Source organism: Halorubrum sp. ARQ200, from assembly GCF_005435115.1.
GTDB classification, from domain to species: Archaea; Halobacteriota; Halobacteria; order Halobacteriales; family Haloferacaceae; genus Halorubrum; species Halorubrum tropicale.
The window spans coordinates 382715-493358 of the sequence record NZ_SGTZ01000001.1 but is presented as its reverse complement, the minus strand read 5'-3'; the positions used below and the strand labels follow the sequence as shown (position 1 = coordinate 493358).

At 67.5% G+C, this 110644-nt stretch carries 111 protein-coding genes, 2 tRNA genes and 3 pseudogenes (2 of these 116 cut by a window edge); 68 read left to right on the top strand and 48 right to left on the bottom strand.

Features of this window, described 5'->3' with window-relative positions; translation table 11 throughout:
• The 3 genes in view from EXE50_RS02620 to EXE50_RS02610 are tightly spaced (each overlapping or abutting the next) and all read left to right on the top strand, a layout consistent with a single transcriptional unit that may run on beyond the window.
• On the top strand, positions 1-524 hold the 3' portion of the coding sequence (locus EXE50_RS02620) for an ABC transporter ATP-binding protein (protein ID WP_137704289.1). It extends 550 nt beyond the left edge of the window; the window shows 524 of its 1074 coding nt (coding positions 551-1074); the start codon falls outside the window, past its left edge; the stop codon is at positions 522-524.
• Positions 521-2530 carry an ABC transporter permease gene (locus EXE50_RS02615; protein WP_137704288.1) on the top strand — a complete coding sequence of 670 codons (2010 nt, stop codon included), beginning with the start codon at positions 521-523 and terminating at the stop codon, positions 2528-2530. Before EXE50_RS02620 ends, EXE50_RS02615 begins: the two co-directional genes overlap by 4 nt.
• Positions 2523-3569, top strand: coding sequence for an ABC transporter permease (locus EXE50_RS02610; protein WP_137704287.1), 1047 nt, complete (start codon positions 2523-2525; stop codon positions 3567-3569). Before EXE50_RS02615 ends, EXE50_RS02610 begins: the two co-directional genes overlap by 8 nt.
• 47 nt (positions 3570-3616) lie before the next feature.
• Here the strand turns inward: EXE50_RS02610 and EXE50_RS02605 are convergent, their stop codons facing one another.
• Both EXE50_RS02605 and EXE50_RS02600 read right to left on the bottom strand, forming a co-directional pair.
• Entirely contained in the window at positions 3617-4276 is a 660-nt protein-coding gene (locus tag EXE50_RS02605) for a trimeric intracellular cation channel family protein (RefSeq protein WP_137704286.1), read from the bottom strand.
• The gene (locus EXE50_RS02600; protein WP_199236354.1) at positions 4273-5094 is read right to left on the bottom strand and encodes a DUF2797 domain-containing protein; all 822 of its coding nucleotides are present in this window, start codon (positions 5092-5094) and stop codon (positions 4273-4275) included. Before EXE50_RS02600 ends, EXE50_RS02605 begins: the two co-directional genes overlap by 4 nt.
• Positions 5095-5214: 120 nt before the next feature.
• Here EXE50_RS02600 and EXE50_RS02595 point away from each other — a divergent pair, with 120 nt between their 5' ends.
• Both EXE50_RS02595 and EXE50_RS02590 read left to right on the top strand, forming a co-directional pair.
• On the top strand, positions 5215-5580 hold the full coding sequence (locus EXE50_RS02595; protein WP_053771153.1) for a BsuPI-related putative proteinase inhibitor: 366 nt from the start codon (positions 5215-5217) through the stop codon (positions 5578-5580).
• A gap of 53 nt (positions 5581-5633) precedes the next feature.
• The gene (locus EXE50_RS02590) at positions 5634-6083 is read left to right on the top strand and encodes a hypothetical protein (protein WP_137704285.1); all 450 of its coding nucleotides are present in this window, start codon (positions 5634-5636) and stop codon (positions 6081-6083) included.
• Between the two features lie 26 nt (positions 6084-6109).
• Here the strand turns inward: EXE50_RS02590 and menD are convergent, their stop codons facing one another.
• Together menD and EXE50_RS02580 are read right to left on the bottom strand one after the other, a co-directional pair.
• Complete coding sequence (gene menD / locus EXE50_RS02585) at positions 6110-7990, bottom strand: 2-succinyl-5-enolpyruvyl-6-hydroxy-3-cyclohexene-1-carboxylic-acid synthase (protein ID WP_137704284.1); 1881 nt, start codon at positions 7988-7990, stop codon at positions 6110-6112.
• Between the two features lie 79 nt (positions 7991-8069).
• Positions 8070-8450: a DUF5830 family protein gene (locus EXE50_RS02580; protein ID WP_137704283.1), complete on the bottom strand. Its 381-nt coding sequence runs from the start codon at positions 8448-8450 to the stop codon at positions 8070-8072.
• A gap of 144 nt (positions 8451-8594) precedes the next feature.
• Here EXE50_RS02580 and EXE50_RS02575 point away from each other — a divergent pair, with 144 nt between their 5' ends.
• The 11 genes and pseudogenes from EXE50_RS02575 (at position 8595) to EXE50_RS02525 (ending at position 17938) form a co-directional block, all read left to right on the top strand.
• Positions 8595-8960 carry a hypothetical protein gene (locus tag EXE50_RS02575; RefSeq protein WP_121599333.1) on the top strand — a complete coding sequence of 122 codons (366 nt, stop codon included), beginning with the start codon at positions 8595-8597 and terminating at the stop codon, positions 8958-8960.
• 67 nt (positions 8961-9027) lie between these two features.
• Positions 9028-9456, top strand: a pseudogene (locus EXE50_RS02570) (VOC family protein); the annotation flags it as partial.
• Complete coding sequence (locus tag EXE50_RS02565) at positions 9456-10175, top strand: alpha/beta hydrolase (protein ID WP_137704357.1); 720 nt, start codon at positions 9456-9458, stop codon at positions 10173-10175. The pseudogene EXE50_RS02570 and the gene EXE50_RS02565, both read left to right, overlap by 1 nt.
• Before the next feature lie 93 nt (positions 10176-10268).
• The gene (locus tag EXE50_RS02560) at positions 10269-10811 is read left to right on the top strand and encodes a DUF2249 domain-containing protein (RefSeq protein ID WP_137704282.1); all 543 of its coding nucleotides are present in this window, start codon (positions 10269-10271) and stop codon (positions 10809-10811) included.
• Positions 10812-10941: 130 nt separating this feature from the next.
• On the top strand, positions 10942-11505 hold the full coding sequence (locus EXE50_RS02555; RefSeq protein ID WP_121599331.1) for a halocyanin domain-containing protein: 564 nt from the start codon (positions 10942-10944) through the stop codon (positions 11503-11505).
• Positions 11506-11737: 232 nt separating this feature from the next.
• Positions 11738-13657, top strand: coding sequence for a TAT-dependent nitrous-oxide reductase (gene nosZ, locus EXE50_RS02550; RefSeq protein ID WP_121599330.1), 1920 nt, complete (start codon positions 11738-11740; stop codon positions 13655-13657).
• A 4-nt stretch (positions 13658-13661) separates the two neighbouring features.
• Positions 13662-14414 (top strand): hypothetical protein, encoded by a 753-nt coding sequence (locus tag EXE50_RS02545; protein WP_137704281.1) that lies wholly within the window; start codon positions 13662-13664, stop codon positions 14412-14414.
• On the top strand, positions 14404-15870 hold the full coding sequence (nosD, locus tag EXE50_RS02540; protein ID WP_137704280.1) for a nitrous oxide reductase family maturation protein NosD: 1467 nt from the start codon (positions 14404-14406) through the stop codon (positions 15868-15870). Before EXE50_RS02545 ends, nosD begins: the two co-directional genes overlap by 11 nt.
• On the top strand, positions 15867-16682 hold the full coding sequence (locus EXE50_RS02535) for an ABC transporter ATP-binding protein (RefSeq protein WP_121599328.1): 816 nt from the start codon (positions 15867-15869) through the stop codon (positions 16680-16682). Before nosD ends, EXE50_RS02535 begins: the two co-directional genes overlap by 4 nt.
• Positions 16679-17668, top strand: coding sequence for an ABC transporter permease (locus tag EXE50_RS02530; RefSeq protein ID WP_121599327.1), 990 nt, complete (start codon positions 16679-16681; stop codon positions 17666-17668). The genes EXE50_RS02535 and EXE50_RS02530 overlap by 4 nt, the downstream gene beginning before the upstream one ends.
• A gap of 69 nt (positions 17669-17737) precedes the next feature.
• Positions 17738-17938: a hypothetical protein gene (locus EXE50_RS02525; protein WP_121599326.1), complete on the top strand. Its 201-nt coding sequence runs from the start codon at positions 17738-17740 to the stop codon at positions 17936-17938.
• 55 nt (positions 17939-17993) lie between these two features.
• On the opposite strand, the gene EXE50_RS02520 is transcribed toward EXE50_RS02525, so the two are convergent.
• Positions 17994-18734, bottom strand: a complete 741-nt coding sequence (locus EXE50_RS02520; protein ID WP_137704279.1) for a helix-turn-helix domain-containing protein — start codon at positions 18732-18734, stop codon at positions 17994-17996.
• A gap of 43 nt (positions 18735-18777) precedes the next feature.
• Here EXE50_RS02520 and EXE50_RS02515 point away from each other — a divergent pair, with 43 nt between their 5' ends.
• Positions 18778-19128: a DUF2249 domain-containing protein gene (locus EXE50_RS02515; protein ID WP_241982615.1), complete on the top strand. Its 351-nt coding sequence runs from the start codon at positions 18778-18780 to the stop codon at positions 19126-19128.
• 143 nt (positions 19129-19271) lie between these two features.
• Positions 19272-20378 (top strand): radical SAM protein, encoded by a 1107-nt coding sequence (locus EXE50_RS02510; protein ID WP_121599323.1) that lies wholly within the window; start codon positions 19272-19274, stop codon positions 20376-20378.
• Between the two features lie 8 nt (positions 20379-20386).
• On the opposite strand, the gene EXE50_RS02505 is transcribed toward EXE50_RS02510, so the two are convergent.
• The 6 genes from EXE50_RS02505 to EXE50_RS17615 all read right to left on the bottom strand — a co-directional run bounded on the left by EXE50_RS02505 (position 20387) and on the right by EXE50_RS17615 (position 30244).
• Complete coding sequence (locus EXE50_RS02505) at positions 20387-21748, bottom strand: MFS transporter (protein WP_121599322.1); 1362 nt, start codon at positions 21746-21748, stop codon at positions 20387-20389.
• A gap of 116 nt (positions 21749-21864) precedes the next feature.
• Positions 21865-24750 carry an exodeoxyribonuclease V subunit beta gene (locus EXE50_RS02500; RefSeq protein WP_137704277.1) on the bottom strand — a complete coding sequence of 962 codons (2886 nt, stop codon included), beginning with the start codon at positions 24748-24750 and terminating at the stop codon, positions 21865-21867.
• Positions 24747-27329, bottom strand: coding sequence for a PD-(D/E)XK nuclease family protein (locus tag EXE50_RS02495; protein ID WP_137704276.1), 2583 nt, complete (start codon positions 27327-27329; stop codon positions 24747-24749). The genes EXE50_RS02500 and EXE50_RS02495 overlap by 4 nt, the downstream gene beginning before the upstream one ends.
• Before the next feature lie 186 nt (positions 27330-27515).
• On the bottom strand, positions 27516-28319 hold the full coding sequence (locus tag EXE50_RS02490) for a MarR family transcriptional regulator (protein ID WP_137704275.1): 804 nt from the start codon (positions 28317-28319) through the stop codon (positions 27516-27518).
• A gap of 389 nt (positions 28320-28708) precedes the next feature.
• A complete protein-coding gene (locus EXE50_RS02485) occupies positions 28709-29752 on the bottom strand; it encodes a site-specific integrase (protein WP_137704274.1) in 1044 nt (347 codons plus the stop codon).
• A gap of 90 nt (positions 29753-29842) precedes the next feature.
• The gene (locus EXE50_RS17615) at positions 29843-30244 is read right to left on the bottom strand and encodes a hypothetical protein (protein WP_241982614.1); all 402 of its coding nucleotides are present in this window, start codon (positions 30242-30244) and stop codon (positions 29843-29845) included.
• Between the two features lie 240 nt (positions 30245-30484).
• On the opposite strand from EXE50_RS17615, the gene EXE50_RS02475 reads away from it, so the two are divergent.
• Positions 30485-30742 (top strand): winged helix-turn-helix transcriptional regulator, encoded by a 258-nt coding sequence (locus EXE50_RS02475; RefSeq protein WP_053771141.1) that lies wholly within the window; start codon positions 30485-30487, stop codon positions 30740-30742.
• A gap of 14 nt (positions 30743-30756) precedes the next feature.
• Here EXE50_RS02475 and EXE50_RS02470 read toward each other — a convergent pair whose 3' ends face one another.
• Positions 30757-31539, bottom strand: coding sequence for a hypothetical protein (locus EXE50_RS02470; RefSeq protein WP_053771140.1), 783 nt, complete (start codon positions 31537-31539; stop codon positions 30757-30759).
• Positions 31540-31742: 203 nt separating this feature from the next.
• Here EXE50_RS02470 and EXE50_RS02465 point away from each other — a divergent pair, with 203 nt between their 5' ends.
• The gene (locus EXE50_RS02465) at positions 31743-32165 is read left to right on the top strand and encodes a type IV pilin (protein ID WP_137704273.1); all 423 of its coding nucleotides are present in this window, start codon (positions 31743-31745) and stop codon (positions 32163-32165) included.
• A 22-nt stretch (positions 32166-32187) separates the two neighbouring features.
• Here the strand turns inward: EXE50_RS02465 and EXE50_RS02460 are convergent, their stop codons facing one another.
• Together EXE50_RS02460 and EXE50_RS02455 are read right to left on the bottom strand one after the other, a co-directional pair.
• Positions 32188-32445 (bottom strand): hypothetical protein, encoded by a 258-nt coding sequence (locus EXE50_RS02460; protein ID WP_077152260.1) that lies wholly within the window; start codon positions 32443-32445, stop codon positions 32188-32190.
• Between the two features lie 239 nt (positions 32446-32684).
• Positions 32685-32894 carry a hypothetical protein gene (locus EXE50_RS02455; protein ID WP_006113927.1) on the bottom strand — a complete coding sequence of 70 codons (210 nt, stop codon included), beginning with the start codon at positions 32892-32894 and terminating at the stop codon, positions 32685-32687.
• A gap of 113 nt (positions 32895-33007) precedes the next feature.
• Between EXE50_RS02455 and EXE50_RS02450 the strand changes: the two genes are divergently transcribed.
• From EXE50_RS02450 to EXE50_RS02410, 9 genes are all read left to right on the top strand, one after another.
• A complete protein-coding gene (locus EXE50_RS02450; RefSeq protein ID WP_053771138.1) occupies positions 33008-33418 on the top strand; it encodes a hypothetical protein in 411 nt (136 codons plus the stop codon).
• Complete coding sequence (locus EXE50_RS02445; RefSeq protein ID WP_053771137.1) at positions 33415-33675, top strand: DUF378 domain-containing protein; 261 nt, start codon at positions 33415-33417, stop codon at positions 33673-33675. The genes EXE50_RS02450 and EXE50_RS02445 overlap by 4 nt, the downstream gene beginning before the upstream one ends.
• A gap of 44 nt (positions 33676-33719) precedes the next feature.
• Positions 33720-34190, top strand: coding sequence for a hypothetical protein (locus EXE50_RS02440; RefSeq protein ID WP_137704272.1), 471 nt, complete (start codon positions 33720-33722; stop codon positions 34188-34190).
• Position 34191: 1 nt separating this feature from the next.
• The gene (locus tag EXE50_RS02435; protein WP_137704271.1) at positions 34192-35736 is read left to right on the top strand and encodes a hypothetical protein; all 1545 of its coding nucleotides are present in this window, start codon (positions 34192-34194) and stop codon (positions 35734-35736) included.
• 1 nt (position 35737) lies between these two features.
• Positions 35738-35917: a hypothetical protein gene (locus EXE50_RS02430; RefSeq protein WP_137704270.1), complete on the top strand. Its 180-nt coding sequence runs from the start codon at positions 35738-35740 to the stop codon at positions 35915-35917.
• A gap of 2 nt (positions 35918-35919) precedes the next feature.
• Entirely contained in the window at positions 35920-36492 is a 573-nt protein-coding gene (locus EXE50_RS02425) for a hypothetical protein (RefSeq protein ID WP_053771133.1), read from the top strand.
• The gene (locus tag EXE50_RS02420; protein WP_241982613.1) at positions 36489-37256 is read left to right on the top strand and encodes a hypothetical protein; all 768 of its coding nucleotides are present in this window, start codon (positions 36489-36491) and stop codon (positions 37254-37256) included. Before EXE50_RS02425 ends, EXE50_RS02420 begins: the two co-directional genes overlap by 4 nt.
• A 242-nt stretch (positions 37257-37498) precedes the next feature.
• Positions 37499-38590, top strand: coding sequence for a hypothetical protein (locus EXE50_RS02415; protein WP_137704269.1), 1092 nt, complete (start codon positions 37499-37501; stop codon positions 38588-38590).
• 189 nt (positions 38591-38779) lie between these two features.
• A complete protein-coding gene (locus tag EXE50_RS02410; protein ID WP_137704268.1) occupies positions 38780-39178 on the top strand; it encodes a hypothetical protein in 399 nt (132 codons plus the stop codon).
• 19 nt (positions 39179-39197) lie between these two features.
• Here EXE50_RS02410 and EXE50_RS02405 read toward each other — a convergent pair whose 3' ends face one another.
• The 6 genes from EXE50_RS02405 to EXE50_RS02380 all read right to left on the bottom strand — a co-directional run bounded on the left by EXE50_RS02405 (position 39198) and on the right by EXE50_RS02380 (position 43170).
• A complete protein-coding gene (locus EXE50_RS02405; protein WP_137704267.1) occupies positions 39198-40034 on the bottom strand; it encodes a hypothetical protein in 837 nt (278 codons plus the stop codon).
• Positions 40027-40221, bottom strand: a complete 195-nt coding sequence (locus EXE50_RS02400; protein ID WP_137704266.1) for a hypothetical protein — start codon at positions 40219-40221, stop codon at positions 40027-40029. Before EXE50_RS02400 ends, EXE50_RS02405 begins: the two co-directional genes overlap by 8 nt.
• A 310-nt stretch (positions 40222-40531) precedes the next feature.
• On the bottom strand, positions 40532-42148 hold the full coding sequence (locus EXE50_RS02395; RefSeq protein WP_137704265.1) for a hypothetical protein: 1617 nt from the start codon (positions 42146-42148) through the stop codon (positions 40532-40534).
• Between the two features lie 106 nt (positions 42149-42254).
• Positions 42255-42560, bottom strand: a complete 306-nt coding sequence (locus EXE50_RS02390; RefSeq protein ID WP_137704264.1) for a hypothetical protein — start codon at positions 42558-42560, stop codon at positions 42255-42257.
• Between the two features lie 112 nt (positions 42561-42672).
• Positions 42673-42915 carry a hypothetical protein gene (locus tag EXE50_RS02385; protein ID WP_137704355.1) on the bottom strand — a complete coding sequence of 81 codons (243 nt, stop codon included), beginning with the start codon at positions 42913-42915 and terminating at the stop codon, positions 42673-42675.
• 180 nt (positions 42916-43095) lie between these two features.
• Positions 43096-43170: transfer RNA gene (locus EXE50_RS02380), tRNA-Arg, on the bottom strand.
• Between the two features lie 334 nt (positions 43171-43504).
• Here EXE50_RS02380 and EXE50_RS02375 point away from each other — a divergent pair.
• Together EXE50_RS02375 and EXE50_RS02370 are read left to right on the top strand one after the other, a co-directional pair.
• Positions 43505-44104 carry a recombinase RecA gene (locus EXE50_RS02375; RefSeq protein WP_137704263.1) on the top strand — a complete coding sequence of 200 codons (600 nt, stop codon included), beginning with the start codon at positions 43505-43507 and terminating at the stop codon, positions 44102-44104.
• Between the two features lie 84 nt (positions 44105-44188).
• The gene (locus EXE50_RS02370; RefSeq protein ID WP_053772002.1) at positions 44189-44611 is read left to right on the top strand and encodes a CoA-binding protein; all 423 of its coding nucleotides are present in this window, start codon (positions 44189-44191) and stop codon (positions 44609-44611) included.
• A gap of 60 nt (positions 44612-44671) precedes the next feature.
• Here the strand turns inward: EXE50_RS02370 and EXE50_RS02365 are convergent, their stop codons facing one another.
• Positions 44672-45652, bottom strand: a complete 981-nt coding sequence (locus tag EXE50_RS02365) for a PLP-dependent cysteine synthase family protein (protein ID WP_137704262.1) — start codon at positions 45650-45652, stop codon at positions 44672-44674.
• A 192-nt stretch (positions 45653-45844) separates the two neighbouring features.
• Between EXE50_RS02365 and thrS the strand changes: the two genes are divergently transcribed.
• Positions 45845-47794 carry a threonine--tRNA ligase gene (gene thrS / locus EXE50_RS02360; RefSeq protein WP_053772004.1) on the top strand — a complete coding sequence of 650 codons (1950 nt, stop codon included), beginning with the start codon at positions 45845-45847 and terminating at the stop codon, positions 47792-47794.
• 63 nt (positions 47795-47857) lie between these two features.
• Here the strand turns inward: thrS and EXE50_RS02355 are convergent, their stop codons facing one another.
• Complete coding sequence (locus tag EXE50_RS02355; protein WP_053772005.1) at positions 47858-49393, bottom strand: PAS domain-containing sensor histidine kinase; 1536 nt, start codon at positions 49391-49393, stop codon at positions 47858-47860.
• A gap of 174 nt (positions 49394-49567) precedes the next feature.
• On the opposite strand from EXE50_RS02355, the gene EXE50_RS02350 reads away from it, so the two are divergent.
• Positions 49568-50740 (top strand): alanine--glyoxylate aminotransferase family protein, encoded by a 1173-nt coding sequence (locus EXE50_RS02350; protein ID WP_053772006.1) that lies wholly within the window; start codon positions 49568-49570, stop codon positions 50738-50740.
• Positions 50741-50897: 157 nt separating this feature from the next.
• Positions 50898-51617: a class I SAM-dependent methyltransferase gene (locus tag EXE50_RS02345; RefSeq protein WP_137704261.1), complete on the top strand. Its 720-nt coding sequence runs from the start codon at positions 50898-50900 to the stop codon at positions 51615-51617.
• Positions 51618-51653: 36 nt separating this feature from the next.
• Here the strand turns inward: EXE50_RS02345 and EXE50_RS02340 are convergent, their stop codons facing one another.
• From EXE50_RS02340 to EXE50_RS02330, 3 genes and pseudogenes are all read right to left on the bottom strand, one after another.
• On the bottom strand, positions 51654-52952 hold the full coding sequence (locus EXE50_RS02340; RefSeq protein ID WP_137704260.1) for an MFS transporter: 1299 nt from the start codon (positions 52950-52952) through the stop codon (positions 51654-51656).
• Between the two features lie 65 nt (positions 52953-53017).
• Positions 53018-53233 (bottom strand): annotated as a pseudogene (locus EXE50_RS02335) (SDR family NAD(P)-dependent oxidoreductase); the annotation flags it as partial.
• 94 nt (positions 53234-53327) lie between these two features.
• A tRNA-Lys gene (locus tag EXE50_RS02330) sits at positions 53328-53401 on the bottom strand.
• Between the two features lie 253 nt (positions 53402-53654).
• Between EXE50_RS02330 and EXE50_RS02325 the strand changes: the two genes are divergently transcribed.
• Together EXE50_RS02325 and EXE50_RS02320 are read left to right on the top strand one after the other, a co-directional pair.
• Complete coding sequence (locus EXE50_RS02325) at positions 53655-55121, top strand: DHH family phosphoesterase (RefSeq protein ID WP_053772010.1); 1467 nt, start codon at positions 53655-53657, stop codon at positions 55119-55121.
• An 83-nt stretch (positions 55122-55204) separates the two neighbouring features.
• A complete protein-coding gene (locus tag EXE50_RS02320) occupies positions 55205-55414 on the top strand; it encodes a hypothetical protein (RefSeq protein WP_053772011.1) in 210 nt (69 codons plus the stop codon).
• 111 nt (positions 55415-55525) lie between these two features.
• Here the strand turns inward: EXE50_RS02320 and EXE50_RS02315 are convergent, their stop codons facing one another.
• The gene (locus tag EXE50_RS02315) at positions 55526-56500 is read right to left on the bottom strand and encodes a sugar phosphate nucleotidyltransferase (RefSeq protein WP_137704259.1); all 975 of its coding nucleotides are present in this window, start codon (positions 56498-56500) and stop codon (positions 55526-55528) included.
• 152 nt (positions 56501-56652) lie between these two features.
• On the opposite strand from EXE50_RS02315, the gene EXE50_RS02310 reads away from it, so the two are divergent.
• Complete coding sequence (locus EXE50_RS02310; RefSeq protein ID WP_137704258.1) at positions 56653-56952, top strand: transcriptional regulator; 300 nt, start codon at positions 56653-56655, stop codon at positions 56950-56952.
• Between the two features lie 15 nt (positions 56953-56967).
• Here EXE50_RS02310 and EXE50_RS02305 read toward each other — a convergent pair whose 3' ends face one another.
• The 4 genes from EXE50_RS02305 to EXE50_RS02290 form a co-directional block, all read right to left on the bottom strand.
• Positions 56968-57645: a DJ-1/PfpI family protein gene (locus tag EXE50_RS02305; protein WP_137704257.1), complete on the bottom strand. Its 678-nt coding sequence runs from the start codon at positions 57643-57645 to the stop codon at positions 56968-56970.
• Between the two features lie 430 nt (positions 57646-58075).
• Positions 58076-58645, bottom strand: a complete 570-nt coding sequence (gene hpt / locus EXE50_RS02300) for a hypoxanthine/guanine phosphoribosyltransferase (protein WP_121598866.1) — start codon at positions 58643-58645, stop codon at positions 58076-58078.
• A 150-nt stretch (positions 58646-58795) separates the two neighbouring features.
• A complete protein-coding gene (locus EXE50_RS02295) occupies positions 58796-59572 on the bottom strand; it encodes an enoyl-CoA hydratase/isomerase family protein (protein WP_137704256.1) in 777 nt (258 codons plus the stop codon).
• An 87-nt stretch (positions 59573-59659) separates the two neighbouring features.
• A complete protein-coding gene (locus EXE50_RS02290) occupies positions 59660-59881 on the bottom strand; it encodes a hypothetical protein (RefSeq protein ID WP_053772016.1) in 222 nt (73 codons plus the stop codon).
• A 126-nt stretch (positions 59882-60007) separates the two neighbouring features.
• Here EXE50_RS02290 and EXE50_RS02285 point away from each other — a divergent pair, with 126 nt between their 5' ends.
• Positions 60008-61129 carry a S1C family serine protease gene (locus EXE50_RS02285; RefSeq protein WP_137704255.1) on the top strand — a complete coding sequence of 374 codons (1122 nt, stop codon included), beginning with the start codon at positions 60008-60010 and terminating at the stop codon, positions 61127-61129.
• A gap of 159 nt (positions 61130-61288) precedes the next feature.
• Positions 61289-62476 carry a chorismate synthase gene (gene aroC / locus EXE50_RS02280; protein ID WP_137704254.1) on the top strand — a complete coding sequence of 396 codons (1188 nt, stop codon included), beginning with the start codon at positions 61289-61291 and terminating at the stop codon, positions 62474-62476.
• Between the two features lie 143 nt (positions 62477-62619).
• Here the strand turns inward: aroC and EXE50_RS17610 are convergent.
• Together EXE50_RS17610 and EXE50_RS02270 are read right to left on the bottom strand one after the other, a co-directional pair.
• Positions 62620-62809 (bottom strand): annotated as a pseudogene (locus EXE50_RS17610) (ZIP family metal transporter); the annotation flags it as partial.
• A 70-nt stretch (positions 62810-62879) separates the two neighbouring features.
• Positions 62880-63449: a TIGR04206 family protein gene (locus tag EXE50_RS02270; RefSeq protein ID WP_137704253.1), complete on the bottom strand. Its 570-nt coding sequence runs from the start codon at positions 63447-63449 to the stop codon at positions 62880-62882.
• 88 nt (positions 63450-63537) lie between these two features.
• Here EXE50_RS02270 and EXE50_RS02265 point away from each other — a divergent pair, with 88 nt between their 5' ends.
• Both EXE50_RS02265 and EXE50_RS02260 read left to right on the top strand, forming a co-directional pair.
• The gene (locus EXE50_RS02265) at positions 63538-64395 is read left to right on the top strand and encodes a hypothetical protein (RefSeq protein WP_137704252.1); all 858 of its coding nucleotides are present in this window, start codon (positions 63538-63540) and stop codon (positions 64393-64395) included.
• Between the two features lie 24 nt (positions 64396-64419).
• Positions 64420-65187, top strand: coding sequence for a hypothetical protein (locus tag EXE50_RS02260; protein ID WP_137704251.1), 768 nt, complete (start codon positions 64420-64422; stop codon positions 65185-65187).
• A gap of 19 nt (positions 65188-65206) precedes the next feature.
• On the opposite strand, the gene EXE50_RS02255 is transcribed toward EXE50_RS02260, so the two are convergent.
• A complete protein-coding gene (locus EXE50_RS02255; protein WP_137704250.1) occupies positions 65207-66550 on the bottom strand; it encodes an alkaline phosphatase family protein in 1344 nt (447 codons plus the stop codon).
• A gap of 136 nt (positions 66551-66686) precedes the next feature.
• Here EXE50_RS02255 and EXE50_RS02250 point away from each other — a divergent pair, with 136 nt between their 5' ends.
• The 4 genes from EXE50_RS02250 (at position 66687) to EXE50_RS02235 (ending at position 71004) form a co-directional block, all read left to right on the top strand.
• A complete protein-coding gene (locus EXE50_RS02250) occupies positions 66687-67658 on the top strand; it encodes a phosphoadenosine phosphosulfate reductase family protein (protein ID WP_121598874.1) in 972 nt (323 codons plus the stop codon).
• A 450-nt stretch (positions 67659-68108) separates the two neighbouring features.
• A complete protein-coding gene (locus tag EXE50_RS02245; protein WP_053772026.1) occupies positions 68109-69113 on the top strand; it encodes an arsenic resistance protein in 1005 nt (334 codons plus the stop codon).
• 132 nt (positions 69114-69245) lie between these two features.
• Complete coding sequence (locus EXE50_RS02240) at positions 69246-69974, top strand: type 1 glutamine amidotransferase (protein ID WP_137704249.1); 729 nt, start codon at positions 69246-69248, stop codon at positions 69972-69974.
• Positions 69975-70098: 124 nt separating this feature from the next.
• A complete protein-coding gene (locus EXE50_RS02235; RefSeq protein ID WP_137704248.1) occupies positions 70099-71004 on the top strand; it encodes a 4Fe-4S binding protein in 906 nt (301 codons plus the stop codon).
• Between the two features lie 343 nt (positions 71005-71347).
• On the opposite strand, the gene EXE50_RS02225 is transcribed toward EXE50_RS02235, so the two are convergent.
• Entirely contained in the window at positions 71348-72619 is a 1272-nt protein-coding gene (locus tag EXE50_RS02225) for a trans-acting enoyl reductase family protein (protein ID WP_137704247.1), read from the bottom strand.
• 125 nt (positions 72620-72744) lie between these two features.
• Between EXE50_RS02225 and EXE50_RS02220 the strand changes: the two genes are divergently transcribed.
• Together EXE50_RS02220 and EXE50_RS02215 are read left to right on the top strand one after the other, a co-directional pair.
• Entirely contained in the window at positions 72745-73008 is a 264-nt protein-coding gene (locus tag EXE50_RS02220) for a hypothetical protein (RefSeq protein ID WP_053772030.1), read from the top strand.
• Positions 73001-73210, top strand: coding sequence for a hypothetical protein (locus EXE50_RS02215; protein ID WP_053772031.1), 210 nt, complete (start codon positions 73001-73003; stop codon positions 73208-73210). The genes EXE50_RS02220 and EXE50_RS02215 overlap by 8 nt, the downstream gene beginning before the upstream one ends.
• A 27-nt stretch (positions 73211-73237) precedes the next feature.
• On the opposite strand, the gene EXE50_RS02210 is transcribed toward EXE50_RS02215, so the two are convergent.
• Positions 73238-74149 carry an NAD-dependent epimerase/dehydratase family protein gene (locus tag EXE50_RS02210; RefSeq protein ID WP_137704246.1) on the bottom strand — a complete coding sequence of 304 codons (912 nt, stop codon included), beginning with the start codon at positions 74147-74149 and terminating at the stop codon, positions 73238-73240.
• A 132-nt stretch (positions 74150-74281) separates the two neighbouring features.
• Between EXE50_RS02210 and EXE50_RS02205 the strand changes: the two genes are divergently transcribed.
• Entirely contained in the window at positions 74282-74641 is a 360-nt protein-coding gene (locus EXE50_RS02205) for a hypothetical protein (protein ID WP_137704245.1), read from the top strand.
• Positions 74642-74937: 296 nt separating this feature from the next.
• Here EXE50_RS02205 and EXE50_RS02200 read toward each other — a convergent pair whose 3' ends face one another.
• The 3 genes from EXE50_RS02200 to EXE50_RS02190 form a co-directional block, all read right to left on the bottom strand.
• On the bottom strand, positions 74938-75834 hold the full coding sequence (locus tag EXE50_RS02200) for a DUF4097 family beta strand repeat-containing protein (protein ID WP_137704244.1): 897 nt from the start codon (positions 75832-75834) through the stop codon (positions 74938-74940).
• Positions 75827-76510, bottom strand: coding sequence for a sensor domain-containing protein (locus EXE50_RS02195; RefSeq protein ID WP_241982611.1), 684 nt, complete (start codon positions 76508-76510; stop codon positions 75827-75829). The genes EXE50_RS02200 and EXE50_RS02195 overlap by 8 nt, the downstream gene beginning before the upstream one ends.
• 121 nt (positions 76511-76631) lie before the next feature.
• A complete protein-coding gene (locus EXE50_RS02190; RefSeq protein ID WP_137704243.1) occupies positions 76632-77390 on the bottom strand; it encodes a sensor domain-containing protein in 759 nt (252 codons plus the stop codon).
• Between the two features lie 156 nt (positions 77391-77546).
• On the opposite strand from EXE50_RS02190, the gene EXE50_RS02185 reads away from it, so the two are divergent.
• The 4 genes from EXE50_RS02185 (at position 77547) to glmM (ending at position 80001) form a co-directional block, all read left to right on the top strand.
• Positions 77547-77903 (top strand): winged helix-turn-helix domain-containing protein, encoded by a 357-nt coding sequence (locus EXE50_RS02185; RefSeq protein WP_137704242.1) that lies wholly within the window; start codon positions 77547-77549, stop codon positions 77901-77903.
• The gene (locus tag EXE50_RS02180; protein WP_241982610.1) at positions 77900-78283 is read left to right on the top strand and encodes a hypothetical protein; all 384 of its coding nucleotides are present in this window, start codon (positions 77900-77902) and stop codon (positions 78281-78283) included. Before EXE50_RS02185 ends, EXE50_RS02180 begins: the two co-directional genes overlap by 4 nt.
• The gene (locus EXE50_RS02175) at positions 78280-78552 is read left to right on the top strand and encodes a hypothetical protein (RefSeq protein WP_137704241.1); all 273 of its coding nucleotides are present in this window, start codon (positions 78280-78282) and stop codon (positions 78550-78552) included. Before EXE50_RS02180 ends, EXE50_RS02175 begins: the two co-directional genes overlap by 4 nt.
• 108 nt (positions 78553-78660) lie before the next feature.
• The gene (glmM, locus tag EXE50_RS02170) at positions 78661-80001 is read left to right on the top strand and encodes a phosphoglucosamine mutase (RefSeq protein ID WP_137704240.1); all 1341 of its coding nucleotides are present in this window, start codon (positions 78661-78663) and stop codon (positions 79999-80001) included.
• Here the strand turns inward: glmM and EXE50_RS02165 are convergent.
• Complete coding sequence (locus tag EXE50_RS02165; RefSeq protein WP_137704239.1) at positions 79998-80453, bottom strand: hypothetical protein; 456 nt, start codon at positions 80451-80453, stop codon at positions 79998-80000. The two genes, glmM and EXE50_RS02165, sit on opposite strands and share 4 nt — an antisense overlap.
• A 15-nt stretch (positions 80454-80468) precedes the next feature.
• Positions 80469-81026 carry a hypothetical protein gene (locus tag EXE50_RS02160; protein ID WP_137704238.1) on the bottom strand — a complete coding sequence of 186 codons (558 nt, stop codon included), beginning with the start codon at positions 81024-81026 and terminating at the stop codon, positions 80469-80471.
• A gap of 142 nt (positions 81027-81168) precedes the next feature.
• Between EXE50_RS02160 and glmU the strand changes: the two genes are divergently transcribed.
• On the top strand, positions 81169-82377 hold the full coding sequence (glmU, locus tag EXE50_RS02155) for a bifunctional sugar-1-phosphate nucleotidylyltransferase/acetyltransferase (RefSeq protein ID WP_137704237.1): 1209 nt from the start codon (positions 81169-81171) through the stop codon (positions 82375-82377).
• A 24-nt stretch (positions 82378-82401) separates the two neighbouring features.
• Here glmU and EXE50_RS02150 read toward each other — a convergent pair whose 3' ends face one another.
• Positions 82402-84651, bottom strand: a complete 2250-nt coding sequence (locus EXE50_RS02150) for a hypothetical protein (protein WP_241982609.1) — start codon at positions 84649-84651, stop codon at positions 82402-82404.
• Between the two features lie 118 nt (positions 84652-84769).
• Here EXE50_RS02150 and EXE50_RS02145 point away from each other — a divergent pair, with 118 nt between their 5' ends.
• Positions 84770-85933 carry a GAF domain-containing sensor histidine kinase gene (locus EXE50_RS02145; protein ID WP_137704236.1) on the top strand — a complete coding sequence of 388 codons (1164 nt, stop codon included), beginning with the start codon at positions 84770-84772 and terminating at the stop codon, positions 85931-85933.
• On the opposite strand, the gene EXE50_RS02140 is transcribed toward EXE50_RS02145, so the two are convergent.
• The 3 genes from EXE50_RS02140 to EXE50_RS02130 all read right to left on the bottom strand — a co-directional run bounded on the left by EXE50_RS02140 (position 85930) and on the right by EXE50_RS02130 (position 89614).
• Positions 85930-87963 carry a glycosyltransferase family 2 protein gene (locus EXE50_RS02140; RefSeq protein ID WP_137704235.1) on the bottom strand — a complete coding sequence of 678 codons (2034 nt, stop codon included), beginning with the start codon at positions 87961-87963 and terminating at the stop codon, positions 85930-85932. The two genes, EXE50_RS02145 and EXE50_RS02140, sit on opposite strands and share 4 nt — an antisense overlap.
• Positions 87960-89057 carry a HEAT repeat domain-containing protein gene (locus EXE50_RS02135; RefSeq protein WP_137704351.1) on the bottom strand — a complete coding sequence of 366 codons (1098 nt, stop codon included), beginning with the start codon at positions 89055-89057 and terminating at the stop codon, positions 87960-87962. Before EXE50_RS02135 ends, EXE50_RS02140 begins: the two co-directional genes overlap by 4 nt.
• Positions 89058-89233: 176 nt before the next feature.
• Entirely contained in the window at positions 89234-89614 is a 381-nt protein-coding gene (locus EXE50_RS02130; protein ID WP_137704234.1) for a response regulator transcription factor, read from the bottom strand.
• A gap of 92 nt (positions 89615-89706) precedes the next feature.
• On the opposite strand from EXE50_RS02130, the gene EXE50_RS02125 reads away from it, so the two are divergent.
• Complete coding sequence (locus tag EXE50_RS02125) at positions 89707-90882, top strand: sugar phosphate nucleotidyltransferase (protein ID WP_137704233.1); 1176 nt, start codon at positions 89707-89709, stop codon at positions 90880-90882.
• Positions 90883-90884: 2 nt separating this feature from the next.
• Positions 90885-92750: a glutamine--fructose-6-phosphate transaminase (isomerizing) gene (gene glmS / locus EXE50_RS02120; RefSeq protein WP_137704232.1), complete on the top strand. Its 1866-nt coding sequence runs from the start codon at positions 90885-90887 to the stop codon at positions 92748-92750.
• Between the two features lie 871 nt (positions 92751-93621).
• On the opposite strand, the gene aglM is transcribed toward glmS, so the two are convergent.
• A complete protein-coding gene (aglM, locus tag EXE50_RS02115; RefSeq protein WP_137704231.1) occupies positions 93622-94944 on the bottom strand; it encodes a UDP-glucose 6-dehydrogenase AglM in 1323 nt (440 codons plus the stop codon).
• Positions 94945-95292: 348 nt separating this feature from the next.
• Here aglM and EXE50_RS02110 point away from each other — a divergent pair, with 348 nt between their 5' ends.
• From EXE50_RS02110 to EXE50_RS02090, 5 genes are all read left to right on the top strand, one after another.
• Positions 95293-96180 carry a TrmB family transcriptional regulator gene (locus tag EXE50_RS02110; RefSeq protein WP_137704230.1) on the top strand — a complete coding sequence of 296 codons (888 nt, stop codon included), beginning with the start codon at positions 95293-95295 and terminating at the stop codon, positions 96178-96180.
• Positions 96181-96271: 91 nt separating this feature from the next.
• Positions 96272-97420, top strand: coding sequence for an NAD-dependent epimerase/dehydratase family protein (locus tag EXE50_RS02105; RefSeq protein WP_137704229.1), 1149 nt, complete (start codon positions 96272-96274; stop codon positions 97418-97420).
• Positions 97413-98408 (top strand): NAD(P)-dependent oxidoreductase, encoded by a 996-nt coding sequence (locus EXE50_RS02100; protein WP_137704228.1) that lies wholly within the window; start codon positions 97413-97415, stop codon positions 98406-98408. The genes EXE50_RS02105 and EXE50_RS02100 overlap by 8 nt, the downstream gene beginning before the upstream one ends.
• The gene (locus EXE50_RS02095) at positions 98401-99429 is read left to right on the top strand and encodes an NAD(P)-dependent oxidoreductase (RefSeq protein ID WP_137704227.1); all 1029 of its coding nucleotides are present in this window, start codon (positions 98401-98403) and stop codon (positions 99427-99429) included. The genes EXE50_RS02100 and EXE50_RS02095 overlap by 8 nt, the downstream gene beginning before the upstream one ends.
• A gap of 157 nt (positions 99430-99586) precedes the next feature.
• Positions 99587-100543: a sulfatase-like hydrolase/transferase gene (locus EXE50_RS02090; RefSeq protein WP_137704226.1), complete on the top strand. Its 957-nt coding sequence runs from the start codon at positions 99587-99589 to the stop codon at positions 100541-100543.
• Between the two features lie 23 nt (positions 100544-100566).
• On the opposite strand, the gene EXE50_RS17605 is transcribed toward EXE50_RS02090, so the two are convergent.
• From EXE50_RS17605 to EXE50_RS02075, 3 genes are all read right to left on the bottom strand, one after another.
• Positions 100567-101574: a hypothetical protein gene (locus tag EXE50_RS17605; protein ID WP_137704225.1), complete on the bottom strand. Its 1008-nt coding sequence runs from the start codon at positions 101572-101574 to the stop codon at positions 100567-100569.
• 150 nt (positions 101575-101724) lie between these two features.
• On the bottom strand, positions 101725-102717 hold the full coding sequence (locus EXE50_RS02080) for a transposase (RefSeq protein WP_137704224.1): 993 nt from the start codon (positions 102715-102717) through the stop codon (positions 101725-101727).
• A 47-nt stretch (positions 102718-102764) separates the two neighbouring features.
• Positions 102765-104222 (bottom strand): oligosaccharide flippase family protein, encoded by a 1458-nt coding sequence (locus tag EXE50_RS02075; RefSeq protein ID WP_137704223.1) that lies wholly within the window; start codon positions 104220-104222, stop codon positions 102765-102767.
• Between the two features lie 244 nt (positions 104223-104466).
• Here EXE50_RS02075 and EXE50_RS02070 point away from each other — a divergent pair, with 244 nt between their 5' ends.
• The 7 genes in view from EXE50_RS02070 to EXE50_RS02040 are tightly spaced (at most 54 nt apart) and all read left to right on the top strand, a layout consistent with a single transcriptional unit that may run on beyond the window.
• Positions 104467-105528, top strand: coding sequence for a GDP-mannose 4,6-dehydratase (locus EXE50_RS02070; protein ID WP_137704222.1), 1062 nt, complete (start codon positions 104467-104469; stop codon positions 105526-105528).
• Entirely contained in the window at positions 105525-106505 is a 981-nt protein-coding gene (locus tag EXE50_RS02065) for a GDP-L-fucose synthase (RefSeq protein ID WP_137704221.1), read from the top strand. The genes EXE50_RS02070 and EXE50_RS02065 overlap by 4 nt, the downstream gene beginning before the upstream one ends.
• Positions 106498-106986 carry a GDP-mannose mannosyl hydrolase gene (locus EXE50_RS02060; protein ID WP_137704220.1) on the top strand — a complete coding sequence of 163 codons (489 nt, stop codon included), beginning with the start codon at positions 106498-106500 and terminating at the stop codon, positions 106984-106986. Before EXE50_RS02065 ends, EXE50_RS02060 begins: the two co-directional genes overlap by 8 nt.
• A gap of 26 nt (positions 106987-107012) precedes the next feature.
• Positions 107013-107954: a UDP-glucuronic acid decarboxylase family protein gene (locus tag EXE50_RS02055; RefSeq protein WP_137704219.1), complete on the top strand. Its 942-nt coding sequence runs from the start codon at positions 107013-107015 to the stop codon at positions 107952-107954.
• Between the two features lie 5 nt (positions 107955-107959).
• The gene (locus tag EXE50_RS02050) at positions 107960-109096 is read left to right on the top strand and encodes a DUF563 domain-containing protein (protein ID WP_137704218.1); all 1137 of its coding nucleotides are present in this window, start codon (positions 107960-107962) and stop codon (positions 109094-109096) included.
• 49 nt (positions 109097-109145) lie between these two features.
• Positions 109146-110087 carry a glycosyltransferase family 2 protein gene (locus EXE50_RS02045; RefSeq protein ID WP_137704217.1) on the top strand — a complete coding sequence of 314 codons (942 nt, stop codon included), beginning with the start codon at positions 109146-109148 and terminating at the stop codon, positions 110085-110087.
• A gap of 54 nt (positions 110088-110141) precedes the next feature.
• Positions 110142-110644, top strand: the start of a protein-coding gene (locus tag EXE50_RS02040; RefSeq protein ID WP_137704216.1) for a glycosyltransferase family 4 protein. Its footprint extends 736 nt past the window's final position; only the first 503 of its 1239 coding nucleotides appear in the window; it begins with the start codon at positions 110142-110144; the stop codon falls past the right edge of the window.

Genomic DNA, 110644 nt, shown 5'->3' with positions numbered 1-110644 from the left:
TCTCGGCGCACAACCTCTACCACGTCGAGTCGGTCTGCGACCGCGTGGTGGTGATGAACGAGGGGCGGATCGTCGCCCGCGGGAGCGTCGACGGGATCCGCGAGCGACACGGCGAGACGACCTACCGCGTGTTCACCGACGCGGAGCCGGCCGCGACGCCCGCGCTCGACGACCTCGACGCGGCGACCGAGGAGGTCGGGGACCGGTACCGGACGGCGGTCCCGAGCATGGACGCCGTCGCGGCCGTCCGCGAGGCCGTCGCCGACGTCGGCGGCGAGGTCGTCGACATCCGGAGCCGCGAGCCGAGCCTGGAGGACGTGTTCCTCGACATCGTCGGCCGGCCGATGCCCGGGCGGTACACCGTGGGCGGCGGTGCGGACGGACTGAGCGACGGCGACGACGGCAGCTCGGACAGGGGGACCGACAGCGACCGCGACTCCGACGAGACGAGCGACGACGACGCGAACGCGTCGGAGGGCGGTGAGGAGACGACCCCCGCGACGGCGACGGAGGCGACCGAGTGACCGACCGGCTGCGCCGCGTCGGCCGACGGCTCGCGGTCGCCGGCCGCCGCGTCTTCCGCGTGGCCAGGTGGGAGTCCGCCCGCGCCTCGGGCGGCGTGGACCGCCGGACGCTCGCGGCCGGAGTCGCTCTGCTCCTCGTCGCCGGCGGCGTCGTGGGGGTCGGCGTGGCCACCGGCGTCGCCGGCCTCGACGTCGACCAGAACGTGTACCGGGTGGGGGTCGACGCCGAGTCGCCGTACGCGGAGGCGATCGAGGAAGCCCCCTCGTTGCGCCCGGTGCCAGCCGGGACCGCGTCGCTCGGCGACTCCGCCGACGCGGTCGTGGTGACCGTGGTGCGACCCGGAGCGGGCGACGACCGCGCGATCGACGGCGCGGACGTCGAGGAGGTGGTCGTCCGCGCGAGCGACACGCGGAAGGGAGAGGCGGCGGCCGCGTCGGTCCGCGAGGCCGTCGAGTCGCACAACGAACGGCTGATGCGCGCCGAGCCGAACCGCACGGCCGCCTTCCCGGTCGTCGTCACGCTTCGGTACGTCGGCCGGACGACCGGCTTCGACGACGGCGCGACCCTCGGCGGGGGCGACGGGGAGTCTGGCGGCGGCGCAGGCGACGGTGGCGGCGAGTCGGGCGGCGGGTCAGATGACGGTGACGGGCCGGACGGCGGCGCAGGCGACGGCGGCGACGGCTCGGACGACGCGGGCTCCGTCGCGGACGGAAGCGCGTCCGGCGAGGACGGCGGCTTCGCTGTCCCCTCCATCGGCGGCGCGGCGTTCGGCGCGGACACGGTCGGCTCGCCCGGGTCGATCACGCCGCCGTTCCCGTTCACCTCGCTGCTCTTGGCGTTCGTCTTCCTCGTGCCGATGAACTTCCTGATCCAGGCGTACGGTTCCTCTATCCTCGACGAGCGGACGAACCGGCGGGGAGAGCCGCTGCTCGTCACGCCGCTGTCACCGGCCGAGATCGTCGCCGGTAAGACGCTGCCGTACGCGGCGGCCGCCGCGGTCGTCACGACCCTCATCGCCCTCCTCGTCGGCGGCGGGCCGCTCTCCGTGGTCGCGGTGGCGCCTGTCGCGGCGACGTTCCTCGGGGCCACCTTCGTCGGCGCGATGTTCGCGCGCTCGTTCAAGGAGCTCACCTTCGTCACGGTGGGGGTGAGCGTCCTCCTGACCACCTACGCGTTCGTGCCGGCGATCTTCACGAACGTGACGCCCGTCGCGCTCGTCTCGCCGCTGACGCTCGTCGTCTTCGACCTCCAGGGCGAGGCCGTCTCGGCCGGCGAGGTCCTCTTCTCGACCGCGCCGATGGCGGTCGGCGCCGCCCTCCTCTTCGGCCTCGGCCTCGGCGTCTACCGCGAGGAGGACATGTTCTCGCAGAAGCCGGTGACGCGGAAGTTCCTCGACGCGCTCGCGGTCCGGCTCTCACCGGTGCCGGCGGACGCCGGCCTCCTCACGCGAGACCGGTTCCGCGCGCTCGCCCGCGTCGCGTTCCTCACCGCCTGTACGATCCCGTTCGTGTTCGTCGCGGAGCTCCTGGCCGTCGCGGTGCTGTTCGCGCTCCCGGTCACCGTGTCGATTCCGGTGCTGCTCGTGACCATCGCGTTCATCGAGGAGGTCGCGAAGAGCGTCGGCCTCTACGCCGGCTTCGAGCGCGGCGTCTTCGCCCGAACCGCCGAAACCGACGGGGAAGGGACCCTCGGCGTCGCGCTCGCGGTCGGCGCCGCCTCGGGGACCGGCTTCTTCCTCGCGGAGAAGGCCACTGCGGTCGTCCAGGCGGTCGGGCTCACCGACCTCTTCCTCGGCCGCGCCGCCTTCGCGGACGTGGCCGGCCTCTCTGGGCTGCCGCCGCTCGCGCTGGCGGCGCTGTTCCTCGCGCCGCTCGTCCTCCACGTCGCGACCACGGGGGTCGCGAGCCTCGGCGCGAGCCGGGGCCGGACCGCCTACGCGCTGGCGCTGACGCTGGCGACGCTCGGCCACGCCGCGTACAACGTCGGGGTGGTGAGCCTTGGATAGCCGCCTGACGATCGCCGGGCGGGAGATAGCCGGGCTGCGCGCCGAGAAGACGATCCTGCTGGCGATCGGGATCCAGCTGTTCATCGCGATGTTCTCGTCGTTCCTCGTCGTCGGGCTCGTCTCGATGTACGACCCGGGCTCGCTCGACGGGGCGCAGATCGAGGTCGCGGGCGCCGGCGACGCGGTCGACGACTTGGAGCGCGCCGCGAGCGAGGTGCCGGGCGCCACGGTCACGCCGTACGAGGACGCGAGCGCCGCCCGGAGCGCCTTCGAGCGGAACGCGGCCGACGCGGTGGTGGTCGCGACCCGCACGGAGGACGGGCGGGTGTCGGCCGCCGTCACCGCCCCCGACACCACCGTGGAGACGACGGTGATCGTGGTACAGCTGCGCGAGCTGTTGCGGACCTACGAGCTGAACGAGCGCGACGCCCGCGCATCGTACCTTCAGGAGTCGCCGCTGCCGCTGCCCGACCGCAGCGACACCAGCCCGTACTTCACGTTCACCTACACGGTGTTGATCCCCCTCCTCGTCTTCCTCCCGGTGTTCATCTCGGGGTCGCTCGTGGTCGACTCGATCACGGAGGAGCTGGATCGGGGGACGATGGAGCTGCTCCGGGTCGCGCCGGTCACGCTCGCGGAGATCGTCGACGGGAAGGCGATCGCGGCGATCGGGATCGCGCCCGGCCAGGCGCTGATATGGCTCCTGCTGTTGGAGGCGAACGGCACGTCGGTCGCGAACGTCGGCCCGATCTTGGCGCTGATGACCGCGCTGACGACGCTCGTCGTCTCGGTCGCGGTCGGCATCGCGGCGGTCGCGCCCGACCGGCGGGCGGCCCAGCTGCTCTACTCGGTCGCCGTCCTCGTGCTGTTCGGCGGCGCGACGGCGATGGCCGGCGGCCCCGCGAACGCGGTGGCGCGGCTCGCCATCGACAGCGCGGGCGCGGCGACGGGCGTCCTGGTGATCGCGTACGCCGCCATCGCCGCGACCGCGTACCTCGGCGTCCGCCGCGTCGTTGCGCTCGAGGGGTTCGCTCGCTGAGGAGATCGGCCGCTCGTCGATCGGGCAGTGGGGGGGTCGCCCCGCGCCTACCGACCGAACCCGTCACCGAGCCCCTTCGCGGTCGGGAGCCGCCAGCCGCGGGCGACGGCGACGAGCCGGAGCCCGACCGTCACCGCCGCGCAGGCCGCGGCCACGACCCCCGAGGGGCCGCCGAGGACGCCGACCAGCCAGTATGCGATCCCGCCGAGCACGGCGCAGCTCGCGTAAAAGTCCTCGAAGAGGATGAACGGGGACCGGTCGAGGAGGATGTCGGCGAGCGCGCCGCCGCCGACGGCGTTGATCGTGGCGACGGCCACGACGCCGAACGCGGACACGCCGGCGTCCGTCGCGACGATGGCGCCGGTCGTGGCGAAGGCGGCGAGGCCCACGGCGTCGGCGACGAGCGTCACCGGGTGCTCGTCCGGGCTGGCGAGCCACGCGCTCAGCCCGACCGCGAGCGCGACGCCGAGCAGTCCGAGGAGTATCTCGACCGGCGAGCGCAGCGCCAGCGGGACGCGCGCGACGAGGAGGTCGCGGGTGACGCCGCCCGCGAACGCCATCGCCAGCCCCACCACCGCGACGCCGAAGAGGTCGAACTCCTCGCGGACCGCCTTGCTCGCCCCGACGAGGGCGAACGCGACGAGGCCGACCGTGTTCATGACCGCGAACGGGTCGCCGAAGAGGGTCGCGAGGACGCCCCCGGTCATCCGCCGAACGCCCCGAGGCTGGACTGGAGCTCGCGCTCCGGCACCGCGTCGGTCAGCTCGTACCCCACGAGGTCGCGCGCGTCGACCGCGTACGTCGAGCCGCCGCGGTCGAGCACCAGCACGCGCCCCTTCCAGCCGCGGACGGTCCCCGCGGCCATCGTCTCGGCGACGGGGCGCTCGTCGAGGTCGAGCCCGTAGTCGAACGCGAACCGCTCGATCGGGTCGAACCGGTCGAGGAGCGCCTCCCAGGCGGCCTCGTCGACCGCCCGCCCGAACCCGTCGAGCTTCGTCGGGACGCGGACCCGGTCGACGAGGTCGTCGCCGGCGGCCAGCTCGGCCTCCACCTCGCGGGCGATCCGGCCGTTCGGGAAGGTGCGGATATGGGCCGCGCGGTCGGCGCCCTGCTCGCGGAGGCGAGTCCCGAGGCGCCACTCGCGGGTGACGCCGACCTTCAGCACGTCCGGCGCGAACGCGGCGAGGTACATCGCGTGCGACTCGTGGCAGTCCATCTCGTCTTTCAGGCACGTGCCGGTACACCGCGCGCACACCCAGACCCCCGAGTGCTCGTCGCAGTACGGGGCGTCCGCCGCGTCGCAGGACACGTGGTCGCCCTCGTGGACCGTCCCCGCGCAGCGGCGCTCGCCGAGGCCGAAGGCGAGCTCGGTCCCGGGGCTCGCGTCCACGAAGTCGACGGTCCCGCCGCTCGCGACGTAGAGCCCGCCGCCGATCGGTCCGCTCGCCGCGGCGGTCGAATCCGCGTCCCCGTCGGACTCCGGCGGGCCGCTCGCGGCGTCCGTCTCGTAGCCGACGACCTGCACGCCGCGAGGTAGGGAGAGGCGGGGCTTATAGCCGTCGTCGGCCGGTCCGCTCGCCGCCTTCCGAGGGTCCCGGGACGCGGCCGCCGAGGTATTTTACCCGCGGGCGTCGCAGACGCCCCCATGCTCGACGCGACGCTCGCGACGGCGGCGATCGACGACGGGTTGACCCTCTCGCTGCGGATCGAGAACGCGGGGTCGACGCCGGTCACGCTCGACTTCCGGACCGGGCAGCGCGCGGAGTTCACCGCGTACCCGGCGGCCGAGGTCGATTCCGACGCCGACGGGGAGGACGCCGACCCGGTCTGGCGCTACGGCGCGAACCGGATGTTCACGCAGGCGCTCGGGAGCGAGACCGTCGCGCCCGGCGAAGCGGTCGGCTACGAGGCGACGTGGCGGCGGCCGCCCTCGGGCACCTACCGGATCGTCGGCGAGGCGGCGGCGACGGGCCGCGACGTGCGCGCGGCGGCGGTCGTCACCGTGCCGTGACCGCGCCCGCTCCGACCGGACTGTATAAGTGAGGCCCGCGCGCTCCCTCGGACATGCGCACGGCAGCCCTCCCCCCGGTCGTCGCCGCGGTCGTCGCGGTCGCGATCAGCGGGACCAGGCGCCTCTCGCCGATCCTCCTCGAATCGCCGGTCGCGCTCCCGTCGGCCGAGACGCTCTCGACGTACCTCGTGAGCGCCCGGTTCACGGCGTTCCTGCTGGTGTACGGAGTGCTGTTCGGGACCGCCCTCCTCGCCGGACTGCGCGACGGCGACACCTCCGCCACGTCGACCGCGCTGGCGACCGGCGCGAGCGCGACCGTCGCCTTCCTGCTCGGGTCGGTCGCCGTCTTCTGGTACCTCGGTCCGGACCGCGGCCCCGTCGTCACCGCGGTGTTCGCGCTCGGCGCGAGCCTCGGCGTCGGGGTCCAGTTCGCGGTCGTCGCGTACGCCGGGGTCGCGCTCGGGGCGCAGCGCGGCGCGGGGCCGAGCCCGATCGTCCCCTGATCGCGTCCGGCGGGGCGCTCGCGCGGTTACGACGCGTCCGACTCCGGCCCGTGGACCGCGCGGTCGACCGCGGCCGCCAACGCCTCCCGAGCCCGGTGGCTGGCCTCGGCGTCGGTCTCGACCTCGACGAGGTGCGACCCCGGCGCCTCGTGGGCCCGGGCGACGGCGGCCGTCACGTCCTCCGCGACCGCCGCCGCGCGCTCCGCGGGGTGGTCGCCGCGGCCGGCGAGCGCGTCCGGGCGGGCGTCGATCCGCTCGTACGCGAGGCCGTGGAGCGCCGCGAGCGGCTCGAAGTCGAGCCCGTGCGGCGTCTTGAACGACTCGGTGAACGGCGGCTCGAACGACTCGATCGGCAGCTTGTGGAAGATGCCGCCGCCGTCGTTGTTGACCGCGACGACCGTGACGTCGACGTCGCAGCGGTCGGCCGCGAGCAGCCCGTTCGAGTCGTGGTACAGCGCGAGGTCGCCGACGACGAGCGTGAGGTCGTCCGTCGTCCCGCTGCCCGCGCCGAGCGCGCTGGAGACGATGCCGTCGATGCCCGAGACGCCGCGGTTGCCGAGCGCGGTGACGTTCGCGGTCGTCGCCCCGACGAACCGGTCGAGGTCGCGGACGGGCATCGAGTTCGAGACGAACAGCGTCGCCGGGTCTGGGAGCGCGTCCGCGACCGCGCGGACGGCGTCGCCCTCGTGGAACGCCGCGCCGGTCGCGTCGGTCGCGGCCGAATCCCCGCTCGCTTCTTCCTCGCGGGCGTGGATCGCCTGCGCGACGCGGTCCGCCTCCTCCCACTGCGCGCGCCAGCCGCCGTCTCCGCCCCCGCCCGCGACGAGCCGCGAGAGGCGGGCGCAGAGCCGGCTCGGCTCGGCGACGACGAGGTCGGTCGCGGCGAACTCGGCCTCGCGCCAGCCGCCGGCGGGATCGACCTGGTACTGGGCGGCGTCGGTCCCGGCGAGGTACTTCCGGAGCCGCTTCGAGGTCGGCGAGGCGCCGAGCCGGAAGACGAGGTCGGGGTCGCTCCAGCCCTCCGGCCCGTCGCCGGCGAGGTCGGCCGACAGGTAGGCGTCGTAGTTACCGATCACCGGCGCGACGCGCGTGTGGCCGCCGTACCGGAGCCCGGAGAGGGGATCGGACAGCACGGGGAACCCGGTCGCGTGCGCGAGCGCCGTGACCGACTCCGAGTCGATCCCCGGCGGGTCGGCGGGGCCGGCGACGATCAGCCCGCGGTCCGCGTCGCCCAGTTCGGCCGCGAGCGCGCGCAACTCGTCGTCGCCGGGCTCCGGCGCGCCGGGCGTCACGTCGACGTAGGGGCCGTCGCGGCCGTGTTCGGCGGCTTCCGGGAGGTCGTCCGGCACGTCGTCCGGGACCGGCGTCGGCTCCAGCGGCTTCGCGAACGGGACGTTGAGGTGGACCGGTCCCGGTTCGGCGCCCTCGGCGGCCCCGACCGCGCGCGCCACGGTAGTCCGGAGCGACCGGAGCGCTCGGTCGTTCGCGGCCGGCTCGGGGAGGTCCTTGTAGAACCGGACGGCGTCGCCGTACAGCTTCTCCTGGTCCGCGGTCTGGTTCGCGCCGGAGTCGCGCAGCTCCGGCGGCCGGTCGGCGGTGAGCGCGAGGAGCGGGACGCGCGCCTCGCTCGCCTCCATCACGGCCGGGTGGTAGTTGGCGGCGGCGGTGCCAGAGGTACAGATCAGCGGCGTCACGCGGCCGGTCCGGCGGGCGCGGCCGAGCGCGAAGTACGCGGCGGAGCGCTCGTCGAGCTGTGAGAACACGCGGAGCTCCTCGTGGCCCGCGGCGGCGACGGTCAGCGGCGTCGAGCGGCTGCCCGGCGAGGCGACGACGGCGTCGACGCCCGCGGCGACGAGCTCGTCGACGAGCGCGGTCGCCCACAGGACGTTCCGGTTCGGCGCGGTCATTACCGCCGCTTCGGGCGCCGACCTAAATACTCCGGCGGGTTCGACCGAGCGGCGGTGGCGTGCGGGGTCGACGGCGGAGTCACTCCGACTCCCGCCCGGTCACCTTCCGGATACACGAGGAGCCGAACGGCCCGAGTTCGCCGGCGTCGAGCTCGACGAAGTGGCCCGTCGAAATCGAGGCCCCGCACCGCCGGCACTCGAAGTCGCCCTCGCGGGCGACGACCTGGCTGTCGTACTCGACGTAGGTCCCGCCCGTGCGGACGCGGAGCCGGGCGCCCTCGCGGTCGATGACGCCGCGCTTCTCGGCCGCGTCGAGGACGTCGCGGGTGAGCGCCGGCCTGGTCGTGATCGTCTCGATCCGGTCGACCGCGGCGGCGAGGTCGATCTCCTCGCGTTCGAGGTGGGCCAGCAGCTCGACGCCGAGCTCCAGTTTCTCGTCGCGGGTCCGCGGCTCCGTCACGGGCGGCGTGACGGCGCGAGCCGTCTTAAGTTGGCCGGACGGCGGTCGGCGTCTCGCCGTCTCCCCTGCGCGGCGAGGAAGTGCGAGCGGCGAGCGGGACCTCGGAACCGGCAGATTCACGTCCGCCGCCCGACACTTCGAGACGTGGCTCGATCCCGCGACCGCTCCCGCCGCCGCCCCGCCTACCGGCGGCGCCCGAACGAGTTCTACTGGCTGTGGATCGCGGCGACCGCGACGTACGGCGTCGGCGACATCGTCTCCACCGTCGCCTTCCTCCGATACGTGCCGACGATCGAAGAGGCGAACCCCGTGGTGCGGTTCGCGCTGGAGTCGTTCGGGCTCTCCGGGCTCGTCGCGCTGAAGATCGCCGTCTACCTCGTGATGCTCTGGATCAGCGTCGAGGGCGCGCGAGACGGGGACGGCCTGCTGTACTACTTCCCGCCGGTGTTGCTCACGGCGACGGGGACGTACCTCACCGCGAGCAACCTGCGGCTGCTGTGGCTCTCCTGACCTCGCCGCCGGGCCTCGCGGTCGCCCCGACCGACACGGACTTTCCCGCGCGGCGCCGATCCGGCGCATGCTCTCTGACACCCCCGGGCTCCACCACGTCACGGGGATCGTCGGCGACCCCGGTGCCGCAGCCGACTTCTACGGCGAGACGCTCGGCCTCCGCCTGCTCCGCCGGACGGTGAACTGCGAGGACCGCCTCCAGTACCACCTCTACTTATGCGACGCGACCGGCTCGCCGAGCTCCGCCTTCACGGTCTTCCCCGACCCGAACGCCGACCCCGGGCGGATCGGGAAGCCCGGCTACGAGACCGTCGCCTTCGCGGTGCCGCCGGACTCGCTCGGCTACTGGCGCGACCGGCTCGCCGACCGCGGCGTCGAGGCGGCGACGGGGCACGCGACGGAGCTCTATCTCCCCTCGCGGTTCGCGGAGGACCGCGAGGTGATCGAGTCGCAGCTGCCGCGGTTCGACGACCCCGAGTCGGGGACCGCGGAGGAATGAGCCGGCGGATTCGCGGCGTCGACGGGCCGCACGCGGCCGCGACGCTCGTGACCGGCGGCGCGCCCGTCGCGGCCGCCGAGGTCGCGGTCGTGCTGGTCCACGGCCGCGGCGGCACCGCCGAGGGGCTCGTCAGGCTCGCGGACGAGTTCTACCGCTCGGGCGCGACCCTCCTCGCGCCCGGCGCGGTCCGGTCGACGTGGTTCCCGGCGCCGCACGAGGCCGCGCTGTCGGCCAACGAGCCCGCACTAACTTCGGCGGTCGACTGCGTCGCGGCCGCGGCCGACATCTCGCGCGACGCCGGCGTCCCGCCTGAACGCGTCGTCCTCGCCGGGGTCTCGCAGGGCGGCGCGGTCGTCGCCGAGTTCCTGCGCCGCCGACCTGACCGGTACGGGGGTGCGTTCGTCGTCTCGGCCGCCCTGCCGGGCGACGACCTCGACTCGCGGGCGCTCGAAGCGACCGAGGGCGCCGAGGGCGGCGGCACCGGTGACGACGGGGACGACGGCGGCGGACCGCTCGCCGGGACCCCCGTCGCGCTCGACAGCAGCGAGGACGGCCCGTACGTGCCCGCCGAGCGCGTCCGAGCGACCGCGCACGTCTTCGAGCGGGCCGGCGCGGCGGTCGAGTGCCGCATCGGCCCGGGTGACGGCCACGGGCTCTCGGACGCGACGATGGACCGGATCGGCGAGCGGATCGCGGGACTGCTCGACGAGGACTGAGGCGTCGCACCGTCGAACCGCCCGGCGCGACCCGGTCGGTCCCGAACGTGTTCGCGCCGCCCGACATGCGGCTGCGGCGTCGACGGTCGAGCGATGTCCGAACTCGACGTCAGAGAGATTCCGCCGAACGAGCGGCACGACCGGATCCACGAGGCGTTCGGCGACCTGGAGCCGGGCGAGTCGCTCACGATCGTCAACGACCACGACCCGAAGCCGCTCTACTACGAGCTGTCGGCCGAGGTCCCCGCGTTCGACGACGAGGCGTACGCGGTCGAGCGCGAGGGTTCCGAGCGGTTCGTCGCGGAACTGCCGAAGGCCGAAGGCGGAGCCGAGCCGGAGGCGGTCCGGATCGCCGACCTCGACGGCGAACCCCACGCCCGGGCGTTCCCCGGCGCGGAGCCGAAGACGGTTCGGCTCTCGCTGGACGCCGGCGAATCGGCGGCGGAGCACGACCACCCGGACCGGACGGTGCTGTTCAACGCGCTGACTGGCGCCTTCGACGTCGCGCTCGACGGCGAGCCTCACCGCGTTGAGGCCGGCGAACTGCTCCGCTTCGAGGGCGATCGGACGGTGAAGCCGACCGCGCGCGAGGACGCCACCGCGCTGATCGTGCTGGCGCCGCGGGGGGAAGCGTAGGCGACGCGCGGTTTCGATGACCGACCGCCCCGGAGCGGACGACGTTCGCTCCGAACATGTTCGTCGGAATTCCCGCACGGCGAGTCGGCGCGCAGGGCGTTACAACTACCGACCGCGAACGAAGACCCACATGACGGACGACACGACACTCGATCGGCGACGATTCGTACAGGCCACGACCGCCGCGGGCGCGACGCTCCTTCTCGCCGGCTGTTCCGGCGGGAGCGACGGTGGCGACGGCGGCGACGGCGGCTCGGGCGGAAGCGACGGCTCGGGCGGAAGCGACGGCTCCGGCGGCAGTTCCGGTGACGGCGGGGACGGCGGCGACGGCGGCGACACACAGTACCTCAGCAAGGAGCCCGACTACGGCGGCTGGTTAGAGGGTGCGAACAACTACGACCAGACCGTCGACGCCACCGGACAGGACGAGGTTACGGTCTCGGTCGGAGCGGGGGACGGACTCTCTTTCGGCCCGGCCGCCGTGGCGGTGAGCACCGGGACCACCGTCGTCTGGGAGTGGACCGGAAAGGGCGGCGGCCACAACGTCGCTGCCGACTCGGGCGCGTTCGAGAGCGAGACGGTCACCGAGGAGGGCCACACCTTCGAGTACACCTTCGAGGAGACGGGAACGTTCACCTACGAGTGTACCCCCCACTCGTCGGTCGGCATGAAGGGCGCCGTCGTCGTTCGGTGACGCCGCGGTGCGGCTGAACCGCGCCCGGGACGCCGACGCGACGCGGACACCTTTTTTCGAAAACACCTTTCGAGCAGGGAACCGACCGCGTTCTCACGTCCTCGGAACGCGGTCGGCGTCCGCCGAACGTGTTCGCGCGCTTCCAACCGCACAGCAAGCCGCTCGACGACCTATATACCGAACCCCGCAACGTCCGCCTGTCGCGAGGGAATCGCCGCTCGCGGATCTACCCATGTCGAACGACACACAGCGGTCCACGGACGCGGGGGAATCGGGCGACCAGACGACCGACTCGACGGACGGGTTCGACTCCATGCTCCCCGGCGTCCGTCGCCGCGACTTCATGAAGGCAGGCGCCGCTGCGGGGGGCCTCAGCGGGCTGGCGGGCTGTACCAGCATCCTGAGCGAGGACGACGTCCAGGGGACGGCCTCGGCGAGCGGGGTCGACAACTCCGTACCGCCGGGCGAACACGACGAGTACTACGCGCTGCTCTCCGGCGGGCAGGCCGGCGACGTCCGCGTCTACGGGCTCCCGTCCATGCGCGAACTCATCCGCATCCCGGTGTTCAACCGGGACGCCTCGCGCGGCTACGGCTTCGACGACGAGAGCAAGCAGATGCTCGAAGACGCCGGCGGGTACACGTGGGGCGACACCCACCACCCGCGGATCAGTCAGACCGACGGCGACTACGACGGCCGGTTCGCGTACGTCAACGACAAGGCGAACGGGCGGATGGCCCGGATCGACCTGACGTACTTCGAGACGGACGCCATCGTCAACATCCCGAACCAGCAGGGCACCCACGGCGCCTGCGCGCAGCTGCCGGACACCGACCTCATCTTCGGCGTCGGCGAGTTCCGGACGCCGGTCCCCAACGACGGGAGCGGGAACCTCGAAGACCCCGACTCCTACGGCTCCGTCCTCGCCGCGATCAACCCCGAGAGCATGAACGTCGAGTGGGAGGTCCTCATCGACGGCAACATGGACAACGGGGACGGGAGCAAGGAGGGCCGGTACTTTTTCACGAGCGCCTACAACACCGAGGAGGCCGCGACCGAGTCCGGGATGACCCGGGCCGACCGCGACGACGTGAAGGCGTTCGACATCCCGCGGATCGAGGCTGCCGTCGAGGCCGGCAACTACGAGATGCTGAACGGGGTCCCGGTCGTCGACGGGCGGAAGGACAGCCCGCTCAACCAGGGCGACGAGCCCATCGTCCACTACATCCCGACGCCGAAGAGCCCGCACGGCGTGAGCGTCACCCCGGACAACGAGTACGTGATCGTCAGCGGGAAGCTCGACCCGACGGCGTCGGTGATCGACATCGACAAGATCGACGAGGTCGACGACCCGACCGACGCCATCGTCGGCCAGCCGAAGCTCGGCCTCGGCCCGCTCCACACCGCCTACGACGGCCGCGGCCACGCGTACACGACGCTGTTCATCGACTCGCAGGTCGTCAAGTGGGACATCGAGGAGGCGGTCGAGGCCGAGGCGCGTTCCGAGAGCCCGGTGATCGAGAAGATCGACGTCCACTACAACCCCGGGCACCTCATCGCCGCGGAGTCGTACACGGAGGACCCGGCTGGCGACTGGCTGGTCTCGCTGAACAAGCTCTCGAAGGACCGGTTCCTCCCGGTCGGCCCGCAGCACCCGGAGAACGACCAGCTGATCTACATCGGCGACGACGAGAACGGGATGGAGCTGGTGAAGGACTCGCCGGCGCAGGCCGAGCCGCACGACGCGTCGATCTGCCACAAGTCGAAGATCGACCCGAAGGAGGTGTACGACCCCGAGGACCTCGAACTCAGCCACACCGCCGAGGGCGAGTCCACGATGGAGCGCGTCTCCGAGGACCGCGTGGAGATCGAGATGTACTCCACCCGGAACCACTACGGGTTCCAGGAGATGGTCGTCCGGGAGGGCGACGAGGTGGAGATGCAGGTGACGAACATCGAGACCACGAGCGACATGCTACACTCGGTGGCGATCCCCGACCACGACGTCCACATGCGGGTCGCGCCTCAGGAGACGCGTAAGGCGACGTTCACCGCCGACGACCCCGGTGTCTACTGGGTCTACTGCGCGCACTTCTGCAGCGCGTTGCACTTAGAGATGCGCTCGCGGCTCATCGTCAAACCGGAGGAGTGACGCCATGAGTTCGTCGCTCACGCGGCTGACCGAGATCCGACGCGCGCTCCCGCTGGCAGCGGCGGCGCTGCTCGTCGGCGCGCTGCTGGTCCCGGTGTGGAAGATCACGCTGACTGCGCCGCAGTACCCCGGTCAGGAGCTGCTCATCGAGCTGTACGCGTACCCGCGCCTGGGCGGCGACTTCGCCGAGGTACAGGGGCTCAACAAGTACGCCGGCTTCCACTACCCCGACCCGGTGTTCATCGACCCGAACTACGCCGTCAGCGAGGCCGCGATCGACGTGCCCGAGTGGCTGCTCGGGCCGGTCGTGTTCGTCTCCCTCTCGCTCACGGGGGCGTTCGTCGCGTTCGCGCCGACGGCCCGCAAGCTGAAGGCCGGGCTCACGGCCCAGCTCGTCGGGACGGTCACTGTCTTCGTCGGGATGTTCGCGTTCATCCAGTACCGGCTCTACCAGGCCGGCCACTCGCTGGACCCGGACGCGCCGCTCCGGGGCATCGAGTCGTTCACGCCGCCGCTGCTGGGGCCGTACGAGGTGGCGAACATCTCCGGCTTCGCGTGGTTCGGCCCCGGCGGGTACATGACCGTCCTCGCGGTCCTGTTGCTCGCCACCGCGTACCTCGCGCGCGACATCGAGGCGACCGTGGACGAACTGCCGGCGCTCGCCCGCGCGCTCCCCGGAGCGGTCCGCGACCGCGTCGGTGGGGGAGCGGCCGCCGACCGAGACCGCGACGTCGACGGGGGCGACCATGTCGGGTGACCGCCTCGAAGTCGGCTTCCTCGCGGCCGCCTGCGCCGCGGCCGCCGTCGCGGTCGCCCTCGGCGTCGCGCTCCCGGTCGCCGGCGCTGGCGGCGCCGCAGACGCGAGCGCCCCGGTCGCCCCGTCGAACGCCTCCGACGCCCCCGGGCTCGACGTGGCCACGGACTTCGCCGCGACGGGCGTGACCGCGCCCGAGCGCGACGGGACTGCGACGGTCGACGGCGAGTCCTTCGCGTCGGCGCAGGCCGCGGTCGACGCCGCCGACCCCGGTGAGACGGTCGTCCTCGACGGCCGGTTCGACGAGCGCGTCAACGCGAGCGTCGACGGCCTGCGACTCGTCGCGAGCGCGGACGGCGCCGTGATCGACGGCGGCGGCGAGGGGCGCGTGCTCACCCTGAGCGGCGAGAACGTTACCCTCTCCGGCGTGTGGGTCCGCGGCTCCGGGAGCGACCTCGGCACCGAGGACGCCGGCGTCTTCGTCGCGGGCGACCGCGCCCGGATCGAGTCGGTCCGGATCGCCGACACGGCGTACGGGATCTGGGTCGACGGCGCCGACGAGGCCGTCATCGAGGACGTGCGGATCGACGGCCGGGAGGACGTGTACCCGGTCACCGACCGCGGCAACGGGATCCACCTGTTCGAGACGCGCGGGACCGTCGTCCGCGACACCGAGATCACGCGCACCCGCGACGGCATATACTTCTCATGGGCGACGGACGTGCTCGCCGAGAACAACACGATCCGCCACACGCGGTACGGCGTCCACTACATGTACTCGGACGACAACCGCCTCGTGGACAACGTCGCGGCCGACAACGGCGTCGGCTACGCGCTGATGGTGAGCGAGGGGCTGACCGTCCGGAACAACACGGCCCTACGCAACGACGGCGGCAGCGGCCACGGGATACTGGCGAAGGACATCGAGGACTCGGCGATCGCCGGCAACCGCCTCGTCGCGAACCGGAACGGGCTCTACCTCTACAACGCGCAGGGGAACCGGCTCGTCGACAACCTGATCTACCGGAACGGGATCGGGATCCACAGCGCTGCTGTGAGCAACAACGCGGTCGTCGCGGGCAACAGCTTCGTCCGCAACGGTCGGGCGGCCAAGACGGCGCGGAACTCGCTCGTCGCCTGGAACGGCACCGAGCGGGGCAACTACTGGTCGGGCGCGCGGACGGCCGACCGCGACGGCGACGGCGTCAGCGAGATCCGCCACCGACCGATCGGGATCGTCGAGAACCTCGTGGACGAGACGCCGCAGGCGGCCGTGTTCGCGAACAGCCCGGCGTTCGAGGCGGTGCGGCTGGCCGAGAGCTCCTTCCCGGTGATCGAGACGCCGGGCGTCGTCGACCGCCGCCCCCTCGTCGAGCCGAACCACGACTGGCGCGCCTACGAGCCGACCGGCGAGGCCCGCGCCGCGAACCGAACCGCCGACACGGAGGACACACCATGAGAATCGACGCGACCGACGTGCGGAAGGCGTACGGGGACGTGACCGCCCTCGACGGGCTCTCGCTGTCGGTCCCGAGCGGCTCGACGTTCGGGATCATCGGCACCAACGGGGCCGGTAAGTCGACGCTGTTCCGGCTGCTCGTCGGCCACGACAGGCCGGACGCCGGGACCGTCAGCGTCGGCGGCACCGACGTGACCGAGGACGGGCGGCGGATCCGCGAGCGCGTCGGCTACCTCCCCGAGCACGTCGGGTTCCCGGACGGGCTCACCGGCCGCGAGGTCCTCGGCGTCCACCGGGCGACGCGCGGCCTCCCGACGGACGGCCGGACCGCCGAGGCGATAGCGCGGGTCGGGCTGACCGCGGACGAGGCCGACCGCCGGGTCTCGGGCTACTCGAACGGCATGCAGCGCCGGCTCGGCTTGGCGACGGTGCTGTTGCCCGACCCCGACGTGCTGATCCTCGACGAGCCGACGGCGGGGCTCGACCCCCGCGGCGTCGACGAGTTCCACGCCATCGTCGAGGAGATAACGAGGGAGACGGACGCGACGGTCGTGTTCTGCTCGCACGTGCTGGGAGAGGCCGAGCGGCTCTGCGACCGCGTCGCCGTCCTCCACGACGGACGGGTCCGCGCGTCGGGGCCCGTCGATGAGCTCGCCGCGGGGGTGAGCGAGGCGGCGCCGGCCGCGACCGACGCGGGAGCGACTTGCGAGACCGGCCGGGACGCCGGCGGGCTCCGCGCGGCGTTCCGCCGGGCGGTCGGCGACGACGCGGCGCGCCGCGCCGCGACCGATGCCGAGGAGGTGGCGCCATGAGCGACCCGACGAAGCGGGCCGAGGAGGGCGACGCCGAGACCCGTCCGGACGGCGGGCACGCGGACGCGGCGGCCGCCGTTGGGGCGTTCGACGCCGACGCGGACGTCGAGTCCGACGACTCGTCGGCGTCGACGGCGACCGTCGCGGCGACAGAGACGGAGGCGAACGACGGCGTCCGCGGGGCGCTGCGTCACGTCTTCGTCGTCGCGGTCACCGAGTACCGGCTGGCGGTCCGGAGCCGGTGGGCGCTCGCGCTGACCGCGCTGTTCGTCGTGTTCGGCGGGGTGATGCTGACGTTCAGCGGCTCCGCCGTCGGACCGGCGGGCGCCGAGCGCGTCGTCGCGTCGCTGACGAGCCTCGCCGCGTACCTCGTCCCGCTCGCGGCGCTCGCCTTGGGCTACGACGCGATCGTGGGCCGCGAGGACGAGGGGTGGCTCGCGGTCGTGTTCTCGCTGCCGGTCCGGCGGAGCGAAGTCGTCGCCGGGACGTACCTCGGGCGGCTGGCGGTGCTGGCCGGCGCGACGCTCCTCGGCTTCGGCTTCAGCGGCGCCCTGATCGTCCGCGAGTTCGGGGTCGCCGAATTGCCCGCGTTCCTCGGGTTCCTCGGTGGCGCCGTCGGCGCCGGCGCCGCGTTCCTCGCGCTCGCGCTGCTGCTGTCGACCGTCGCCCGCGAGAAGACCCACGCGCTCGGCGCGGCGCTGCTCGCGTGGGTGTGGTTCGTGCTGGGCCACGACCTGCTCGCGCTCGGCGTCGTGGCGGCCGCGGAACTCCCCGACGCCGCGCTGTCGGCGCTGGTCCTGTCGAACCCGGTGAGCGCGTTCCGGGTGCTCGTGTTGTCGGGGCTCGGCACGACCGCGGGCGGCGGCTTCACCGCCGTCCTCGCCGGGAGCGGGCTGTCGGCGGCCGCGCTGGCGGCGTCGCTCGTCGCGTGGTGCGTCGTCCCGGTCGCGGCCGCGGGCGTGCTCGTCCGCCGGCGGCGGCTCTGAGGAGCGTCGGTCGGCCCGTAATTCTCCACTCCGGTGGAACTTTCCGACCCACGGCTGGAATTGACCACGATGCCCTCCGAAGCGGACGAACAACTCGAATCGATCCGCCGTCTCCTATTGAGCGTCGTGTTGCTGCTCGGAGTCGGAGTCGCGGCGCTCGGCGACATCGCCGTGGCGGTCCGCGGCTACGAGACTTTGATACCGACCGTTGCCCGCGCAACCGGAATCGTGAGTGTGATCGTGGTCATCGTACAGATATTCTCGGGGTGATTCCGGACCGAGCCGGAGGACACTGACTGACCGGAAGGAACTCGAAGTCAGCCGGTCACTGAATCCGCTCGATCCCGTCGTCCTCGGGCGACTCGAAGTCGACCGGGCGCCGCGGGAGGTCGTCGACGAACTCCCGGACGATGGTGCGCTCGACGCGCTGGAGCACCTCGCTACACGTGGACTTCGCGATGCCGACGTGATCGGCCACCTCGGTGAGCGTACACTCGCGCGGCACGTCGTAGTAGCCGCGGTCGACCGCCTCGAAGAGGACCTCGCGCTGGCGCTCCGTGAGCGACCCGCCGGGGTTCACGCGCTGTTGGACGTACTCGACCTCGAAGTCGGCGCCCACGTCGCGGAGGGCGTCGCCGAACTTCGCGACGCGCTCGTGGTCGCCCGTCACGTCGACGCGGGCGACGCCGTCGCGGATCTCGACCGGCATCTCGATGGGGACGCCGGCCCGCCGCGCGACCGTCTGGAGCAGCGGGACGAGCGCCTCGACCTGGACGGTCACCATGCCCTCGTCCTCTGCCATCACCGACGAGTGCGTGATCGTGTCGTGGTCGTCGATGGCGTCGAGGATCGGGTCGGTGTCGTCGGCGGTGATCCGGACCAGCGCGAACCCGGCGCCGTCGTCGGGGGTCGCGGTCATCACCTGGAACCGCGCGTCCGGGAACTCCCGCGAGACGTCGCCCACCCACGGGCCGTCCGGGATGTCCACGCGGAGGCGTGCCTGTGCCATGCGCGCCCGTTCGGCGCCGGGGTGGAAGTACCTTCGGCTCCGCGCTCGCCGGAACATGTTCGCCACAAACGACCCGTGGATCAGGTTCGTCGATCGACACATGAGCGCCGAACCCGGCGATTCAGCAGCGGTCGAACGGGCGGTGGCCGAGCGGACGGAGGCGCCGACCGAGGGGGAGACGGTCGTCCTCGACGTGCGAAACCTCGGCCCGCCGAAGCCGCTGCGCGAGACGCTCGAACGCGTCGAAAGGCTCGGCGACGGCGACGTGCTGGTACAGTACAACGACCGGAGCCCGCAGTTCCTCTTCCCGCGCTTAGAGGACCGCGGGTACGCCTACGCCGCGGTCGAGACGGACGCGACGGAGGCGACCGTCACGGCGATATGGCCGACCGACCGCGAGAAGGGTCTTTCGGACGATCGGGCCGGCGAAGACGACGCGACCGCGACCTGAGCGGCCGCTGCCGGTGTCGACTACCGTCTCCGGAGCGCGCGCTGCCCTCGCCGGACGCGACGCCGATTCCGCCCGCCGAGAGCGCGGGGGAACACGTTCGGGAACGGCCCCAAACGGATCGGGACCGTATCCGATCCCGACAGATGTTCGACGACCTCGACACCGACCGGCGGCCGCTGGTCCTCGTCTGGGAGGTCACGCAGGCCTGCGGGCTCGCGTGTCGGCACTGCCGCGCCGACGCGAGACCACAGCGGCACCCCGACGAGCTGACGACCGCGGAGGGGAAGCGACTCCTTGAGGACGCCGCCGCGTTCGGCGACGGGCAGCTGGTCGTTCTCTCCGGCGGCGACCCGCTCGCGCGCGACGACCTCACGGAGCTGGTCTCGTACGGGGACGACCTGGGCCTCCGGATGACGATCACGCCGAGCGGGACGCGGTCACTCACACCGGAGCGCGTCCGCGACCTCGCCGACGCCGGGATCGCGCGGATGGCGCTCAGTCTCGACGGCCCGACCCGCGAGCGCCACGACGCGTTCCGCGGCGAGGAGAGCTTCGCGGACACGGTCGAGGCCGCGCGCGCCGCCCGCGACGCCGGGATCCCGCTCCAGGTCAACACCACGGTCTGCGCGGACACCGTCGACGACCTCCCCGCGATCCGCGACCGCGTCCGCGACCTGGGCGCCGTCCTCTGGAGCGTCTTCTTCCTCGTCCCGGTGGGTCGCGGCCGCGTCCTCGACCCGATCGACCCCGGGCGCGCCGAGGACGTGATGGCGTGGCTCCACGAGGTGTCCGACGAGGAGCGCTTCGGCGTCAAGACGACCGAGGCGCCGTTCTACCGTCGAGTGGGGATTCAGCGGGCGGACGGAGGCGACGCGGACGGCTCCGCGCAGCGGCGCGGCGGGATCACGGCCGGGCGCGGCTTCGCGTTCGTGAGCCACACCGGCGAGGTGTACCCGTCCGGCTTCCTCCCGGAGTCCGCGGGCAACGTCCGCGATCGCTCGGTGGTCGACGCGTACCGGAACGCCGACCTCTTCGAGTCGCTCCGCGACCCGGACGGCTTCTCGGGGAAGTGCGGCGCCTGCGAGTACCGCCACGTCTGCGGCGGGAGTCGCTCGCGGGCGTACGCAGCGACCGGCGACCCGACGGGCAGCGACCCCCTCTGCCCGTACGTCCCCGAGGGCTACGACGGGCCGCTCCCGGAGCGGCAGCGCACTGGCGACGACGGCGAGCGTCCCGAGCCGGCCGACTGAGTTCAGGGTCAGGCGTACGCTTCGAACTCCTGCCCGAACGCGAGGAAGTAGCCGGTACCGGCGACGCCGATGACCGCCGCGACCGTGAACGCGACCTCCGGGCTGACGAAGTCCCACAGGTACCCGCCGACCGCGGCGCTCGGGATGACTATCGCGTTCCGGAGGAGGTAGTACGTCCCGGTGACGCGGCCGCCGGACCCGCTCTCCGCCGGGCCGACGATCAGCGCCTTGTGCGACGGCAGCCCCGCGAACCGGAGCCCGGAGAACGCGAAGACCGCGACCATCACCGCCGACAGGGGCAGCGCCGACCCCGCGAGCGCCGGCGCGTAGATCAGCACGACGGGGAAGACGGCGTAGACGGCGAAGCCGACCGCGACGACCGGCTTGAGCCCGACGCGCTCCGCGAGCTTCGAGGCCGGGACCATGATCAGCAGCGCGACGAGCATCTCGACGCCGAGCAGGTAGCCGAAGAACGCCTGCGGCGAGAGGTCCACGTCGTACGAGAACCCGCCGAGCGCGACGGTGGTGTCGAGGCCGACCTGGAAGAACTGCGTGACGACGAGCACGAAGAACACGTACACCATCCCGTTCGCGAACCGCACGAGCGTGTCGCCGACGAGCAGCGGCCGCAGCGGCGCCGGCATCTCCCGCAGGTCTCGTCGGATCCGGTCGAGCCCGGCGAACGAGTCGCCGATGGAGTCGCCGCTCGCGTCGTAGAGGACGTGTTGGACGGCGGTTCCGAGGACGCCGAACGCCACTCCGACCGCGAGGACGTACCGGAAGCTGACGGTGAACTCCGCGCGCAGGCCGATGAGGACGGCGGCCAGCACCGGGCCGATCAGGAACGCCGTCCGCCGGAACGTCTCCGTGCTGGCGAACCCGGCGGCCAGCCGTGAAGGGGCCGTCGCCTGCTTGACCACCGCGAACGTCGCCCCGAGGCCGAACGACTTCCACGCCTGCGCGAGGACGAGGCCGACGAAGACCCAGATCCACGGCTCGACGACCACCCCGGCCACGTCGACCGGGCCGATCGCCGGAGCGACCAGCCAGACGACGAAGCCCAGGGTCGACAGCAGCCCGAAGACGGTCAGCGCGTACCGCGACCCGATTCGGTCGGAGACCGCGCCCCCGGGGTACGGGTACAGCGCCGAGATGACGTTACCGAAGGTTCCGAAGAGCCCCACGACGAACCCCGAGGCCCCGAGCGCGACCATGTATTCCGGGAGGAACCGGTTCGTCATCTGGAAGCCGAGACTGAACGCGAACATCGCGACCGACAGGACGAGCACGTCCCGCTCTAGCGCGAAGAACCGGCGGAACGCGTCGAGCGCACCGGACCGCTCGGCGTCGGCCGCCGCGTCGTCGGTCACGAGTGGCCCCTCCGCGCCGCGAGGCGGTCGCAGTCGTTGACTCCGGCCCGGGCCCGCGGTGCGACGGGAACGAACATACGCGTTCTCCGGTTCGGGCCGTGAAAAATCCGACCCCGTCACTCGGGGCCCGTCTCGGTCACGCGGACGAGCGCACGAAGCTCGCCGAGCGAGAGCGGCTCGATCCGCTCGCGGGTCCCGTCGCTCGTGTAGAACAGGCTCGTCTCGACCGGCCTGTCGGCGAACCACTCGTCGAGGACGTGGTAGTAGACGCTGAGCTGCTTCCGGTACTCGGCCCGCGCGCGCCGGGTCGCGTCCGTCTTGTAGTCGATCACCTCGACCCGGTCCGGCGTCACGCGGACGAGGTCCGCGATTCCGGAGAGGGTGACGCGCCGGCCGTCGACCGCGACCGGGAGCGTGACCGGCTCCTCGACCCGGAGATCGCCCGACAGGCCGTCGAGGAGCTCGGCGATCCGCCGCTCGTGGTCGTTCGACGGCGTCACGTCGTCGCCGAGGGCGTACGCCTCCGCGAAGTCGTGGACGCGCGACCCGAAGTCCATCCCCCGCGTCTCGGAGTCGGCCTCCGGACCGGGCTCCGGTCGCTCGCCCGCGTCCTCGAACACCGACTCGTCCATCAGCGAGTGGGGCGTGTGACCGATCGGCCCGTCGGGCGCCGTGACCGCGAACGGGAGGTCCGCGTCGGCCGGCTCGCCGGGGTCGAGCGGCTCGACGTCGGGATCGGCCTCCTCGACGGAGACCGGGAGCTCGGCGAGGAACGCGTTCGGGTCCTCGCCGGCCGCGAACACGACGTGGCTCTCCGCGCGCGTCACCGCGACGTAGAGCAGCCGCCGCTCCTCGTCGTACCCCCGCGGCAGACAGCGCCTGACCACGTCGTACCGCCAGTCGTCGTACACGTGCGGGTGGGCGCCGTCCTCCGAGTACACCTTCCGCCGGCGGAGCCCGACCGGGTCCCGGAACTGGATGACGCTCGACCCGCCGGCCCGCGGCGGGAAGCGCCCCTCGTTCATGTTCGCCATGACGACGATCGGATACTCCAGCCCCTTCGCCGTGTGAATCGTCTGGACGGTCACCGCGTCGTCGCCCGCGGACGCGCTGACGTCGACCGTGCCGCCGGTCTCGACGCCGCGCTCGATGTGCCGGATCAGGTCGCCGCGCGTCGCCGTCGTCGAGTCGTGGACCGACTGGACCGTGTCTAAGAGCACGTCGGCGACGTCGCCCGTGAACCCGTACCGGTCGAGGACGCGGCGCGCCACCGCCCCGACCGACTCCAGGTCGCGGAGCTCGTCGCGGAACTCGGCCGGCCCGGCCGGGTACGACCCCGTCTCCAAGATGTGGTCAACCTCGTCGACCGCGTAGCCGATCCGTTCGAGCACCACCGCCCAGCCGCGGTCGGCGTCCGCGTCGAGGATCCGGAGCCACGCGAGCAGCAGCTTCGCCGGGTCGGTCCGGAACAGCTCGATCCCGCCGTCGTACGCCACCGGGAAGTCGTGCTCCGCGGCGACGTCGAGCAGCTCCCGGCCGTAGTCGCGGGTCCGCGTGAACACCGCGACGTCCCCGTACTCCGGCGGGCGCGGCTCCCCGTCCTCGCCCTCGACGGCGTAGTCGTCGTTGCCGACGATATCCTGGACCTTCGAGAGGACGGCCTCGTGTTCGTCCTCGTGGCGGATCCCCTCGATCACGGTGTTGTCGAACGCGGCGTTCGCGGAGAGCTCGACCACGTCGTCGAGGGGGGCGTCGACGGGCTCGCCGCTCGACGCCGGCGTCGCGATCGCCCGCTCGGAGAGGTCGATCACCGACGCCGTCGACCGGTAGTTCTCCCGCAGTTCGACCCGGGTCGGGTCGGGCGAGTCGAACGGGACGCGGTCCGCGTCGGCGTTGAGGTCCGCCGCGAACCGGTCCAGGCGCCCCTCGAACTCCAGGATGTTGTCCACGTCGGCGTACTGGAACGAGTAGATGCTCTGCTTCCAGTCGCCCACGACGCAGAGGTTGTCCGTCGCGGAGAGGAGGAGCGCGAGCTTGAACTGGACCTCGCTCGTGTCCTGGAACTCGTCGACGGTGACGTACTCGAACGCCGCCGTCTCCCGGACGCGCTCGTTCTCGCAGAGAAGGACGAACGCGAACAGCTGGAGGAAGCTGAAGCTGAGGTAGTTGCGACGCAGCGCGAACCGGAGGTACCCGAGGTAGGCGTCGTGGACGAACGCCTTGAGCGCCTCGCGGTCCTCGCGGAACACCGCCTCGGCCACGTCGTCGTCGAGTCGCTTGGTCCCCCGACCGCCCCGCAGCGCCGACTTCGAGGGCGCGTCCGGGAGGTACGTCTTGTCGCGGCCGAACCGGCTCAGGTCCTCGCGCAGGACCGACTGCTTGCGGCCGTCGTTGCGGGGCTCGTTCACCGCGTCGAACCTTTCTTTGAACGCCTCGAAGTCCCCGTCGAGGTGGGACTCGCCGTCGCGGTACCAGCCGTCCGCGGCGGGGAAGACCCCCTTCGACGCGAGCTCCCGGATCAGGTCGAGCAGTTCGCCCGGCGACGAGAGCACGCGGTAGAAGTCGGCGTGCTCCGGGTGGTCGTCGCGGAAGCCGCCGAAGAACTCGCGGAACCGCTCGGCCTCGATCAGCTCGTCGTCGAGGATCCGCGTCGAGCCCGTGATCCGCTCGTCGATGCCGAGGTGCGTCGGCGCGGCGTACCCGTGTTCCTGAAGGAGCTCGTGGCAGTGCGAGTGGAACGTCCGGATCGGGGCGTCGGCCAGCTCCCGCAGCCCGTACGCGCTGTGGTCGACGATCCGCGCTTTCATCTCCGTCGCGGCGCTCCGCGTGAACGTCGCCAGCAGCACGTCGTCCGGGTCCGTCTCGGGCCGGTCGACGATCCGGCCGTAGCGGCGGGTGACGGCGAACGTCTTCCCCGTCCCGGGGCCGGCGTCGACGAGGTAGGTCCCCTCCGTGCCCTCGATGAGCTCCCGCTGCGCGTCGTTCGGCGTCGGCTCGCTCATCGGTCGCCCTCCAGCAGCAGGTCGCGGTTGTCCACGCGCCGGTAGTTCGGCTCGCCCCCGAGCCCGTCGACCGGGAACCGCTCCTCGCCGGCGCGTCGCTCGTTGAGCTCGTCGAGGCGCTCGCCGACGAACGACTCGAACGCGTCGAGGTCCTCGCGGAAGAACGCCCGCCTCCGGGCGCCGTTGAGCTCCCGAATCGCCTGGTCGACGCCCTTCTCGGCGTCGACGCCCGCCGCGGTCGCCGCGTCGACGGCGTCGGTGAACCGCGCGGCGAACGCGGAGTCGCGCAGCTCGCCCCTGTCGGTCGTCTCGGGGAAGGTCAGCGGGGCCAGAATCTCCTCGTACGCCTCGTAGCCGAGGTCCGCGAACGTCTCCCGGCAGTCGGCGTAGCCGTCCAACAGCCGCTCGTAGGCCTCGCGAGAGGCGACGTACTCGTCGAACGCGACCGGGTGGTAGGTGACGGTCGTGAGCGCGTCGTCGAGGTCGGCCTCGCCCGCGATCGCGTCCGCCATCGGTTCGAGGAAGTGGAAGAACGTGAACTCCAGCCGCTCGTCCGGACGGACCGACCGGTAGTACGCGAGGTACAGCGCCGCCTGGAAGTTCGGCGCGTCCGCCGGCGGGTCGGTCGCCGCGCCGCCGACCACCTGCGAGGCCCGCTTCCTGCGCCCGCTCTTGTAATCGAGCAGGCGGGTGGGCGACCGCACGAGGTCGATCTTTCCCTTCAGGCCGAGGGACGCGTCCTCGAACCAGCGCTCGGTGAGCGGCGAGTCGACGGGCTCGTCGAAGTAGTCGGCGAAGAAGTTCGTCCCCCGCCCCGAGGCCGGCGTGAGGAAGTCGTCCGACTCGGGCGCCGCCTCGTCGAGGTACGCCGTTATCAGTTCGAGGCCGACGCGGTACGTGCGGCGGCGCAGCGGCTCGTCGTCGGCCGGGAAGAACGCCGCCGCCTCCGCGAGCATCGCGTCGACGAGCTCGCCGGTGTCGGCCGCGGCGACCGCGTCGGGGTGGTTCACGTAGAACTCCGCGAAGTCGTGGAAGAGGTTCCCCTCGACGAACCGCTCCCGGTCCGGCGCGTCGAGGAGCCGGTCGAAGAGGTAGTCGCGCGGGCTGTTGACGTAGCTGTCGAGCGCCGACTGGCTGACCGTCTCGACCGACTCCGGCTCCACGCCGGTCGGCTGCCGGTCGAAGCCCTCCCCCGTCGGCCGCGGGCGGCGCCGGTGTTCGACCGAATCGAGGTCGCTGAACCGCTCGAACTCGTCGTCGAGGAGGTCGCCGAGGCACAGGCACGGCGTGATCGGCTCCCCGCCGGCCGCGTCCTGGACGAGGTAGTACCGCCGGTCGCCGCTCTGGAGCAGGCGCTGGAAGTCGCCGACGTAGCGGTCGAACTGCGCCTCGGTGTCGACCCAGGGCCGCTGGGGCGCCGAGTGCGTCCACGCCTCGCCCATGCCGAGGTGGAAGACGACGGGTCGGTCCACGTACGCGGACGACTTCGCGTCGGCGAGGAGGACCCCCTCGTTGTCCGCGTCGACGGGGACCTCGTAGGTCTGGAGGTAGTACGCGAGCCGGTCGACGGCGTCCTCGGTCACGGGCTCGTCCGCGAGGCCCAGACGGCGCAGCTCCTCGTCGAGGCGGCTCAGATCGACGCCGGCCTCGGTCGCGTACGCGTCGAGCGCCGCCGCGAACGTCCGGTCCGCGGCCGCGTCGCGGAACGACCGCAGCCACGCCGCGCCCGCCCCGTCGACCGCCTCGATCCGCCGCTCGCGGTCGGCGACCGGAACGTCGATCCCCAACTGCGAGAGGACCGGCGCGGCGTCGCCGACGGTCGTCTCGGAGCCCCGGAAGCAGAGCCGGAGGAGCCGGACGAACGCCCGGTGATGCGGGTCGTCCGCGAAGCCCGGCCCGCCGTAGAAGGGGATGTCCGCCGCCTCGAACGCGGACTCGACGAGCGAGGAGTACCGCCCCCCGCCGTCGAGGACGACGGCGACGTTCTCGGCGTTGCTCGGGGAGACCGTTTCGAGGAGCGCGGCGACGACGTCCGTCGCCGACTCGAAGACGTGGAACGGCGGGTGGTCGAACGCCTCGTCGGTGAACAGGTCGACGCGGTCGAACGACTCGGGGAGGACGCCGCGTTCGAGCGCGGTCAGCTGATCGTGACCGACGACGGCGACGGACCGCCCCTCGTCGATCTCGTACTCGGTGAGCCGCTTCGAGGTGGTCCGGAGCGTTCGCATGCCCGCGACGACCTCGCGGGTCGCGTCGTCGACGTAGGCGTCGTACTCGAGGATCGCGTCGAGCCGGCCCGTGTGCTCCCAACACTGGAGGACGTTGCCGACGGCGTACGCGACCGCCTTCCAGTCGCGGTCCGTCGACGTGACGAGTTCGAGGAACGCCCGCCGGTCCTCCGCCTGCTCGCGGCGGCCGGCGGCGAGGCGGCGCGGGGTGGTCGCGAACGCCCCGAAGTGCGGGCGGTCGAGGCGGCGGTTGATCGCGCTCGCCAGCGGGGCGTCGGGGGTGACGACGAGGTCGGACCCCTCGACCGCCGCGTAGAGTGACTCCGCCCGTTTCGCTCTCCGAATAGGCACGCCTACCGAGGATACGGACGAGTCACAAAAAGATACGGAAGGCGTCCGCGACCCCGCGGGCGCGGTCAGTCCCGGGGGCTGGACGGCGGTCGGGATCAGCCGCCCGAAACGGACGTGCCCGTCGTCGGCACGGGCGACGGCACCGGCGTGAGGGGGCCGAAAGCGAGAGCGAAGGGTCCGAGGCGGCTAAAACGCGTCCGAGTCGAGCACCCGATGCGGCACGTTCCGGTCGCGGAGCTTGGAGGTGTGTCGCGGTATCTCGTCGGTGACGGCGACCAAGAGGACGTCGAGGCCGAGCATCCCCGCCTCGGCGACGCCCTCCGCGGTCCCGAACCGGACGTCCGGGGAGGCGTCGCTCCGGGAGACGAGCGCGTACGCCTCCGTCCCGGCGACCGCGACGAGGCCCTCGTCCGGGACGTGCGTCGAGACCACGTCCGGGTCTAGGCGCTCGTCGTCGGTGACGGTCGGGACGGGCAGCACCGAGACGGTCCCCGTCTCGTAGTCGACGACGCCCTCGAAGTCGGCGACGCCGACGGCCTCGCCCCTCGCCGCGCTCGTGACGGTGACCGCGGTCGCGGTCCCGCCGGCGGGGTTGGCGTGGAGGACGCCGTCGCGCATCACCAGCCCGACCTCCTTCCCCTCCGCCACGTCGTCGAGCGCGATCGCGGCGTCGACCTCGACGCTTTCCAACACGTCGGAGTTCACCCGTTCGAGGTACGTCTCCAGGTCGTCGGTCCGGGAGATGAGCCAGTCGACGCCCTCCTTGGTCACCTCGTAGCGCCCGCGGCCGCCCTTCTCGACGTAGCCCGACTCGACGAGGTCGCGGACGTAGTCGCTGACCGCCTGTGAGGTCACGCCGATCGCGTCCGCGACCTCCCCTTGGCTCACCGCCGGCTGGCGGGCCGCGATCTCCACGAGCACCTGATAGCGCGTCGCGCTCCGCTTGTTCTCGAGGACGTCCGGCGACCCGCCGCCCGCTGTGTCACCCATTACCGGCCCGTTGGCCGCCACAAGCAAAGTCTTGTTGTCTATCTCACGGCGAGCTTGCGCTGCGGCCGGTTCTCAGCTCAGTTGAGAAATCTCAGTGTACACAATTCAAATTTGCTTGTTCCGCGGTGCGAGAGAGTTGTACTCTGGACGGCAGCGACCGGGCCGCGGAGTGACGCGAGATCGAATCCGATCTGCTCGAACCTACGCGCGGCGGCGACGGTGCGGTACGCGGGACGGCGACGGTCGCGCCGCCCAGATCGGTCCCCGTTCGGCTGGGTTCACCACGGGAAAATCGAGATCGGTGTAAAAGCGATCGGTGAGGAAGTGGGCGCTACAGGGCTTGAGTCCCGTAGTTATCTCGCTGTAATCGGCTTGAATTTGTGTGATACTCATTGTTGTATAATCCGCCAGCGGCGGTCTGCCTTCTCGCGCTCCGAAGCGCGGTCGTAGTGCTTATCGAGAACATCCTCGCTCGCGTTGAGCTGGTCCGAGACGACGCCCCGAGGGACGCCGTCGTTCCGGTACTTAGTCACCCGCGCCTTGCGAGCGTCGTGGGGTGACCGAGCGGACGGACACCCGCTCACGTGCCGGAACGTCGCGAACTTACACGACTCCGGATCCTCGTCGTGCGGACACTCCTTGCCGATGAAGCACGGGCGAGTCCATCGGTAGAACGCCGTCCGGATGGTCCCGGCCGCGATCCGGCCCGCGTCGGTAGTGACGAGCGGGTTCCGCCCGTGGTCGTCGACGGTGTCCGTCCGCGGACCGTCGATGTAGTCCTCTAGAATCTGTGCGACTCGGCGGCTGATGCGGTTGATTCGCTCGCTCGCAGTGTCGTTCTTGAGCGGGGTCCCCGTCTCCGGCCGATGAACGAACTCGATCGAGGGCTGGTTTCCCTCCAAGTCGAGATCCTGGAGATCGAGCGATCGGACGGCACCGAGGCGAGCGCCGGTGTGCCAGATCAACGCCCACACCACGTGATCGCGGCTCGCGTACTCGTACCGAGAGAGGTACTCGACGATGTCCGCGGCCCGCTCGGGTCGAAGGTACGAGTCGCTCACCTCGTCGTCACGGGTGAGCTTCACCAGCGGCACCTTCTCGTACAGGTCCGAGTGAACCGCCTCGATCTCCCCGCAGAACTTGAGGAACGACCGCAACGTCGAGAGGTTCGAGTGAAGCGTCTTCTTCGCGAGTTCGTCGACCTTGCTGTTGCTGTACCCGCCTTCGCGTCGCCAGATGCGGTATTCGTACAGGTCCCGGCCGGAGAGCTCGTTCAGGTTGTCGATCGCACCCTCTTCGCGACACCACTCGACGAACGGCCGAAGCTCGCTCCGGTGTGTCGTCTGAGTCCACTCGGCGCGATCCTCTTTCATCCGGTCGAGGTGCATTTCGACGGCTCGCTCGGGTGGAATCGGTTCTAGCTCATCACTCATCGGAGTCCTCCGGCTCTTCGATCTCGTCGTCCTCGTCGTCGTACATCGCGAACTGCTCGGCGATCCGACGAGCGTGTCCGCTCTGGTCGCTCACGCGGATCCCTCCTCACCGTCGAGTTTGCGATCGTACGGTCCCGCGTCAGTCAACAGTCGAATCTGGTCGCGAGCGAGTTCCGCGCCGGTCTTCTGGTCGCGCAGGGTATGGAACACGCCGTCGAATTCGTCCCCTGAAGCACATTGCTTACACCAGAAGTGATGATTCGTCGGTTCCCACGAGCGGTGGCCGCGGGGACACACGTACCGCCACCTGTCCTGCCGGTCTTCGATCCGCACAACTTCTTTCGGAGGCATCGACTCCGACTGAAGAGCGGGTGTTAAAAAGAGGAGATCCAAAGGTGGGCGGTGAAACTGAAAGTGGTCGCGTCCGGCGATTGTGTTGCGGTTCCTCGGTCGATCGGGGATTTCAAACCCTGACGCGTAGTGGTCGAACATGGCTTTCGTGCTACCTCACGGAAGCCCACGCGGGCCCGCTGTCTCCAGCAGCGGGGTCCGCTGTCCTTCGAGCCGGACCCATCGGAGAGCGACGGGTCCACGAGAGTGCTTCCGTTGTACACTCCGAAGAACACCGACGACTTAATTCTAACCCAACAAACAGTGTAGTATCAAACACCAAAAGATGATTGAAGCGAACCGAACCGGTATCTGTTATATGAATCCACATGAGGCGAAGGTATGCGCCCCCGGGTGGACTGGATGAACCAGACCGACGATCGGGTTCTTGAGCTACTCGCCGAGTCGGATCTCATCCTGACGCCCGCCGTAATCGCCAAGAACCTCGAATACACTCGAAACTGGGTCTCACGACGGATCGGAAAGCTCGAAGATTCCGGTCTCGTCGAGCCGGTTGACTCGGGGTACTACCGAATTACAGACATGGGACGCGCGTATCTCGCCGGCGACCTCGACGCCAGCGACCTCGAAGACGAGTGAGGTGAGTTCCGCAGCTACTCGACACCGAGCTCGCGCGCGGCCGCCGCCGAGATCGTGATCCCCGTCCCCGTGTCGCCCGTGGTGACGCGCTCATCGAGTACGTCGTCCAGTAATTCTCGGAGTTCCGTAATGAACGAACTCGGCCGTTCGACCTGAACGCGTGTCGTCGATTTGTCGGCGTAGTTCAGCCCGCGGTGTCGGACGTATATCCGCGCGAACGACCGCCGGACCGATTGAGGTACCTCCCACACAACCGCAGGGAGGTGGTCGAGCGACGTCTTTACGCCGGTCGGTGCGCCCATCGCGACGAGACACCGTCCGAGAACCGTCCCGTCACGAGTGGGAACGATCTCGGTCGCGCGCTCCGGTGTGTCGGCGTTGCGGGTGCGCGTCTCGACGCCGACACGCTCGAAGGCATCGCGGATCTCCTCGGCGGAGATTCGCTCACCCGGTGTCACCGCGGGGACGTAGTTCCTGACCGAGATGCTTCCGCCGGCAAGGACGTGCGCGAGTAACTCAAGGAGTGCGGCAGCCATCTCGCTGTCGGGGGGAGGATCGAGCCAGCCGCGGTCGATCGCGACATTAATTCCCCGGACCGGGTCGGGCACAACATCCTTGAGCCAGCCCCGGACGCGCCCGGCGGGGAGATCGAGGGCTCGCCCAGTGCGGACCCGTCCAGCGTTCGGGTGTTCCGCGGCATACTCCTGGACTCGGCGGTAATCGAGGACCTTCTCCCACGGGTCCGGATACACGCGATCGCTGTAAGTCCGGGAGAGGGCTTTCGCCGTGGGTTCCATAGAGAAAAGCACACGTCAGCGGATTTGAGTCTATTCGTCTGATTTTTTCAGTTGATACTCACGCCAGTAAGTACATAAGTAGCCTCTGTATACCCTACTCTAACCAGCAACCGAGCCGAACGGAAATTTGGCCGACTTGGGCGTCAACGACGGCGCCCGGTTGGGCCAATATCTCGTTCGTCGGTGGCCGCTGGGTTCAAACAATGAAACCAAGCAACCAATCCAACACAGAGGATAGGGCGGTCAGTCCTGTCATCGGTGTTATACTCATGGTCGCAATTACCGTCATCCTGGCGGCCGTCATCGGGACGTTCGTGCTAGGACTCGGCGACCAGTTAGGTGACACGGCGCCGCAAGCGAGTTTCGACGTTGTAGAAGTGGATAACGGAAGTGAGAATATTACAATCGTCAAGACCGGTGGTCAGACGATTGCCGCTGGTGATCTCGTCTTATCGATTGACGGAGAGCGCTACGAGGGTGCGTTCCCAGAAGGGGATTGGGAGACGGGTCAACAAAAGGTAGCGGACTACTCCACAGGGAGTTCCCAATCTGACACACAGACGGTCAGAATAATTCACGACCCAAGTGGGAGTGCCATCTTCGAGGAAGACCTCGACTTCAACTAAATCGAGGAGGCTGACTGGATACTCACCTCCAGTTCGATTCTATTTTTGTCCGATATCGTAGTCCAAGCACCGAGGTATTGAATTTTTGAATTGTTTCTGGATCAAGTTCTTCACGAGCGTCGCGGATATTTCTTTTTGACTGAATCAGATGCGCGAGCGCAGCGTCAATAACGACGCTCATTGGCGGGTCGTCGTCGGGACCACTCGCTACAATCTCGCTCGCCTTTTCGAGCTGGCGCTCGCGTTCGTCGGTGATCTTGAGGCTTGTTCGACGGCTCATTTATACCACATTGTATGTACGGGGGTTGTGATCCCGTCGTCCTGGAGTAACTGAACCGGTCCGTTTTGAAGTGGTACCCACGGGTCGGCTACGATCACCGCGGCCGCCACACGCAACGCGAGCGATTTCTATGTACCTCACGCGCCGGTTGCGCCGAGCGAAGTACATAGATCGCGGATCGTGAATACATCTGCGTCGGACCCCACGGGGTCGCGTCGAGAACCCCTCTCCACGAGGATTCACGCTCGCCCCACGAGTTCGAGCAGCGTCGGCACTTCACCGTCTTCGGGGAAGCGCACCAGGTACGCACGCTCGCCGACGCGCTGCGTGTGAGCGTCGGCCTCCTTGATCGAACCGTCCTCTGCGACTAATCCGTCAAGTTCGAGGTGTTGTTTGTCGATCGTTACGGTTCCGCTACCGTCGCGGTCGACGAGACTTTTGAAGCCCATCGACCCTCGCGGGCACGGTGGTTCACTTAAATGTACCTCAAAGTGACACGGAACGGGAACAGACCGTACTGAATGCGGGAGTATATGGGGAACACCGTGGCCCGGCCGCTCGCATGGCGAAAATGGAATTCGACGCCGTTGACGCCGCCCTCGTAGTGGCGGGGCTCGCCTCGGCGTTCATGCTTGTCGGTATCGCAACGTTCCAACTGTTCGACGTGAACTTTGGTGCGACACAGTTCACCGTCGCGGGGATCGGCCTCTCGACCGCGTGGATCATCGGCTACGGGTCGATCGTCGGCACTATCCTGACGAACGACAACACCGAGTTTCAGTCGCTCTCTGACGACATTCAGGGGCTTCAAGGCTGGTACATGTTCGCGGCTATCGGGACGCTCGTGCTTCCGGTCGCGTTCGTCGCGCTCCCTGACACGGTCGGTACCTTCTTCCAGAGTTCCGACCTGTGGGGACTCCTGTACGTGGTAGCGGTTACTGCCGGCCAGCTCGCGCTGGGGTGGATGCTATGAGTTCGATCTGGGACGGGGAGGACACGATCGCGGGAGTGATCTGGATCCTCACCTCGATCGGCTCCCTCAACTGGGGGCTCGTTGAGTTCTTCGACTACAACGCCGTCGCCGAGTTCTCGACCGCGCTCTCCTCGCCGGTCGTCGCGACCGTCGTCTACGGCGCAGTCGCCGTCGCCGGCGTGATCACGCTCGCCGATCACCTCGGCGTCTACGACGTCACCGACGTCGTCGACTCGATTCGGGGTGACGATTCATGAACCGCAACACAATCGCGGCCGGCGGGCTCCTTCTCGCGGTCGTCGTGCTGCTCGGCGGGTTCGCCGCCGGCGGCGTCGCGGCCGACACGGCCGTCGACAACGGGACCGTAGAGGTCACAAACGACACGGACAGCGCATATGCCGACGTGACGGCGGCTCCGATCTACTCCGGCGATCCGGCGCCGAATGTGACGGTCGTCGTTGAGGGGCTACCGAACGGGACCGATATCGGGAACGGAACCGAGCTGCTGAACGAAACACGAACCCTGTCGAGTGGGTCTGTCGAATCCTACGAGTATGCGCTCACCGACGACGATCGAGGCAACTACACTCGCGTCCATATCTCGGTGACGAGCTCGGGCGACGGGTCTCTCATCGAGTCGGTCGACTGGGGCGTTATCAAGCGCGTCTCCGGCGGTGCCGGCGGTGGTCTCGGCGGTACGGGCGCCTCGACCGGCTTGATCATGGCGGCGATCGCCCTCCTCGGGGCGATCTACCTCAGTCGCGAGGACTAGCATGACCACAACACAATTAGACGACGATCGGACGTTCACGCGGCGGGGGGTAATGAGAAAAGCGGCAGCTGTGGGTGTCGGGTCCGCGGCGACGATCGGCGGGGCTTCACGAATGGGCGGTTCCCCTGTCGGTTCAGCTGCGGCGATTGCGCCGCTTGGTGTGGGCGCGGCGGCAGGAGCAGCGGCGCTAGGATACCTGATAAATGAAGGTGTAGACCTATTTACCGGGCCCGATAGGGACTACTCGAATTATACGGGCAAAAATGCTCTTGAATCGAGCATTAAAGAGGATTTTCTAGAGCTGAAGTCCGTAGACGAGCGGGTAATGACCTCCATCGAGAATAACCTAGTAAATAGTGAAAACGTGGCTATTGCTAAAGGCAAAGCCGCACTAGTAAAAGCGTTAAATCAGGAAAAATCGAAAAGTGAGGCAAAAAACAAGATGGATAAGGCGATAAGAGAATATTATCTAACTATTCAAGAAAATATCGTAGGTCACTATCGGGCACAACATTTCAAAGTCACAGAGATGTACCAAACTTATCTAGCCCATCCAGAAGTGGACCCGGTAGCACAAGAATTTCTTGTCGTATGGATAAGTGGCGAATATAGAGATATTTATGATGAACCTTTCGGCTTAGAAACCGAGGCTGTACACGGAATTGACGGCCAGCAACTACAACGAAATGGGGCTTTTGCGGAATATCCCGACCCGGATTCCGGTAGTGAATTAGAACTTCGTTTTGACCTAGCATCACCAACAAAGGACGGTAGTGTTGTTCCGCGATTCAAAGCGGACGACATAGGATATGGATTTGATAGGATGAAAACCGCGTTCGCGGAAGTGGAAACTAAATATAATGATGTTACTACACAGCTCTCAGGGCTTGCCGATGATCTCTATAACAACTATGAAGCGGGGGATATTCCCAGCGAGAAAGTCCTAGACCCGGTGACTGCCGCGACCGAACTCGGGAACAATACGGGGTTGTCGATTCGAGAGGCGCAGGCTGGGATGATGGGAATCCCAACGTCGGGGAGTTTCTCTCTCCGGCTTGAGTTACAAAACGACTCCGGCGAGAAGTACGAGGTAGACGCCGAGATCTATACCAACGCACAGCCGAACGATAGCGACGGCAATCCGGCGGGGTTCAAAGTTGGAAATACATACGACCCCAACAACTTCGAGGATCCGATATACGTATCATATGAGTACGTAGACACGGAGACGGGGGAGAAAACTTCCGACTTCACTCAACTGGTAAACCCGTTCACGGTACTGGAAGCGACCGACCCAGAGGGTAACTCCGTTGAGGAAGTGACGCCAGAAAGCAAGACGGCACAGTCGGCGGACGTGGAGTCAATAGAAAAAGAGTTAGAGAGCATTCGAGAGGAACAGCGAAGGCTCTTAGAACAATCACAGGAACCAACGGGAGGAGCCGGAGCCGGCTTTTTCACCGGATCGGGGCCAAGCACAGGAGTGGTCGCAGCGGTCGTCGGCGGGATCGGTGTTCTGTATGCGCTCACACAGGGAGGCACGAACTGATATGTTCAATCCTCTCGCGCCGTATCTGTCGATCATCAGTTTCGCCGTCGACCCGCTTCTAAAACTCGGGTTCGCGGCCGTGCTTATCGGTGTCGTGATGGTCGCGCTCGGCTACGACCCGGTCGGCCTCACGGTGAACTGGATTGAAACGACGATTCAGTCGTTCATCCCGGGTATCTAACCATGCGCCGTATCGTGATTTTTTGTGTTGCGGTCAGCCTCGCGGCTTGTGTTGCGGTTGGTAGCGTCGCCGGGCAGAGCAACGGAAGCGGACCCGGTCTTGAGACGAACACCTCCGTCGACGTCGGCGAACCGAAGACCTACGCCCAGGAGATCGACGCCGACACCCGTCTCGTCGAGTGGGAGTATGACCGCGACCGAGGCGGGTTCAGGCTGCTCTTCGAGAGCGACGAGTCGACGCGGATAACGCTCACCGAGGCGGTCCAGTTCGGTGAGGGTTCCGGCTCCGGGCGAATCTACCAGCATCGCCTTCCGGAAGGGCAGACAGAGGTGTTCGTCTCTGTCCCGCTCCGCGCCGGGCAGGCGGCCGTCACCATGACCACGCCGGGCAGCATCGCGAACAACCGGTTCGCGTACGTCTCGACGGGACAGACGACACCGGACCGGCCGCCCATCAGCTACGAACGAGCACAGATCCTCATTCTCCTGTCGGGCGTCGGCGGCGCCGGGCTCACCTTCCGCGTCGTCAAGAATCGGCGCGAGGACGAGGAGAAATCAGTCGAGAGGGTCTTATGAACCTGATCGAAACGGCCCGCGAGCGGCCGATCCTCGCCGGTGGGCTTGTGTTGCTGTTCATCGCCGGCGCCGAGCGCGGTCGGTATCCATACCCGTGGGAGATCGACGGCGCCGGCGTCGTCGCCACCGCCGCGGTCGCGATCGCGATCGGCGGGTACGTCGCCGGCGGCTACGTGGTCGATTTGCTGCCCGAGGAAGAGGGGATCTATCTCGTCGCGTTCGAGGCGGACGACGACACGGGCGGCGCCGTTTACGAGCTCAGCGAGGACCAGTTCGCGGACATGGAGGTCCACGCCGGGAGCCTCTTCGAGTGGCCTGTTGCGAAGCGCGTGTACGAGTGCCGCGAGTACCGACCCGAGGACAACGTCGCCGTCGCGAACTGGCGGGAGTCCGTCGCGGGCTCCGAGCTCGCAGGCAACGTCCAGGTCGTCGACGCGCTCGAAGCGGTCGCCGAGCTCCGCGAGGAGTTCGAGCCCGACGCCCAGGAGGCGCGGCGCCTCAAGCGGCGGCTCCGGTCGATCGCCCGGACGCTCGACAAGCGTCGGCTCAAGGATCAGGAGGCGATCCTCGATCCGACGCTCACGCCATCGTTCGACGACGAGGGCGCGACCGTCTCGGCGATTCTCGACGAGGAACTACCGGACGATCTCAAACCACGGAGCATGAAGGGAGACGACATCGACACCGAGCGGAACGGACACGGAGACACGATCGGCTTCGAGCTGCTCGACGAGACCGAAGCGCTGGAGGTGGAAGATGCGTAATCAGCCGGCGCGATCCGATCCATACGGCCCCGGCGACGACTCCGACGAGATAGTCTATCTCGTTACTGGGGCGCACTTCGGCGTTGCCTTCGGTGCCCTACAGATATGGAATCAGAGCGCAGCCGGAACACCGATCGATAGCGTCTCTGCCCTGATTTTCATAGTAGCGTTTATCAACGGCGCTGGATGGACTTCCGAGGCGATCGCCCGGCTATTGAATTGGGTCCATACTCGGGGGTACCATGTCCGATAAGACCGGCGCGTACGCGGCGGCGGAACTCGCGAGCGCGCTCCGGGGCGAGGATCCCGGCGAGCACGTCCGCGGATACGCCGGGCTCGTCGACGACCGACGGACGCTCGCGGTCCTCAACTACTACGACGGGCTGCTCGACGAGCCGATCGAAGAGACCCGAATCGGCCGGCTCATCATCTCCAACGCCGCGACCGAGACGATCGACGAGGCGGTGCGACACGGTTCGGTCTCGCAAATGAAGAGTGCGACCGGGCTCACCGGACAGGAGCGCGAGGGCGGTGACCTCTACCGCGACGCCGCCGGCGAGCTCGCGCACGAGGGCGCGATCGGACTCGTCTTCGGCGCGCCCGGCTCGGGCAAGACCGCGACGACGCTCGACGTGGCGATGGCGTGGCGGATCCGGACCGGCGGCGCGCTCATCGGGAACACGTCGTGGGACGGCTTCGACCGCGTCGTGCGTTCCGACCGGGAGATGCTCGAAGCGATGGCGGAGATCGAGGGGCCGGTGCTGGCGGTCCTCGACGAGATCGCGCAGGAGCTCTCCGGGTTCGGTTCGGGCAACAAGGCGGCCGAGCAGTTCTCGGACTCGCTGCTCTTCATCCGCAAGAAGGAGTCCAAACACGGGCCGCACCCGAAGCGCGGGAGCGTCCTGCTCGTCGGGCACACGCGCACGAAGACGGCGAAGTCGATCCGCCGGGTCGCGTCGCTCGCGATCGAGAAGCCCTCGCGGTCGGACCCGGGTCGCGCTCGCCTCTTAGAGAGCGAAGGTGGCAAAGACGACTGGGAGGAGGGGAGCGACTACAAGGGCCTGACCGACACGGCCGCGGACTACCCGGAACACGAGCCGAGCGAGTTCGCGATCGAGCTCGTCGACGAGGGCGACGAGAGCGAGGGCGTCGACGCCGACTCGGTTCGGCGCGAGGAAGCGATCAGCAAGGCGATCCGCGCGGTGGAGAACCACGGCATGACGTACGCGGACGCGGGCGACCTCGTCGGCTACTCCGCGGCGTGGGTCTCCGACCGCATGGCTGAATACAGGGACGGCGACCACGGCGAGGTACTGAACGATGCCATCGCGTGAATCGACAGACCCGGCGGGGGTTCGTACGTTCATTCACCCGCCCGCCCCGGCGCATACCTCTGTTTATACGCGTGCGATCTGGGTGGGGGGTCCGAATCCCCGGGGGGCCGCGCGGCCGGGGTTCGGTCGAAATTTGTTCGTCGACGCCGATCGGCGCGACGACCAACCGCAACCCAAACGAGGACGCCTGTGAGCTACGACCCGGCGATCGTCGGTCGGTACGGGAAGCTCGTCGAGCTGTGGGCGACGGACCGCTACCCGCTCACGCTCAACTATCCAGTCGTGGACGGACTCAAGTTCGACGCGACCGCCGTGGACGGCCGCCCGTGGGACGTGAAGGGCTCGATGGTGAACGGGGTTCGACCGACGTTCAAGTTCTGGGAGGACCAGCACGAGACGCTGGCGGACGCTGGCGGTGGCTATGCGCTTGTGTGGTACCGAGCGGAGGGACGAGAAATCACGGTCGTGTCGTCGCGGACGATTCGGGCTCGGGATTTAGAAATCACGAACTGGACGAACCCCGGCGAAACGCACTACCGGAGTCACTCGCGAGAAGCACAAATATCGGCAGACAGTTTACGGCATTAATCCATGGATTGTATGAATCTCAAAAGAACCGCGAGACGCCGTAAATCAGAACCGCGAGGATTGATATTAGATTCCCTAGCAGGATAAGAAGCCTCTCGGATCTTTTGGTTTGGACCCGCTTCCACCTGCTACTTGGACTGTGTTCATGAAACATTTCCTGTGCGATTGAGGACTCTGACCTAGGAGTTTCATCGGGTTTGCTCACCAGGAATTCAGAAACAACTGGGAAAACAATAGTAACAACCAGTATCCCAGAATTGTATAATAATACTTCAAATATATTCTGTTCTGAAAGATTTATGTATACCACGACGCCACCTAAAATAAATCCTAATAAGAGAACAGTTCGGAGTCCACTCGATATGAGTCTATCATATGATTTGTTGACTATTCCACCGTTGTACATAAAAGATTTGTACAAAAATATCGAATATTCTCCTGTATTACCTCTGCCATCTGAGAATCTTAATGAATAGTCTGTATCCACTTCCCTCTGAGGCATTAATGGATATCCTAAAACGATATCTGCCAGACGGACCGAGATAATGATCGCAGTCACAATTGTCAAGAACAAGAACACATATGCCAATAAGTAATTGAGTATTGTTATTGATAAGGCAGCCTCTAAGGAGATACCAAGGCTACCTGCAACATCAGAATATGCTTCTAAATCCCCTATGAAGGGCGGAAATAGTCTGTAAAATGAAGCTACCAATGTTGCCAAAATCGCAGCGATAGCAATAATCGTACCTAAGATACCTCTTGCTAATGTCTGGATATGATAGTACCGTTGGTGCTGAAGATCAATCAGGTACTCCAATCTGTCTTCATCGAGAGGAATACGACTATCAGACATTTTGTTTGATCATAAGGACTGCGTAGAGACCGAGTAGAAGCAAGACAAATGGGAGGGCAAGCGTCCCTGCTATTTCAGATACACGAGCAACACTTCCTCCGGTATACACCTGAAATAGAGCTAATAACATCACAGCAGCCACCGCTAAAGCGAAGATACTTGAGATAATCTCATCGGGGTTAGTCATCTGGCTTAATCCGGATTTGGGAAAACAGGTATATCATTTTACTGGTGAGCGGACAATGTTGAGCAACTCGTTTTTGCGTGATCTGAGCGGTAGTGGGGTGGTACCTTAGCTGTGTGGCCTTAGCCACACCCCTAACCGCCAACCGACCCCCCGGTGTCGGTTCGGCGTCGACGAGCAGCTTGTCGAGTCCGAACCCGCGCTTGTGTTGCGGTCGAGATCGTCACGGACCCGCCGGTCGGAGGGGTCGATCGAAGCGAAAACGGCCGCCAAAAGAGGATCTGTATAGTGTTGCCACTCACGAGGGGCCGCGCTACCGGAGCGTCTGACCCTTCCCCCACGCGCTCCGCACCGGCCGGATCTTCGGGCCCGACGCGTCGCGGTAGTGCGAGACCGCCTCTTTCAGTCGCTCCGGATCGCGACCCGCACCGACCCAGTACCGCTTGAGCCGCGTCACCAGCTCCGACCACGACTCGTCCGCGAGGTTCCCCATCCGAACCCGGAGGTGCGCCTCGCGCTCGTCGATGTGAATCCCGTTCGCTTGGCAGAACGCGATCAGTTCGTCCGTACGCTCGTCGAGGGACGCACGCTCGGCGTTTTGAACCGCGTTCGCCGCGGCCCCCATCGCGTTCCGGACGCCCTCACGCGCCGCGTCGAGCGCCTCAACGACCTGCTCCGCGACGTGGTGCGACCGCAACGCCACCGACCCCTGCTCGCGAACGACCATGTTCTCGATCCGCCGGAGTCCCCGGCGGACGCTGTCCGGGTGCCAGTCGTGTTCGTCTGCGATCTCCGCCGGCGACACGTCACCACCATCCGCGACGAGCGTCTTCAGCGAGTCCCACTCGACCGGCGAGAGTCCGTCGGCGAGCTGCCGCACGACCACGTTTCGCTGGTCGCTCTCGACGCGTTCGAGGTTCAACGGGAGTACACGCGAGCGATCGACGGTCTCCGCCTCGAAGTACGTATCTTCGACGAACGTGCGACCGCCGCCCGGGCCGTCGTCGTCGAGCGGCTGCGTGGGAAGCCCCGACTCGTTGAGCGTCGCGAGGATCGCCTCTTCGAGCTCGTCGGTAATCTCGCCATGGTCGACCGGCCGGAGCGTTTCGTCCCACCGGCTCGACTGATACGACGCCTCGACCTTCGGATGCGCGAGCGGGTGTTTGTCCGGGAGCGACTCGGCGTTTCGCGCGTAGTAGTGCTTGAACTCCTTCGGGATCCGATGATCGGGAAACGCCTCGCGGATCCGCTTCGGCCCGAGCGTCACCGTGTGGTAGTAGCCGGCCCGCTCGGTGTCGTCCTGAACGAGTTTCCGGTACCCCGAGCGGTCGCTTTCGAGCAGGTGGCCCATCCGCGCGAGCGGGCCCTCGCGGGAGTGGACCGCGCCGCACACGTCCCGGTCGATCCGGACGTACCGCGCCGCGTCGATTACGACGCTGTACTCGTCGTTGCGGCTCTCGAAGTACGTCGGGTCGAGCGTCACCGCGCCCGCCGCGCGCTGGATGACCGACTCCACCTCGTCGAACTCGACGTTCGACGCGTTCACCCGGACGTTCACCGCGTCGCCGAGATCCCACATCGGCCGCGCAACCGACTTCCCCTCGGTGGATTCGAGTCCGTACCACCGCGGCTGAATCAGGGCCTTCACCTTCCGCTCGCCGACCTCGTCGTCGGCGACCGCGTTCAACCGGAACTCTCGCAGCGTGTCGAAGTCGACGCGCGTCCCGTCCGGCGTCTCGCCGCCGTCCGGCGGCGCGAGCCCGGATTCCTGATAGGAGAGGGTCACCCGCCACTTCTCGCCGTCGAGCGTGAAGCTCCCGCGCCGGCTCCCGGTCTTGTCGACGAGCCGCGCGGCGCCGAACCACGCCCCGAGCCCCGAGTACACGTAGTTCGCCATGTACTCGTGCGGGGCCGTCTCGACGGCCTTCATCGCGAGCGCCCCGCGCGGTTGAGGTAGCAGCCGGCGCACTCGGTCCGGCCGTCGATCCGGACACGGACCGACGGGCGTTCGCAGCCGCACGTCTCGCAGCGACGCTTCACGCGAACACCACCACCAAGTTCACCGCGGCGACCGCGGCACCGATCGTCGCGATCCCGAAGCCGACCCACTCGGGCGCCTCCAGGGCGTCGGCCGCGACCGGCCACGCACCGCAACACAAGCCGACGACCGCGAGCATCGCGACCGCCGCGGGCAGCTCGCCCATCGCGAGCAGCTCGCGGACGATCGGGTTCGCCTCGGCGCTCGGCCCGACCGCTCGGGCCGCGAGGATCGTCGTCGTCGCGTCAAGAATGCCGTGCGACGTGAAGATCGCAGCGACCTCGCCGTTCCGGTCGCGACTCACGCCGACCGCCCCCGTTCGGCGTCGCGTTCCCACCGGAGCCGGGCGGCGTCACGGACGTGCGGCCGCGGTCCCTGAGCCGGGTCGTACAGTCGGCTCGCGCGGACGAACGGGCTCATCCCGACAGCCCTCCGTTCCACGGCTCGCCGCCGTTGCGGGCGGGGTGGTGTTGCGGGTCCGGGGTGTCGACGTCTTTCCCGGCCGCGCTCCCCTCGCAGATCCGCACCCACGAGTCGCACTCGGGACAGCGGTGCGCGCGATCATCGTCGTCGCCGTGAACCCGACCGAACCGCGGCGGGAGGTGCGACCCGCACTCCAGGCAGACTCCGGACTCGTCGGGCTCGACCCGGAGCACCATCATCCGGAGATCACCCCGACGTTGGTCGGGTCGATCGCACGACGCGACGGGGTCGCGATCGGTGACGTATTCAACCCGATTTCGGCGACGGGTTCGGAAGGAACCGCTTCGGACGATTCCGTAGCGTAGCGAGTCGCTACGGTAGAATTGGCATTAGTCGCGAAACGGTCGGTGAGGAAGTGGGCGCTACAGGATTTGAACCCGTGGCAACTTGGTCCGAAGCCAAGCACTCTGTCCAAACTGAGCTAAGCGCCCTCACTCCGAGTTACTGCCGAGAGCGTGTTAAGTCCCGCGATCCGAACGCGCCGCCGCGCAGTCGGTCGGTCCGCGGGTCTCGTCGACCGAGAAATCGATTCGGCTCCGTGATACGTTCCCGCGATCCGGCCGCGTGCGGATCCGCGCTCGGCCGCGAATTCCGCGATCGAACGGGGTGTACCGCGGCGTCGAAGTCGGGCGGCGCCTCGCAAGGGGCGATCAAAAAGAATATTATTCGGAGCGGGCATGTTTCGGTAGTAGATGTGTCCTGGTCGTACGGCCTCCCGGCCGAACGAGCGGCTCGCGCCGTCGACGTCGCCTCCGAGGTGCGTCCATGTATGAGCTGACGCCGCATTTCGACGCCGAGGTCGAGCCCGGGACCAACATCCTGTTGACCGGCCCGCCGCTCAGCGGGAAGCGGTCGATAATGATGGACATTCTCGCCGCGGGGACCGACCGCGACGAGGGCGCGATCGTCGTCACCACGAAGGACGGCGCCGACCGGGTGCTCCGCGACTACGAGAAGCGGACGCCCTACGAGGGGAAGCCGGTCGCGGTCGTCGACTGCGTCACCCGCCAGCAGGGCGGCGAGACCCGCGAGTCCGACCGGATCAAGTACGCCTCCTCGCCGGTGGACATGACGGGGATCGGGATCAAGCTCTCCGAGTTCCTCCAGGCGTTCGGCGACCGCGGCATCGAGCGGAACCGCGTGATGGTCCACTCGCTGTCGACGCTCCTGATGTACTCCGACCTCCAGACGGTGTTCCGCTTCCTCCACGTGTTCACGGGGCGGGTCCAGAGCGTCGACGGGTTCGGGCTGTTCAGCATCGACTCGACGGCCCACGACGACCAGGCGATGAACACGCTCAAACAGCTGTTCGACGGGATCATCACCGTCCCCGAGGAGGGCGAGCCCGACATCCGGCTGCCTTGAGCGGGGTCGGCGCCGGCCGCCTCCCCCGCCCCGACGCGCCGACCGAGGGATCCGCTTAATCGCGTCGCGACCCAACGACGAGCCATGCCCATCACCGACGACGCGGGACTCGACCGCCTGCTCGACGCCGAGACGATAGCGGTCGTCGGCTGCTCGACGACACCGGGGAAGGCCGCCCACGACGTGCCGGCGTACCTCCAGCGGCAGGGGTACGAAGTGATCCCAGTGAACCCGTTCGCCGACGAGGTGCTCGGCGAGCGCGCGTACGACGCGGTCGGCGAGGTCGAGGAGTCGATCGACCTCGTGGACGTGTTCCGCCCGAGCGAGGAGGTGCCGGACATCGTCGAGGCCGTCCGCGAACGCCACGCGGGCCGCGGCGACGCCGGCGCGCTGTGGCTCCAACTCGGGATCAGCCACGACGAGGCGGCCGCGGCCGCCGAGTCGGACGGGATCGACGTGGTCCAGGACCGCTGTCTCAAGGTCGAACACGGCCGCCTGCGCGGATAGGGGCGCCTGCGCGGATAGCCTCTGCCTCCGGAGCGCGTCGCGCGGGCGGCGCCGCGCCGCTCACCCCTCCCACTCCTCGAACGACCGGTAGACGCCCTTCGAGAGGTAGCGCTCGGAGGAGTCGCAGAATATCGTGGCGACCGCGTCGTGCGGGGCGTCGATCGCGCCGTCGCGGATGTCGCGGGCGACCCGCTTCGCCGCGATCGCGTTCGCGGCGGCCGACGAGGCGACGAGCTGTCCCTCCTCGGTCGCGAGCCGGGCCATCTCCTCGTGGACCTCGCGGTCGGGGACCGCGACGATGTCGTCGACGATCTCCGGATCGAACAGCTCGTTGCGGTCGATGTCGTGGGTGCCGATCCCCTCGGTCTTGTACTCCTCGTGTTCCACGTCTTCGCCGAGGAACTCGCGGTAGGCGGACCCGGCGGGCTCGACGGCGACGACGTAGGTGTCCGGGTCGCGCTCGCGGAAGTACTCGGCGAGGCCCATCAGCGTCCCGCCGGTGCCGCAGCCGGCGACGACGGCGCCGACCTCGCCGTCGAGCGCCGCGTCGATCTCCGGCGCGGTCGTCTCGTAGTGGGCCTCGACGTTGAGCGGGTTCGAGAACTGCTGGGGGACGACGGCGTCGTCGAGCTCATCGGCGATCTGGTGGGCGCGGTCGATCGCCAGGCCCATGCCCTCCTCGCTCGGCGTGTTCACGACCTCGGCGCCGAGCGCGCGCATGAGCTGCTGCTTCTCGACCGAGAAGCGCTCGGGGACGACGAAGACGGCGTTCAGGTCGAGCTGTCCGGCCGCGACGGCGAGCCCGATGCCGGTGTTGCCGGCGGTCGGCTCGACGACGGTGCCGCCCTCACCCACGTCGCCGCGCTCCAGCATGCGTTCGAGCATGTACTTCCCGATGCGGTCCTTGACGCTCGCGCCGGGGTTGAACGACTCCAGCTTGGCGTACACCGGAACCGCGTCCGGCGCGTCGTGGACGTCGACGAGCGGCGTCTCCCCGATCGTCTCCAGCACCGACGACAGGGGCTCCCGATGGTCCGTCATAGCCCGGCAAACGTTGCCGCGGGATTTGTGTGTTGCCATCGGTCCGTCCGGTTCCGGGGCTCCGCGGCGAGGGCAGTCTTTGCCGAGAGCGGCGCGGCGCGACCGAACGGGTTCGCGCGTCGCGGCCCGCGACCGTGCGACGCCCCGCCGCGGATCGAACACACTTATGCCGGTCGTCCGGCTCCGACCTGTATGAGCGAGACCGATGCGGAGGCCGAGGTGACGGTCGTCCTGCCGGACGGATCAGAGCTGACCGTTCCGGCGGGGTCGACAGTCGAGGACGTCGCCTTCGAGATCGGCCCCGGGCTCGGTCGCGACACCGTCGCGGGGAAGATCGACGGCGAACTCGTCGAAAAGTACGCGGAGGTCCACGACGGCGCGCGGATCGAGATCGTCACCGACCAGTCGGACGAGTACCTCACGGTGTTGCGCCACTCCGCGGCCCACGTGTTCGCGCAGGCGCTCCAGCGGCTCCACCCGGAGGCGACGCTGACGATCGGCCCGCCGACCGACGACGGCTTCTACTACGACGTGACCGACGTCGACGTCGACGAGGACGACCTGGCCGCCATCGAAGAGGAGATGGAGGAGATAATCGCGGCGGACTACGACATCGAACGCGAGGTCCGGTCGCGCGAGGCGGCGAAGGAGACCTACGCCGACAACGAGTACAAGCGACAGATCTTAGACGAGGAGGCCGACGGCGAGGAGGTCACCTTCTACGTCCAAGACGACTGGGAGGACCTCTGTCAGGGCCCCCACGTCGAGTCGACCGGCGAGATCGGCGCCGCGACGCTGTTGGAGGTGTCGGCGGCCTACTGGCGCGGCGACGAGGAGAACGACTCGCTGACGCGCGTGTACGGCACCGCCTTCGCGAGCGAGTCCGACCTCGAGGAGTACCTCGAACTCCGCGAGCAGGCCCAGGAGCGCGACCACCGGAAGATCGGCCAGGAAATGAACCTCTTCTCGATCCCGACGGTGACCGGGCCGGGCCTCCCGCTGTACCACCCGCCGGGGAAGACCGTGCTCCGCGAGCTGTCGGACTTCGCGAACGAGCTCAACCGCGACCACGGCTACGAGGAGGTCGAGACCCCGCACGTGTTCCGGACGGAGCTGTGGAAGCAGTCGGGCCACTACGAGAACTACAAGGACGACATGTTCCTCCTCGACGTCAACGACGAGGAGTACGGCCTGAAGCCGATGAACTGCCCGGGCCACGCGACCATCTTCGACCAGCAGAACTGGTCGTACCGCGACCTCCCGCAGCGCTACTTCGAGAACGGGAAGGTGTATCGGAAAGAGCAGCGCGGCGAGCTGTCGGGGCTCTCGCGGGTCTGGTCGTTCACCATCGACGACGGCCACCTGTTCGTCCGGCCGGACCAGATCCGGGGGGAGATCGAGTCGGTGATCGAGATGATCTTCGAGGTCGTCGAGACGCTCGACCTGGAGGTCGAGGTCGCGCTGGCGACCCGCCCCGACAAGTCGGTCGGCGGCGACGATATCTGGGAGTCCGCCGAGGAGCAGCTCCGCGACGTGCTCGAATCGGGCGGGTACGACTACGACGTCGAGCCCGGCGACGGCGCCTTCTACGGCCCGAAGATCGACTTCGGCTTCGAGGACGCCCTTGGCCGCGTCTGGGACGGCCCGACCGTCCAGCTCGACTTCAACATGCCCGACCGCTTCGACCTCACCTACACGGGCGAAGACAACGAGGACCACCAGCCCGTGATGATCCACCGCGCGCTGTACGGCAGCTACGAGCGCTTCTTCATGGTCCTCATCGAGCACTTCGACGGGAACTTCCCGCTGTGGCTGGCGCCCGAGCAGGTCCGGATCCTCCCCGTCTCCGACGAGACGCTCGGCTACGCCCACCGCGTGAAGAACGAGCTGGAGGACGCCGGCTTCCGCGTCGAGGTCGAGGACCGCGACTGGACGGTCGGCCGGAAGATCCGCGCGGGCCACGACGACCGGCTCCCGTACATGGTCATCGTCGGCGACGACGAGCGAGAGGCGGGGACGGTGTCGGTGCGCGACCGCTTCGAGAATCAGCGCGGCGACGTCGACCTCGACGACTTCGTCGACCACCTCGTCGCCGAGCGCGACGAGAAGCGGACGGAACCCGACTTCGTCGACGACGAGTGACGGCGGAGCCGAGCGTCGGTCGGTGACGGGCGACGCCGCGCGCCCCTCGCGGCGCGCCGACCGTCAGATCAGGTCGACGCCGGCGAACTCGAACCGCGCCCCGCCGTCGGCCGACTCGGTCACGCTGACCGTCCAGCCGTGTCCGTCCGCGATCTGCGAGACGATGTCGAGCCCGAACCCGGTGCCGTCGCTCGTCGTCGTGTACCCGGACTCGAACACGCGGTCCCGGTCCCCCGCCGGGATCCCCGGGCCGTCGTCGGCCACGTAGAACCCGTCGCCGTCGGAGAGGGGGCCGACCTCGACCGCGACAGCGCCGGACTCCCGCGCCGCGGCCCCGTGTTCCGCGGCGTTCCGAAACAGGTTCTCGAGGAGTTGCCTGAGCCGCTGCTCGTCGGCGCGGAGGGCGTAGCCGTCGCTCGCGACGCGGAGCGTCCCGCCCCGGGTGTCGGCCGTCTCCCAGGCGTCCGCGGCGAGGGCGGCGAGGTCCACGCGGGTCAACTCGTCGACGCCGCCGCCCTCGCGCGACAGGGTGAGGACGTTCTCGATGAGCGTGTCCATCCGCGAGAGGGCGCGCCGAACGGGCTCGACGTGTTCGCTCTCGCAGTCGTCGGCGAGGAGCTCCATCCGCCCGCGGGCGGTCGTCAGCGGGTTCCGCAAGTCGTGGCTCACGACGCTCGCGAACTCGTCGAGCCGGTCGCGCTCGCTCGCCAGCCGCTCGGCCGCGCGCCGCCGCTCCAGCTCGTAGCTCACCCACCGCGTCAGCAGCTCCACGAACGTCCGCTGGGAGTCGGTGAACGGCTCTTCGCGCGCGTTCGTGTCGGCGAAGCAGAGCGTGCCGAACCGCTCGTTCTCGACCTCGACGCGGCCGCCGACGTACGTCTCCAGCCCGAACGTTTCGTACGCGGGGTCGCCGGCCCATCCCTCCGCCGAGGCGTCGACGATCGTCAGGAGCCGGTCGCGTTCGAGCGTCCGCTTACAGTACGCCTCGTCGAGCGGACACGTCTCGCCGGGCTGTAACAGGGGGTGAGTGGCGTGCGAGACTTCGACGTGCTGGGTGTCGTCCTCGATACGCGTGAGAAAGCCGTTCGGCACGTCGAGGTACTCGCGGCCGATCGTCAGTATCTCCGCGACCTTCTCCTCGAACGTGCGGTCCTGGTCGGAGGACACCGCGTACAGCCGCTGCATCGCGCGGAGGCTCTCCTCCTGGCGCCGCTCCAGTTCGCGTCGCTCGGTGACGTCGTGGAGGTAGACGGAGAGCCCCTCGTCCGACGGGAACGCACGCGCGTTGAACCACGTGTCGAGCGGCTCGTAGTAGGAGTCGAACGAGACCGGCTCCTGTGTCTCCATGGCGCGGCGGTACTGGTCGTAGAACACGGTCTCCCTCGACTCGGGGATCGAGTCCCAGAGGTGCGCGCCCTCGACGGAGCCGTCCGGGCCGACGGCGTCGTCGCTCATCGCGGACCGGAGGACCTCCCTGCCCCGGCCGTTCGCGAACACGATCCGCCAGTCGCCGTCGAGGGTGAAGAACCCGTCCGACATCCGGTCGAGGACCGTCCGGAGGTCCTTGTTCGACGCCGACTCGCCCGCGCCGTCGCTCATGTCACGGCGCACGTGTCGCGGACGGTTAAGTTAGGGTGGATTCCGGACAGGACGCGGCTGGGCGCCGTTCCGACCCGTCGACTCGGCGGCGCGCGGCGGCGCACAGAGCGTGTGACGAGGCACGGGGTCGCCCCTTCCGTCGGCTTTTTGCGTTCGCTCGTCCGGAGGTGACGTATGTCGAACCAGCAAGCCGAGCCCGGCGTCGACGACCGAGCGCCCGAAGTCGGAGAGCTGACGCCGCCGGACCGCACGCTGATGGGGCCCGGACCGAGCGACGTCCACCCGCGCGTCCTGAACGCCATGAGCACGCCGCTGGTCGGCCACCTCGACCCCTCGTTCGTCGAGATAATGGACGAGGTCCAGGAGCTGTTGCGCTACACGTTCCGAACGGACAACCAGTGGACGATCCCCGTCTCGGGGACGGGGTCGGCGTCGATGGAGGCCGCGGTCGGCAACCTCGTCGAGCCGGGCGACACCATGCTCGTCCCGACCAACGGCTACTTCGGCGGCCGGATGAAGTCGATGGCCGAGCGCGCGGGCGGCGAGGTCGTCGAGGTGTCGGCTCCCTGGGGCGAGCCGCTCGACCCCGTCGACGTCGAGCGCGCGTTCGACGAGCACCAGCCGGACGTGTTCGGCTTCGTCCACGCGGAGACCTCGACGGGCGTCCTCCAGCCGAGCGTCCCCGAGCTGACCGACATCGCGCACGCCCACGACGCCCTGGTGATCGCCGACTGCGTCACGTCGCTCGGCGGCGTGGAGATGCGCGTCGACGAGTGGGGCGTCGACGCGGCCTACTCCGGGCCGCAGAAGTGCCTCTCGTGTCCGCCCGGCGCGAGCCCGCTCACGCTCAACGACCGCGCGATGGACAAGGTGCTCGACCGCGACGAGCGCCCTCGCTCGTGGTACCTCGACCTCTCCCTCCTGGAGGGGTACTGGGGCGACGACCGCTCGTACCACCACACCGCGCCGATCACGAACGTGTACGCGCTCCGCGAGGCGCTGCGCCTCGTCGCCGAGGAGGGGATCGAGTCGCGGTGGGCCCGCCACCGCGAGGTCGCCGGCGACCTGAAGGCGGGCCTCCAGGACCTCGGCCTGGAGATGAACGCCCCCGAGGAGTACTGGCTCCCGAGCCTCAACGCGGTGCGGGTGCCGGACGGCGTCGACGACGGTGCGGTCATCGACCACCTCCTCGACGAGTACGACCTGGAGATCGCCTCGGGCCTCGGCGACTTGGAGGGCGACATCTGGCGGATCGGCTGTATGGGCTACTCCGCTCGCCCGAAGAACGTCGAGTACGTCCTCGCCGCGTTAGAGGACGCGCTGGCGGCGCGGGGACACGAGGCCTGAACCGCGGTCCGGGTGCGCGGCCCGGCCGCGCAGCCGACCCCGTCGGGACGAATCTGGGCGAGCGGCCGACCCAGTCGAGACGGACCCGGTCGCCCCCGTGCGAACCGATACCGCCGTTCCCGCTCGCTTTTTTTTCCGGGGAGCCGACCGTGCCGCCGTGACCGACGCCTTCGGACGCGCGATCCGGGACCACCACCGAGGCGAGCGGACTGAGCCGCTCCGGCAGGGAGACGGCGAGGAGACGCGCGAGCACCCGATCGAGGCGTTCTACCTCACCGGGTTCGACCGGGAGAGCGACGCGGGGCCGTGGCTCGCGTCGCGGCTCAGCGGGCCGCTGGTCGACCTCGGCGCCGGGGCGGGCCGCCACGCGCTGCGGTTTCAGGAGCGGTTCGAGACCGTCGCCGTCGAGTCCAGCCCGGCGCTCGTCGAGACGATGCGCGAGCGCGGCGTCGTCGACGCCCGCGAGGCCGACATGTTCGCCCTCCGGGAGGCGTTCGAGCGCGACCGGTTCGCCTCGGCGCTCGCGATAGGGACACAGATCGGACTGGCGGGGTCGATGCGCGGGCCCTCCGCGTTCCTCGGCGACCTCGCGTTCGTGACGACGCCGGACGCGACCGCGGTCGTCGACTGCTACGACCCCGACCATCCGGGCGCCGCCGACCTCCTCGGCTACCGCGAGGACCCGACGCCCGGGCTCGCGGGCCGCGTCATGTGGTTCGCGTACGACGGCGAGCGGGACCCGACGCTCCGCTTCACCCTCTTCTCGCCGGACCGACTCCGCGAGGCGGCGATCGGGACCGGGTGGGCGGTCGAGGCGGTCGACCGCTCGGGATCGGGCGAGGGGCCCCGCTATCGCGCCGCGCTCCGGAAGCGGTAGTCGACCGGCGTCGCGCTCGCCTCGCGAGCGCGGCCGCTACCACGCGGTCAGCGCCGCGCGGCCGTGATCGGCGGCGAGGATCCCGAGGAACGCTACGACGCCGGTGATCGCGAAGGCGCCGCCGACGTAGAAGACCGACCCCATGCTCACCTCGACCATCAGCCAGCCGGCGATGAGCGGCCCGGCCACGGAGCCCGGCCGCCACACCAGTTCGCGGATGCCGAAGCTGGAGGCGACGCCGCCGTCGTCGGTCCCCTCGTCGGCGAACAGCGCCATGCTGGCGGGCTCGCGGAAGGAGTCCGCGACGCCGAGCAGCCCGGAGAAGGCGACCAGCGGGAGGTACGCCGGCGGAAGCTCGCCGAGAATCGGCACCGTCACGCCCGCGCCGAGCGCGCTCCCGACGGCCGCGGAGAAGGGGATCGCGACCGCGACCGCGCCGTAGGCCCCGCCGCCGGCGAAGACGAACAGCGACCGCCCGTAGGCGTCGGAGAGCCGGCCGGTGAACAGCTGGCCGACCATGTTGGTCGCCTTCTCGGCGGTGACGGTCACCGCGACCGCGGTCGCGCCGACCGCGAGCCCCCCGGCAGCCAGTTCGGTCCCGGCGTAGATGGGGACCCACGTCCGTACCATCGTCACGGCGAAGGCGTACTGCGCGCGGAACGTCGAGATGGTCAGGATCCTCCGGTTCACCGCGAGGTCGCTGAACGGGAACCCCCCGACCCGCGTGGGGTCCGGGTCGAGGACCCCCCACGTGACGAGCCACGCGGCGATCATCAGCGCCGCGATGATCGCGAACACCGGCCCGAAGCCGACGGCGTCGTAGACGGCGCCCGCACCGAGCGATCCCAGTATCGAGGCCCCGAACGAGGCGGCGTTCGCCTTGCCGATCTTGTCGGCCCGCGTCCCGGCGCCGGCGATCTGGCCGACGAGCGAGAGCGTCATCAGCCCCGCGCCGGTGACGACGAGCCCCTGAAGCGCGCGGACGAGGATGAACGTGCCCGAGGTGTCGACGAGCGGGAAGAGGGCGTACACGCCCGCGCCGACGCCGAGGACGCCGAGCAGCACGAGCCGCTTGTCGAACCGGTCGCCCGCCCACGCGAGCGGAACCACGGCGACCGTCTGCGCGAGCGTGAACCCGGTGGTGTACATCCCGATGACGAAGCCGGCGGAGAGCGTGACTCCCAACACCGTCGTCGCCTGCGGGTCCAGGGCGTTGATGTACGTCGGCAGCAGCGTCAGGAGCGTGATGAACCCGAACCCCTCGGCGAACCGGGTGAGGTAGAGCGCCCAGAACTGCGATCGCTTCGCCCCGTCGTTCGCGCCCGCGTTGCTCACACCGGATCCGCGCCGACCGGTTCAAAATGGGTTACGATTCGAAACGCCGCGCCGACCCGCCCCGCTCACATCGTGTCGGCGTACTTGTCCCGGCGGTAGAGGTCGATCTCGTGGGCCGACGAGCCCGGGCGCGACGCCGCGAACGCGATGGCCTCCGCGGCCTCCTCGGGTTCGGTGACGCTGCCGGGCTCGAAGCGCTCTCCGAACGGCTCGCCCTCCTCGCTTCCGAACTCGGTCCGCACCGCGGAGGGGTTGACCACCGAGACCGCCGCCGCGCCGTCAAGGTCCGTCATGGGTCTGCGATCGGAGAGCGCGGACATACAACGCCGCGTCGAGGCGAGTCACCGCGTCGCCGTCGCTCTGCGGTTCAGGATACGGGCCGGGCGCGATTTGAACACGCGACCGACGGATTAAGAGTCCGTCGCTCTCCCTAACTGAGCTACCGGCCCTCACCGAATTGTACCGCTGTCGAGTTAAAAGACCTTTTCATTCGACGACGGTCGGACGGCTCGGATCCGGAAGGCGAGAGCGGCGTCGACTCGCGTGCGCTCGGGCCGACCGATCGGAATGCCGAGGGCGGTCGACTCGACGGAGACGACGGCGCGGGGAGCCCGGTCGGTCACACGTTCGGGGCGCACAGACGAACCCCGCGCGGACGGTGAGAGCGCACTCGTTAAGTGTCGTGCCGCGGAAATCCCTCCAATGAGTAGTGGGGCATCCGGATCCGCGCGGACCCGATACGCCATCCTCGGCTGTGGAAGCGTCGGTCACGCAGTCGCTGAGGAACTGACCGAGCGCGGGAAGGACGTCCTCATCCTCGACCGCGACGAGAGCCGCGTCGAGGCGCTCCGCGATCAGGACCTCAACGCGCGCGTCCAAGACATCGTCGAGCCGGACGTCGTCGACGAGCTCGGCGACCGGGACATCGTCCTGGTCCTCGCGAGCGACGTGGAGGCGAACAAGGCCGCGGTCTCCGCGGTCAGGGAGACTGGCGGCGACCACTACGTCGTCGTCCGGGCGTCGGACCCCGTCAGCGAGGACGAGCTGCGCGAGCGCGGCGCGGACGTGGTGATCAACCCCTCGACGGTGATCGCCGACAGCGCGCTCCAGTCGCTGGAGACCGGCGAGCTGGAGTACATGGCGCGTCAGCTCGCGGAGATCATCGAGGACGGGGGCGACCGCATGGCGATCCTCACCCACGACAACCCCGAGCCGGACTCGATCGCGTCCGCCACCGCGCTCCAAGCCGTCGCCGAGGCGTTCGGCGTCGACGCCGACATCATCTACTCCGGCGACGTGGGCCACCAGGAGAACCGCGCGTTCGTCAACCTCCTCGGCATCGACCTGCTCGCCCGCGGCGAGGCGCCGGCGCTCTCGGAGTACGCGACCGTCGCGGCCGTCGACCTCGCGAAGGCCGCGGCCGAGGACCTCGACCTCGACGTGTCCGTCGACATCTACCTCGACCACCTGGAGTCGGAGGTGCCGTTCGACGCGCGGTTCGTCGACGTGCGCACCAACGTCTCCTCGACGTCGACGATCCTCACGAAGTACCTCCAGGAGTTCGACCAGTCGCCCTCGGAGGCGGTCGCGACCGCGCTGCTGTACGGGATCCGCGCCGAGACGCTCGACTTCAAGCGCGACACGACGCCGGCCGACCTGACCGCGGCCGCGTACCTCCACCCGTTCGCGAACCACGACACCCTCGAACAGGTGGAGTCGCCGTCGATGAGCCCGGAGACGCTGGACGTGCTCGCGGAGGCGATCCAGAACCGCGAGGTCCAGGGGAGCCACCTCTTCTCGACGGCCGGGTTCATCCGCGACCGCGAGGCGCTCGCGCAGGCGGCCCAGCACCTCCTCAACTTGGAGGGGATCACGACGACGGCCGTGCTGGGCATCGCCGACGAGAAGATCTACCTCGCGGCCCGCTCGAAGGACATCCGGCTGAACATCGGCAACGTCCTCGACGAGGCGTTCTCGGAGATGGGCGACGCAGCGGGCCACTCGACGCAGGGCTCGTTAGAGATCCCGCTCGGCATCTTCACCGGCATCGAGGCGAGCGGCGAGAACCGCGACACGCTCCTCCACCTCACCGAGGAGGCGGTCCGCCGGAAGCTGTTCGACGCGCTCGGCGTCGAGGGCGGCAGCGGCGACGGCTCGAACGGGTCCTGACCTGCCGACTCGGGGCGGATCGCACCCGCGCCTCGGCGGGGTCGTTTTCCGGCTCGGCCCCGTACCTACGAACGCTACGCCGCATGTACGTTCCCGAGGACCCGCCGCCGGACTGTCCCGCCTGCGGCGACCAGTACGACTCGGTCTCCCGTCACACCGGCGGGTTCGTGGCGAACCTGCTCGACAACGAGCGCTACCAGCGGGTTTGTTTCTACCCCGCGACCGACGGCGACGAGCCCGCGTTCGACTGCTATCACCACACGCACGCGCAGGCCGGGACGGACGGCGATTGACCGCGAGTGAGCAGGGCGGTGGCTAGCTGAGAGGGGAACGAACGGCGGCTGACACCGGCTGACGGCGACTGACCGCGAGGGCGCAGGGCGCCCCCGGCGGTCGCGACGCGCTCAGAAGTCGTCGCCTTCGGTGATCGAGGTGTATGAACCGATCAGCGCGCCCGAGAGGGCGACGCCCTCCAGGGTGGCGCCCGTGTCGATCACGGTGTTGCGGACCTCGGAGTCGGCGATCGTCGCGTCCTCGAAGACGACCGCGCGGTCGAGCGTCGAGTCGGTCACCGTCGCGCCCGACATGACGTGGACCACGCCGCCGAGGTCGCTCCCCTCGACGGTCGCGTCGTCGGCGACGAGCGTTCCGCCGTCGAGCGCGTACTCGACCGCGTCGAGGTAGGAGTCGGCGGTGCCGATGTCGAACCACGCGCCGTCGAAGGTGAACGCGTGGACCGCGCCGCGCCGCTGGAGCCACTGGAGGAACCACCCCGGCTCGTCCGGGTTGTTGTCGTCGTCGAGGTAGGTGGTGAGCTTCGGGAGCGTCTCCGCGGGGAACGCGTAGCAGGCGATGGAGACCAGCGTCGACTGCGGGTCCGCTGGCTTCTCCTGGAAGTCGACCACCTCGTCGCCGTCCAGCTGGACGAGCCCGTACGACTTCGCGCGCTCGCGGTCGCCCACGTCGTAGGCCGCGAGCGTCGGCGTCCCCTTGTCCTCGAAGAAGTCGGCGAAGTCGGCGATGTCGAAGCTGATCATGTTGTCGCCGGCGACGACGATCAGGTCGTCGTCGACGCCCTCGCGGTCGACGAGCTGTTCGAGCGCCCCCACCACGCCGAACTTCTCGTCCTCCTCGACGGTCTCTTCGACCGACAGCGTCGGCTTCTCGAACGGGCTGTCGGCGAGGTACTCGGCGAAGGTGTCGGCGAAGCGCTCGTTGGTCGAGACGAACACCTCGTCGACCCTATCGTCGGCCTCTAAGTCCTCGAATATCTCGTCGATGACGGTGTTCTCGCCCACCGGCAGGAACATCTTCGGCCGGTGTTCGGTGATCGGCCAGAGCCTGGTCGCGTAGCCACCCGCGAGTACGACGGCTTTCATACCCGCTCCGTCTCACCCCGGTGACATACCTCTTGTGCCCGAGTCGTCTCCGATTCGCCCGGGGGTGTCGACGCCGTGCGCCCGCTGACTCGCCTCCGAGCGCTCGCGCTCCGATCCCGGACCGTTTTGCGCGTCGCCCTCGACGTTCGCCCATGGAGACGACCCGCCAGCGGATCGCCGACGCGCTCCGGGAGGAGCCGCGGACGGCGAGCGACCTCGCCGAGACGCTGTCGCTGCCGACGCCGACCGTGTACGAACACCTCGACCACGTCTCGCGGTCGGTCCGAGAGGGGAACGCCGGCGGCGGCGACGCGGACGTGGAGTTCCTCGTCGCGCCGCCGACCTGCCGCGAGTGCGGCTTCGACGGCTTCGACGACCCGGTCAACGAGCCGTCGCGGTGTCCCGAGTGTAGGAGCGAGCGGATCGAGGAGCCGGCGTTCGTGATCCGGTAGGGAGGCTCGCGCGGCTTACAGCTCGTCCAGCAGCGTCGTCGCCGCGTCGGCCGAAGAGCCCGGGCCGCGCGCGGTGATCAGGTCGCCGTCGACCGTCACGCTCGTGTCGGCGTCGAGTTCGGCGTCCCAGTCGGCGCCGGCGAGGACGACCTCGTCTTCGACCCAGTACGGGAGCTTCCGGCCGTCCGGCAGCACGTCGTCCTCGTCGACGATGTCCTTCTCCCACGCGTTCGGGAAGCCGGTCACCGAGCGGCCCTCGACGAGCGGCGTCCCGTCGGCCTCGCGGGTGAACCCGAGGATGCCGACCGCGTGACAGACGACGAGGGCGACGCCGTGGTCGCCCGCGACCGCGTCGAGCAGGAGCTGGCGGGCGTGGCGGTCCTGGTTCACGTCCCAGACGGTGCCGTGCCCGCCGGGGAAGACGACCGCGTCGTAGCCGTCGGCCTCGACCGTCGCGATCGGCTCCGGATCGTTGAGTTCGGGGTGGCTCTCGTCGACCTCGCGAAGCTCCGCGACGCGTTCCTCGCCGCCAGCGGCCTCCGGGTCGAGCGACCGCTCGTCGACGACCGGCGGCGATCCGGACGGCGTCGCGACCGTCACGTCGACGCCCTCGCTTTCGAGCGTCGTCAGCGGCTCGATACACTCCTCGGCCCAGTACCCCTCTTCGCTCACGACGAACAACGCGCTGGTCATGTGTACGCTCCCGTTGACACCCCCGACACAAAAGGCGCCCGCGCCCGGCAGCGATGAAGGACGGCGCCGAATTTATAAACGGCCGCAGCGATGCGGTCGGCGCGCGCCGCCGAGGGCCCGGTAGGGCGCGAGGTGCGCGTGCGAGGGACGCGGCGACCGGAGCGAAGCGACGGGAGCCGCGAGGCTGGGGAGGCGTGAGGGTGCGGTACGGGGCGGGACTCAAAGGGGCAGCCGTGAGGACGAAGCACGGCGCAGTAAGCACCGCAGCGACGGAGCGAGCAACGCGAGCGACCGAGCGAGGCGCGCAACGAGCCGCGCGAGTCTTCACGGCTGGGGCTTTGGAGGAGTTCGTCGCCGCTGCGTAGTCGACTATTTATAAGCGGCTAATCAGAAAATTTGCGGGTTTCACCGCGGTTCCGCTGCGGACGGCTTATTCGTCGCCCTGCGCGTCGACGATCACGACCTCGCCGTCCTCGACGGTCACGTTGATCAGCGTTTTCACGTTGTAGTCGGTGTCGTCGAGTTCGTTCGGGCCGGCCTTCTTGATCACGGCGACCACGTCGACGACGTCGGCGCCGACCTCGTCGGTGAGCGCGTCGAGGATGGCCTTCATCGTGCCGCCCGTCGAGAGCACGTCGTCGAGCACGAGCACGCGGTCGCCCTCCTCGACGTCGTTGATGTACATCTCCGACTCGGAGTAGCCGGTCTCCTGGAACAGCGGGACCTCGCCGTCGAGGCCGTACTGGCGCTTCCGGATGACCACGAGGGGGATGTCGGTCATCAGCGAGAGCGCGGTCGAGATGTGGATCCCCATCGCCGCGGGGGTGACGATCTTGTCGACGTTCTCGAGCTCAGCCTTCCGGATGATCCGGATGACGATCTCCCGAAGCAGCTCCGGTTCGAGCATCGGGACGCCGTCGCTGATCGGGTGGACGAAGTACTGGTACTCGCCTTTCTCGATGATCGGCGCGTCGAGGAGCGACTGCCGCAACTGGTCCATGTCGCGGGTACTCGGGCGGATTAATAAAGCGTGGCGGTTACGGGATCGCGGTGGGAGACGATGGCACGGAGTGCGGCGCCCGAACGTTCGTACGCGAACTGTCGATCGACATGAACGTCGCCGCAACAGACTCGCGTCCGCCGGAACTGTCTACTCGAACTCCGGCTCCCGTTTCTCTAGGAACGCCCGCATCCCCTCGCGCTGGTCGTGGGTGCCGAACAGGCCGGCCCACGCCCGGCGTTCGAGGGCGTGGCCGGTCGCCGCGGCGCCGTCCCCGGCCGCGTTCAGCGCCTCCTTCGCGGCGCGCAGCGCGGTCGCGGGCTTCGCCGCCAGCTCGCCGGTCAGCTCGTCGATCCGGTCGTCGAAGTCCTCGTCGGCGACGACCTCGCCGACGAAGCCGACCTCGGCCGCCTCGGCCGCGTCGATGCGCTCGCCGAGGAAGATCAGCCGCCGCGCGACCTCGTCGCCGACGAGGGCCGGGAGGCGCTGCGTGCCGCCCCAGCCCGGGATGATCCCGAGGTCGATCTCCGTCTGCCCGAGGACCGCGCTCTCGGCCGCGACCCGGAGGTCGCAGGCAAGCGCGAGCTCGCAGCCGCCGCCGAAGGCGTATCCGTCGACCGCGGCGACCGTCGGCGCCGGGAACGACTCGATCGCGTCCGCGACGCGGTGGCCGAGCTCGGCGTACGCCTGCGCCTCCGGCGTCGACATCTCGACCATGGAGGAGATGTCGGCGCCCGCGACGAACGCCTCGTCGCCCGCGCCGGCGATCACGAGGGCGCGCGCGTCGCGGTCGGCCGCCTCGTCCAGCGCGTCCTCGATCGCTTCGAGCGTCTCGACGGTGAGCGCGTTGAGCTGTTCCGGTCGGTCGACGGTGACCGTCGCGACCCCGCGGTCGTCGACGTCGAAGGAGATGGTGTCCCGGCTCATACGGCCCCCGTCGCGGGGCGGCGTGAAAACGGTTCGGCAGCCGGATCCGCGGTTCCGGAACCGGCGTTTGCGAGCGACGACCCCCCGTTAGACCTCTTCGCGGCTGTCGATCCCGGTGTAGATGAACCACGCCGTCGTGTACACGCCGACGAACAGGAGGTAACCGAGGATCAGGCCGCCGAGCTGGCGGCTCGCGAGCCCGCCGGGGAGCGTCCGCGAGAGGACGCCGAGCGCGAGCACGAAGACGACGAGCGAGAACAGCCCGGAGAGGGCGTACACGCCGAGGTCGGAGGTGAGGCGGTCGCGCACGCTCTCACCAACGGGATCCCGTTACATACCCCCATCGGTCCCGGACCGGACCGCGGGGGGACTCGGTCGCGGCGTCGAGGCCTCGGCGGCCGATCGCTTAATCGAGCGCGGCTCCTACCGGATGGTATGAAACGAACCCGACGCGAGGTCCTCGGGGTCGGGGCGGCGATCGCCGGCGCGTCGACCGCCGGCTGTCTCGGCGCGATCGGCGGGGCGACCGACGACGACGCTCCGCGAGGGAAACAGCAGATCGAGCCGCCGGTGACCGCCGACGACCCCGACTACGTCGACGTGTACGAGGCCGTCGTCCCGTCGGTCGCGCGCGTCCAGACGTACGTCGAGAGCCGGGAGACCGTCTTCGGGCCGGGGGAGGGCGGCGCCGCGGGACAGGGCTCCGGGTTTCTCTACGACGAGACGCACCTGGTGACGAACGACCACGTGATCGGCGATCCCGACACGATCCGCGTTCAGGCGACCGACGAGACGTGGGTGAACGCGACCGTCGTCGGTCGCGACCCGTACAGCGACCTCGCGGTCGTCGAACTCGACGCGGGGCTCCCCGGGGACCCGCTCCCGGTCGCGACCGACCTCCCGCCGGTCGGCACCCGGGTCCTCGTCGTCGGCGCGCCGCTCGGCCTGTCGGGGTCGGCGACCCAGGGAATCGTCAGCGGGCGTAACCGGACGATTCCGGCGTCGACGGCGCCCGGCCGCTTCTCGATCGCGGACGCGATCCAGACCGACGCCGCGCTGAACCCCGGCAACAGCGGGGGGCCGATCGTCACTCTCGACGGCACGGTCGTCGGCGTCGCGACCGCGACGCGGGGCGATAACATCGGCTTCGGCGTCTCCGCGCGGCTCGTGAACGAGGTGGTCCCGGCGCTCATCGAGACCGGGAGCTACGACCACTCGTTCATGGGCGTGAGCGTCGTTCGGGTCGATCCGCTGCTCGCGGCCGGCAACGACCTCCCGGACGCCAGCGGCGTCTACGTCGCCGGCGTCGTCGCCGACGGCCCCGCCGACGGCGTCCTCCGCGGCACGGACGGGGAGGCGACTGTCGACGGCGCGACGGTGCCGACCGGCGGCGACGTGATCGTCGCGCTCGACGGGACCGAGATCGCGGACAACCCCGACCTCTCGCGGTACCTCGCCCTGGAGACGGACCCCGGCGACACGGTCGCCGTCACCGTGGTGCGCGACGGTAGCGAGGAGACCCTCGACGTGACGCTCGGCGAGCGGCCCGAGCCGTGACGCTCGGCGAGCGGCCCGAGCCGTGACGCTCGGCGAGCGGCCCGAGCCGTGACGCTCGGCGAGCAACCTCAGCGGAAAGCTGAATTTGGGTGCGTGCGCCCGGTCGTCACCCGTTGCGCGGATTGCAACCCCTATATGCCCCCGGCCACACGTACCGGTATGAACGGGAACCGGTTCGGTCGACTCTTCCAGCTGACGACCTACGGCGAGAGCCACGGCGACGCGATGGGCGTCACCGTCTCCGGCGTGCCGGCGGGCGTCGAACTCGACGAGGAGGCCATCCAGGCGCAGCTCGACCGGCGCAAGCCGGGTCAGTCGATGATCACCACCTCGCGCGGCGAGCCCGACGAGGTCGTCGTCAACTCCGGCGTTCAGGACGGGTACACGACCGGCACGCCAATCGGCATGGTGATCCAGAACAAGGACGCGCGCTCGGGGAAGTACGAGCCGTACGTCACGGCCCCCCGGCCCTCGCACGGCGACTACACCTACTCGGCGAAGTTCGGCACGCGCAACTGGGGCGGCGGCGGGCGTTCCTCGGCCCGGGAGACGGTGAACTGGGTCGCGGCCGGCGCCGTCGCGGAGCAGGTCCTCGACGCCTCGGAGCACGACGTGGAGATCAAGGCCCACGTCAACCGCATCGGCGACGTGGAGGCCGACCCGGTGAGCTTCGAACAGCTGCTCGAACGCAGCGAGGAGAACGACGTGCGCTGTGCCGACCCCGAGGCGGCCGCCGAGATGCAGGAGCTGATCGAGGAGTACCAAGAGCAGGGCGACTCGATCGGCGGGTCGATCTACTTCGAGTGCCGCGGCGTCCCGCGCGGGCTCGGCGCCCCGCGGTTCGACAGCTTCCCCGCGCGGCTCGGGCAGGCGATGTTCTCCATTCCCGCCACGACCGGCGTCGAGTACGGGCTCGGGAAGGACGCGAACCACGTCGCCGGCAGCGAGCGCAACGAGGACTGGACCTTCGACGACGGCGAGTCGTTCGATCACGTCGAGAGCGACGAGGGCGACCCCGTCCCCGAGGGGAACGACCACGGCGGCCTCCAGGGCGGGATCACGACCGGCGAGCCGATCTACGGCGAGGCGACGTGGCACGCGCCCACCTCGATCCCGAAGAAGCAGCGCTCCGCCGACTGGGAGACGGGCGAGGAGAAGGAGATCCAGGTCGTCGGCCGCCACGACCCGGTCCTCCCGCCGCGGGCGGTCCCCGTCGTCGAGGCGATGCTGTACTGTACCGTCCTCGACTTCATGCTGCTCGGCGGTCGGATCAACCCCGACCGCGTCGACGGGAACCCGGGACAGTACGACACCGACTACCACCCGAGCAGTCCGCGCAACGAATAACGAGCGATCGGCCCGCTCCGCGGACCGGCCCGCCTATTCCCCCGGCGACCACTCGCGGTCGTCCCCCGCGACCAGGTCGTCCTCGTCGATGTGCTCGCAGAGGCGCGCGTAGTTACAGAAAACGATCCTCCCCGCTGAGCGTGCCCCACCTCTACCCCGTGAATGACCGGTCCGAAGGCGCTGGCGGCGACCATCGGCCCCGCGGCGAGGCCGAGCGCCGCGTCGTACACCCGATTCGTGACGCGGGACCGGAAGAAGACGGGCAGCGCGCCCAGTCCCGTCGCGAGCCCCGCGGCGGTGCTGACGGCTCACGAGGGGCGGCAGCGTCGTCATAGGCGTCGGTTCCGCGCTCGGAGAAACAGGAATGGGCGGCCGAGCCGACGCGCCCTGTCGGCCCGACCCGCTATCGGACTACGATCCCGCGGAGGTCGCCGCCGTACGCCCAGCCCGCGACGAGAAGCGTCGCCACCGCGCTCGCGGGGAGGACCGAGAACCACCCGGCGGTCGTCCCGACGCCGAAGCGCACGCCCAGCCCCGCCGCGACCCACAGCGTCGCGGCCGCCGCGAGCACGAGGAGGCCCCCCGTGACCCGGCGGTCCTCGCGGCCGAGCGCGACCCCGCTCGTGGCGCTCCCGGCCGCGAGCAGGTGGAACCCGAGCGCGAGCGGCCACGCCCGGATCGACGGGGGGAGCGTCGCGAACGGGCGCGGCTGGTCGAGGAAGTACGCCCACACCGGGTAGCCGCCGATCCCGCCGCCGTCGCCGCCGAGCGTGACGAACCCCCAGAGGCTCACCAGCGTCGGGCCGCCGTCGCCGCCGGGGACGACCGCCATCGGGACCGCGAGCAGCGCGGCGACGAGGAGCCACTCGACCAGACCGCTGGTCTGCGGCGACGACGACTCTGGCTCCGGTCGCGAGGCGGTCCCCGACATCGAGTCCGACGCCGAGCGGGTAGCGCCGTCCGGGCTCTCCATACGACGGGTTCGGCGCCCGGGAGTAAGTATGGTCGGGACCTCGCGGGCGCAGAGAGGCTTTTACCGTCCTCCGCGACAAAGAGCGTCAATGCCAGCCCTCCGCTCGATCCGACCGGCCGTCGGCGGCGTCGCGAGGAATCCCGTCCTCGTCGCCGTCTCGGCGCTGTTCGCGCTCGCGCAGTTCCCCGACCTCATCGTGCGGCCGACCGCGAGCCCCGGGCTCGCGGCCGCGGTCTCCGCGCTGACGTTCGGCGTGCTGATCCTCGTCGTCCCCTTCTTCCAGGGCGGCCTGCTCGCCATGGCGGACGAGGCGCTCGACGGTCGGACGGGCGTCGCGACGCTCGTCGCCGCGGGCCGCGACCACTACCTGCCGCTGCTCGTCGCGTACCTCGCGCTGGTGGGCGTGAGCCTCGCGTTCGGGTTCCTCTTCGTCGTCGGGATCGTCCTCGGCGTCGCAGGGAGCGTCGTGGGCGGGCCCGCCGGGTTCGTTCGGATCCCCGCCGAGGACGTCACGCTCGTCGCGGTGCTCGGAATAATCGTCGTCGGCCTGTTCGGCGCGTACCTGCTCGTCACGTTCTTCCTCCAGTTCTACGCGCACGCAGTCGTCGTCGAGGACGCCGAACTCGTCGCCGCGTTCCGCCGTAGCGTCCGGCTCGTGCGGTCGAACCTCGGGGCCGCGATCCCGTACACGGTCATCCTCGCCGCCGTCGGCGCGCCGTTCGGCCTCCTCGTCGCCGCCGCGTCGCTGACGCTCGCGCCGCCGCCCGCGATAGACACGGCCCCGGCGTGGCTGCCGAGCGTCGAACTCGGCACGCTGGGGACCGTCGGCGTCGGAGTCGGCGTGGTCGCGGTCACCGGCCTCCTCGGCGCGCTGTGGACGACCTACTCCGTGGCGTTCTACCGGGCCCTCGCGGAGCGGACGCCCGCGCCGGGGCGTCAGGCGTAACCCGTCCCCGCCCGTATCGCGCGTGTGAACACGAACGACGGCGGACACCACGACGCGGCGGTCGACGCGCTGGCGGGCCGCGAGTACGAGCGCGCCGGGAACCGGTATACTCGCGGGGGGCGACGCGTCCTGGCCGACCCGCGCCCCGATCGCGACCCGTTCGAACCGGACGAGAAGGGATGGATCGGGCAGGGGCTCCAGCAGCTGCTCGCGGCGACGGTCGCGTACCGCGTCGCGGGCCGCGACGGGCGCGCGACCCAGCGCGCGGTCGAGGGGCTCGCCGCGGCCCGCGACTTCGAGACGGTCCTCGACGAGCCGGGACAGACGGCCTGCCTCGCGGAGTTCGTGGCCGACTTCCGGGTCGCGGGCGGCCTCGACGGCGCCGAAGCGGCCTACGACGACGCGGCCGAGCGGTACGCGGCCGCGGGCGACGCGGTCGACTCCCCGCAGGCGCTCGCGACGACCCCGCTCTTCGAGGCCGCGGCCGCGACGGTCAAACAGGTCGCGCGGGGGCAGGCGGACGGCGAGATAGCGATCAAGTGGGAGGACCTCCACGGGAGCGACCCGAGCCGACCGGGCGAGTTCCTCGCGCACCGCGCCCGGTTCAAGAAGCAGCGGTTTCCCGGACTGGTCGAGCGCGCGGTCGACGACGGCCACCTCGCCGCGCCCCGGGGGACGACCGAGTACAACAACGACACCCACCAGTGCCCGCACTGCGGGTCGACCCACGTGAACTGGGCGGGGACCGGGATCCTCTGTCTGCGCTGTTCGCGGCCGACGGCGGGGAAGTAACGCGCGGCAGCGAGCGCCGTCAGCTCAGCAGGCTCTCGCCGTCGAACTCGGCGTCGGCCTCGACGTCCAGCAGGTCGAGGACGGTCGGCGTCACGTCGAAGAGGTTCGCGTCGGACAGGTCGAGGTCGGGGTCGGTCGAGTACAGCAGCGAGTTCTCGAACTTGTGCATCCCGTTGCGCGGGCCTTCGGTGAAGACGGCCTCCTTGCCGGAGAAGCCGGACTTGAGGTCGAACCCGTCCGCGGGGATGACGACGAGGTCGGGCGCGATACCGTCGTGGTCGCCGTCGAAGACGGTCTCGCCTTTCACGATCCGGCGGCACACCTGTCGGCCGTCGGGGCCGGTGAGCGATTCGAGGTCGTCGATGAGCTCCTCGCGGGTCGCCTCGTACTCGGACTCGGGGACGACGCCGTTGGGCTCGCGGCCCTCCAGGTTGAGGTAGAAGCGCCCGGGGATAAGCGAGTACGCTCGCGTCTCGTCGTCGATGTCGGTGAGCGCGTCGTGGTCGTCGGCGGCGTACGAGAGCCACCCCTCGTCGGCGAGGAACTGGTTACAGTTCACCTCCCACTCCAGTCGGGTGAACCCGTGGTCGGAGGCGACGATCAGGGTGGTGTCGTCGTCGAGCGAGTCGCGGATCTCGCCGATGTAGCCGTCGAGCTCGCGGTAGAACGCCAGGAACTCCTCTTTGTACTCGCCGTCGGTGGCGTAGTCGCCGAACAGGAAGTGGTTCACGCGGTCCGTGCTCATGAACACGCCGAAGAAGAGGTCCCAGTCGTCTCGGTCGAGGTAGTGGGAGAAGGCGTCGTAGCGGGCGTCCAGCGTGGCGTGCGCGTTCTCGATGAACTCGGTCTTGTCGTCGTCGTGGCCGAGCTTGGCGTTCACGTCGATCCGGTAGTCGAACCCGTCGAGCGTCTCGCGCACCTCGTCGTCGCTCGCGGCCGACTCCAGGTCGGGCGAGAGGAACCCGGAGACCATCCGCTGGACCCGCGTCGACGGCGGGAACGTGACCGGGACGTTGAGGACGGTCGCGTCGCGCCCGGCGTCCGTGACGCGGTCCCACAGCCGGGTCGCCTTCACGTGGCGCCCGAGCGGGACGTACGTCTCGTAGGAGTCGACCTCGCGGTCCTGAAAGCCGTAAACCCCCGTCGCGCCGGGGTTCTTCCCGGTCGTGAGGCTCGGCCAGCACGCGCTCGACTCCGGCGGGACGATGCTCTCCAAGCGCCCCCCGGAACCGGTCTCGGCGATGTCGGTCAGGTTCTCGAAGACGTCGGGGTGGTCCTCGACGAGGTCAAGCGGTACGCCGTCGATCCCGAGGAAGACGACGCGCTCGTCGTCGTCGCCGCGGAGCCGGTCGAACAGACCCATGGGCGACGGTTCCGGGGCGGCCGGCATATCCCTTGTGTTCCGCGGGACCGCGGCGGCGGCCGCCGACCGCGGGACCGACTCGCGGGCGACCCCGATTCAGAAAGCATATTGGTCTCGGCGGCGACTGCTACGGCGTATGAGCGACGACTTCCCGGCGAGCGTCGACGTCGACTACACCGACGGCGAGGGCGAGAGCCCGGGCGACTACCCGTCGATCCAGCACAAAATCGAGAAGGCGGTCGAGGTCACTCGCCGCGGGCTCGAACAGTACGACAACCCCGCGGTGATGTGGACGGGCGGGAAGGACTCCACGCTGACGCTGTACTTCATCAACCAGGTCGCCGAGGAGTACGGCTACGAGAAGCCGACCGCGGTGTTCATCGACCACTTCCAGCACTTCGACGACATCACCGACTTCGTCGAACACTGGGCCGACCAGTGGGATATCGACCTCGTGTACGCCCGCAACGAGGACGTGGGCGCCTACGTCGACGAGCACGGGTTGGAGCCGGGCGACGACATCCCCGTCGACGCGCTCTCGGAGCACAACCAGCACCACATCCGGGAGATCCTGGAGTTCGAGGAGGACTCGTTCCCCTTCCTGCTCGACACCTACGTCGGCAACCACCTCCTGAAGACGGTCGCGCTCAACGACGCCTTAGAGGAGCACGACATCGACGGCGTCATCTCCGGCGTCCGCTGGGACGAACAGGAGGCCCGCGCCGACGAGACGTTCTTCTCGCCGCGGCACGATCCTGATCTCTTCCCGCCGCACGACCGCATCCAACCCATCCTCCAGTTCGCCGAGGCCGACGTGTGGGACGCCTTCTGGAACTTCGTCGTGCCGGACACGGTCGAGGCGTTCCCCGACGAGGGGTACATCCCGCAGGCCGACGACGACCTCCCCGAGGGCGTCACCCAGGAGGACATCCCGATCTCGCCGAAGTACTTCGCCGGGTTCCGCTCGCTGGGCAGCGAGGTCTCGACCGAGAAGACGACCGAGGAGCCCGCGTGGCTCCAGAACCTCGAGGACACGACCGAGCGCGCCGGCCGCGCCCAGGACAAGGAGGACCTGATGGAGCGCCTGCGCGACCTCGGTTACATGTAGGGCGAGCGGGCGACGCGCGGGAGACCGACGCACGACTCCTTCCTCGGCCGCGACTTCGGGGTCGATCCCATCCTGAAGCCGGACTGACCGTATACGGTTCCGCCGAGCGGTCACCGACGCGTGATTGTGTACACTAGGCACTGCTCTCGCCGTCCGTAATCTCGGATATCGGCGTCGCGAACACGTCATGAATAAGCCTCAGTGCCCCTCGTCGGCGAAGTGTGCGGCCGGAACCCCGACCGAGGGCCTCACGGTGAGTCACACGATTGTATAGACCATACATTTTTGGTTGCGTCGCACGATATCGCGTATAGCGTCCCGAAGCCGGTCGGCGACGTCGACGGCCGGCCGATCGGACAGTCGAGAGATGACAGATCGAACGCCCGCCCCACGGAAGAGAACGCATCGGCACGGCAAGCGCGCGCATCACAACTCGTCCACGTCCAGCAGATGATACGCCCGTTCCTCACCGGACTCAAGGAGAACCTCATCTACGTCGTCGTCGCCTCGCTGGTCGCCGGGCTGGCCGTCGGCCAGGTCGCGGGCTCGGAGACGACGTCGGTCCTCCGAGCAGCGGTCGTCCCGATCCTGTTCCTGATGATCTACCCGATGATGATCAACATCGATCTCCGGGAGGTGCTCAACGTCCGCGACCACGCCGGTCCCGTGGGATTAAGCCTGCTGATCAACTTCGGCGCGGCGCCGCTGTTCGCGGTCGCCCTCTCGCGGGGCTTCTTCGGCGGCGGCGTCGAGTACGCCGTCGGACTGTACTTCATCGCGCTCATACCGACCTCGGGAATGACCGCCGCGTGGACGGGCCTCGCCGACGGCGACCTCGAGGCGGCCCTGGTCGCGATGGCGGTCAACCTGTTGGCGGCGATCGTGATCCTCCCGGCGTACCTGTCGGTGCTCGTGCCCGCTGACGTCGGGTTCGACCCCTCGGCGCTGTACCGACAGCTCGCGCAGGTGGTGGTCGTCCCGATGGCCGCCGGGACGGCCACTCGGTGGCTGTTGCTTCGGCGGTATTCAAAGGCGGTTTTCAAGCGCCTGAAGCCGTTGTTCGGCGGACTGTCGTCGTTGGGCGTGATGCTGATCGTGTTCGTCGCGATGACGATGCGGTCCGGTCAGATCCTCGCGGATCCGGCCGCGTCAGTAGTGACGGTCGTCCCGCTGGTGGTGTTTTACGCGGCGGTCCTCGGCGTCGCCGCGGCCGTCGGACGGACGCTGCTCGACCCGCGGCGCGGCGTCGCGCTCGTGTACGCGACCAGCATGCGAAACCTGTCGATCGCGCTGGCGATCGTCGTCGCCGCGGACGCGGTGCCATCCGGGGCGGTGCTACCGATCGCGCTGGCGTACGTCATCCAGCCGCCGCTCGGCGCGGTCTACATGCATTACCGACGCGACGTCGTCGGCGAAGGGCTGTCCCTCCGCGAAGCGATCTCGGAGATCGTCTGACCGGGTGGACGCCTCGCTGCCTCGGTTCGGCACCGAACGGGCGCTGCCGGCTCTCGTCAGGCGGATATCGGTAGTGTGTGTATAGCACATTACCTGCAAAGTGATTTGGCCGCAGCGCGCCTCGGTAGACGCATGAGCGCAACCTTCGCAGTGATCGACGCGTCGGTCGGCGACACCCCTGCGGAGTCGAACCTCCGACGAGAGCTCGACGCGGACGTCGCCGTCTACAAGCCGAGCGAAGGGGAGTTCCCGCCCTCGGTGTCGGCGTCCGGCTGGCGGTTCGACGGCGTCGTCATCAGCGGGTCGCAGACCTCGGCGTATGACGATCGCGACTGGATCCACGAGCTGACGGAGTGGATCCGTCGGGTCCACCTGGCGGACGTCCCGACGCTCGGCATCTGTTGGGGCCACCAGTTCCTCGCGCAGGCGCTGGGTGGCCGCGTCGTCGACATGGGGGAGTACGAGCTCGGATACGAGCGGGTCGTGCGGCTCGGCGAGGACCCGCTGTTCGAGGGACTCCCGGAGCGGTTCACCAGCTTCGAGACGCACTCCGACCGCGTCGCCGAGCTTCCCCCGGGCGCGGCGACGCTCGCACGCAACGGCTTCGGCGTTCAGGCCTTCCGCCTCGGGAGCACCTACGGAGTACAGTTCCACCCGGAGTACGACCGCGAGACCGCGGTCTGGGTGACTGAGGGGAAAGACCTCCCGGACGAGCGGAAGCGTTCCGTGCTGGAGGGGATCACCGACGAGTCCGTCGAGGCGGCGCGGACGAGCAAGCAGATATTCGGGAACTTCCGGCGCCTCGCCGAACGCCACCAGCCGGTCCGCCGGCCGGGCTCGATCCCACCTCGGACGAGGTGACCGCCGAGCCTCGCGACGGGCCGGAGTCGCGACGAACGGGCGGTACGGCATATTGATTGTGTAGTATTGTGTGCTTTCCAAATTACTAAGTTCGACGCGCCGGACAGGATCGTCCGCGTCGAAGATGAGCCTGCGAACCCGAGCGAGCGAACTCGTGGATCGAGCGCGGTCGGCGGCGACCGGCGACCGGACGAAGCGACTCGTCGAGGCGTTCCGTCGGGTACGCGACGGGGACCCGTGGTTCGACAAGCGGGGGCTGGACGCGATCCGTCGCCGGCCGGTCGACGACGGCTCGATCGAACGACGGCGACGCGCGCAGCGCTACCTCGGCGTCGCCTTCGTCGGGCTGCTGGCGGCGGCGATCTGGTACCCGCTCGTCGCAGGGGTCGGCGTCGTCGGCTGCGCCGCCGCGGCGGTCGGAGTCGGCGCCGTTCGCGGCCGGTTCTACTGTAATCACTTCTGTCCGCGCGGCGGCCTGCTCGACGGCTACGTCCGCCTGTTCAGCCGTGGAAAGCGGACGCCGGACTGGTTCAAGCATCCGCTGACCCGCGCGGCCGTGGGCCTGACCGCGGCCGGACTCTTGGGGACGGGACTGTACGCCGCGTGGCGGCAGGGCGGGTCGCTCGGCGTGCCCTTCCTCACGATGCTCGGCGTCAGCACGCTCGTCGCGGTGGTTCTCGGCGTCGTGTACCACCAGCGGGCCTGGTGTCAGATCTGCCCGGCCGGGACGCTCTCGCACGCCGTCCACCGCGTCGCGGAGGGGCTCGGTCGCGATCCGGCACCGCGCGTCGAGGTCGACGCGGACGCCTGCGTGAGCTGCGGCCGCTGCGGGACGGTCTGCCGACAGGAGATCCGTCCGGGACAGTACGCCGACGGCGAGGTCACGGACCACGGGAACGTGTTCTCGCCGGGCGGTCTCGAGGGGTCGACCCGCAAGGTCGACGGCGTCGTGGACCACGCCGACTGTCTCCAGTGTGCCGCCTGCGTCGAGGAGTGCCCGACGGACGCGCTGTCGCTCGACGAGGAGTAGCCGACCGCGAGCCCTCGTCTCACGGGCCGTCACGTGTCCGAAATACACAACACACCTGCGTAGTGTTACGCCTACTGCCACCGCGACAACCCCGCCGCGGTCATCTACACCGACCTCGCGGGGACGCTCGGCGTGCCCGTCGAGGGCGAGGACTTCGTCACCGACCTCGACCAGTCGACGCCGGTCGACCGGGTGTACGCCGCGAGCGACGTCACCGGCGGCCGCCGGCGGATCGCGACCTCCGTGGGCGAGGGCGCTCGCGCGGCCACCACTTACTCGAAGAGCTCCGCGGCGCCGACTCCACCGACTACAAGAAGCGGGACTCGCGGTCGGCCTGAGCGGCTCACTCGCCGACGGTCGGTCCGGCCGGGTCGACCGAGACCGTGAACTCGCCCTCGCGCAGCCGGTCCGCGAGCGGGCGACCGATCCCCGACGCCGGGGTCAACACGCCGCCGTCGAAGGGCGAGTCGACGTCGCCGCGCGCCAGACAGGCGGCCGACTCGCCGAGCATCCGCGCTGTGGCGCCGTACCCCGGGTCGCGGTCGGCGCCGAACTCGGCCTCCACAGTGAAGGGACCGTCCGACGCCGTCCCGCGTCCGAGGACGCGGATCCGGAAGTGGCCCGCCTCGGCCTCCTCCCGCGTTGGCCCCTCGCCCGGGTCTGGGAAGACGTGCCGCCGGAGCGCTGAGCGCAGCGGCCCGACCGACATCGCGGCCGTGAACAGGCCGAGCCCGCCGGCGACGGCGCCCGCGGTCGCCGCGCCCCGCACCCCTTCGCCGGTCGGGACCACCTCCGAACACCGGAACTCGCGCCCCCACGGGTACCCGAGGAGCGCGTTGCTCCGGCGCACCACCCGCTCGTTCACCGCGGCCATCGGCGACGGCGCCGTCCACTCGCCGCGAAGCGCGTCCCGCCGCGGCCACCGCTGTGCGCCCGGGTCGACGCCGCTCCGCTCGCCGCGCGGCGCGAGCGAGTAGGGGTTCCGGAGCGTCTCCCGCGCGAGCGGGTCGGTCGCGGCCGCCTCGAACAGCTCGCCCGCGCTCGCGAGCGTGCCGCCGCTGACGCTCCCGCTGCCGCCGTCGAGGTAGATCCGGACCGTCTCGCAGGGCGCGCCGTGCGCCTCTCGCGCGCACGACTGCGCGAGCAGGGTGCCGAGGTCCGCCGGGACCGAGTCGAACCCGCAGCTGTGGACGATCCTGGTGTCGGCGTCGACCGCCGCCTCGTGGAAGCGGTCCACGGTCTCGCGCACCCAGTTCACCTCGCCGGTGAGGTCGCAGTAGTCCGTGCCGGTCTCGACGCAGGCCTCGACCAACGGCGTCCCCAGCCGGGTGTACGGGCCGACCGTCGTACACACCACCTCCGCGTCTCGGGCGACCGCGCGCAGGCTCTCGGGGTCGGTGGCGTCGCCCACGACGACGGCCACGTCGTCCCGCGCGTCGCTGCGACAGGCGAGGTCGTCGGCGACCGCGTCGAGCCTCGCTCGGTCCCGGCCGCCGACGGCCAGCGAGAGCTCGTCGGGACCGTACCGCTCGGCGAGGTACTCGGCCGTGAACCGCCCGGCGACCCCGGTCGCGCCCCACACCACGACGTCGTGCGTCGGCTCGGCGTCAGTCATTCGAGAGGGGCTAGGGGGCCGCGTCGCTAAACTGGTGCGGTACCGCGTGGCGACCGCCGGCGATCGTGGCGTCACGAGGTCCCGACACGCGCTACCTCTTTAACGCCGGGGCCGTACACAGTGATATGGCCGTTGGCACTCGGTTGTCACTACAGCTCGCCGACTTCGGTACCCGCTCGCTCGTCACGCACAGCCTGATGGTGTTGGGGTTCATCGGGGCGGTGTACACGGGGCTGTTCGTCGAGGGACAGGTCGGTACCGTCTCGATGGCGGCGTTCATCAACTTCACGGCGGGGCTGTGGATCTCGCAGTCGATCCACTCGCTCGGCAACGCCGCGACAGACGACGAGTACCAGGGCGTCCTCAAGGAGATCCTAAACCGTGTCTAGCGAACCCGGGATCGACACCGCCCGCTTCGGGCGGATCCTGGCGCTCGTCGGCTTCGTCACGACCGTCTTCCTGTTCCTCACAGCGCAGCGACTGTCCGGTGACGCGTTCCAGATCGGCGCCGTCGCCATCGGGATGGTGGGGCTGATCACCGCCATCATCGGCTTCCTCGTCGCTGCCGGCAGCGCGGTCGACGCGTCCTGACCGCCGCCGTCTTCTCCCCGTTCGAAACTACTGGTACGGTTCGCAGACGAGTTCGACGCCCTCCTCGAAGCTAATTTCGGGCTCCCAGCCGGTCGCTTCGTGGAACTGCGAGTAGTCCGCCATCGTGTCGTGGACGTAGCCGTCGAACGGACACTCGATGTACTCGGGGTCGACGTCGGTGCCGAGCGCGTCGTTGATCATCGCGACCATCTCGTTGAACGAGTACGCCTCCTGGGTGCCGACGTTGTACACGCCGGTGAGCCCGTTGTCGGCCGCCAGCTCGCACGCGCGGGCCACGTCCGAGACGTGCGTGAAGTCGCGGGTCTGCGTGCCGTCGCCGAACAGCTCGGGTGGCTCGCCCGAGGCGATCGCGTCGGCGAACTGCGCGACCGTGTTCGCGTACTCGCCTTTGTGCTCCTCGTTGCCGCCGAAGCCCTGGTACACCGAGAAGAACCGCAACCCGGCCATCGCCATGTCGTGGTGGTTGGCGTAGTACTCGGCGTAGCGCTCGCGCGCGAGCTTCGAGGCCTCGTAGGCGGTGCGCGCCTCCACGTCCATGTCGACCGGCGAGGGCTCGGTGCGGCTCCCGTAGATCGAGGAGGTCGAGGCGTAGACGACGGTGTCACAGCCCTCCTTTCGAGCGCGTTCGACCGTGTTGACGAACCCCTCGACGTTGACGCGGCAGCCGCGCTGGGGGTCGCTCTCGTGCATGTTCCGCGAGGAGAGCGCGGCGAGGTGGAAGACGACGTCGACGTCGACCGGGAACTCGCCGTCGACGACGGAGGCCTCGACGAACTCGACGGCGTCGTCGAGGTTCTCGGGCGTGCCGAGGTAGGTGTCGTCGACCGCGATCACGTCGTTGTCGGCGGCGAGGCGGTTCGCGAGGTTCGAGCCGATGAACCCGGCCCCGCCCGTGACGAGGACTCGTTTGTCCTTCATGAACGAGTGTCCTCAGAGCCGACGGTTCAGCGCTTCGGTTTCGCGAGGATGACCGCGGGGGAGGGCGGGCGGACTTGCGGCTCCGCACGCGGCGAAAGCGACTTGCTCGCGGCGCCGGAAGGGGGATCAGAGATGTCGACCCGCGAGGCGGAACTGGTGATCGAGACGTGGCGCCTCCGCGAGCGGGACCTCCCGCGGGTCCCGCCGGCCGGGTGGGGAACCGTCGACCGCCTCCGCGCGGCGGTCTGCCTCGCGGTCGAGTGCGCTGTCGACGGCGTCGATCGGATCGAACCGTTCGAGGGCCCCGCGAGCGAGCGCGAGCGGTTCGCGGCGACGGTGACGACGGACGCGGTCGACGACGCCCTCGTCAGCGTCCGCCCCGCGCCCGCGGAAGGCGAGACCGACGACGAGACCGAGGCGCGCGGCGACGGGGAGTCGTTCGAGGAGACGACGGAGCAGTTCGACCTCGACGAGGCGCTCGACCGGCTGTAGGCGGGCCTCGTGGGGCCAGCGCACCGGCGCCACCGGCTCGTAGTGGCCCACGATCGATACCGACCGGTCGGGGGCGGCGCACTCGACTGGTCCGTCTCCGAACCTGTGCCGATCGACGCCTCGTTTCGCGCCGGTGGGCGCTCGACGGGAGGACGAGGCGCGGAGGCCCCTGGGGGCGGTGACGGGCGTGGTTTCAGCGGTCCGGGTTGAGCGAGGAGGGCCGAAAAGCGAGGCGGGCCGAAAAGCGAGGCGGGTCCGGGCGGAAACGCGGCGTCAGCGGGGACGGTCCGGGGCGCTTACGCTCGGATCGTGATGTCGCCGTCGTTGGTCCGCGCCGTCAGCGCGCCGTCGCCGCCGTTGACGGACGCTCGCAGTCGGGTCTCGGTGCGCTCGCGGACGCGGAACCCGGGGCCGCCTCCCGAGAGTGCGAAGTCACCGTCGTACGTGCGAGCGGTGAGCGCCGCCTCGAGGTCGTCACCGAGCCGGAGCAGCAGGTCGCCGTCCGACGATTCGACCGTCGCGTCCGCCGCGACCGCGGGGACGTCGGCGACGACGTCGCCGTCGCGGGTCCGGAGCGTCTCGACGCGCTCGGGGTCACGGACGCGGACCGCGCCGTCCGTGGTCGTCGCCGTGACGGCCCCGGCGGCACCGTCGACGCGGACGTCGCCGTCACGGGACTCGAGGCGCACGGCGCCCCGGGCGTCCGTCACCGACACGTCGCCGTCGACCGCGACCAGCGCCGCACCGTCGGGAACGGACGCCGCGTGGACGTCGCCGTCGGCGGACCGGAGCCTATCGACGTCGACGTCCGGCGGCGCGGTGACCTCGACGTCGACGCCCCCGCCGCCGAGCCCGACGATGCGCGGTTCGTCGGTGGTCACCTCAAGTCGGTCACCGGTCACCCGGGCTGTCACCTCGAACTCGTCGAGCGAGACGCCGCCGACGGCGCGCTTGCGGGCGACGACCTCGATGTCGTCGCGGGGCTCGGCGCTGAACGAGACGTCGCCGGCAACGTCGGTCACGGCCAGCGTCGAGACCGCCGCGGGGTCGACGGTCCGTCGCTTCGTCTCCGTCCGTCGATCGACATCGACGACGCCGGCGCAGCCGGCCAGGGCGGTTCCGAGACCGACGCCGACGGCGCCGAGCAGGCCCCGGCGCGTGGCCGACGCGCCGTCGGGCGACCCGTCAGGCATCGGCGCCCTCCGCGGTCCGCGCCGCGCCGCCGAGCAGCGCGTCGGTGAGGAACCCGCCGAACCTGGCGACCCCGTTGAGCACGTGGAGCGACACCAGCGCGAGGAGGACGCCGAGGCCGGCGCCCGCGGCCGCCTCGCGCAGCGTCTCGACCACGTAGGGTCCGAGCGTGTACGTCACCCCGGCGGCGTCGTAGAAGACGGGCATGCTGATCAGCGTGGCCGAGAGCGCGAACGCGGTGACGAGCGCGGTGAACGCGGCGACGCCGTAAACGAACTTGAGGCCGACGAGCACGAGGCCGGTCCAGGTGGTCGGGGCCGTGACGATCCGCTTCGTCGTCCCGAGCGCCTCCTCGACCGACCCGAACGCGAGTTCGACTTCGGCGGGGGCGGCGTCGACGTCGACGTCGAGGAGCCAGTCCGCGAGGCGGCGCTCGAACGACCCGATCCCGAGCGTCACGAGCAGCGTCAGGATGACGACCGGGACGCCCGCGAACGTGACGAGCAGGCCGAGGCCGGTCGAGAGGCCGGTGGTGACGACCGTGAAGTAGGCGATTCCCAGCGGGAACGCCAGCAGGAGGTACGCTAAGTTGCGATACGTCTGACCGTCGAAGGGCACACCGACGAAGCGCGTGAGCGCCTCGCCCAGCGAGCGCGGGGACCGGCTGTGGTCACTCATGGTGCGCTTACCGCTTGCCGCCCCGTTCAGATATAAAGAATCGAGCGCTGCTGAGCCGGCAGTGCTACCCAAAATATAAGTACGAGTTTCTTCTCTGCGGCCCGTGAGGGCGCCTCCGGGCTCAGTCCGTCGCGATCGACGGCGCGCCCTGCCCCAGGGTTAGCTCTGCCCACCGAGCGCAGAGCCAGCCGGCGGCGTTGAGGACGTTGAGCCCGACGAGGAACGCCAGGACGCCGAGGAGCGACATCGCCAGCGCGCCCGGCAGCGTCGACACCTCCCACGACGTGAGCCGCACGATGAACGAGACGCCGACCTCGAACTGCTCCCACGGGACGACGAGCGACAGCTCCCGCCGGATCGGCTCCGGGAGAATGAGCCCGACCGACGCGCCCGGGGCGTCGTAGTACAGCGGCGTCGCCAGCAGCGACCCGCCGACGCTGAGGAGGACCGTGAGAAGCGTGAAGCCGGCGACGCCGACGACCAGCTTCGAGAGGACGAACGCGACGGCGCCCCACACCGCCAGGTCGGTCACGACCGCCACGGCGCCGTCGGTCACGCCCGACGCCTCGCGGACATTCCACGACGGTGGGGTGATGTCGGCGCCGAGGAGGGCCTCCGCGAGCGCGCGCTCCCCGATCGACACCGCCACGACGCCGCCGAGCGTCGCGGCGAGTATCGGCACCCCGACAACGAGGACGGAGAGGCCGAGCCCCAGCGAGATTCCGACCACCGTGCCGACGAAGTAGGCGATACCGAGCGGGAACGCGAGGGCCAGGTACACGGCGGCGGCGTAGGTCCGCGGCCGGAACGGCGCCAAGAGCACCGCTCGGGCGACACCGCTGTTCGCTGCGGGGACCGAGAGCGCGTCGGAGAGGGCCATCTGCTGTCTGGACCGTCTGCCACCGGTCGTATTAAATTTCGGTCCTGTCACCGTCCCGAACTGTCTGTCCGCGGCGCGCGATCGGCCCGTTGGCTTGGAGCGGACGTGACGCCGCCGCCGGGGAAATTAAGTTTCCCGCCGGCGACGTTCAGCCGGATGGCCTCGGAGGCGTCTGTCGACCAACGGGAGGTGTACTCGCTGCTCGACGACGAGTACGCTAGGCAGATCCTCATCGAGACCTACGAGGAGACGCGCTCGGCGCGCGCGCTCAGCGAGGCCTGCGACGCCTCCGAGGCGACCGTCTACCGCCGCCTCGAACGCCTCCGCGAACAGGACCTCGTCGAGACGGTCCAGGAGGTCGACCCGGACCGCGGCCCCCAGCAGGTGTACGCCGCGCGGCTCAACCGCGTCTCGGTGGACCTGACTGCGAGCGGGTTCGAAGTGAGCGTGGACTACGTCGAAGAGACGGCCGCAGACCGACTGACGCGGCTCTACGAGGAACTCTCGGGATGATCGGAACGCGCGCTGCGCCGACGGCGCTCGCGGCCGTCACGGAGCAGAGTGTCTCTGTATTCGGGCGACTGAATCTCCCGATACAGGTCGACGTGGTCGGCGGCGACGCGGGGCTCGCCGCGATCACGATTGCCGCGTTCTTCCTCTCGGTGCTGCTCGCGGTGTTCGTCACCTACCGCTTCGCGCGGGGGTACCTCCGCACGCGGCGGCGCCCGCTGCTGTTCCTCACGCTCGGACTGCTGCTTTTGGCCCCGCTACCGATGTTCCTCCGCTTGGCCTTCGGCAACGTCGCGTGGGTGACCGCCACCGAGCGCACGGTGGTCGTGACCGCGAGCAAGCTCTGCGGGCTGCTGCTGGTCCTCGGGGTGGTCCACCGGTGACGCTCTCCGCCGTCGCGACCGCCGGCGGGGTCGCGACCGCCTGCCTCGGCACGTACGTCGCGTACCTGGCATACGACGGCGGTCGCCGGAACGGGAGCCGGACGATGCTGCTGTTGGCCGTCGGCGTCGCGTGTATCGCGGTCCTCCCGTACGTGATCGCGTACGGCGCGACGCCGGTGTTCGGGCTCTCGGACGCCGCGACCGTGTTCGGCGTCACGGTGGCGCACCTGATCGGGCTCGTGGCGCTCGCGGGGTCGGTGACCGACTGACGCCGGCGTGACCTCTCCCGGCGGAACCGACCGGCGACGCCTCGGGGATGCGCGCGTCGGTCGCGGCCGTCCCGAACCGTCTTTGCGGTGGCCGGCGATGCCCGTGGTATGTTCGGAACCAGCGGCGTTCGCGGTCCCGTCGGCGAGGAGATCACGGCCGCCCTCGCGCTCGACGTGGGGCGCGCGCTCGCGACGGACGGCGCGGCGACGGTCGTGGTCGGGCGCGACGCCCGCGACAGCGGGCGGATGCTCACGCGGGCGCTCACAGCGGGGCTCACCGAGTGTGGGGCCGACGTGATCGACGTCGGCGTCGAGGCGACGCCCACGGTCGCTCGCGCCGTCGCCCGCGAGGGGGCCGACGCCGGCGTCGTCGTCACGGCGTCGCACAACCCGGCGCCCGACAACGGGATCAAGCTGTGGCGAAGCGACAGGCGGGCGTTCGGCGAGGAGCGCAACGACCGGATCGCCGAGATCGTCGAGACGAGGGCGTTCGAGTTCGCCGGTCACGACGCGATCGGCGCGGTCGAGGCGCGCGGCGTGGTCGCGGGCGGCGACGCCCGGCGCCGCCACGAGCGCGCGCTCCGCGAGACCGTCCCGCTCCCGGACGACCTCTCTGTCGTCGTCGACCTCGGCAACGGCGTCGGGCGCGTCACCGCCGACGCGCTCCACGCGGCCGGCTGCGACGTCGAGACGCTCAACGCCCAGCGCGACGGCCGGTTCCCGGGGCGGCCCAGCGAGCCGACCGCGGCGAACTGCGAGACCGCCTGCGAGGTCGTCGCGGCGACCGACGCCGACCTCGGGGTCGTCCACGACGGCGACGCCGACCGCATGATGGCGGTCGACGAGCGCGGGCGCTTCGTCGCGGGCGACGCGCTGCTCGCGCTGTTCGGGCGCCGCGCGGCCGAGGCGGGCGACCGCGTGGCGGTCCCGGTGGACACGAGCCTGCTGGTCGCGGACGCGCTCGCCGAGGTGGGCGCCGAGGTGACCTACACCCCCGTCGGCGACGCGTACGTGGCCGCGGAGGCGGCGAAGCCGGGCGTCGCCTTCGGCGGCGAGCCGAGCGGCGCGTGGATCTGGCCCGAGCGGACCCTCTGTCCCGACGGGCCGCTCGCGGCCTGCGTCCTGACCGCGCTCGTCGGCGCCGAGGGGTCGCTCGCGGCGCTCGTCGACGACCTCCCCGACTACCCGATCCGACGGGACTCGGTGCGGACGGACGCGAAACGAGCGATCGTCGAGCGCGTCGGCGAGATTGCGGGCGCCGAGTACGACGACGTGTCGACGCTGGACGGGATCCGCGTCGAGACCGAGGCCGGCTGGTTCCTCGTGCGCGCGAGCGGCACCGAGCCGCTGGTGCGGATCACGGCCGAGGCGCGCGAGGAGGCCGACGCCGACGCGCTGTTCGAGACGGCGCGCGAGCTCATCGACCGGGCCGGGGAGGACGCGGCCTAAGCACGCTCCGACTCGTCGTGGAGTTGCTCGACGCGCTCCGTGACCCAGTCGAGAACGGAAAACAGGACGTCGAGGTGGTGGTCACCGAGGGGTGACGGCTCGGCGCTGCCCGCGTCCGGCGGCGGGTGGAAGTGACGCCTCGGCGCGTCGGTCTTCGGGTGGCGGTCCCAGCGACACTGAGCCCGAGCGGCGCCGCGCCGCTCGACGTAGTGGAAGTAGTAGTCGCCCGTCACGAACCAGTGGACGTCGAGCCGGGCAGTGTCGACCGCGGGCGGATACGCGGCCGCGTCCAGCGAGAGCACGAGCGACCGGGGAGCGATCCGGTCCGGCTCGAACCGCCAGGAGTCGACCAGCGGGTGCGTCTCCGCCCGGCGTCCGATCGTTTCCATCGTCGTCCGGTCAAGCCGACCGCTGTCCGCCGCGGTCTCGGCGTCGTCGTCATCGTCCGCCATGTGGCTCGGAGTGCGTTAGGCCGACGCGCCGAGGTCAGTGTCGTCGCGCTCCCACGTCTCGGCCCGTGAGACGGCCCGCTGGAGGAGTTTGATGTCGTGCCGCACCGTGCGCCACCGGGACAGCGATTCCAGCCGGTCGTGGACCGCCGCGTGGTCACCGCCTTCGACCGGCGCGACCGAGACGGTGTCCGGGCCCGGAACGCCGAACGACTCCTGGAGGTCGGCGTCCTCGGCGAGGAGGTCGTCCAGCCGCTCGCGGAGTTCAGCGGCGGTGTGGTCGTCCGCCAGCGTCTCGACGCGCTTCCACTCGAAGTACGACTCGTTGCGTCGGTACTCGGCGGGACGACTCCCGCGCCGGTCAACGATCCCCATCTCAGCCAGTTGGGTGAGCGCGTTTCGCGCGCCGTCGGGCGAACAGGCCGCGCGCTCGGCGATATCGCTCGCCGACGCGTGCTCGGTCACGCCGGTCATCACGTCGTACACTCGCTGAAACGTGGTTCGGTCGCGTTTCCATCGACGGCGGGCCTCGCCGCTCTCGTCCGACGACGAGTCGCCGGTGGGGTCGTCCGACATACCGTTCAGTCGCGGTTTACAGGATATATATCTTTGGTAGCAGAAATATCGCACGTGATTAGCGCCTCCGAGTTCGATCCGGGCGGCCACATCGACCGAGCCGACCACAGCGGCTAAACCCCGCCCCGCCGTCGGCCCGTTCATGTACGGAGTCGTGCTCGCGGCCGGCCGTGGGACCCGAATGCGACCGCTGACGGACCGCCGCCCGAAACCGCTCCTCCCGGTCGGGGACCGCTCGCTGCTCGAACGGGTGTTCGACACGGCCCGCGACGTCGTCGACGAGTTCGTCGTCGTGACGGGGTACCGCGGCGACGCGATCCGCGAAGCAGTCGGCGAGTTGTACCGCGACCGGCCGGTCCACTTCGTCGAGCAGACCGAGGCGCTGGGTACCGCCCACGCCGTGGCGCAGGCCGCACCCGTCGTCGACGACGACTTCCTCGTGCTCAACGGGGACGTGGTCGTGGACGCGTCGCTGCCGCGGGCGCTCGCCGAGGCGGGCGCGCCGGCGATCGCGGCCACCGAGGTCCCGGACCCGCGGGCGTACGGCGTGCTCTCGACCGCGGACGACGGGTCGCTCGCGGACATCGTCGAGAAGCCTGCCGACCCGCCGACGAACCTCGCGAACGTCGGCTGCTACGCGTTCGAGCCGGAGGTGTTCGAGTACATCGAGCGCACCCCCGAAAGCGAGCGCGGCGAGTACGAGATCACGACGACGATCGACCTCCTGCTCGGCGACGGCCGCCGGATCGACGTGGCGCGGTACGACGGCACCTGGCTCGACGTGGGGCGGCCGTGGGAGTTACTGGAGGCGAACGAGCTAGCGCTCGCCGAACTGGACGAGGGGACCGATATCTCCGGCACCGTCGAGGAGGACGTCCACCTCCACGGCCCGGTCGTCGTCGAGGAGGGCGCGCGGGTCCGCTCGGGCGCCTACGTCGAGGGGCCGGCGCTGATCCGCGAGGGCGCCGACGTGGGGCCGAACGCCTACGTCCGCGGCGCGACGGTCGTGGGGCCAGAGGTCCACGTCGGCCACTCGGTCGAGGTGAAGAACTCGGTGCTGATGGCCGACGCCTCGGTCGGCCACCTCTCGTACGTCGGCGACTCGGTGCTCGGCCGCGGAGTCAACTTCGGCGCGGGGACGAACGTCGCCAACCTGCGGCACGACGGCGAGAACGTCCGCCAGACGGTGAAGGGCGACCGCGTCGACACCGGGCGCCGCAAGCTGGGCGCGATCGTCGGCGACGAGGCGAAGACGGGGATCAACACCGCGCTGAACGCGGGCGTCGTGCTGGGCGCCGGCGAGACGACCGGCCCCGGCGAGGCGTTAACTCGCGACCGACGCTCGGAGTAGCGCGGGCTCGACACGGGGTCGTGCTTATTCATCGCCCTGCGCGTACCGCTCGAAGACCTCCGCGACCGCGTCGGCCGACTCCTTGAGCCGCTCCGTGGACGCCGGGCGGTCCCAGGTCGGCGGGACAAATTCGAGGGGAGAAAGCTCGCCGTCCGCGGCGCCCGGGACCGCGTGCGTGAGGTTCGTGTCGGCGTCGAGCGGCCGCGCCGTCCCGTCGCGGTCCGCGGGGACGTACGAGGCCGCCGCGACGTCGATCGACTCGATCGGCTCGTAGGTGTCGAGGCCGTCGATCCAGAGGTCACCGAGGCGTCGCCGTCGGCTCGGGTCGGCGACGTTGAGCAGCCCCCAGGGGAGCCGGAGCTCGATCGCGTCGTTCGACGGGGCGACGTGGACGTCCGCGAGCGAGTCGTAGTCGGGCGATTCGGGGTTCCCGTTCCCGTAGCGCAGCCGCCCCGTCTCCACCGATTCGAAGGGGACGTACTCGTCCGTCACCGGGACGGTGTAGCCGCGGTTGATCACCAGCCGGAGCGGGGTGAAGTCGCCGGGCTTGGGGTTCCGGTAGCGGTCGAGGTCGAGGCCGGCCTCGGCGCCGTACTCGTACGCGAAGGCGTCGTACCGGGGATGGACCGTCACCCGAGAGGCGTCGGGGCCGCCGAGCCGGACGACGAAGTCGGCTGACGCCGTCGCGTCCGCGCCGTACGGGAGCGCCCGCGCCCCGGCGTCGGTGCTCCCGATCGCGAGGAGGTAGTTGGTCGCGTCCCAGTCCGGCTCGCCGTCGAGGCCCGCGAGTTCGAGCCGGACGTTGAGGTACGCCGCGTCGCTCGTCACGCGGACCGCCGTCAGTTCGCGCGCCGCGTCGGCGCCGTCGCCGAGTCGGACGGGCTCGCGCACGGGCGTCGCGGCGGTCGCGTCCGTCCACGGTTCAGGCGACCCGTCGAGCGGCACCGCGTCGGCCGGGTCGAAGGCGAGCAGCCCGAACCGCTGTTCCGGCGTCTGGACGTTCGACCAGAACGGCCGCCGGTTCGGGTCCGAGAAGGGGGCGAGGTTCCACGTCCGCTTGAACCACTCGTCGTGCCAGCTGAACACGACCCCGCCGGCGGTCCCGGCCTCCCGGATGTCCGCGTACATGGCGGCGAGGATATCGCCCTGTTCGGTCTCGGTGAGTCGCCCCTGATCTCGGCCGTGAACGTCTCGCTGCGCGATCCCGCGTGAGGCGGGGACGCCGAACTCCGCGACGAGCAGCGGGTGGTCGGTGGCGCCGACGAGGTCCGCCAGGTAGCCCGCGTAGCTGTTCGGCTCGCCGCGGTGGTCGACGTAGTCGACGTACTCCGGCGTCTCGTTCAACAGCGGGGGGTAGTACGGGTAGACGTGGTAGGCGGCGAACGTCCCGGCGTCGTAGGCGTCGGTCGCGGCGACGGCGTCGGGGTCGACGGAGACGGCGTCCTCGTTCGGGAACGGCTCGTAGGGGTGGTCGAGGGGGTCGGTCGTCACCCAGTTGGTGAACGCCGCGGGCCGTTGGGCGCCGTACGCGCGCGCCTCGTAGGCGACCGCGGCGTCGAGGCGGGCCGCGAGCCACGCCTCGAAGGGGGAGCCGTCGGGCGCGGCGAGGAACTCGCCGTCGTAGCCGCCCGGCGCGTTCACCCGATTCGTCTCGGCGACGACCGCCGGCGGCCACTCGATGCCGGCGACGTAGCCGAGGACGGCGTCGCTCACGTCGGCGTCGTAGGTACCGCTCGCGTACCCCGGCTCCGGGTCGATCGTCGTCGCGCCGTGGACGGCGTCGACGACCTGCCGCATCGAGCGGTCGAAGGCGGCCGACAGCGCCGTCGCGTCGCCGGCCTCGCGGAGCGTCTCCTCGCCGATCCAGTTGCCGTGGAGGACGTAGATCGGGTCGGCGTGCGAGCGGTTGTACGCCGCGAGCGCTCGGTAGAACGCCGGCGGGTGGACGGTGTACACGCGGACGACGTTGACGTTCAACTCGCCCATCAGCGCGAGCCAGCGGTCGTACTCGGCGCGGGTGATCGCCGCCTCGCCCGGGAACCGCCCGGGCTTGGCCATCCCGAGGTTCACGCCGCGGACCGCGAGCGGGGCGAAGCCGCCGCCGTCGACCGCGACCTCGAACCCGTCGTCGGCGACGCGAAAGCGGCGGGAGGGACTCTCGTCCGCGCCGGGGCCGTCGCCGTCCGACCCATCAACGTCGCCGCGGCGGCCGCAGCCGGCGGTGCCGACCGCTCCCGCCACCCCGACGCGACCCAGAAAGCGGCGTCTGCGCATAGCCGCACGTACGGGGGGAGATGGTTAAGCCTGCTTCTCGGACGGCGCGACGGGCGAGCGGAACTCGCGTTTTTATCAGAAGTCGCTCCGTAGCGCCGGTAGGGACAGCCTACCCAGCATGTCATCAAACACGATCCGGCGGGACCCGTTCAGGAGCCTGCTACAGCTTACCGCGAGCGACCTCTCGACCGACGAGCGCATTCGGAAAGCGATCGAGGTCGGGAGAGAGCACCTCGGCGTCGACAACGGCGTGCTCTCGTACACCGGCGACGGCCGGTACGAGGTGGTCGAGACGAACATCCAGCGCGGCCCCTACGCGCAGGGGGGCGTCGTCGACCTCGACGGCACGTGGTGTCGCCACGTCGTCGACGACCGCGAGACGGTCGGGTTCGCCGACGCGCGCGACACCGAGTACCGCGACGACGTCGCCCTGGAGACGACCGGCCTTCACTGCTACGTGGGCGCCGCCGTCGACATCGACGGCGAGACGTACGGGACGCTGTGTTTCTCCGACGCGGAACCGCGCGGCGACCCGATCACGGACGCCGAGCGCGACTTCGTCGCGGTGCTCGCGGAGTGGGTGAGTAACGAGCTCGAACGGCAGAAACACTACGCCGAGCTGCGCGAGCAGAACGAGCGACTCGACGAGTTCGCCGGCATCGTCGCCCACGACCTCCGGAACCCGCTGGCGGGGGCGATCGGATTTCTCGAACTCGCCCAAGATCAGGTGAGCGGGCAGGCGGCCGAGTTCCTCGACCGCGTTCGAGGCGCGCTCGGTCGCATGGAGTCGATGATCGCCGAGTGTCTAATGCTGGCGAAGGAGGGGACGGACGTCGGCGAGCGCACGCGGGTCGACCTCGACGGGGTCGTCCGGGACGCGTGGGACACGGTGCGGACGCGGAACGCGACGCTGTCGGTCGAGGTCGCCCCGGGCACGACCGTCCTCGCCGACGAGATGCGCCTCCGCCGGCTCTTCGAGAACCTGTTCCGCAACTGCGTCGAACACGGCGGCCCGGACGTCGCGGTGACGGTCACCGGCGACGCACACGGCTTCGCCGTCAGCGACGACGGCCCGGGGCTCCCCGACGACGTGGAGCACGCGCTCACTGCGGCCGACGCGGACAACATCAAGTCGTTCGGGCTCGGCCTCCTCGTGGTCCAGCGCGTGATTTCGGGCCACGGCTGGGACCTCGCCGTCGACAGCGGCGACGAGGGGACCCGATTCGCCGTGAGCGACGTCAACGCCGCGGAGCCGGTCCACGAGGCGCTACGGACCGACTAATCCGTCCGACCGACCGCGTCGCTCGCATCGGCCGCAGCGGCCGCGTCCTTCACGTCGACCGCATCAGCCGCGTCGACCACCCAGACGAACCCCTCGTCGCCGGCGCCGGCCGCGGCGTCGCGGGTCCACACGAAGCCGCCGTCGCCGGCGCCGAGGGTCGGGTCGGTCGTCCAGACGAAGCCGCCGTCGCCGAGCCCCGCCGAGAAGTCCGTCGTCGCGGCGAGCCGCACGCTCCCGTCGTCGGCCGCCACGAGAACGTAGCCGCCGTCGCCCGCGCCCAGCGCGGGGTCGGTCACCCAGACGAAGCCGCCGTCGCCGACGCCCTCGGCGAACTCTGTGGTCCAGACGAACCCCCCGTCGCCGACGCCGACGGTCAGGTCCGCGACGGCCGCGAACGTTCCCGGCTGGCCGTCGCTCGCGATGCGGTCGAGCCACCGGAGACCGTCGGTCCCGGGCTCGTCGGCGAGCCAGTCCACCCAGACGAAGCCGCCGTCGTCCCCGTCCTCGGGGTCGTCCGCGTCCTCGCGGTCAGCCGCATCCGCGGGGTCGTCGGTGGCCACGGCCGCTGCGGCCGTCGCCCCGACGCCGCCGGCCGCCGCGGTGTCCGTCGCCGCGTCGCCGAACCCCTTCCGCTCCATGACGCCCCACGACTGCTCGCCGCGGAGGAACTCGATCAGGCCGTGCCAGGCGACGACCGTCTTCCACTGGCGGTAGCCGAAGTTCTCCAAGACGCCGTACCAGAGCAGCCTGACCGCGTCCCGCGGGGACTCGTAGCGGTTGTAGCTCCACACCTCGCTGAACACGCCGAACCACGAGAGAAACACCCCGACGCCGACGGTGAGCAGCAGGAACGCCAGGAAGAACTCGACGTTGAGGATGCCGAGGTACCAGCCGAGCGGGAGCAGCACGTAGCCGAACCCCTCGATGAGCGGACCGATCGCCTCCGCGGCGGTGAAGAAGGGGAGCACAACGGTGCCGACGCGGCCGTAGCGCCGGCGGAAAAAGAGCCCGCGGCTGGCGAGCACCGTCTCCAACATGCCGCGGTACCAGCGGCGCCGCTGGCGGCCCAGCGACCGGAGCGACTCCGGCACCTCCGTCCACGCGACGGGCTCGGGGACGAACTCGATCCGGTAGTCGACGTCGAGATCCGAGAGGTGTTCGTGGAGCCGGACGACCACGTCGAAGTCCTCCGTGATCGTGTCGTGGCGGTAGCCGCCGATCTCGCGGACGCGGTCGGTCCGGAACACGCCGAACGCGCCGGAGATGAGGATCAGCCCCTTGAGCCGGGCGAGCCCGAGCCGCCCGGAGTAGAACGCCCGCAGGTACTCCATCACCTGGACCCCCGCGAGCCCGGTCTTCGGGAGGTTGGTCTCTTTCACCTGGCCGTCCTGAATCACGCAGTCGTTGGCCACGCGGATGGTCCCCCCGCTGGCGACCGTCCGGGCGGGCTCTTCGAGGAACGGCGCGACGACGTCCAACAGCGCGTCGCGGTCGATCACGGTGTCGGCGTCGACCGCGCAGAACAGCTCCTGGTCGGTGAGCCAGACGCCGGCGTTGAGCGCGTCGCTTTTGCCGCCGTTCTCCTTGTCGACCACCAGCAGGTTCTCGTGGGTGGCCGAGCGGTACACCTCGCGGATCGGCTCCGAGGGCACGTCGTAGGGGACCGCGGCGTCGACGGGGCGTAACCCGAACGCCTCTTCGAGCCGGTCGAGGGTGGCGTCCGACGAGCCGTCGTTGACGACGACGATCTCCTGGTCGGGGTAGTTGAGCGCTAACATTGAGCGCACGCTCTCGACGATGCTGGCGGCCTCGTTGTACGCCGGCACGACCATCGCGACGCCCGGGTAAAACGGGCTGTCGAACGCGCGGAACGACGGGTTCCACGCCGACTCGCGGACGTTGTCGCGCAGTTGGAACAGCGCGAGCACGTGGATCAGCAGGTAGCCGGCGTTGATCAGCAGGTAGTAGGTGACGATAAACACGCCCGACCCGACGACGAGCGTCGTCCCGAGGCTCTCCAGCGTCGTCATCCGCGCACCTCGTCGTACAGCCGCTCGCGGTCCCGAGAGATGTCGCGCGCCAGCCGGTCGAAGCGGGCGTGTTCGGCCGCCCAGTCCCACGCGACGTCGAACGGCGGCACGGCGGGCGCGGGCGGCTCCGGGTCAGGAACGGAGGGATCGGCGATCCCGTCAGCCGGTCTGTCCGCCCCCGCGCCGACGGAGTGCTGCGGCGGCTCGCTCGCGGCGGGCGCGGCGTCCGAACCGCGCTGGGCGACCAGCGTCTCGGCCGCGGCGACCTGCGCGCGCGGGTCCGGGTCGACGGGGCCGGCGGCGTCGATCGCCGCGAGCGCCGTCGCGTCGCCCCACACGCCGAGCGCGCGATAGGCGTCGGCGCGGACCGCCGGCGCCGGCTCGTCGGGGATCGCGTCGAGGGCGACCGCGTCGCGGAGCCGGCGGTTCCAGCCGTAGGCGCCGAGCGCCCGCCACGCGGCCGCCCGCACGCTCGAATCCGGGCTCGACAGCGCCGCGACGACCCACGAGAGGTCGGCGCCGCCGACCACGGTGGTGAGGTGACGGACGACGAGCAGCGCCTGCCGCTGGAGCGCGGGCGGCCACGTCGCGAAGTCGGCGGCCGCCCGCTCGAAGAACGGGCTGGGGTCGCCCTCGGCGACGCGGTACAGCGTGTCGACGCCGAACACCGAGAACGGCGCGGGGTCGTCGCGGAGCAGGAGGTCGACGCCGGTCGTCGCTCGGTCGTCCGTCCCGGCGGCGTACAGCACCCGGGCGGCCGCGGCGCGCTCGCGCGGCGTCTCGGTACAGTGCGTCCTGAGCAGGTCGCGGTCGGGGGCGTCGCGCAACAGCGCGAGCCAGACGAGAGCGTGGCTGCGGTCCCAGTAGCCGCCGGCCGCGATGTCGCGGCGCGACCGCTCGTCGATCCCGAGCGCGCGGCCCAGCCCGGCCAGTTGCTCGGCGTCGCGGCCGTCGAGCTCGCGGAGGTACACGTCGAGGAGCGACTCCAGCTCGTCGCGCTCGGCCGCCGAGAGGCCGGCGACCCACGCGTCCCACGCGGGCTCGTCGCGCCCGTAGAGCCGGTCGAGCAGCTCGCCGCGGAGCGCGGCGCGCAGCGGGTCGCGGCGCCGGCGTCGACGGGCCGCGACGACCGAATAGCCGATCGTGACGACCGCCGCCGCGACCAACAGCGACCCGAGCACGATGACGCCGAGGGTGAGTACCCGCGACTGCGAGCCGGCGAGCGGCCCGTAGACGGACGCCGCCGTGGCCTGGGCCGCGAGCGACACGGTCATCTCCCGACCAATCGGTCGATGCGGGCCAGCAGCTCGTTCGGACTGAACGGCTTCGTGAGGTACTCGTCGGCGCCGGAGTCGAGCCCCTCCAACACGTCCGCCTCCTGGCCGCGCGAGGTGAGCATCACCACGGGGACGTCGGGGTCGACCGCGAGCTCGCCGCGTCGGATCGTCCGTAACACCTGGGTTCCTTTCATCCGCGGCATCATCACGTCGAGGACGACGACGTCGGGCGTGACGCCGCTCTCGTTCAGCGCCTGCCGACACTCCTCGCCGTCGTGACACACCGTCAGCTCGTAGCCCGCGTTCGACAGCTTGTACTGGAGGATCGACCGGATCGTCTCGTCGTCGTCCGCGATGACGGCCGATTTCGGCACATAAACTATAGACACGTTACTCTACTTGACTCTTCTCCAACGGCTCGGCGGCGCGCGAACGATTTAACACCCGGACGGGCGAGGTGTACGGTATGGCTACCGACTCCGTGACCGCGGTGATCCTCGCCGCGGGCGAGGGCCGACGGTTGGCGCCGCTGACGAACCGGCGGCCGAAGCCGATGGTCCCCGTGGCGAATCGCCCCCTGCTCGAACACGTCGTCGAAGCGGTGACGGCGACCGACATCGACCGGATCGTCCTCGTCGTCGGCTACGAACAGGAGCGCATCCGGAACCACTTCGGCGACGGCGACGACTGGGGCGTCACGATCGAGTACGTCGAACAGCCCACCCAGCTCGGCACCGGCCACGCCGTCCTCCAGGCCGAGCCGGTCGTCGACGGCCCCTTCGTCGTGTTGAACGGCGACCGGATCGTTGACGCGTCGATCGTTTCGCAGCTGCGCGACCGGGCGCGCGACGGCGACCTCCCCGCGATGGCGGTCACGACCGCGGCCAACCCCCGCCAGTACGGCGTCGTCAGCCTCGACGGCGACCGCGTGACCGGCATCGAGGAGAAACCGGAAGGGCCCGTCGAGACGAACCAGATCAACGCCGGCGTGTACGCCTTCTCGCCGGCGGTGTTCGACGCGATCCGCGAGACGCACGCGACCGGCGAGCTAGCGATCACGGCGACGCTCAACGATCTCGCCGGACGCGAACGGCTGTCGGCGGTCCGGTACGACGGGCGCTGGCTCGACGTGTCGAACCTCTGGGACCTGCTGGCCGTCAACGCGGGGCTGGTCGACGAGGCCGCGGCGCCCGAGACCGCGGGGGCGAGCCTCGGGGAGTCAGTAACCGTCGCCGACGACGTGGCGCTCGCGGGCAACGTGCGCGTCGGGCCGAACGTCACGCTCGGCGGCAGCACCGCGATCGGCAGTAACGCCACGATCGAGGCGGGCGCCGTCGTCGAGAACGCCGTCGTCTTCCCCGACGCCGTGATCGGTGCGGGCGCCGTGGTCCGGGACGCGATCGTCGCCGGGAACGCGCGAATCGGGCCGAACGCGACGATCGCGGGCGAACCGGCGACGGTGGTCGTCGGCGACGCGGTCCACCACGGCGTCGAGCTCGCCGGCGTGGTCGGCGACAACGCCACCGTCGGCGCCGGCGCGACGCTCACCGACGGCGCGGTCGTCGGCGACGACGTCACCGCGGACGCGGGGGTCGTGATCGACGACCGCGTCGAGTCGGGCGCGGTCGTGCGGAGGGGGTAATCATGTGTGGCATCACCGGTTATATCGGCGACGGGATCGCGCTGGACGACGACGCGGCCGACGGCACCGCGGCCGACGGCGGGGTCGCCGGCGTCGGCGACATCGTCCACGAGGGGCTCCGCAACTTGGAGTACCGCGGCTACGACTCGGCGGGCGTCGCGCTCGTCGGCGAGACGAGCGGGCTCACCGTCGCGAAGCGGTCGGGCGAGGTCGACAACCTCACCGTGCCCGACGTCCCCGACGCGGCGCTCGGGGTCGGTCACACGCGCTGGAGCACGCACGGGCCGCCGACCGACGCGAACGCCCACCCGCACACGGACTGCGTCGGCGACGTCGCGGTCGTGCACAACGGGATCGTCGAGAACCACGAGACGCTCAAAGCCGAGCTAGCCGATCACGAGTTCACGAGCGACACCGACACCGAGGTCATCCCGCACCTGATCGAAGAGGCGCTCGCGGCCGACCCCGAGCTGGACCTCCTCGATGCGGTTCGGGCCGTCGAGGACCGCTTGGAGGGGAGCTACGCGATCTGCGCGGTCCGCGAGGGCGACGACCGGATCGTCGTCGCGCGCCGCGGGAGCCCGCTCGTGTTGGGCCGCGGCGACGACGCGACGTTCGTCGCCAGCGACGTGACGGCGTTTCTCGAACACACCCGCGACGTGACGTACCTGGAGGACGGCGACGTGGCGGCGCTCTCCGAGTCGGGCGTCGAAATCTACGCCGACGGCGACCTCGTCGACCGCGGCGTGGAGACGGTGACGTGGGAGGCCGACGCCGCCGAGAAAGGCGGCTACGACCACTATATGCGCAAAGAGATCCACGAGCAGCCCGAGGCCCTGCGTCAGACCATCGCGGGGCGGCTCGACGTGGACGGGGGCGACGTCGGCCTCGATGTGTCGTTCCCGCCGGGCTTTCTCGCCGACCTCGAAGAGATCCAGATCGTCGCCTGCGGCACCTCGAACTACGCGGGCCGGTACGCCGCGCAGTTGTTCGAGGAGCTGTCGGGGGTGCGCGCGACCGTCGAGATCGCCAGCGAGTACGAGTTCGGCGCCGGGCGCAGCCCGGACCGGACCCTGGTGGTCGCCGTCACCCAGAGCGGCGAGACCGCCGACACGCTGGGCGCGGTGCGGCGCGCGAACGCCGCCGGCGCGCGGACCTTCGCCGTGACGAACACCCTCGGCAGTACGGTCACGCGCGAGGTGGACGACACCGCGTTCATCCGCGCCGGCCCCGAGATCGGCGTGGCGGCGACGAAGACGTTCGCCTCGCAGGTGGCGACACTCGCGATGCTCGCGGTGGCGATCGGCCGGGAGCGCGGCGCGCTGGGGGCCGCCGACGCGCGGCCCGTGCTGGAGGGGCTCCGTGACCTGCCGGGCGCCGTTCAGCAGGTGCTCGACAACGAGGACGCGGTGCGCGAGGCCGCGACCGAGTACGGCGACAGCGAGGCGTTCTTCTTCGTGGGGCGGCAGCTCGGCGTGCCGGTCGCCCTGGAGGGTGCGCTGAAGCTCAAGGAGATCTCCTACGACCACGCCGAGGGGTTCGCCGCCGGCGAACTCAAACACGGCCCGCTCGCGTTGGTGACGCCCGAGACGCCCGTGTTGGCGGTGCTGACGGACGGCTCGCGCGCCGACGAGACGATGAACAACGTCACCGAGGCACAGACGCGTGGCGCGCCCGCCATCGGCTGTGTGTCCGCCGGCAGAGAGTACGGCACGCTCGACGTGTCGTTGCCCGTTCCGGACGTGGGAGTCGTCGAACCGCTCGTCGCGAACGTCTACCTCCAGCTGTTCGCGTACCACGTGGCCAACGACAAGGGGCGGTCGATCGATAAGCCGCGGAACCTCGCGAAAAGCGTCACCGTGGAGTGAGGCGGTGGCGCCTGCGGTCGCTCCGAGAACGGACCGCATCGTCGATTAACCAACATTAGAGGCGTTTCTGACGGGTGTGTTGGTTAACACGCCATGTTGGAGACTGCGGGCCACGTGGGCAAGCGTCGCCACACGAGTCTGTGATGACAGCGACGTCTCACCGGGCGTGTAGCCGCTACGGCGGAATACTGGGGTTCAGAGCGACTTTCAGACTGAGCTACACTGGTTTGTCCCGCCGCAGTAAGACGAGTGGCAACGGGTGAAACACCGGCCAAGGAGCGACGATTGCACCCGGAGTTGCAGAACTAACGAGCTACCGAACATCGGTGCGGCCGCGGACCGCGTCGCAGTCCCTGAGTTAGTCGCGGCGCCGGCGCAGCCTGTCGCACGCGGTCGAGTCTCACGTCCTCTCAGAATCCAAATATGCGAGCGGCGTATCCGGAAAACACCCCGGGACAACCGGGGGTGTTCCGGCCGATCGCTGAGATCGGACTCCTGAGACGTCGGCCACGCTCTAGACGATACCCCCAAGGCGTGTCCCAGTTGCGCGTGCGTGGTTACTCGCTGCTGTCGGGCGATTCTGTCTACGTGGTCCTGTAGTCGCGTGCGAACAGCATTGGTCATCATCGGCGTGTCAGTGCGGTCGGTCCCAAGCGCGCGTGTTACACCCGTTTTCACGGGGAGTACTGCGGCGGGGATCATGGGGTGTAACTCCGGTGATTTCTCGGGAGTGCGGCAATCTCGCGGGAGAAATCCATGTTCCGCGAGTGAATTATCGAGGACTGGCGGGACCGACTCGTGTGCCCTACGGTGGGCCGTCGACTAGACAGCTGGTGACCCGGAACAGTTCGACGGCTCCGAGCCTAGGAGTTCACCAGGTCAACCCGTCGTAGATGATCCCGTCGCGCCGCTCGATGATGCGGCGCCCGTCAACGACGATCGGGGTCGCCATCGCGTCGAACTCCGCACCGAGCGCGGCGAACTCGTCCCAGTCGGTGACGACGACCGCCGCGTCGGCGCCGTCGAGCGCCGCGGCGGCCGAGTCGGCGTAGGTCACGTTGTCGACGTAGTTCGGCGCGTTGTCGGCCGCGACCGGGTCGTAGGCGACGATGGTGGCGCCGCGCGCCTGGAGATCTTGGATGACGGGAATCGCCCGCGAGTTCCGCATGTCGTCGGTGCCTGGCTTGAACGCGAGGCCGAGCACGGCGACGGTGGCGCCGTCGACCCCGCGGTCACGGTGGGCGGCGAGGTGGTCGGCCAGCATCGCGACCAGCCGCGCCGGCTGGCGGTCGTTGACCTCGACCGCCGCATTCAAAATCGCCGGGTCGTAGCCGGCCGCCTCCGCGGCAGAGATAATTGCGCGCACGTCTTTCGGAAAGCAACTCCCGCCCCAGCCGACGCCGCTCTGGAGGAACTGCGCGCCGATACGGTCGTCTAAGCCGATCGCGTCCGCGACCTCGTAGGCGTCGACGCCGAGCGCCTTACAGATGTTGCCGAGGTCGTTGATCAGGCTGATCTTCGCCGCGAGAAAGGCGTTGTTGGCGTACTTGATCATCTCGGCGGTGCGCGTGTCCGTCTCCACGACGGGCGCGTCGGCGGCCGCGCTCAGCGGCTCGAACACTGCGCGTATGTCTGCGAGCGCCCGGTCGCCGTCCGCGCCGAGAACGACCTTGTCGGGGTGCAGAAAGTCGTGGACGGCCGTGCCCTCACGGAGGAATTCCGGGTTCATGCCGACGCCGAAGTCCTCGCCGGCGGTCTTCCCGCTCTCTCGTTCCAGAATCGGGGTGATCGTGTCAGCGGTCGAGCCGGGGACGACCGTGCTCTTGACGACGACCGTGTGCCAGTCGGGTTTGTCAGCGAGCGTCGCGCCGAGTTGGCTCGCGCCCGCCTCCATGATTGAGAGGTCGATGCTGCCGTCGTCGTTCTGTGGGGTGGGGAGACAGAGGAAGGTGACCTCGGTGTCGAGGACGGCGTCGTAGTTGGTAGTCGCGCGGAGCCGTCCCGTGCCCTCCGGGCCAGCGTGAGCGGCGATGAGGTCGGCGAGCCCCTCCTCGTGGATCGGTGCTTCGCCGGCGTTGATCGTCTCGACGACGGACTCGTCGATGTCGATGTTGACGACGTCGTGGCCCAGATCCGCAAAACACGCCGCAACGGTGGTGCCGACGTACCCGCTGCCGACGATAGAGAGGTTCATTGTAAGCTACCCATCACACGGTGCCGACAAGAAGCGTTTGGTCGGAGATAGAAAGGGTCGATGAGATGTCGGCCGCTGCCGATGGACCGCGGATCACATACTCCCCGAGTCAGTCACATCGTCCGAGACCACACAGTTAAACCTACTCTTCGTTCAGTTCGTCGTCGCGGCCCTCAGAGAGGCGCTCCCAGATTTCCGTACAGCCTGCGCCGTCGGGAACGTCGGCGAGGTGGGCGTCGTCAGCAGCATCCGAGTTACTCATGTTCTGAGTAACTGTATTAGCGCCCACATAATAACTGTTCCGACACCACCAGTACGTACTTACGGACCGAACGACGACCAACGCCTATGCCCGAGTCCGCCGAGGATCTCTTCTCGCTGCTTGATCTCACCGAGTATGAAGCCGACGCGTTAGAGGAACTGCTGCTGTTGGGGCGAACCACGGCGCCGGATCTCGCCGAGGCGACCGGAATCCCGAAAGCGCGGATCTACGGCGTGCTCGACGCGCTCTCAGAGGCGGGGTACGTGAAGATGATTCCCGGCCGGCCGAAGCGGTACGAGCCCCACGAGCCGGCGGCAATCGCCGAGCGGGCGGTCGAGAATCGGCGACACGCCTACGAGCAGTTCCGCGAGGACGTCGAAGCCGTCGAAGACGCGTTCGTCGACGAGTACGCGCCGGTCCGTGACCGGGGCGTCGACGAGCTCAGCCCAACCGAGGACCTGTTTCACGTCGTCGACGTGGGCGAACCGAGCGAGCGGGAGACACGGCGGCTGTTCCGCGAGGCCGACGAGGGCGTGTACGTGCTTTCGAAGAGCTTCGGATATATTGACGCCGTACAGCCGGCGATCCGCGACGCCGTCGACCGCGGCGTCGCTGTTGATGTCTTGCTCCTCCACCCCGACGCGTTGTCGCCGGAGAACCGCCGGCGCCAGGCTGAGATCCGCGAACTGCTCGCCGAGGAGTTTCCCTCGGTCACCGTGCGCGTCAGCGACCGCGTGCTGCCGTGGCGTGGCACGTTCATCGATCCCAGCCTCTCGTACGAGTCGGGCCAGGGACTGCTGATGGTCGAACAGGAGGAGGTGCCCAACCACCATCGTCAGGCCGCGGTGACCGAGAATCCTGCTTTCGTCGCCGGCATGTGGCAGTACTTTGATCTGCTGTGGCGCCACGAGAGCGTTCCCGCGGATCCCCACCCCGAGGGTGGGGGCGTCTCGGGACATGATGCCGGAGAGTAAGGCGAGCGTACCGGATTCGAGCCCCCCAGTATCAGCGCTGCGAGCCTAACCGCAAAGCATTTACTCGTAGTTACTCGACTGCCGAGTAACGATGACTGTCCTACTCACCGGTGCCGACGGCTACCTCGGCTGGCCGACCGCGCTGCGACTGGCTGACCGTCTCGACGAGCGAATTGTCTGTGTCGACGACTTCTCGCGGCGCGACTGGGTCGCCGAGTCCGGCAGCGTCTCCGCGACGCGGATCGACGATCCCGAGGAACGCTTCGCCCGTGTCGAGAACCTCAGTCTTGTCGAGGGTGACCTCGCGGACCGGGACTTCGTGCTCCAGCTGTTGGCGACCCACGAGCCCGACACCGTGCTCCACGCGGCCGCCCAGCCCAGCGCCCCCTACTCGTCGATCAATGGCGAGCGCGCGCTGTACACCCAGCGCAACAACGTCTCGATGACGCTGAACCTGCTTCACGGCCTCCACGAGACGGGGCTGTCGGACACCCACTTCATCGAGACGACGACGACCGGCATCTATGGGGCACCCCACTTCCCGATCCCGGAAGGCGGCCTGGAGGTCGAACGGAAGGACGGCGCTGACGAGGTGCCGTTCCCGGCGATGGGCGGCAGCTGGTACCACCAGACGAAGTCCTTTGATGCGGCGAATATGCGGCTCGCGGAGTCGCAGTTCGACTTCCCGATGAGCGAGGTGCGGACGGCGATTGTGTACGGTACTGAGACGGAGGAGACCCGCGCCCACGAGAGTCCGACGCGGTTCGACTTCGACTACTACTTCGGCACGGTCGTCAACCGGTTCTGCGCGCAGGCCGTCGCCGGCTACCCGATTACGGTGTACGGCAAGGGCGAACAGCGCAAACCGATGGTGAGTCTTGAAGACGCCGTCGAGAGTCTCGTGCGGCTAGTTGAGCAGGGTCACTCCGGCGACGACGGCATCGACGTGTACAATCAGGTCACCCGGCCGATCGCCATCGTCGAACTCGCCGAGACGATTGCCGAAGTGGGTTCGGAGTTCGACCTCAACGCCGAGGTGAAACACTACGAGAACCCCCGCGAGGAGGACGAAGAACACAAAATGGAGATAGAAAACGAGCGGTTCCTCGACTTAGTCGGGGGGCAGCGCCAGGAGCTCGAGTCCGGGATCCGCGACGTGCTCGGTACACTCGTTGAAGAGCGCGAGCGGATCGCGGCCCACGAGGACCGGTTCCTGCCCGGCGTGCTGACCGATGAGTGACGCAGGCAGCGACGGAACGCACAGCGACCACACTGAGGGCCAGCGCGTCCTTGTCACCGGCGGCTGCGGCTACATCGGCAGCGCGCTCGTCCCGCGACTGCTTGATGACGCGCGTGTGAACGAGGTGGTCGTGCTCGACTCGCTGGCGGCGGGCTCGCCGGCCCACCTCGCTGGCTGTGTCGGTGACCAGCTCGACTTCCGCCGGGGCGACGTGCGCGACTACGGCGCCGTCGAGAGCGCGACCCGCGGCGTCGACGCTGTGATCCATCTCGCGGCGATCACCGGCGCCGCCTCGACCCACGACCGCCGCGAGGAGACGTTCGCGGTGAACCGCGACGGGACCGAGAATGTGCTCACGGCCGCGGGGAAGTTCGACGTCGAGAGCGTCGTCGTCGCCTCCTCGTGTAACAACTACGGCCGCGCGGCGAGCCGCGACATCGACGAGACGACTCCGCAGAATCCGCTGAATCCGTACGCCGAATCGAAGGTGGCCTGCGAGCAGTTGCTCGATGAGGCGCTCGAGGCGTACGACTTCGAGGGGACGGCACTCCGGATGAGCACGAACTACGGCTGGTCGCCGGGTGTTCGGTTTAATCTCGTGGTGAACCATTTCGTGTTTCGGGGGTTGACCGACCGCCCGCTGACGGTGTACGGCGACGGGTCGAACTGGCGGCCGTTCATCCACGTGCGCGACGCGGCGCGGGCGTATCTCGACGCCTCGTTGGATCCGGACGCGTGGCCCCAGCACGTGTACAACGTCGGCTCGAACGAGGGGAACTTCCGGATCGCGGAGATCGCGGAGATCGTCCGTGAGGAGCTTGATCGGGATCTGGACGTGACGTATCTAGAGGACGAACAGCCCGGCCCCTCCTATCACGTGAACTTCGACCGCTTGGCCGAGACGGGCTTCGAGACGGAGTGGACGCTGCGGGAAGGAATTCGAGATATTGCGAGTGAACTAACCGGCACGGAGGCGATCCATGACTGAGACGACAGAGACCGAGATAGACGAGGGGAGCGACGGCAGGGATATCGAGACGCCGACGATCGCGGTGACGGGCGCGGCCGGGTACATCGGTAGCCGCGTGGTCGTCGAGTTACAAGAGGCGTACCCCGACTGGGAGCTCATCGCGGTCGACAACCAGTACCGCGGGCAGGTGGACTCGATCGGCGACGTCGACATTGATCACGTCGACATCCGGAATCGTGACCGGTTAGAGGGCGCGCTCGCGGGCGCGGACGTGGTGTGTCACCTCGCGGCGATCAGCGGCGTCGACGACTGCGAGGAGAATCAGGATCTCGCGTACGAGGTGAACGTCACCGGGACGAACAACGTGGCGTGGTTCTGTCGGAAGACGGGCGCCGCGCTCGCGTTCCCGTTCAGCATGGCCGTATTGGGTGATCCCGAGGAGTTCCCGATCACGGCCGACCAGCCGCGGGACCCGTTGAACTGGTACGGCCGGACAAAGTTGCTCGGTGAGCGGTCGATCGAGACCTTTGCGGACGGCGCGTTTCCGGCGCATCTCTTCTTGAAATCGAACCTCTACGGCGAGCACGTCGTCAACGGGACCGAGGTGGGGAAGCCGACTGTGATCAACTTCTTTGTGAACCGGGCGCTCGCGGGCGAGACGCTGACAGTGTACGAGCCGGGAACACAGGCACGGAACTTCATCCATGTGAAGGACGTGGCGCGAGCGTATGTACAAAGCACAGAGCGGTTGGTTGAGCAATTAAAACGCGGTGAAACTGGAAGTGAGACGTACGAAATTGCGAGTGATCAGGATATGAGCGTGATGGAAGTAGCAGAGATAGTCCAGAGTGCGGCTGACGATGTATTAAAAGCCGATGTGGATATCACTCTTGTTAAGAACCCAAGAGGTAACGAAACAGTGGTCAACAGGTTTGATGTCGACACTTCAACTACAAAACAAGTGATAAACTGGGAAACACAAGAAAAAGTCTCAGAGTCAGTTTACCAACTGTTGAAGGGAAATGCGTCAGGCAAATAATTTTTTACGCTTCTTTTTGAGTATCATCTTTCAGTTGTGGGTAGGTGTAGCACGGAATACAGTAAGCACAAAGTGCTAAAATAGATTTGTTTTCATCTGTGTCCCTCGCAGGGCGCCGCTCGTAACTTTCATTTGCGGTTCGGGGGATACTACAGTTATGTCTGACCCTGTTGTCGTCTGGTGGACTATAGACAGTCTCCGACAGGATATCTGTTCTGTATACGGAGGAGAGGCAAAAACGCCGGTTCTTTCGAAACTCGCTGAACAGGGCAAGTCGTATGATGCTCGCTCAATGGCCACCTGGACGCTGCCATCTGTGACTTCCATTCTCACGGGGCAACCACCAGAAGAGCATGAGGTCAAAACGCAGGACGATCGTTTACAGCCGGGTACCCCCACACTCCCGCAGTACTTCCGCAATCAGGGGTGGACGACGCTCGGAATTGTCGCAAACCCGTGGTTCTCACGCCGGAAGGGACTCGATATCGGATTTGACCGGTTCTACAACATCACAGAGGATGGTTCGCTGATGAAGGAAGTCTCAAAAACCTCCCTGCTGAAGCATCTCCTTCATTTCCGTACCCGGAGTGGTGGGTTCACTCTTGATGTGGACAAGCATCCTTCGGAGCCACTGATGGTTGATTTAGCAAGAGAGTGGCTAAGGGAGGCCAGCCGACCGACGTTTATGATGGTTCACACGCAGGGAGCTCACTCTCCGTACAGTTCACCGAACAGTTGGAATCGACATCAGGACGAAACTGAGCCGCTCCGTGCAGATTATCTAAATCTTGTTGAATTCATCGATGCTCAGTTAGGACGGTTCATTGACATACTCCCATCAAACGCCACGATAATCGTGACTAGTGACCACGGTGAGGCACTTGGAGAATCAGGTGAGTGGGGACACAAAAATGAGGAACTAGACTTCCTCCGCGACGTTCCAGCTGTTATTGCCGGTTCCACGCCGGAACTTCCGAACGACATAGACCATATTGATATTCACGACTGGCTCCGAGAAGATATTATTCCAACTCGTGGAAACCAGGTGCGGTCTAACGATTTGGAAGAGCAACTAGAAGCGCTAGGATATGTCGATGGCAAACATAGCGTCTAGCCCGTCCTGTGTCTGATTACGTGTTATGTCTTGTAACCCAGAGCTTCGAGAATTTCCTCTGTAGAATCATCAGCTTCATTTTTTTCTTCGATTACTGGATTATACGTATTTGAGTCCGTAGCAGTCGTTTCTACCCACGGAACATGACGGACCTGTGGATGAAGACTCCCAATTGTATGCCCGTAAATGCCGTATTCGCCGAAGGCCTCTCCGTGGTCTGCGGTTATGATGACCTTCTCAGCATCAATGTTGTTCAGGGCAATCTCTACCTCATCCAACGCGAACCGAATCTCGTTGAGATACGCCTCCCAAACTGTATCCATATCACCCGTATTTCGGAGGTATCTGAGGGGTCTGCCCTCGTGTTTCTCAAGGTCACGATCCTCGGCAATGGCATCGGCAGCATAGGGTCCGTGTGGCTGCATATAGTGTAGTATGAGACGATCTACGTCTTCCCCTCTTGCGGCTCGAATTCCTCTATCTGTAATATATCGTGGAGGTGTTTTTCCCTTGGGATGCCTCGCAATCTCATCACTCGGGAGATTGTATTCGAACGCATAATCTACATATCCTAGGTCAGAGATATTGACTGTGTCATGATAAGACAGTAGACTGTACGCAAGGTGTCCATCAAATAGACCAGAGTTCGATGGGCGATTTTCTTCGAGAATCGATCTTAGCTGTGCTGTGCCCGAAACGTACCCAGTTTGTTGAATCTTATCAAGATAGTCGGGATCAAACGTTTTCGCGGTCCATTCAGGAGTTGATCCTCCGACCGTTTTGAGTGAGTCAACACCCTCTATGAACTCGTATTCCGGTGCGACCTCACGGAGGGCGTCAATGCGACAGCAGTCTAAGATAATTAACAAATCCCAGTCTTTCGTATAGATATTTGTTCCTATATCGCGCTGAGTATTGTATATGGTCGAAGGAATCCGGTACCCGTGTTGGAGGACGAGTTCATCGAAAATCTGATACGGATTTGAGATTCCTCTCTTAAGATTCTCAATGGTAATATCGAACTTGAACATGGCTATTAGATGAGACACCACGTATAATCCTCTTGCGGTCCTAGTAGTGTCGGTCGAACTGAACCCCGGAGTCACTAATGTGAGGGTCTAACGGCCAACAGAGAACACTCCAATAGTTATTACCAACGTGAGCGTGTCATAGAATCCATCTCATAGCTTCTCACAGCCCGGTAGGTTTCCTCGCTCGTAGTTGGTGATGGCAATAACGAGCCGTAGGCACAGCGCAACGAACACTTCTGTTCGTGCGTGGACGCGGCCTCGGGCGCTGACGTGCCCGAGGCCGCAGTCCTTGACTGCGTCGTTGGTTCGTTCAACTCCTGTTCGGTTGGTGTACGTCTCGTCTAACGTTGATTGCTTCAACTGGACATCCTCGCTGTATTCTTCGATGTGATCTTCGACCCTGTATTCGATGTCTAGTGGGTCGTCAGCGTTTCGAGGATTGTACGGAGCGACTGGCACGACCCCTGCGGCCAGCAGGTGGTCGTGCCAGTCGAGGATGTCGTACGCGCTGTCTCCAAGCATCCACGTTGGTGTATCGACGGCGAGCGCGTCACGTGTGACGCGCATCGCCGTCTCCTGACCCGCTTGTTTAGTTTGTGTGAATTCCGCTGCTATCGGGATCTTTGAGCCGGTTGAGACGATTGTACAGCCGAAGCCGTAGTAGTGCTCTTCGGCTGTAGGGTTGTAGTTCCACGAGGCAGCGTCGTTGTATTGGATCGCTTCGACGTGAGTCGAATCAATAGAGTACGTAGAGTCGAGCAGGCCGCGAGCGGCGGCCTGCTCGACGAGCCTGTCGAAGACATCGTCAACAACGTGTTCGAGGTCGGTGAGAAAGCGATCAATCGTATCTCTTGATGGCGGTTTGTCGAGTCCGCAGTAGTACCAGACAAGGCTGTGGCGGAGTTCTCGTGTAACTGGACGTGTGCCGTAGACGTTCTCGTAGTAGCAGTGGAGAAAGCCGCGAAAGAGATCTGGTGGCTGATGGACTCGTGTTCGCCCCCGCTTCGAGGGGGCGAACACGTCGTACTCTCTGAGAAACTGGAACTCAAGGTATTCAAACAGCGGTACTGTTTCGGTAGCCGCCGCATTCAAGAAGTCGTCTACCGAAGCCACATTTTGCAGGGTTGCGCTGGTGTTGGACACACTTCCCGCACCCTGCCGCTTCGTACGTGACGCTTTCTATGACACGCTCAACGTGGTTGGTTAATCGGTAAGTTATCAAAGATTGTCTGACGAGTTTCGTCTGAGATGATTATCAGCGTTCCCATGTAGATTGTAGCTCCTATGAGAACTAATCCGAACACGACCGATGCGTTGTGATCTATGACCCTGTGTGTGGTCTCAACTGCTTCCAAGAAGAATACGGTAATCGCCATGATTATCGAGGCACCGATCTGTACCCCAATCTCTTTCACGGGAATATTCACTGTGAGTATCTTACTTACAGCATAATACGCGTATGCTAGGCTAATACCCGAGGAGAGAACCGTCGCAATCGCTGCTCCACGCCATCCAATTTGCTGAATTAGGATAAAGTTCAGAATTATATTTGATATAATAAATGTTCCATTGACTCTGAAGTCAATATCAGGTCTGTTGATTCCCTGAAGAACACCAGTTAACTGCTTTTGGTAGTCGTATATGAGCACCGCAACGATTAGAAGTACAAGTACCTCAAACCCAACGACAAAGTCAGAACCATATAATCTCAAAATGCGATCGCCAAGCAAAATACCACCAAAGAGGCCAGGAATAACAAAAAGCCCTGTATACTGTAGGCTCCTCTCCAATAAGTTGGCAATCTCTGTGTAGTCGTCTTTGTTTTCAAGTTGACTGAATTCTGGAAATAGTGTCGCCTCAATCGCGGAACCCAAGATAGTTAGAAACGAAGCAATATTCCAAGCGATTGCGTAAACCCCGATCAAATTACTAGGCACAAATAGTCCTAGAATCAGTATATCCGCATAGTTGTTGGTCTTCGATTTTAACGATCCCAGCCATGAGTATTTCGCAAACGAGTAGATACTCACCAGTCTCTCTCGCGTGTTCACCTGAGATGGTGACGGGAGAACCTCAAATTTGATCACGAGATAGACAAATCCAACGGCAGCTACAGCCAGGGAAGACAACACCCACCCGAACACAAGCCCTGACAATCCAAGACCGATACTAACCGCAGCAACTTGAAGAATGATACGGGCAACCGACTGGATTGATGTTAATATACCCGAAATATGGACGTTTCGAGTACCGGAGAGTCCCGACCTAACAGTAGTCATCGCCGTCCCGGAAATAACGAGAATGACCAGAAAGTAGGTTGAGTAAGGGTGTGTAATATAATCAGTCACCTGTTTAGAAAACAGAAGAAGAAGGCAAGTGATGACCCCTGTACCAACAGTAATGACTCCAAGGCCCACCTGGAAGTACTCTGCGGGGGCCTCGCCCTCGCTCATCCGTTTCGTAATTGCCGGGCTGAGACCTGCCTCCACCAACACGCTGAGCCAACCAACCGACGAAAGTAGCAGAAAGTATATTCCTAGTGTGTCCGAGCCAACTACTCTCGCAAAATAAAGAGTGGAAAGGAATCCACCGGCTGATGTTACAATTTTCGAGAGGAACTGGATTGCCGATGTTTGGCCTATCCTCATCGGTGACTCGAATCGAACCAACTCATTCCTCTATTTTGAATATTCAACATCTATCGGTCGTTTTGACGGTTCCACTCTTCGGGGGACCGGTTTAAATACTTGGCTTTGGAAAACATTAGATCACCTCTCGAATATAAGGATAAGTCAAACGGGTGCGTTTGGGGTTGAACAGTATATCCCATCGGCTAAACCAATCTGAGAGGAGAAGGTACATAAATATCGGCTCGAATCAATTGATTAGACTATGAACGTCGATACGCGGCTCGCGGACCGGCCTGTGTTCGTGACAGGCGCCGACGGCTTTGTGGGTTCACATCTTACTGATCGACTTATTGAGGCCGGCGCTGATGTCCACATTTTTGTTCGAGCAACGTCCAGTGGGGAGCTCAAGAACATCCGACATCGAACAGAAGAGGTCACGGTTCACCGAGGTGACCTACGTGACCCCCATTCGGTAAAACGAGCACTCTCCGCTCTCGAGGGGTACAGCGATACGTTGATTTTCCATCTCGCCGCACAGGCACACGTCGGCGAATCGTGGGAACGACCTTACGAAACGATTGACACCAACATCAAGGGAACGCTCAATCTTTTACAGTCGATCGTCGATTTGGATTTAGACATTGCCAAATTCGATACAGCCGGGACCAGTGAGGAGTACGGCAACGTCAAAGACGAAATGGCGGAAAAACACGACTTCGAGGAAGACGGCCGCGTTCTCTTGTCCGAACGATCGCCTGTCAATCCGACGAGTGTCTACGCGACTTCAAAACTCGCAGCGGATTTCCTGACCATGAATTACCACGACGCGTATGGGCTTCCGGCCGTTACGACCCGGATGTTCAACAACTACGGTCCTCGACAGAACCCACGCTACATCACCGGGACGATCATCACACAGGCCTTGGAACGAGATATTGTCGAGCTCGGGAACCTCCAACCAAAACGGGACCTCTGTTACGTCGAAGACGGTGTGCGCGGCCACTTACACGTTGCCTTAGAAGGAACCCCCGGCGAACAGTACGTGTACGGATACGGTGAGAACATCTCGATGCGCGACTGGACGAATCTTATCCTTGACGTTGGCGATGAGGAGGGCTACTGGGATCGTCCAGAGATAGTCCAAGCGGAAGACCGATACCGACCCGGAGACAGCGACGTCGAGGAGCTCTTAGTCGGATACGAGAAGCTTAACGAGGAAACCGGCTGGGAACCCGAAGTGGAATGGCGTGAGGGGGTCCGACGGACGATCGACTGGTACGCGAATAACAAGGAGGACTGGTACGGACGGGTCGACTGGCGATGACCGACTGGCACCGTTCAACTGCGGATTACTGGGACGGAAAGTCGGTGATGGTTACAGGCGGTGCCGGGTTCCTCGGTAGCCACCTAACTACGGAACTCGAACAACGAGCGGATGACGTAGACGTATTTGTTCCGCGAAGCGACGAGTACGATCTACGGAACTCATCGGACATTCAGCACGCGCTTCGCGACTCCGATCCCGATATCGTTTTACACCTTGCAGCTACGGTGGGTGGGATCGGCGCCAATCGATCGAACCCAGGAAAGTACTTCTACGAAAATGCGGTGATGGGTATCGAACTTATCGAGCAAGCCTGCCTCCACGGCGTCGAAAAGTTCACCATCCTCGGGACGATTTGTTCCTACCCAAAGCATACTCCTGTCCCATTCAGCGAAGATGACCTCTTCGACGGATACCCAGAGGAAACAAACGCTCCGTACGGGATCGCCAAGAAGGCGTTACTCACCCAATCTCGAGCGTACCGCAAGCAGTATGGATTCAATAGCATCTATCTGATGCCGGTGAACCTGTACGGTCCCAAGGACGACTTCGATCTCGAGAGTTCACACGTGATTCCGGCCATAATCAGAAAATGCGTCGAGGCTCGGGAACGTGGAGATGCTTCGATTACTGCGTGGGGAAGTGGCGACCCGACAAGAGAGTTTCTCTACGTAAAAGACGCAGCAGACGGAATACTGACAGCGACGGAGCGGTATGACGATTCTGCTCCGGTAAACCTGGGAAGCGGCATGGAAATTTCAATTCATGACCTTGTGGAGACCATTGCCGATGTAACGGGGTTCCAAGGTGAGATCAAGTGGGACACGTCCAAGCCAGATGGCCAGCCGCGTCGCAAGTTGGATACGACGCGTGCGCGTGAAGAATTCGGTTGGGAGGCCACCAGCGAATTTCGGGAAGGTCTCAAACAGACTGTAGCGTGGTACGAATCACATCGTCAGGAGGTTCTCAATGACTAACTTTGTCGAACGGATCCCTGATGACGTGTGGGCAGAGGTCGTCAAACACATGCCGATACCCTCCGTCGACCTCGTGGTTAGGTGCGCCGATGGGATCCTCCTCGCGAAGCGTCAGAACGAACCCGCAAAAGGCGAGTGGTTTGTTCCCGGCGGGAGAGTCCGTAAGGGAGAGCCTCTTTCAGAAGCCGTTGAGCGTGTCGCGCAGGAGGAACTCGGCGTCGGGGTCTCAATTGAGGAGCGGTTAGGCGCTTATGACCACCTCTACGACACCTCTGACGTGGACGAATCGGGTGGAAAACACTACGTCGCAAACGGATTCCTCGTCACTCCTGAGACGGAAGCGTTTGCGCTCGATGGGCAGCATAGCGACTTTTCAATTTTCGCAGTCGACTCATTACCTGACTTACACCCGTACGTCGAAGCGTATCTTCGCGCTGCCTCAATCGATCCCGACTCAGTCAACCGAAGTCCATACGAATAAGCCCTTCCGGCGAGTACCCACCGCCAATGTCCGAGTGCTCCTCTCTCGTCGCCGGCGGAGCTGGATTCCTTGGGAGTCACCTCTGTGAATCTCTCCTCGACGACGGCCATCGGGTGTACTGTCTTGATAATGAGAGCAGTGGTCAGTCTAAGAACCTCGAAAGCTTCCGAGATCGGGATCAGTTTTCGTACATCAAAGGCGACGTCTGTGACCTCCCTGATCTCCCATCGGTTGACGAGGTCTACCACCTTGCGTCACGAGCATCTCCGAAGGACTTCAAAGAGCACCCAATAAAGATTGCTCGTAGCAACACCGAAGGAACCCGGAATCTGTTGGAATACTGTGTAGACTGCGGTGCACGGATGCTTTATGCGAGCACCAGCGAGGTTTACGGAGATCCAGAAGAGCACCCCCAAACAGAGAGTTACAATGGGAATGTAAACATTCGTGGTCCCCGAAGTTGTTATGACGAGTCAAAACGGTTCGGTGAAACCCTCGTGGTGGCGTACGAGCGGAAATATGACATTGATGTACGTACTGCGAGGATCTTTAACACATACGGACCACGGATGAGAAAAGATGACGGACGTGTAGTTCCGACGTTCATCAGACAAGCGCTCAACGGCGAAGATCTAACGGTGTACGGTGATGGAACACAAACTCGAAGCTTCTGCTTCGTTGAAGATGAAATTCGTGGCCTTCGTCGCTTGATGGAGACGGATGGACTGAATGGAGAAGTCGTGAACATTGGAAGCGATGACGAAGTTACGATACTGGAGCTCGCGAAGATGATATTATCTGCGATAGAATCTTCATCCGAGATTATGTACGAACCACTCCCAAAAGATGATCCTGAGCGTCGACAGCCCGACATTACAAGGGCAAATACACTACTTGACTGGTGGCCCAAGACCAAACTTGAGGACGGGATTGACCAGACTATTCAGTACTTCAACACGTCGACGTAACTCGAATGGAGTTGAACACCAGTTACTGGAAACGACTACTAGCAAACTCAATTTCAACCATCGCTGAAACGACGGCGGTGCGGGAACTTCTGGACAGACATACGCTGACCGATAACGAATTAACACAAAATACAGTTAAAAGTCTCTCTTACGGTAGCGAACGACGACTACATCTATCCACTCCCAGGCACATTGGAGCGCTCCCAGAACCAATCACAGACCTACGTGGTGAGCACCACATCACCGAGTGGGATGTTTATGAGATACAAAATGCCAAACTTATTGGACCGAACGCTTTGGCTATCACGAGTGGTGACAAGCTTGTACTAGCAAACTCTCTAAATAGCTGGTCACTACTTCTGAGAGAGATATTGAGATGTTTTCGTTCCGGAATCGTCCCGAGATATCGCAGATCGGTAGATGAGGAAATTGATTTAGCCGTCTCTTTGGTAGGTCCTTGGGCGACCGGGTACTTTCATTGGTTCGCAGAATACCTACCAAGATTAGAAGGTTTACATCAGTTTGAGGCCCTTACAGGTGAGAAACCTACGCTCATAATTCCGAACGATCCACCAGCTTGGATGACTGATTCTCTTTCATTACTTGGGTACGGACCAGATCGAATTATAAAGTGGTCTGGTGGAACCAAACTGATCCACCGACTTATAGTTCCACAAGTACGGCACACCCCAGTTCAAAACGGTTACATACACGATCCATTTGGCCTAGAGTGGGTTGGTGAACAACTCCGTGAGGGGGCTCCGATAACGACCCAGGATTGGGATTCTCGGATATACATCTCAAGGGCTGACGCTGACGAGCGACGCGTCGTCAACGAAAGGCAGGTAATGCAACTACTGAGTAAATATGGATTCTCGCGTAAGGTATTATCTAACCATTCTCTAGCGGAACAGATTTCAATGTTTCAGCAGGCGGACACTGTTATCAGTCCGCACGGAGCAGGTCTTATAAACATAATGAATAGCGAGACTGTGGACGTTATCGAGCTTTTTGGGAGCTATCAAAATGGATGTTACTACACGATGTCTGGTTTAGAAGGGGTATCATATGCTTGTATCACTGGAACCGCGGCTGATCAGGATATTTATGTTCCGCCAGAAAAAATTCAGGCACTAATATAATCAACGTAGATTCGCTACTTTTGTCACGGAGGACTCCTCTCTGCTAATAATGGCCGAAGAAATAACTGAGTGGTCACTTGACACTCCTGTTGCGTTTTTCGTATTTAATCGACCAGAGCTAACTTCAAAAGTTTTTCAAAAAATACGGGAGGTTGAGCCGCCAACACTCTTTCTTATTGCTGATGGGCCTCGATCAGGTGTACCCTCAGATAACAAAAATGTAAGCCAAGTACGATCTATCATTACAGATGTAGATTGGGAATGCTATGTTCGCACGCTTTTTAGTGATAGTAATCTTGGGGTGAAAAAACGGATCCAAACAGGTATTGATTCCGTCTTTAACGATGTTGAGAGATGTATTTTTCTTGAGGATGACTGTTTCCCAAACACCGACTTTTTCAGATATTGTCAAACGCTCTTAGAATGGTATGACGGAGATGATCGAGTTATGGATATTTCCGGTAGCAATCATCTGAAGACGTGGCACCCGGATCGACAGGACTACCACTTTACACGGTTTGGCGGCATTTGGGGATGGGCAACATGGCGAGACGCTTGGGACCACTACGATCCTGAGATGACGAAGTGGGCCGATCCGGTGTTCCAGAACCGTGTCAGAGACTTCTATGGAGGCGGAAGTATGTGGGAGTATGTTGAGTTAGTGCTCGACAGGACACATAAAAATGAAATAGAAACGTGGGATTATCAATGGATGTTTGCGAAAGCGATTAATTGGGGTCTGACCGCAAGTCCCTCAAAGAACTTGATTAGTAACATTGGATTTGACGCTAATGCGACTCACACTCAAAATGAATCATCGCCGATGTCGCGAGTACCGCGACATAGTCTGGCATTCCCTCTTGATCAAGCTGAGTATGTATGTACTGATGCTGAGTACGATAAGCGGTATTATAAATTGACCAATTCTATATGGGAACGTAACCGGTATCTTCGCCAGCTACGGCATTTTTACGTGAGAAATCACAGTTAAGATTAGAGGTAGACTTTCCCCTTGTATTTTTACTGTGTAACCTAACCCCCTAGTATGGAAGACACTGAATTATCTGTTACACTTCTCAACGCCTACGATTCTGGTGGCGCTGGAACAGCCACAAAGAGAATATATCAGGGACTCCGCAAAATTGGGGTTGATGCTAACATGCTTGTTGATCACAAGCAAGGTGATGACCCACTAATCCATGGACCAGAAAGTACCCTTCGAAAGGCATATTCCATGGCTCGCCCGTTTATCGATCGCTTTCCGCTGAGGCTATACGGGGGATCTGACGGTGTATTTTCGCCGAATTGGCTCCCCGAAGACGTGAATAACCGAATTGATAGGCTTGATCCAGACGTTATTCACCTCAATTGGGTGGGTGGGGGATTTCTGACACCAAGTACTATATCTTCATTCGATCGGCCGGTAGTCTGGAGATTTCCGGATATGTGGCCCATGACCGGGGGGTGCCACTATGCGAGAAGCTGTGAAGGATATAAGAAATCCTGTGGAACCTGTCCGGAGTTAGGGAGCACAAGCGCCTGGGATTT

What these genes read in the sequence shown, in the direction of transcription:
- EXE50_RS02605 (WP_137704286.1), bottom strand. Translation starts at nt 4,276, where the DNA reads ATGACCGGGGGCGTCCTCGCGACCCTCTTCGGCGACCCGTTCGCGGTC.
- EXE50_RS02595 (WP_053771153.1), top strand. Translation starts at nt 5,215, where the DNA reads ATGCTCGACGCGACGCTCGCGACGGCGGCGATCGACGACGGGTTGACC.
- EXE50_RS02590 (WP_137704285.1), top strand. Translation starts at nt 5,634, where the DNA reads ATGCGCACGGCAGCCCTCCCCCCGGTCGTCGCCGCGGTCGTCGCGGTC.
- menD (WP_137704284.1), bottom strand. Translation starts at nt 7,990, where the DNA reads ATGACCGCGCCGAACCGGAACGTCCTGTGGGCGACCGCGCTCGTCGAC.
- EXE50_RS02565 (WP_137704357.1), top strand. Translation starts at nt 9,456, where the DNA reads ATGAGCCGGCGGATTCGCGGCGTCGACGGGCCGCACGCGGCCGCGACG.
- EXE50_RS02560 (WP_137704282.1), top strand. Translation starts at nt 10,269, where the DNA reads ATGTCCGAACTCGACGTCAGAGAGATTCCGCCGAACGAGCGGCACGAC.
- EXE50_RS02555 (WP_121599331.1), top strand. Translation starts at nt 10,942, where the DNA reads ATGACGGACGACACGACACTCGATCGGCGACGATTCGTACAGGCCACG.
- nosZ (WP_121599330.1), top strand. Translation starts at nt 11,738, where the DNA reads ATGTCGAACGACACACAGCGGTCCACGGACGCGGGGGAATCGGGCGAC.
- EXE50_RS02545 (WP_137704281.1), top strand. Translation starts at nt 13,662, where the DNA reads ATGAGTTCGTCGCTCACGCGGCTGACCGAGATCCGACGCGCGCTCCCG.
- nosD (WP_137704280.1), top strand. Translation starts at nt 14,404, where the DNA reads ATGTCGGGTGACCGCCTCGAAGTCGGCTTCCTCGCGGCCGCCTGCGCC.
- EXE50_RS02535 (WP_121599328.1), top strand. Translation starts at nt 15,867, where the DNA reads ATGAGAATCGACGCGACCGACGTGCGGAAGGCGTACGGGGACGTGACC.
- EXE50_RS02530 (WP_121599327.1), top strand. Translation starts at nt 16,679, where the DNA reads ATGAGCGACCCGACGAAGCGGGCCGAGGAGGGCGACGCCGAGACCCGT.
- EXE50_RS02525 (WP_121599326.1), top strand. Translation starts at nt 17,738, where the DNA reads ATGCCCTCCGAAGCGGACGAACAACTCGAATCGATCCGCCGTCTCCTA.
- EXE50_RS02520 (WP_137704279.1), bottom strand. Translation starts at nt 18,734, where the DNA reads ATGTTCCGGCGAGCGCGGAGCCGAAGGTACTTCCACCCCGGCGCCGAA.
- EXE50_RS02515 (WP_241982615.1), top strand. Translation starts at nt 18,778, where the DNA reads ATGAGCGCCGAACCCGGCGATTCAGCAGCGGTCGAACGGGCGGTGGCC.
- EXE50_RS02510 (WP_121599323.1), top strand. Translation starts at nt 19,272, where the DNA reads ATGTTCGACGACCTCGACACCGACCGGCGGCCGCTGGTCCTCGTCTGG.
- EXE50_RS02500 (WP_137704277.1), bottom strand. Translation starts at nt 24,750, where the DNA reads ATGAGCGAGCCGACGCCGAACGACGCGCAGCGGGAGCTCATCGAGGGC.
- EXE50_RS02490 (WP_137704275.1), bottom strand. Translation starts at nt 28,319, where the DNA reads ATGGGTGACACAGCGGGCGGCGGGTCGCCGGACGTCCTCGAGAACAAG.
- EXE50_RS02485 (WP_137704274.1), bottom strand. Translation starts at nt 29,752, where the DNA reads ATGAGTGATGAGCTAGAACCGATTCCACCCGAGCGAGCCGTCGAAATG.
- EXE50_RS17615 (WP_241982614.1), bottom strand. Translation starts at nt 30,244, where the DNA reads ATGTTCGACCACTACGCGTCAGGGTTTGAAATCCCCGATCGACCGAGG.
- EXE50_RS02475 (WP_053771141.1), top strand. Translation starts at nt 30,485, where the DNA reads ATGCGCCCCCGGGTGGACTGGATGAACCAGACCGACGATCGGGTTCTT.
- EXE50_RS02470 (WP_053771140.1), bottom strand. Translation starts at nt 31,539, where the DNA reads ATGGAACCCACGGCGAAAGCCCTCTCCCGGACTTACAGCGATCGCGTG.
- EXE50_RS02465 (WP_137704273.1), top strand. Translation starts at nt 31,743, where the DNA reads ATGAAACCAAGCAACCAATCCAACACAGAGGATAGGGCGGTCAGTCCT.
- EXE50_RS02460 (WP_077152260.1), bottom strand. Translation starts at nt 32,445, where the DNA reads ATGAGCCGTCGAACAAGCCTCAAGATCACCGACGAACGCGAGCGCCAG.
- EXE50_RS02455 (WP_006113927.1), bottom strand. Translation starts at nt 32,894, where the DNA reads ATGGGCTTCAAAAGTCTCGTCGACCGCGACGGTAGCGGAACCGTAACG.
- EXE50_RS02450 (WP_053771138.1), top strand. Translation starts at nt 33,008, where the DNA reads ATGGCGAAAATGGAATTCGACGCCGTTGACGCCGCCCTCGTAGTGGCG.
- EXE50_RS02445 (WP_053771137.1), top strand. Translation starts at nt 33,415, where the DNA reads ATGAGTTCGATCTGGGACGGGGAGGACACGATCGCGGGAGTGATCTGG.
- EXE50_RS02435 (WP_137704271.1), top strand. Translation starts at nt 34,192, where the DNA reads ATGACCACAACACAATTAGACGACGATCGGACGTTCACGCGGCGGGGG.
- EXE50_RS02430 (WP_137704270.1), top strand. Translation starts at nt 35,738, where the DNA reads ATGTTCAATCCTCTCGCGCCGTATCTGTCGATCATCAGTTTCGCCGTC.
- EXE50_RS02425 (WP_053771133.1), top strand. Translation starts at nt 35,920, where the DNA reads ATGCGCCGTATCGTGATTTTTTGTGTTGCGGTCAGCCTCGCGGCTTGT.
- EXE50_RS02420 (WP_241982613.1), top strand. Translation starts at nt 36,489, where the DNA reads ATGAACCTGATCGAAACGGCCCGCGAGCGGCCGATCCTCGCCGGTGGG.
- EXE50_RS02415 (WP_137704269.1), top strand. Translation starts at nt 37,499, where the DNA reads ATGTCCGATAAGACCGGCGCGTACGCGGCGGCGGAACTCGCGAGCGCG.
- EXE50_RS02405 (WP_137704267.1), bottom strand. Translation starts at nt 40,034, where the DNA reads ATGTCTGATAGTCGTATTCCTCTCGATGAAGACAGATTGGAGTACCTG.
- EXE50_RS02400 (WP_137704266.1), bottom strand. Translation starts at nt 40,221, where the DNA reads ATGACTAACCCCGATGAGATTATCTCAAGTATCTTCGCTTTAGCGGTG.
- EXE50_RS02395 (WP_137704265.1), bottom strand. Translation starts at nt 42,148, where the DNA reads ATGAAGGCCGTCGAGACGGCCCCGCACGAGTACATGGCGAACTACGTG.
- EXE50_RS02385 (WP_137704355.1), bottom strand. Translation starts at nt 42,915, where the DNA reads ATGGTGCTCCGGGTCGAGCCCGACGAGTCCGGAGTCTGCCTGGAGTGC.
- EXE50_RS02375 (WP_137704263.1), top strand. Translation starts at nt 43,505, where the DNA reads ATGTATGAGCTGACGCCGCATTTCGACGCCGAGGTCGAGCCCGGGACC.
- EXE50_RS02370 (WP_053772002.1), top strand. Translation starts at nt 44,189, where the DNA reads ATGCCCATCACCGACGACGCGGGACTCGACCGCCTGCTCGACGCCGAG.
- EXE50_RS02365 (WP_137704262.1), bottom strand. Translation starts at nt 45,652, where the DNA reads ATGACGGACCATCGGGAGCCCCTGTCGTCGGTGCTGGAGACGATCGGG.
- thrS (WP_053772004.1), top strand. Translation starts at nt 45,845, where the DNA reads ATGAGCGAGACCGATGCGGAGGCCGAGGTGACGGTCGTCCTGCCGGAC.
- EXE50_RS02355 (WP_053772005.1), bottom strand. Translation starts at nt 49,393, where the DNA reads ATGAGCGACGGCGCGGGCGAGTCGGCGTCGAACAAGGACCTCCGGACG.
- EXE50_RS02350 (WP_053772006.1), top strand. Translation starts at nt 49,568, where the DNA reads ATGTCGAACCAGCAAGCCGAGCCCGGCGTCGACGACCGAGCGCCCGAA.
- EXE50_RS02325 (WP_053772010.1), top strand. Translation starts at nt 53,655, where the DNA reads ATGAGTAGTGGGGCATCCGGATCCGCGCGGACCCGATACGCCATCCTC.
- EXE50_RS02320 (WP_053772011.1), top strand. Translation starts at nt 55,205, where the DNA reads ATGTACGTTCCCGAGGACCCGCCGCCGGACTGTCCCGCCTGCGGCGAC.
- EXE50_RS02315 (WP_137704259.1), bottom strand. Translation starts at nt 56,500, where the DNA reads ATGAAAGCCGTCGTACTCGCGGGTGGCTACGCGACCAGGCTCTGGCCG.
- EXE50_RS02310 (WP_137704258.1), top strand. Translation starts at nt 56,653, where the DNA reads ATGGAGACGACCCGCCAGCGGATCGCCGACGCGCTCCGGGAGGAGCCG.
- EXE50_RS02305 (WP_137704257.1), bottom strand. Translation starts at nt 57,645, where the DNA reads ATGACCAGCGCGTTGTTCGTCGTGAGCGAAGAGGGGTACTGGGCCGAG.
- hpt (WP_121598866.1), bottom strand. Translation starts at nt 58,645, where the DNA reads ATGGACCAGTTGCGGCAGTCGCTCCTCGACGCGCCGATCATCGAGAAA.
- EXE50_RS02295 (WP_137704256.1), bottom strand. Translation starts at nt 59,572, where the DNA reads ATGAGCCGGGACACCATCTCCTTCGACGTCGACGACCGCGGGGTCGCG.
- EXE50_RS02285 (WP_137704255.1), top strand. Translation starts at nt 60,008, where the DNA reads ATGAAACGAACCCGACGCGAGGTCCTCGGGGTCGGGGCGGCGATCGCC.
- aroC (WP_137704254.1), top strand. Translation starts at nt 61,289, where the DNA reads ATGAACGGGAACCGGTTCGGTCGACTCTTCCAGCTGACGACCTACGGC.
- EXE50_RS02270 (WP_137704253.1), bottom strand. Translation starts at nt 63,449, where the DNA reads ATGGAGAGCCCGGACGGCGCTACCCGCTCGGCGTCGGACTCGATGTCG.
- EXE50_RS02265 (WP_137704252.1), top strand. Translation starts at nt 63,538, where the DNA reads ATGCCAGCCCTCCGCTCGATCCGACCGGCCGTCGGCGGCGTCGCGAGG.
- EXE50_RS02255 (WP_137704250.1), bottom strand. Translation starts at nt 66,550, where the DNA reads ATGGGTCTGTTCGACCGGCTCCGCGGCGACGACGACGAGCGCGTCGTC.
- EXE50_RS02250 (WP_121598874.1), top strand. Translation starts at nt 66,687, where the DNA reads ATGAGCGACGACTTCCCGGCGAGCGTCGACGTCGACTACACCGACGGC.
- EXE50_RS02245 (WP_053772026.1), top strand. Translation starts at nt 68,109, where the DNA reads ATGATACGCCCGTTCCTCACCGGACTCAAGGAGAACCTCATCTACGTC.
- EXE50_RS02240 (WP_137704249.1), top strand. Translation starts at nt 69,246, where the DNA reads ATGAGCGCAACCTTCGCAGTGATCGACGCGTCGGTCGGCGACACCCCT.
- EXE50_RS02235 (WP_137704248.1), top strand. Translation starts at nt 70,099, where the DNA reads ATGAGCCTGCGAACCCGAGCGAGCGAACTCGTGGATCGAGCGCGGTCG.
- EXE50_RS02225 (WP_137704247.1), bottom strand. Translation starts at nt 72,619, where the DNA reads ATGACTGACGCCGAGCCGACGCACGACGTCGTGGTGTGGGGCGCGACC.
- EXE50_RS02220 (WP_053772030.1), top strand. Translation starts at nt 72,745, where the DNA reads ATGGCCGTTGGCACTCGGTTGTCACTACAGCTCGCCGACTTCGGTACC.
- EXE50_RS02210 (WP_137704246.1), bottom strand. Translation starts at nt 74,149, where the DNA reads ATGAAGGACAAACGAGTCCTCGTCACGGGCGGGGCCGGGTTCATCGGC.
- EXE50_RS02205 (WP_137704245.1), top strand. Translation starts at nt 74,282, where the DNA reads ATGTCGACCCGCGAGGCGGAACTGGTGATCGAGACGTGGCGCCTCCGC.
- EXE50_RS02200 (WP_137704244.1), bottom strand. Translation starts at nt 75,834, where the DNA reads ATGCCTGACGGGTCGCCCGACGGCGCGTCGGCCACGCGCCGGGGCCTG.
- EXE50_RS02195 (WP_241982611.1), bottom strand. Translation starts at nt 76,510, where the DNA reads ATGAGTGACCACAGCCGGTCCCCGCGCTCGCTGGGCGAGGCGCTCACG.
- EXE50_RS02190 (WP_137704243.1), bottom strand. Translation starts at nt 77,390, where the DNA reads ATGGCCCTCTCCGACGCGCTCTCGGTCCCCGCAGCGAACAGCGGTGTC.
- EXE50_RS02185 (WP_137704242.1), top strand. Translation starts at nt 77,547, where the DNA reads ATGGCCTCGGAGGCGTCTGTCGACCAACGGGAGGTGTACTCGCTGCTC.
- EXE50_RS02180 (WP_241982610.1), top strand. Translation starts at nt 77,900, where the DNA reads ATGATCGGAACGCGCGCTGCGCCGACGGCGCTCGCGGCCGTCACGGAG.
- glmM (WP_137704240.1), top strand. Translation starts at nt 78,661, where the DNA reads ATGTTCGGAACCAGCGGCGTTCGCGGTCCCGTCGGCGAGGAGATCACG.
- EXE50_RS02165 (WP_137704239.1), bottom strand. Translation starts at nt 80,453, where the DNA reads ATGGCGGACGATGACGACGACGCCGAGACCGCGGCGGACAGCGGTCGG.
- EXE50_RS02160 (WP_137704238.1), bottom strand. Translation starts at nt 81,026, where the DNA reads ATGTCGGACGACCCCACCGGCGACTCGTCGTCGGACGAGAGCGGCGAG.
- glmU (WP_137704237.1), top strand. Translation starts at nt 81,169, where the DNA reads ATGTACGGAGTCGTGCTCGCGGCCGGCCGTGGGACCCGAATGCGACCG.
- EXE50_RS02150 (WP_241982609.1), bottom strand. Translation starts at nt 84,651, where the DNA reads ATGCGCAGACGCCGCTTTCTGGGTCGCGTCGGGGTGGCGGGAGCGGTC.
- EXE50_RS02145 (WP_137704236.1), top strand. Translation starts at nt 84,770, where the DNA reads ATGTCATCAAACACGATCCGGCGGGACCCGTTCAGGAGCCTGCTACAG.
- EXE50_RS02140 (WP_137704235.1), bottom strand. Translation starts at nt 87,963, where the DNA reads ATGACGACGCTGGAGAGCCTCGGGACGACGCTCGTCGTCGGGTCGGGC.
- EXE50_RS02125 (WP_137704233.1), top strand. Translation starts at nt 89,707, where the DNA reads ATGGCTACCGACTCCGTGACCGCGGTGATCCTCGCCGCGGGCGAGGGC.
- glmS (WP_137704232.1), top strand. Translation starts at nt 90,885, where the DNA reads ATGTGTGGCATCACCGGTTATATCGGCGACGGGATCGCGCTGGACGAC.
- aglM (WP_137704231.1), bottom strand. Translation starts at nt 94,944, where the DNA reads ATGAACCTCTCTATCGTCGGCAGCGGGTACGTCGGCACCACCGTTGCG.
- EXE50_RS02110 (WP_137704230.1), top strand. Translation starts at nt 95,293, where the DNA reads ATGCCCGAGTCCGCCGAGGATCTCTTCTCGCTGCTTGATCTCACCGAG.
- EXE50_RS02105 (WP_137704229.1), top strand. Translation starts at nt 96,272, where the DNA reads ATGACTGTCCTACTCACCGGTGCCGACGGCTACCTCGGCTGGCCGACC.
- EXE50_RS02100 (WP_137704228.1), top strand. Translation starts at nt 97,413, where the DNA reads ATGAGTGACGCAGGCAGCGACGGAACGCACAGCGACCACACTGAGGGC.
- EXE50_RS02095 (WP_137704227.1), top strand. Translation starts at nt 98,401, where the DNA reads ATGACTGAGACGACAGAGACCGAGATAGACGAGGGGAGCGACGGCAGG.
- EXE50_RS02090 (WP_137704226.1), top strand. Translation starts at nt 99,587, where the DNA reads ATGTCTGACCCTGTTGTCGTCTGGTGGACTATAGACAGTCTCCGACAG.
- EXE50_RS17605 (WP_137704225.1), bottom strand. Translation starts at nt 101,574, where the DNA reads ATGTTCAAGTTCGATATTACCATTGAGAATCTTAAGAGAGGAATCTCA.
- EXE50_RS02075 (WP_137704223.1), bottom strand. Translation starts at nt 104,222, where the DNA reads ATGAGGATAGGCCAAACATCGGCAATCCAGTTCCTCTCGAAAATTGTA.
- EXE50_RS02070 (WP_137704222.1), top strand. Translation starts at nt 104,467, where the DNA reads ATGAACGTCGATACGCGGCTCGCGGACCGGCCTGTGTTCGTGACAGGC.
- EXE50_RS02065 (WP_137704221.1), top strand. Translation starts at nt 105,525, where the DNA reads ATGACCGACTGGCACCGTTCAACTGCGGATTACTGGGACGGAAAGTCG.
- EXE50_RS02060 (WP_137704220.1), top strand. Translation starts at nt 106,498, where the DNA reads ATGACTAACTTTGTCGAACGGATCCCTGATGACGTGTGGGCAGAGGTC.
- EXE50_RS02055 (WP_137704219.1), top strand. Translation starts at nt 107,013, where the DNA reads ATGTCCGAGTGCTCCTCTCTCGTCGCCGGCGGAGCTGGATTCCTTGGG.
- EXE50_RS02050 (WP_137704218.1), top strand. Translation starts at nt 107,960, where the DNA reads ATGGAGTTGAACACCAGTTACTGGAAACGACTACTAGCAAACTCAATT.
- EXE50_RS02045 (WP_137704217.1), top strand. Translation starts at nt 109,146, where the DNA reads ATGGCCGAAGAAATAACTGAGTGGTCACTTGACACTCCTGTTGCGTTT.